Source organism: Corynebacterium breve, assembly GCF_030252165.1.
Classification (GTDB): Bacteria; Actinomycetota; Actinomycetes; order Mycobacteriales; family Mycobacteriaceae; genus Corynebacterium; species Corynebacterium breve.
Genome location: NZ_CP126969.1, coordinates 57,672 through 173,014, shown reverse-complemented (window position 1 = coordinate 173,014; position 115,343 = coordinate 57,672). Strand labels below are relative to the sequence as shown.

Sequence of the window (115,343 nt, the reverse complement as noted above, 5' to 3'; positions counted from 1 at the left end):
GGAAGATACCACTATGAGTCGATCACAGTCTTCAACTGCCTGGAAAGTCATCCTCGGGGTGCTTGCTGCCCTTTTGGTGATCATCCTTGCTGCTGAGGCAGGTGCTCGCTGGTTCCTTGCGGACCAGATGAAAAGCGGATTCGAGGAAGAAGCAATCGCCGCGGGAGCGAACATCGAAGAAGAGGCAGAAGTCTCTTTCGGCGCCTACCCGCTTGTCCTTGGTTTGATGCAACGCAAACTTCCTGAAATGGAAATGACCGTGCCGTCCACGCTGAGCATCGAAGGAACTACGGTCCGGGGCAACCCCGCATCGACCATCAAAGTCGAAGACATGTCCTTGTCCGATGAACCGGTAGCCGAGCGCATGACGGCCACCACCGAATTTCCCGATGACTTCATCCGAGCTCTTCTACAGGGACAGCTGGAGCAGACCGCTGAAAGCGAAGACGGTTTTGGCTTCCTGACCAAGCTCTTTGAGATTTCCGATGTGACAGCTAACCACAGCTCCGGCACTTTCGACATCGCCCTGAGCAACGGATATGTCCCTAACCTCTTTCTCTTGGAACTTCGCCCGGTCATGGTGGACGGCAGCCTAACTTTCGAGGCAACCTCGGGAGCACTCGTTGGGTTTGACATCCCCCAAGAGTGGGTCGATCACCTCACTCAGGTCCTTCAAGAGGGCATGGAGCAAGAAGTCACCGGCGATATGCGCATCCAAGAGTTCACCGTCATCCCCGATGGGTTCCGCATGACCATCACCGGTGAGAACGTGCCGCTAAAGGACGTAGCGAACAGCAGCGTCACCCAGCAGCAGGCCCTCTAGCTCGCCGTTGCCGCCGAGGTATCGGTAGCAAACACGTAACTGACCCCCGCCTCTAGCAGCGCCATAGTCTGCTCGATTCCTTGCAGTTCCCCGAAAGCTACCGCGTCGATTGTCGTAGGCGGAAGAGCTACGTCGCGACCAGTGATGTGCCAAGCGATGCGGTGCGCACCGGCCTTCTGAGCCAAGCCTGCAATGTGCGGAGACGTATCTGGCACCACGACGCCGAACTTCGCTTGGTCGTCGATCCCCTGGCCCACCGCGATGAGGTCAGTCAGGATCGCCGTATCGTCGGCATGCTTATCGACGACCACCCACACCTCCGCAGCCCCTTGGTCAAGCGCGAGGCGTGCCTCGGCGGCCTTGATCAGGCTGTGGTGTCGGCCGGTGGGCCACCCGATGAGGGCAGCTACGCGATTTGTGCGCGTCGCGGCGACCGAAATATGTGTTGGCTCGACTACGATGCCCGCGGCATTGTCCCCCACATCGCCAAAAGTGGCCCGCCCCACCGCAAACGTGCCAACGCGGGAGACGAGCCACTCAAAATCGTTCATTTACCAGCCGAAGTTTCCGCGCAAGATGTTGCTGATCTGGGGGCGCACGTCAAAGTAGTACAGGCCGATCGCAACGGCACCGACCCACGGCAGAATTGGAATCGGAGTCAGGCACACCAAGCCGCTGCCAGCCAGGATCGCGACCCAGATCCACTTGCTCTGGCGGTTCGCTGCGTCAAACGCATCCTCGCGGGTCATGGCAGCCAAAGCTGCGCCGACGAGGCCCGCGATAGCGATGAGGAGGAACATGAATCCTTCGAGCATGCTCGGCAGGAACATAATCCAGTCGGTGGTAGAAAACGATGAAAAAACGCCCATCTAGATGGAGTCTCCCTTAGAAGTATCAGAATCATCGTCAATATTAACAACTTCTCCGTCGATCACTTCAGCAGGCTTCTCTGCGTGCGCTTGCTCTGCGTTGGAGTTTGCCGCATCTTTGATATCGTCTGCGTCATCGCGGTTGAGGGCATCGGAAATCCGGTTGATCATGTTGTCTAGAAAGCCCCGCGCATCGTTGATGAATCCTTCGCTCTCGGTCTTTGCCTCTGCGTTATTGGAGGAAGCCGCACGATCGCGCACCTGGGACACTGCCTTGTCAAAGCCTTCGCGAACTTGGCTCACTGCGTCATTCAGCGCGGTGCGAGCTTCGTCTGCTTGAGCAGTATCCTTGGTTCCGCGCGCCGCACGGTTTACCGAACCCGCGAGATCGCGAACGATGCCCTCCGCGTCGCCCGCAAAGGCAACGCTTGCGTTCTTGTACTCATCCTTGCTCGAAGCTTCCTTGAACGAGTCACGTGCGCGGGAGACTGCAGCCTTCATCTGCTGCACGAGAGTGTCGTTCGCATCGACTTCATCTGCCATCATGTGAGCGCCAACCGGCTGCTCAGCGGTGCGTTCCTCTTTGAAGCGCTTGGTGAAATCACCGACAACGTCGCCGAGACGGCCACCTGCAACGAGAAAAGCCTCGCCTGCGTCCTTCAGGGAATCCAGCACCGAGTCATTGTTGTTGTTTTCTGCCTGGTTTTCTGCCTGGTTATTCATGTTGTCAGTCATCCGAAATCAATCCTTTGATAGTTGGGAGGTCTAAACGCCAAAGAGCAGCTGGTTACAAGTATAAATAAGTAAACCTGCAAGTGCACCGACCACGGTACCGTTCACGCGAATGTACTGGAGGTCTTTACCCACCATGAGCTCGATCTTCTCGCTGGCCTCGTCGGCATCCCAGCGCTCAATAGTCTCTGAAATAATTGCCGATACACTGCCCGCGTAGTTGTCGGCCAAGTAGCTCACGGTGCCTAGGATCATCTTGTCTAGGTAGTCGCGGACGTCGGCATCATTCTGCACCTTTTCACCCCAGTAGATCGCAAGCTCTTCAACACGCTTGCGCAAAGTGGAGTCAGGATCCAGCGAGGCATCAATGAGCGACGACGACACGCTCGCCCAAATCTCTGAGGCAGCGCCTTGGACTGCGGCCGAACCCATGACGTCTGATTTCAACGCCTCCACACGGCTAATCATCACGCCATCGAATTGAAGATCCTGCGCTAACTGATGCAGTTGCTTCCGCAGCGCTTGGCGCGCCTGGTGATTGTTATCCGCGTCGACATCGGCCATGAAATCGACAAGCTCGCGGTAGACCTTGTCTCCGACCAGCTCCTTGGCAAAGCGCGGAGCCCAGTTGGGCATGCGCTCGTCGACAAGCGAAACGATGGATGTTTCCATGCCGTCGAGTTTCTCCCGCCCCCAGCTGATCACAGCATCGATGAGTGGCTCCGTTTTCCCATCTTCGATGAGACCTTCGAGCGCGCGGCCCGCGAGCGGACCCCACGTTGGTTCAGCGAGGCGCGAGATCACTTGAGAGTTGATGATCTCTTCCGCATCCTTCGGATCCAGCGAGCGCAGGGCATACGCGGCAAACTCGCCGGCCTTGCGGGAGACAACCACGGCGTTGTCGGGTTGGGCCATCCACTCGCCCACTTTCTCCGGGATGCTTGCTTGCGCGACCTTTTCTGTAATCAGCTCAGCGTTAAGAAAGTTGTCGCCGACGAACCCCGAGAGAGCCTCGCCTAACTGGTCCTTCTTTCGCGGGACCAGTGCCGTGTGAGGGATCGGGATGCGCATCGGGTGACGGAATAGTGCGGTGACTGCGAACCAGTCCGCGATGCCACCGACCATGCCCGCCTCTGCTGCCGCACGGAGGTATCCGATCCATGCCGGGGCTGTGCCCTGCGATTGCCACCAAGAGCACGCGATGAAAACCACGGCCGCGATCACCAGCAGGCTGGTCGCCATGGCTTGGTGCCGGCGCAGCGCCTTACGACGTTCCGCTTCCTTCTCCGGACTCATCCCCGGCAGCTGCGCGCCCGCAGCCTGATCTGTATCGGCGGAGGTGTTTCTACCCATTTTCGAAGTCATTCTTTCAGTTGATCATGTATAGCAGGGCGGTCCTTAGTTCTCGTTACAGGTACGACAGCGCCGCCTCGAACAGGACCCAAGCGGTGAGCAATGTAATCAGTCCAGTCAGCACCGCCAAAATCTTGTATCCACGCATGCACGCCATCATATGCCTGCTTTACGACGAAACACTGGCGGTTACCTACCAATACACGGCAAAATCCCCTCTGGCCTGCCGTTGTGGCAGTTCAGAGGGGATGAAAGCTGGCTAACTAGTTCTTGCGACCAGTCTCTGCGCGGTACTGACGGTAGTAGCGACGACCGTAGTGGAGCAGGCCAGCTCCGCCGACGAAGAATACAACGGTGAGAATAGCGCCAATGATGGTGAGGTTCTTGGAGAGATCCGGCGAGGTGCCGTTGCCCCAAAGACCAGTGCCGATGCCGTAGATCAGGATGCCGCAGGTTGCGATGCCGGCCATGATCATTCCCATTGCTACCCACGTGGAGGTGCGCTGAAGCGACGAATGTGGTGCAGTCAAGGAGTTAGGTTCATAACCATCGATGTAGGTGTCCTGCAGCTGACCGCCGGAGTATTCCGGGTGGGACTCAGTCTTGATGTCCGCTACAGAGTTCTCAGCACTCATTGCCTTGTCTCTCTTTCGTTTGTAATCGTCTTACTGGGAAGACACTTTATTCTAAGTGTAAACCCTAATCGTCCTTGCCCCGGAATGCTGCTCGTGCGCGCTCTTTGTTGATCGCACCGACAGCCTCGAGTGGGATGCCTGCTGGGCAGACGTCAGCGCACTCACCGAACAAGGTGCAGTGACCAAAGTTGGTCTCGAGCTCATCAACCATCTGGCGTGCACGCTTGCCACGCTCTTCCTTGCCCAGTGGGGTGAGCTTGAGGTGGTTGATCTTTGCACCGGTGAACAGGTGAGCCGCACCGTTAGGGCATGCAGCAACACAAGCGCCACAGCCGATGCAGGCAGCGAAGTCGAGTGCCTTCTCAGCGTTGTCGTGGTTCATGTGCAGGGTATCTGCGTCTGGGGCAGTACCAGCCATGATGGAGACGTAGCCACCCTGCTGCATCACGCGATCCAGTGCGGAACGGTCTACGACCATGTCGCGAATCACTGGGAATGCGCCGGAGCGGAAAGGCTCGATCTTCAGCTTGTCGCCGTTGCTGTAGTTCACAAGACGCTGCTGGCAAGCAGGAGTGTTCTTGCCTGCACCGTGTGGGCGACCGTTCACGGTCAGGCCACAGGTGCCGCAGATGCCTTCGCGGCAGTCAGAAGCGAATGCGAATGGCTCCTTGCCTGCTTCGATGTACTTTGCGTTGACGTGATCGAGGAGCTCCAGGATCGACATCTGTTCAACAGCATCGTCAACCTGAACGGTCTCGAAAGCGCCTTCAGTTTCAGGTCCGGCCTGACGCCAGATCTCAAGTGTCAGTTTCATTACTTGTAGTTCCTTGTCATCAGCGGGATCGATTCGAAGTACAGAGGCTCTGCGTGGCGAATGAACTTACCTTCGCCTGCTGGCTCCCACGCGGAGACGAAGCACCAGTTGTCGTCGTCACGCTCTGCCTCGCCGTCCTCGGAGAGGTGGTCGTCGCGGAAGTGTGCGCCACAGGACTCGTCGCGGTCCAGTGCGTCAACACACATCAGCTCGCCCAGGTCAATGTAGTCAGCAACGCGCTGTGCGTTTTCGACAACCTGGTTCATGTAGTCGGTGTCGCCAGGGACGTTGACGTTGGTCCAGAAATCTTCGCGCAGTTCGCGGATCTCACGGATACCCTGCTGCAGGCCTTCGATGTTTCGGGAAACACCGCAGTACTTGTACAGGATTTCGCCCAGCTGGCGGTGGTAGTACTCAGGGCCGTGTGGTTCAGGACCGTTGATGTTCATGATGCGGTCGTAACGAGCCTGTGCGCGCTCCAGTGCCGCCTGTGCTTCTGCGGAGTCCTCCGCGAGCTTGTCCTCACCCAGGTGGCGGGCAAGGTAGTTCGGGATGGTGAACGGCAGGGTGAACCAGCCGTCAACAGATGCCGACAGGAGGGAGTTAGCGCCCAGACGGTTTGCACCGTGGTAGGTCCAAGAGCTCTCACCAGCTGCGAACAGACCATCAATCGAGGTCATTTCGTTGAAGTCGGTCCACAGGCCACCCATGGTGAAGTGGCAAGTCGGTGCAATACGCATTGGAGTCTTGTATGGGTCCTCGCCAATTGCGTCCTGGTACATCTCGAAGAGGTTGGAGTAACGCTCACGGATGGTGTCCTCGCCGAGGCGCTCGATTGCGTCGCGGAAGTCCAGGTATGCAGAGTTGGTCAGTGGGCCCACACCGTAGCCAGCGTTGATTTGCTGGGAGATCGCACGGGACGCAACGTCACGTGGAACCAGGTTGCCGAATGCTGGGTAACGGCGCTCCAAGAAGTAGTCGCGCTCTTCCTCAGGAATGGTGTTCGGATCGCGATCGTCGCCCTTTTCCTTCGGGGACCAGATGCGGCCGTCGTTACGCAGCGACTCCGACATCAGAATGGTCTTCGACTGCCAGGTCGCGTTGACCGGCAGGCCCGTTGGGTGGAACTGGATGAACGAAGGGGATGCGAAGTATGCACCCTGCTCGTACGCGCGCATGATTGCGGAAGCGTTCGAGTTCTTTGCCAGTGTGGACATGTGGTAGACGTTGCCGTAACCACCGGTTGCCAGGATGACTGCGTGGCCGGTGAAAGCGGTCAGCGTGCCGTCGATCAGGTTACGGGTCACGATGCCCTCGCAGCGCTTGTTGCCGTCCTTCTCGGTCACGATGACATCAACCAGGTCGTTGTGGGTGAAGATCTCAACGTTGCCCAGGTGGATCTGGCGCTGCAGCGACGATGCGGTCGACAGCTGCAGCTGCTGGCCCGTTTGTCCACGGGTGTAGTAGGTACGGGAGACCTGCACACCGCCGAAGGAACGGGTAGCCAGTGCGCCGCCGTATTCGCGAGCGAACGGAGCGCCGATTGCGTTCATGTGGTCGATGACGCGGACGGATTCAACCGCTAGGCGCCAGCAGTCAGACTCGCGGCAACGGTAGTCGCCACCCTTCACGGTGTCCTTTACGTGGCGGTACGCGCCATCGTTGTCAACCTTCTTGCCACGAGCGGAGTTCACGCCACCCTGTGCAGCAATGGAGTGAGCACGACGTGGTGCATCGTGGTAGGTGAACGCCTTGACGTTGTAGCCAAGCTCGCCGAGAGCAGCAGCTGCTGCGCCACCGGACAGGCCGGTACCGACAACGAGGACGGTGAACTTGCGGCGGTTCAGAGGAGAGACCAGCTCCATGTGGTCCTTCTGGTACTCCCACATGTCCTTGGTTGGGACGCCCTTTGGTTCTGCATTTTCGAGGATGGTGCCAGCAGAGACGCCATCAACGATCGACGCTGGGTGGTTGAACTCAGCGCGCGGTGCGTTTTCAGTGATAGTCATTTAAGAATCTTCTCCTACGAAACCAGACCGAAAGTAATGGACAGCGGCAAGATGATGTTGCCGATTACGACGATCGCTGGCAGCCAGTAGGCCAAGATGACCATGATGGCGTGTCCACGCTTGCCCAACCAGCCGAGGTCAGAAACCGCGAGGTAAATGCCGTGGGTCAGGTGCAGGAACAGCGCCAAGTTGGCGATGACGTAAATCAGGGTGACCCACCAGCGTTCAGGAGCGAACGTTGCGAGCATGTTGTTATGTACAGCGCCTGCCTCGAAGGAAGCGGATGCAACGCCTGCACCGATGGTGAGGTCCAGCAGGTGGAAGATGATGAACAGCAGCAAGATCACGCCGGTGACCAGCATGTAGCGAGCTGCAGAGGACTGCAAACCACCCATGAGGTTGGTGCGCTTGAACTTGCCGCGGGAGCGCTTGGAGCGACCGTGCAGCGCAAATGCGCCGTAGAAGTGAAGCACGATTGCAACCAGCAGCACGATGCGGATGATCCACAGGAATCCCTCACGTGGGAACAGTGGGTAGCCGATGGTGCGCAGGAACTCACCGTACGAGTCCAGTGCAGGCACTCCATCAGTTGCCGGCATGAAGAGCTTCAAGTTACCGACCATGTGGCCGAGGACGAAAAGCGCGAAAAGCAGGCCGGTAATGGCCATTGTCAGTTTGATTGCCCAGGTTGGGAAAGATGGCCGCTCGCGCAGCGGCTTTTCAGTGATTTTTCCGTGACGAATTGAGTCACGGTCTGCGTTTTGTACAGTCATGGCACCTCCAGTGTCGCTATTACCTTACGGCTTAGAGTTGGTCGCGTCACAGCGATCGGGGTATTCCGATTGGGCCACCCCCTTTGTAAGGGTGCAAAACGCCAGATCAGGTTAGGTGTGACCAATCTTCACAGGCCACGCTTTGCAAGCTTGTGTAGATCGCACCCCACCTACCGCGCACGCAGCGAGATCCCAGTTAACCCACAGTATCGATCCGCTTCGCTTTGCAGGCCAGAGACTTACCGGAACGGCCGTACTGTGATTTTGCGCACGAGAGCACCGTTCGACAGGGGTGCGACACCCTACCCCACCCTTCCGGGGTGCATCTTTCGTTTGGACCAAAAACCTGCATGTCTGGTTAAGTCCAGCTTCCTGGGCAGTTAAGTTTCTTCACAGTGTTTTTCACACACATCTTCGCAATCTTTGATTGAATTGTCCGCATGAGTAAGACGTACGTGGGCTCACGCCTTCGCCAACTCCGCCGCGAGCGCAACCTCAGCCAAGCCGCCCTCGCAAGCGCCCTTGACCTGTCCGCCAGCTACGTCAACCAAATCGAACACGACGTCCGACCACTGACGGTGCCTGTTCTGCTGCGCATTACCGAGGCTTTCGGCGTGGATGCCACGTTCTTCTCGCGTGACGACGACTCCCGGCTCCTCGCTGAGCTCAAAGACGTCGTCGCCGACCAAGAGATTGCCGCCAGCGACGTCGAGATCCAAGAGCTTTCCGACTTGGTCTACAACCACCCCACCGTCGCGCGTGCCATGGTCGACATGCACCGCCGTTACCGCAACGTGCGTGACAAGCTCACGATGGCCACCGATACCCGCAAGACCTCGCAGGCGATTTCAATGCCGCACGACGAGGTGCGCGACTTTTTCTACTCGCGCCAGAACTACCTCAACGAGATCGACCACACCGCCGAGCGCCTCTCCCTCGACCTCGGCGTGAGCCAGTTCGGCATCCGCGAGACCGAAGAAGCCATCCGCGACCGCCTCGTTTCCCGCCACAACATCGAAGTCACCTCGATGTCCGGTGTCGACGGCACCCTGCACTCCTTCGACCCCGAACGCGGCCTCCTCGAACTCTCAACCATCCTCTCCACCGGACAGCGCGCCTTCCGCATGGCCAGCGAGCTCGCATACCTCGAGGCATCCGAGCTTATCGACGAAGCGCTTGCCGACGAGCCATTCACCTCGGAGGCGTCGATCAACCTCGCGCGCCGCGGTGTGGCGAGCTACTTCGCGGCTGCGACGATTCTCCCCTACGGACTTGTCCACAAGGAGTCCGAACAGGTCGGCTACGACGTCGACTACTTGATCAACGCTTTCGGGGTGGGCTACGAGACCGTCGCTTCGCGACTTTCTACTCTGCAGCGCCCGAACCTACGTGGCGTGCCGTTTACCTTCGTGCGCGTCGACCGAGCCGGCAACATGTCCAAGCGGCAGTCGGCAACCGGCTTCCACTTCTCCACCTCGGGTGGCACCTGTCCCCTGTGGAGCATCTACGAATCGTTCAACCAACCCGGCGAGATAGTCCGCCAACACGCCCAAATGCCCGACGGGCGCACCTACCTTTGGATCGCGCGCACCGTGCGCCACCACCGCCGCAAGTTCCAGGACACTGAAAAGCTCTTCGCCATCGGACTTGGATGCGAGACGCGCCACGCCGATCGCACAATCTATTCCATCGGGCTGCCGCTTGATGATGCCGAACAAGCCACACCGATCGGCTCCGGTTGTCGCGTTTGCCCCCGCCAGCATTGCGCACAGCGCGCATTCCCGGCGATCCACCTCCCGCTTGAGATCGATCCGCACTCAACTGCCATCGCGCCGTACTAGTGCTGATTTAGTGCTGTCTGACAAACGAAAAAAGCGCCAGCCCGTCATGGGCTGGCGCTTTCGTCGATAAGCAGCTTAGAAGTTGATCATGTGGCCTTCAATGCCATGCGCTGCTTCCTTCATCGCCTCCGACATCGTCGGGTGGATGTGGACGTTGCGCGCGATCTCGCCTGCAGTGAGATCGAAGCGTTGCGCCAGGGTCAGCTGTGGGGTCATATCGGAAACGCCATCGCCGACCATGTGACCACCGAGCAGCTCGCCGTACTCAGCGTCTGCGATGAGCTTGACAAAGCCCTCGGTAGCGTTCGCGCCGACAGCCTTGCCGTTTGCCGAGAACGGGAAGGTGGACACCTTGATTTCCTTCTCTGGCCATTTCTCCTTTGCCTGCTCCTCGGTGTAGCCGAAGGATGCGACCTGAGGGTTGCAGAAGGTTGCGCGTGGCATCATGAGGTAGTCGCCGAGGGTCTGGGTCTCAGCCCCTGCGATCACCTCTGCCGCGACGACACCCTGTGCCTCTGCAACGTGTGCGAGCTGCAGTTTCGCAGTGACGTCGCCGATGGCGTAGATTCCGTCAACGTTGGTGCGCATGTATTCGTCGATCGCAATTGCGCCGCGCTCGGTGAGCTCGACGCCGGTGTTTTCTAGGCCGTAGCCCTCGGTGCGAGGACGGAAGCCGACGGAAACCAAAACGCGATCCACGGTGATGGTCTCGGTCTTATCCGAGCCCTTCTTCTGGTAATCGACCTCGACCGAGTCGCCATTGTCGCGCACAGCGGTAGTTGCGTGGCCCGACAAGATCTTCACGCCAAGCTTCTTGTACACCTTTGCAATGGTCTTGGAGATTTCCGGATCCTCGTTTGGCAGCACGCGATCCATGTACTCGATCAGGGTGACGTCGACACCGTACGCGTTGAGCACGTACGCGAACTCCATACCGATCGCGCCGCCGCCTACGATCACCATCTTTTGTGGAGCCTCAGGGTTGAGAATGTGCTCCTCGAAAGAGACAACGTTTTCAGAGAACTCGACGCCACGCAGAGTGTTCACCACGGAACCGGTGGCGATGATGCAGTCGTCGAAAGTAACAACCTTGCCCTGATCGTCGCCCTCGGTGATCTCGATGGTCTTCGCGTCCTTGAAAGAACCAAGGCCGTGAATCTCGGTAATCTTATTCTTCTTCATCAGGTAGTGGATACCGCCGACGATCTTGTCAGAGACTTGGCGGGAACGCTTGTGCGCGTCCGAGTAATCCATCTCAACATCGCCCTTGATGCCGAAGGCTTTCTTTTCATGCGTGAAGATGTTGGCAACTTCAGCGTTCTTGATCAGAGCCTTGGAAGGGATACAACCAACGTTGAGGCACACACCTCCCCAGTACTGCTTCTCAATGACAGCAACTTTCTTGCCAAGCTGTGCTGCACGGATGGCGGCCACATAGCCACCAGGGCCAGCGCCGAGTACTACTACGTCATAATGTTCTTGAGTCACAAAGCCAAGGATACGTGTCTGTCTGTTTCCGTGGGCCAAGTCCCCTGCCCTTCTCACCCCTGTGGGGGCAAACGAAAGCGCCTCACAGTTTTCACTGTGAGGCGCTTTCAGAAGTTAGCTGATAAAGAGCTGTCCTAGAACAGGCCCATGCCCAAAGCGGCAACGGAAGAAGCAGAGGAAGCTGCGTGGATCATTGCGCCCAAAACTTCGTTGATCTGCACCTGGATCATTTCTAGAGGAGACATGTTTTTCCTTTTCTATGAGGGTTTGGCTGGCGTTGATTATTCTCTAGGTCTGTCGCCCGCGCACGCGGAAGCGTTACACAAGCAATTCCCAGTTTTGGATTATGTCACAGTTTCCACTTGTGTAACAGCCCAATGGGGGTTAGAGTCAACTCACAGCAAACAGTTACCTGGCTAACGTTTCACTCACACGATACGATAACCCAGGTATGTGGCATTCGTAGGAATGTCGCCTAGTACTTAATCCATGCATAATTCGATGCACATAGCTCAGGAAGACACCGCCTCTATGAATATCAAGCGTTCCGTTATCGCAGCTTGCACTGCAATTGCCATCGCTGCTGGCGCCGTACCAGCCAACGCAGCAGACGTAACCCCAGAACAGGCAGCAGCTGGCGCTGCACAGGGCGTCGTTAAGCAGCTCACTTCCGTTCCTCACGCAGTAACCACCGGCAAGCCACAGACCTGGCTGTCTTACGTCGACGGCAAGACCATCCTTGCTTACGACGTCTACTCCCCATCCATGGACCGCGACATCCCAGTCGCAGTAGTTCCGGCGAAGGACGCAAACGGAAACCGCATCGACGGCGCACCAACCGTCTACATGCTCAACGGCGCAGGTGGCGCAGAGCAGGACGCAGATTGGCTTCGCCAGACCGAGCAGCTGAAGTTCTACCAGGACAAGGGTGTCAACGTCGTCATCCCACAGGCTGGCGCATTCTCCTACTACACCGACTGGGTCACCGAAGACCTGCACACCCCTTACCTCAAGGGCCCACAGAAGTGGGAAACCTTCCTGACCAAGGAACTCCCAGGCCCAATCGAGCGCGAACTCAAGGCAGACAACCGCCGCGCAATCGTCGGATTCTCCATGTCCGCAACCTCCGCCCTGCTCCTCCCAGAGCACAACCCTGGTTTCTACGACGCAGCAGCATCCTTCTCCGGCTGCGCAGCAACTTCCTCCCCACTGGAAAACCAGTACCTCAAGCTCACCCTCCAGCGTGGTGGCGCAACCCCTGAGATGATGTGGGGCCCAATGGGCAGCCCAACCAACCGCTACAACGACGCTCTTCTGAACGCCGATAAGCTCCGTGGCACCGACCTCTACATCTCCTCCGCAACCGGCCTGGCATCCCAGACCGACACCGCGGGCTACCTCATCGGCCAGGGTGCAAACCCACAGGCAGCATCCGCAGGCGCAGCAGTCCTGCAGATCGAAGGCGGCATCATCGAGGCAGCAGTAAACAAGTGCACCCACGACATGAAGGCAAAGCTCGACCACCTGGACATCCCAGCACACTTCGAGCTGCGCAACACCGGCACCCACTCCTGGGCACCATGGCGCCTAGACATGGAGAAGTCCTGGTTCCAGACCATCGCTCCAGCGTTCGGCATGTAATCGCCTAAACGCATCGAACACTCAAAGGCCCCGGCTCGTCCGGGGCCTTTATGCTTGGTAACCAATGGATACTTCAATCTCGCCAGAGCTTCTCGACGACATCACCGCCCCCGAAGCCCTCGCCTGGGCCGGATCCTGGTCTGCGAAGACCTTGGCAGGCCGTGACTTCACCGCCTTGCAAAGCAGAATCCGCGAAGTGTTGGACACCGAGGCCCGCATCCCCTACGTCACCCGGCGCGGCGAATTCCTTTACAACTTCTGGCGCGACGCCTCCCACCCGCGTGGACTGTGGCGGCGCACCACCCTAGACAGCTACCTTTCCGAGTCCCCCACCTGGCAGGTGCTCATCGACGTCGACGCACTCGCCGCCACCGAGGGTGAAGACTGGGTTTGGAAAGGCGCTCACGTCCGAACCCCCGATTACGACCGTGCGCTCATCCGGCTCTCCCGAGGTGGCGCCGACGCGACAGTTATCCGCGAATTCGACATCACGTCGTGCGAATTCCTTCGCAATGGATTCACACTACCGGAGGCGAAGTCAGACGTGAGCTGGGTTGACCTTGATACGGTGCTGGTCGGGACCGATACCGGCGAGGAATCGTTGACGTCTTCCGGCTACCCAGTCGAAGTGCGCACCTGGCGGCGCGGTGAATCCATCGAGGACAGCGAAGTCTTCGCACGAGGCAACTACGACGACGTGCTCCTGGGTGCGTGGCACGATCCCACGCCAGGTTTCGAGCGCACCGTGGTAGCTCGTGCAATCGATTTTTACAACACGATCACGTCGGTTTCTACCGAACGCGGCCTGCAAACCCTCGAACTCCCCACCGATTGCGAACCCGTGTTACACCAGCAGTGGTTGTTTATCCTTCCGCGTACCGACTTCGGAGCCGTGCCTGCCGGAGCATTGGCTGTCATCGAATTAGATAGCTTCCTCGACGGCAGCCGCGAGTTCACCTTGTTGCTCGTGCCTGATGCCCACACCTCAATTGCGTCGCTTGCGTTCACAGCGTCAACGCTGCTGGTCACTTCTCTTGTCGACGTCGCTACCCACATCAGCGCATTCGAGCTAGGCACGTGGCAGCGCTCGGAACTAGCGATTCCGGAGGCTTCAACCGCATCAGTCGTTGCGACAAGCCCGCTTGATGGCGACGAGTATTGGATCAACGCGTCGTCGTTTAGCACGCCTTCGACGCTGCTTCGCAACGGCGAGACAGCAAAGCAAGCACCTTCGCTTTTCGACGACACCGGCTTGGAAACTCGTCAACATTGGGCAGAATCCGCCGATGGGACAAAGATTCCGTACTTCATCACCGGCGACTTTTCCTTGGGCAAGCGCCCTACTCTGGTCGGTGGCTATGGAGGCTTCGAGGTGTCGCTAACCCCGGGGTACTCGGCCGTGCGGGGAATTAGCTGGTTGGAAAAGGGCTACTACTTTGTCCAGCCAAATCTGCGTGGCGGTGGCGAATTTGGCCCGCAATGGCATTCGCAAGTGGTCAAAACCAACAGGCACAAGGTGTGGGAAGACCACCACGCGGTCCTGCTCGATCTGGTTGCGCGCGGCTATTGCGAAGCCCAACACATCGGCATTCGCGGCGGATCCAACGGTGGCCTTTTGACGTCTGGTGCACTGGTGCAATACCCGGAGGCATTCGGGGCGGCTGTCATCCAAGTACCGCTGACGGATATGCTTCGCTACCACACCCTTTCCGCCGGAGCCTCCTGGATGGCGGAATACGGAAACCCTGACGATCCCGAGGAACGCGCTGCGATTGAAAAATGGTCGCCTTTGCACAACGTATCGTCGACAAGCGTGTATCCGCCGGCACTCGTGACGACTTCTACTCGCGACGACCGCGTCCACCCCGCCCACGCCCGCACCTTTGCTCTCGCGCTTGCGAAGGCTGGCCAACCCGTCGACTACTACGAAAATACTGCCGGCGGGCACGCTGGCGCGGCCGACAACGAGCAGACCTCGCGGGTGGAGGCACTTATCTATTCCTGGCTCGAGGAGAAGCTGGCGACTCGTGTCTCTAAGTAACTGGTGGCCGAGTAGGATGATCCGCACCATGATACTGAAAAGGCTGCGCTCCACCCCGGTCCCCGGCACCCGTGATTCCTACACCGGTGTCGATTTCAACCTTGGCTTCCATGTTCGCCACTACGACTTGGATCTCACCTACCGAGTAGACCCGAACCGACTCGAGGGCACAGCCACTCTGCGTATCGAGAACTGGCGGGATCTCCCTGGGCTCACTCTAGATTTGCAGCAGAACATGGTCGCCCGGCGAGTAGTCGCCCGCGGGAGCGCTGGTATTAACGTGAAAGTCGCCAAGTTCAAACAGTCCGGCGGAAAACTTCGCATCACCTTCGCAGAACCCATCCCCGTCGACACTGAGTTCACTCTCACGATTTACTACGGTGGCAACCCCCGTCCGCGGCGAACAACTTGGGGTGACATTGGGTGGGAAGAACTTGACAACGGCTCTCTGGTCGCCAGCCAGCCCAACGGCGCGCCCACTTGGTTCCCTTGCGACGACACGCCAGATGAGAAGGCCAGCTACAAAATTCGCATCAGCGCCGATGACCCGTATGTGGTCATTTCGAACGGGCAACTCGTCGATAAGCAAAGCGGCGGAAGTCGTACCACCTGGACTTATGAGACGCCCTTCCAAATGGCTTCCTATTTGGCAACAATCCAGGTCGGCGAATACATTCGCATCGACCTAGGGCGCAATACGCATGCGTGGGTAACCCCGGAGCATGCGACGGAGGCCAGGGTTGCTTTTCGAGACCAGCAGGAGATGCTGGACTTCTACGAGGGCCTTTTCGGTGATTACCCGTTCTCGGACTACACGGTTGTCGTCACAGATGACGAGCTCGAGATCCCACTCGAGGCCCAGGGACTGTCCATTTTCGGTGTGAATCACCTCGAAGGTTGGGAACGCCTGATCGCGCATGAGCTTTCGCACCAGTGGTTCGGCAATTCCCTGGGGGTGGCGCAGTGGGACGATATTTGGCTCAACGAAGGATTTGCCTGTTATTGCGAATGGCTGTGGTTCGAATACACCGGAACACCAGTGCAGATCAACGTGGACAAAGAATACGAAGCTTTGCAAAGAAAACCGCAAAACATTATTGTCGGCGCGCCGGGTCCAAAGGATATGTTCGACGATCGCGTGTACAAGCGCGGTGCCATCACCCTCCATGCCTTGCGGGTTCTCCTCGGCGATCAAGCGTTCTTCGCAGCAGTTCGTCGCTATGTAGGGTCTGGGCGGCACAGCGTGGTGGAGCCAGTCGATTTGAAGCGCGAACTCTACGAGGCAGCCCGCAGCGTCTCAGTGGAACCTTCGCTTATCGACGACACCCTGCACGCCTGGTTGTTCTTGCCTGAACTACCGGAGTGCCCACAATGAGAGCTCTCTCCTTTGCAACGGTCTTTGCAGCCCTGTCAGGATTCATTGTCCTGTGGATTGCCCAGTGGCCGTTGGATACGGAAACGGAGCTTCGCTATTTTCAGGCCTATTGGGGGCTTTTCTTCGCATCAACCGGATTAGTCGACGGAATCACGCAAGAAACTACGCGTGCCGTGGCAGGGTCACGCGAAAGCAATCAACGCAGAAATGCCAATCCCTGGAAGCTCGGCGGTGCTGTGGCCGCAATTGTTGCCGGGGTGGCCCTTGCGCTCGGCTTCTTGCTAATGGCGCAAGTGGTTCCCACCTCGCCTCAATTCGCATCCCTACTCTTGGCTTTCGGCTTGATGAGCTACGTCTTCCAGGCTGTCCTATCGGGCATTTTGTCTGGTGCTCAACTGTGGAATCAGTATGCCGGACTCGTAGCACTCGATTCAGGCATCCGCCTAGCTTTAGTAATTGTCGCTTGGTACCTCGGATGGGGTTTGGAAGCTTTCCTTCTCATTACTGTGATTGGCGCGCTCAGCTGGATCGCGATTCTCGGACTATCGCCTACTGCGCGAACTTCCATACGCACAGCCCTAGATGTAAACCAGGGTGCTTTTGCCCGTCGAGTAGTGTCTGCCATGCTTGCGTCGGGATCTACGGCGGCGCTAATCACCGGCTATCCCACCTTTCTCAACGCCGCGTTTCCCCACGAGGATCCGACGACGCTAGTGACAATAGCGGGTATTGCGAACGCCGTGACGCTCACCCGCGCCCCGATCCTGGTTCCGTTGCAAAGATTTCAATCGGCACTCGTCGTGCGTTTTGTTGAGTCGAAGGATCATATCTACATCGCGGTGGCCCGACCTGTAGCTGCAGTGCTGGGAATTGGTGCGTTGGGCTTCGTGGCCGCATGGCTACTAGGCCCGTGGATCTTGCGCATTGCATTCAAAGAAGAGTTGTTCGTCCCCGGATTAATCCTCGGCCTGCTTACTTTCGCGTCGGCGCTAGCTGGCAGCCTGATGGTGACTGGAACAGCTGTACTCGCCCTCGAGCAGCATACGTGGTACGTGGCTGGTTGGATTTTGGCTTCCGTGGTGGCGTATAGCACGCTGTTTTTGTCTTCACTGGGTTTGGTTCCTGCTGTGTGCACGTCGCTGATCGTGGGCCCGCTTGCAGGTGCCGTAGTTCATCTAGTCGCTCTCGGGCGCGCGCGTGTAGCCCCGCACACGACTTACGCGCAGGGCTAAACGATTCTCATTGCTCCCCCTTGGGCAACCGGGTGGGAGTTTTTCTTTGGTGGACCTCGAAAAGGTGGGACGTGTTGGACATGTCCGTCGATACGGTCGAGGTATCCGTACCGTGGACTCCCCCTATCATCATCGTTGCGCCCATTGTGAAACCTGCACACGGTAGCAAGGTTGTCAATGTTGGTTTCGCCACCCGCGGACCAGGCCTGATTGTGGTTTATTTGGCAGTATTCCGCGCCGACCCCGCATCCTGGCCAAGAACACACCGGATTCTCAAGTGAAGCCATTAGGCGTTGTTTTTTTTCGTCGCAAAGCGACTGGTGCGGTACACATTGATCGGGCCGCGCACTGGGTCCACCAGCATCGCATAACCATAGTCGGCGAGTGCATTGCGAATAAAGTCGGCGCCAAGCATCCGTGTGCCGTTGGTAAGAGACAGAATTACTTCGTCGCCCTCGGCAGTGATGAGCGCTCCTGCATCGTCGATGGAAATGATCACTGCTGGTACAACTGCCGGCCCAGCGGGATTTCCCCCACCAGCAAGGATTTTCATCGCTCGCTCGGCAGGGTGCTCTTCGCTGGCGTGCTCGGTCAGAGCATCCATTGCGGCTTTTACCAGGTGGCCCGGCGCGCACGCACGGAAGTGCATATAGGTGGAATCAGGAATTGCTGTCGCGCGCAGCGATGCCTTGTTTGCGGGCTGCTCGGGGCCGTTAAATTCGCTGAGAAGTTCTTTGCCTCGCTCGTTGATGCGCTTCAAATTGGCGGGTTCTTTGCACAGTGCTTTTCGCATTGCCCACGCGTGGGCTTTGTTTTTTAATCTGCCGACGAATGTTTCGATTTCTCCAAGTGTGTTGAAAGTATGTCGGTTTTCGCGCGCTGAGCGGCACGCTTGGGCCTGTTTCTTACCCGCGTGCGTTGGGCCGAAATATACCCCGGCGAGGCGGACGACTTTCCGGGCCATTCGCGAGTCCAAACCCGCTTCGACGAGATCCCCGGCAGTCGCGCCGAATGCGCCATCAAGGATGCTGATGGCGTCGGCCCAACTGGCGGCGAATGTCTCGAATGCGGTCATGAATGCCACGCTAAATGGTCGCCGCAATAGTGCAATGTCGCCCTCTCAAAACTGTGGATAGAGGTTGGTATTCCACAGAATTCGGACAATTTTGGGACCAAGGGTTGCGGGCTTCGCAATCCTGTGGTTGGCGAAGGCACCCGTATAGTTAGCCGGTATGGGAACAATGCTGGTTACTGGGGGCGCGGGTTTCATCGGTGCGAATTTCGTTCGCATGGCGTTAAAGCGCGACCCGAAATTGGACGTGATCGTCGTCGATAAGCTCACTTATGCTGGCAATCGTGTGAATCTCGCCGGCTTGAATATTGAGTTTGTGCAGGGTTCGATCACGGATGCCCCGCTTATCGACGAGCTAGTCGCCCGAGCCGACACCGTCGTCCACTTTGCGGCGGAGTCGCATAACGACAATTCGCTGACCGATCCTTCGCCGTTCGTCGACACGAACGTGGTGGGAACTTTTGTGCTGCTCGAGGCGGTGCGCAAACATAACAAGCGTTTGCATCACATTTCCACGGACGAGGTGTTCGGTGATTTGGCGCTCGACGACCCCGCACGGTTCACCGAGCACACGCCATACAACCCTTCTTCGCCGTACTCGGCGACAAAGGCCGGTTCGGATCACTTGGTTCGCGCGTGGGTCCGTTCGTTTGGAATCAAGGCGACGATCTCGAACTGCTCCAACAATTACGGCCCCTACCAGCACATCGAGAAGTTTATTCCGCGACAGATTACTAATTTGCTCACGGGACGACCTGCGAAGCTGTACGGCACGGGCGCCCAAGTGCGTGATTGGATCCACGTCGACGACCACAACGATGCGGTCCTATTGATCCTAGAAAAGGGTCGGCTTGGCGAAACCTATAACATCGGCGCCGACAACGACCACACGTCGAATAAACAGGTGATCGAAATGATCTGCGAACTCATGGGCGGAACCTACGAGCATGTAGCCGATCGCCCTGGTCACGATCAGCGCTACGCGATGGATTCGACGAAGCTTCGCGAAGAACTTAGCTGGCGTCCGCGTTACACGTCGTCGATAAGCGAAGGCTTGGAGCGCACGATCGAGTGGTACCGCGATAACGAGGAGTGGTGGGCTGCTGACAAGGTCGCGGTGGAGGCGAAATACGCGGCCGGAGGTCAGTAAGGTGGAGCGCATGCAGGTTCATTCCACCCCGATTGCCGACCTTCTCCTCCTCGACCTCGATCTCCACAGCGACGATCGCGGCTGGTTCAAAGAGAACTGGCAGCGCGCCAAGATGACCGACCTGGGCTTACCTGATTTCGGCCCAGTCCAGAACAACATCAGCTTCAACGCAGCTCAGGGCACCACGCGGGGACTCCACGCGGAACCGTGGGATAAGTTCATTTCCGTCGCTACGGGGCGCGTGTTTGGTGCGTGGATCGACCTTCGCGAAGAATCGGCGACGTTTGGAGCGAAGTTCACCCACGAATTCGGGGCGGATCAAGCTGTTTTCGTCCCTCGCGGAGTGGCCAACGGCTTCCAGGCGCTTCACGACGACACCACCTACGTCTACCTTGTCAACGCCCACTGGTCGCCGACCGCGCAGTACTCCAATGTCAACCTCACCGAGATCGATTGGCCACTGGAACCCACGCAGGTTTCTGCGAAGGACTTAGCACACCCCGCATTGGCGGATGCCACCCCCGTCCCGCCGCGCAAGATTCTCGTAACCGGCGCGAACGGACAGTTGGGAAGGGCTTTGCAACAGGTACTTCCAGGCGAGTACGTCGAGTTTTGCACGCGCGCTGAGTTCGATATCACGGCACCACCCGAGCGGGATTGGTCGCAGTACGCGGCGATCATCAACACGGCTGCGTACAACGATGTCAACGGCGCGGAATCGGACCGCGCGACGGCATGGCGAGTCAACGCGGAAGCCCCGGCGCGCCTGGCAGCAATCGCCGCCCAACACAATCTCACCCTGGTGCACGTTTCCAGCGACTACATTTTTGACGGCAGCGAAGAACTTCACAACGAGGACGAAGCCCCCTCCCCGCTCAGCGCGTATGGTGCCTCGAAGGCTGCTGGCGAGACCGCGGCACGCACAGCTCCGAAGCATTACGTGATCCGCACGGCTTGGGTCTTCGGCGACGGGAACAATTTCATGTCCACGATGGCGTCGTTGGCAATGCGCAGCATTGAGCCGAAGGTGATTCACGATCAACGCGGCCGCCCGACCTTTGCGGAGGACTTAGCAAAGGGCATCAAGCATCTCTTGGAGACTCGAGCTCCTTACGGCATTTACAACATCACGAGCAGTGGCGACACAGTTGGCCGTGACGAGATTGCGATGGCGGTGTTTATCGGCGTCGGCCACGACCCCGCCGAGGTACATCCCGTGTCCACCGCTGAATATCAGGAGATCAATGGCCCAGAGGCGCCGAGGCCGAAGGAGTCGACGCTGGACCTGTCGAAGATCGAGGCCACTGGTTTCACTCCGACGAATTGGCGAGCAGCACTCGCGCTGTATTTGGCGCTCCACCCGCCGACTGCCTGACGCGCTACACTTTAGCGCTATGAAGGGCATCATTTTGGCGGGCGGCTCCGGCACGCGTCTGTATCCAATTACAAAGGGTATTTCGAAGCAGCTCATGCCGATCTATGACAAGCCCATGATCTATTATCCACTATCGACGCTGATCAGCGCGGGGATTCGGGAGATTTTGATCATCACGACCCCTGAGGACCAGGCTGCTTTTCGACGACTCCTCGGCGATGGTTCTGACTGGGGCCTCATGCTCGATTACGCGGTACAGCCGTCGCCGGACGGTTTGGCGCAGGCGTTTATTATTGGCGAGGAGTTTATCGGCGACGACGCGGTGGCGTTGGTGCTCGGCGACAACATTTTCGAGGGCGTGGGTTTGACGCACGCGTTGGCTCGTCGTCAAGCTCCCGACGGTGGTTTGATTTTCGCCTACGAGGTTTCCGATCCGCAGCGCTACGGCGTGGTTGATTTCGACGAACACGGCAAGGCCACCTCGATCGAGGAGAAGCCGGAGCACCCGAAGTCGGATTTCGCGGTCGTCGGCCTGTACTTCTACGACAATCAGGTGGTAGAGATCGCCAAGGACATCACGCCGAGCGCCCGCGGTGAACTCGAGATCACGGCGGTCAACGAGGCCTATCTTGACCAGGGCAAACTCCAGGTGGAGCGTCTGCATCGGGGCGATGTTTGGCTGGATACCGGCACGATCGATTCGATGACGGAAGCCTCCGCGTATGTCGAGGTGATCCAGAAGCGTACCGGCACGATCATCGGTTCGCCCGAGGTCGCCGCCTATCGTGAGGGATTCATCGACGCAGCCCAACTAGAACGACTCGCGCAACCTATGATGAAGTCCGGATATGGCGCATATCTTATCGACGCAGCCCGCGATTAGGAGCACCCCATGACTACCCTCTCTGTCCTTCTCACCACCTATCACGGCACTGACGTCGACGCGCTCACCATGGCGCTCGATTCCCTGCTCCACCAGACTCGCCCGGCGGATCACATTGTCATCGTCGAGGACGGTCCCCTCTCCCCGGCGGTCGCGGAGGCGGTGCAGCAGTTCGTCGACAAGCATGCCGAGGCTCGGCGCGTGGTCTTGGCCGCCAACCAAGGTTCCGGTCCTGCCTCGCAAGCAGGCTTAACGACGATCGACTCGGACTTCATCGCCCGCCTCGATTCCGATGATGTGGCCGCCCCGGAACGCTTTGCGAAGCAGTTAGCTTACTTCGAGGCGCACCCGCAGGTGGCTGTGTTGGGCACCGCGGTCGTGGAATTCCAGGAGACACCGGGCGATGCCGACCGCGTTCGAGCGCTGCCCGAATCGCCGCATGCTTTGCGAAGCTATGTGAAGATCAATTCGCCGATTAATAACCCATCGGTGATGATGCGCACCCAAGCGATCAAGGATGTGGGTGGCTACCGGGACGTGCACCACATGGAGGATTACGACCTCTACGCGCGCCTAATTTCGGGCGGATATTTGTTGGCGAATCTGCCGGAGCCTTTGACGTTTTTCCGCGTAACGCCGGAACAATTCCAGCGAAGGACCGGAAAAGAAATGTTCGCCGCGGAGAAGCAGATGCAGGAAAATCTAGTTTCATACGGGCTCGTCACCCGTCCACGGGCTATGATGAACCTGATCATTCGTACCTTGTACCGCAGCCTGCCTACCGGTGTGTTGACGCGAGTGTACGGAGCACTATTTCACAAGTAAGAAAGTTTTCATGGACGCTCTCGCACAGGACTTTTCCGATACCTGGCTGATCGTGCCCTGCTTCAATGAGGGACAGGTCATCCGGGAAGTTCTCGAGCATGCCCGCGAAACATTCCCCAACATCGTCGCGGTCAACGACGGTTCCAAGGACAATTCGGCAGCCGAGATCCACGCAGCTGGCGCGCACTTGGTCAATCACCCTGTGAATCTGGGCCAAGGCGCCGCGATCCAAACCGGAGTTGAATACGCCCGTTCGCAACCCGGCGCAAAGTACTTTGTTACTTTCGATGCCGACGGCCAACACCAGGTAAAGGACGTCATCCGCATGGTGGGTCGCCTGCGTGAGGAGCCTTTCGACATTATCGTCGGCACGCGTTTTGGTCGCCCCCGGGCCGAAGATGATCAGGTTCCGTGGATCAAGCGCGTCGTGCTAAAGACCGTGGTGTTCTTGTCGCCGCGTACTCGTCGTCTCGGCCTGACGGACGCGCACAACGGGCTGCGCGCCTTTAACAAAAAGGTCGCCGACGAGATGAATATTCGCATGAATGGCATGTCCCATGCGTCCGAAATCGTCGGCATGATCGACAACAACAAGTGGCGTGTTGCGGAGGAGCCAGTCGATATCCTCTACACCGAATACTCCATGAGCAAGGGCCAGTCCCTGATCAACGGTGTCAACATTCTCGCCGACGGCATCGTGGCAAGGAGACTCTAATGATTCAGGCTGTACTTCTCATTGCTGCCCTCTTGCTGGTGGCGTACTTCTTCTTCAACCGCAAGAAGGCCCGCGCGAAGGCATGGGTCAAAATCGGTTTCGCCCTCTTGGCCATCGCAGCGATCTGGGCGATCCTGCGGCCCGACGATCTCACCGTCGTAGCCAACTGGCTCGGCGTCGACCGTGGCACCGATCTCATGCTCTACGCCCTCGTCGTGGCGTTTTTCTTCACGACGATGTCCACCTGGGTTCGATTCCGAGAACAGGAACTACGCTATGCCCGCCTCGCACGCGCAATGGCGATCCAAAATGCCGTGGAGCCGGGCGACCAGCTACGCTAACCAGTACCGAATTCATTTCTGTACTGGGAGAACAACCGTTGGCTGAGACCACACAAACCACCAAGATCCCTGCCCTCATGTGGGCTTTCACCATCGTGCTCGCGCTCGCCGCAGCTGTAGGTGGCTACTTCATCGGATTCAGCGAAGGCAAGGCGCAGGCCCCTGCGAACTCCTTAGCAACGCAAGAATCTCCTGCAGCAGACACCGCCGAGGCGACGGAAATCCCCGACGTAGAGCCTGGCAAGGAATTCACCGAGCCACAGCCGAACGACGACGGCACATTCAACGCGCAGCTCCACGGCCCTGGCATTGAAGGCGAGCAGGTGGCACGCCGCGACCCTAACGATCCGTTTGCCAAGGGTGCTGTGGACGCGCCGATCGTGCTGAGCGAGTTCTCTGACTTCGGCTGCCCGTTCTGTGCGCGCTTTGCCACCGACACCGAGGCTGAGCTGGTCCAGGAGTACGTTGACACTGGCCTCGTGCGCGTGGAATGGAACGATTTCACCATCAACGGCCCGAACTCCGAGGCCGCAGCTCGCGCTGCTCGCGCAGCCGCGGAACAGGGCAAGTTCTTCGAGTTTAAGGATGCGCTCTTCGGCGACTTCGACGTTAATGGTGGCCAGCCATACACGATCGACATTCTTGCGGGGTACGCCGAGGAAGCAGGCGTTAAGGACATTGAAAAGTTCAAGAAGGACGCAGAAAGCGATAAGTACGACGACGCGATCGGCGGTGCGAAGGAGTTCGCAGCATCTTTGGGGATGAACGGCACGCCGAGTTTCGTCATCGGTACTCAGACAATGAGCGGCGCTTTGCCGCTGGAGGAATTCCAGAAGGTGATCAACACTGAGCTAGCAAAGTCCCAGGACAAGGCTTAAACGCCGCGGAAGTACTCCACGGTGCGGGCCACGCCCTCTTCGATGCTGACCTGTGGTTCCCAGCCGAGCACATCCTTGGCTAGGGAGTAGTCGAGTGCGGAGCGAGGCAGATCGCCAAGGCGCGCGGGTGCGTATTCAGGGTCGTCGGGTGCGCCGGCTGCCTGGGCAACCAGTGTGTGCAGCTGGCGGTCGGTGGTTTCCACGGAGGTGCCGATGTTGAAGCGCTGTCCCCCACCGAGCTCGCCGGAGGCCAAGTAAAAGGCACGCACCACGTCGCCGACGAAGACGTAGTCGCGGGTGTTGCCGCCCTCGCCGAATACCTTGGTTGGTTTACCGTCAAGCAGGTTCTGGGCGAAGATTGCCACCACGCCTGCCTCGCCGTGTGGGTCCTGGCGTGGCCCGTAGACGTTTGCCGGGGCGATGTGTGAGCACTCCAATCCGTACAGGTTACGGAAGGTGTTGAGGTAGACCTCGCCAGCGTATTTCGACGCAGCATAGGGGGAATAGGGATCCACGGGGGTCGTTTCAGACACTGGGAATTGGTCCGGTTCACCATAGATCGAGCCGCCGGATGAGGTGTGGACGATTTTGCGCACGCCGTTTCGTCGTGAAGCATCTGCGAGGCGGATGGTGGAAAGGACGTTGGTTTCTGCGTCGCGGATTGGATCGGCTACGGAGTGACGCACGTCGATCTGTGCGGCGAGGTTGAATACGACCTCAGGGGTGTGCTCCGCAAGCAGTGCGTCGTAGTCAACCGTAAGAACGTCAGCCTCGACGAAGGTCGCGTCTGGGTTTAGGTTGTCGCGCTTGCCGTGTGAGAGGTTGTCAACGACGACAACGTGGTGGCCTTCCGAAATCAGAAGATCGACCAAATGGGATCCAATAAAACCGGCTCCACCGGTAACGAGAGTGCGCATGCCCACAAGTGTAGTGGGCATGCGCACTGGCTTAATTAGAAACGCCTACCGTTTAGGCGTTGACCACCTCAGGAGCTTGCTGCATTTCGCGGGCGAACTTGGATGCCTTGGACAGCTGGTTGCGGAAGAGGGTGAAACCGAGCCAGATGGTTGCGGTTGCGGTGATCGCTGGGATTGCGAGTGCAACGTAGTAACCGGCGGAGAACTTCTCCAACAGACCGTTTTGCACCAAGCCAACGTTGATGAAGAACATCAGCAAGACGCTGATACCAACACCCGGGCAGACCAGGGTGAACGCCGCTGGCGAAGTGATCTCTCGGCCTAGGACGTAGTCGCGGTAGAAGCCATTGGACTTCATTACGATGTGCCCCAGTCCAAAGAACGCTGCTTGCAAGACGATGATGATCGAGAGGAAGAACATCAGGCCCACCGACGAGGACGGGTGTTCTTGCGGACCGCCGGGACCAGCATTAACAAGGGTTTGCAAGCCATGGCGGTCGCGCAGAACGGTAATCGCCCAGAGTGTCATGGTTGGGATTGCCAACCACATGGTCGCGGAGTTGCCCACTGCCAGTCCGTAGCGCTTAATACTCATGACGCCGGAGACCAAGAAGACGATGAAAAGCAGGACGGCGATCATCGCGAAGAACATGGAGCCCCAGACTGCGATGAGGACTACCCAGGTGTTGGTGCCCATCGCAGCAGGTGCTGCGAATCCGACTCCGACCATGGCGAAGCCGAATACGGCGATGATCTGATTGAGGCCCGCGTTACCCTCGAAGCTGAACGTGCCGGTGGTGATGAGGCGGCGCAGGTAGTTGCCCATAATGACTAGAGCGAGCACGCCGACGGCACCATAGGCCAGCAGTGCAAATGGCATGAGTGCCTGCAGAATGGAGGTCAGGTTCGGGATAAACGCCATCGCCGCAACGAAGATGCCGTTGATGGACATGCCTAGGGTCAGTGGGATCGCCATGAGAGTGACCTCGGCGTTGGACTGCTTCAGGTCGTCATATGCGGCGGTGCGCTTGAAGGCGAAGAATTCGCGAAGGTTCCACGCCAACAGTGTGAAGTGGATGACCAGAAAGATCGTCATCCCGATATAGCCGGCGACGATGACGCTGCGCATGAAGCCGTCGCCTTCCGCATAGGCATCCATGATGGTTTCAAAGGTGGGCATCGCAGTGCCGGGGTGTGGCGTGATGTGCATAAACGCCATGAAGAAGAATACGGCAAGGCCGCCGAATCCCAGCGCTGCAAGGAAATACAGTGGTGAGTATTTCTCACCGAGGTTCTTGATCATTGGTGTACCTTTCTCAATCTCGTTATACCCCCTGGGGTATCCAACGAAGATACTAGCCAGCTGCCACTTAAGCCGCAACACGATACCCCCCTAGGCATTGCTTGGCGACGAAAAAGGCCACCGCATCCAGGCACGATGGCTTGGATGCGGCGGCTGGTCGTCGTTAAGCGTTAGTAGCCCCGCTTGATCCATTCTTCAAGGTGAGGAGCCTCGTCGCCCACTGTGGTGTGATCGCCGTGGCCGGTGCGCACCACCGTCTCGGACGGCAGGTCCAGAACGGACTTCTGCAGCGAAGCGATGATGGTGTCGAAACTGGAGTAGGAACGGCCCGTAGCACCTGGACCGCCCTGAAACAGGGTATCGCCAGAGAAGAGCTCGCCTGCCTCTGGAACATAAAGCACCACGGAACCCGGCGAGTGGCCTGGGGTGGAGAGCACCTGGATGTCGGTTCCGGCAATCTCGAAGGACTGCCCGTCTGCAAGGTCACGGTAGCGCAGATCGGGGTTGGTCTCTTCCCAGAGCATGGAATCGGCCGGGTGGAGGTAGATCGGCGCGTCGACTAGTTCGGTCAGGCGAGGTGCCGCATCGATGTGGTCGTTGTGACCATGCGTTGCGATGATGCCCTTGACCTTTCGGTCCCCTACCGCTGCAGCAATCGCATCGGCATCGTGGGCTGCGTCGATGATGAATACCTCGGAATCGTCGCCGATGATCCAGACGTTGTTGTCAACGTCCCATTCGCCGCCGTCGAGGCGGAACTTGCCGGAAGTAACTACGTTGTCGATGGAAAAAGCCATTAGTCAAACACCACCACTGATCGGAGGACGTCGCCCTTCTTCATGGATTCAAAAGAGGCTTCGACATCATTGATTGAAATGCGTTCTGAAACAAAGTCTCCCAGAGGGAAACGATTCTGCAAGTGCAGGTCCACATACATCGGGAAGTCGCGCTCAGGCAGGCAGTCGCCGTACCACGCTGGCTTGACGGAACCGCCACGGGAGTACATGTCGATCGCTGGGATATCGATCTTGTCGGTCATATTCGGCACGCCCACCATGACCATGCGCCCAGCGTGGTCGCGAGAGTAGAAAGCCTGCTGCCAGGTCGGAATGATTCCGACAGCATCGATGGTAACGTCGGCGCCAAAGCCGTCGGTAAGCTGGCGAACTTCTTCGATCACCTGGTCAACGCTCATTCCCTTCGAGGTGATGGAATGAGTCGCACCGAAGGTCTCCTCAGCGGCTTTGGTCTTGCGCTCATCCAAGTCGACGGCGATAATCTTCGTTGCGCCAGCAAGAGCAGCGCCTGCCACCGCGGCAAGGCCCACCCCGCCGAGGCCGAAGACCGCAACGGATTCGCCAGGTTGAATGTCGCCGGTGTTCACCGCAGCACCCACGCCGGCCATGATTCCGCAGCCGAGCAAACCAGCAGCGGCTGGATCTTCTTCAGGGTTAACTTTGGTGCACTGACCTTCGTGGACGAGGGTCTTTTCCGCGAAGGACCCGATGCCCAGCGCCGGCTTGAGTTCGGTTCCGTCTTCGAGCGTCATCTTCTTCGAGGCATTGTGGGTGTTAAAACAGTTCTTGGTATCACCCTTGCGGCAAGCGCGACACTCGCCACACACGGCGCGCCAATTCAGCACGACGAAATCGCCAACGGCGACGTGGGTTACGGCTTCGCCCACCTCTTCAACAACGCCGGCGGTCTCGTGACCCAGGAGGAATGGGAATGCGTCCTCGATGTCGCCGTCGCGGTAGGCCAAGTCGGTGTGGCAAACACCGGTGGCTTGGACCTTGACTACCACGTCGTGGGGGCCTGGCTCTGGAATAACGATGGTGGTTACTTCTACTTCTGCGCCCTTTTCGCGGGCGATTACACCTTGTACTTTTTGGCTCATGCCCCCACCCTATCCATTTCCAGCAAGCGCTTCTTATCGGAAACAGTGCCCAACAATTGCAGGCTGAAGCCCTCCCCGCAGCCAGGTACGAACTAACGCGGGGAGGGCTTTCGTCGATAAGCGACTTAGAAGCTCAGGCCAAAGCCTGCCTCGTAGGCAACACCTTCGCGATCTACGTAGGCGTAGTTTTCTAGGTACTTGCCCGGCACATCACGAGGGCTTTCAGCGACGGTCTCGGCAGAAGCAGGCACCGACATTGGCAGCTTGCCCTTCGGCCCACCATCCTCGCCAGCGAGCGACTTCAGCAGGTTGGCAGGGCTGATCTCGTACGTGCCGACGACAGCGGCAGCCTCAGGTTCCAGCTCGGTGAGCAACCAAGGGTTGGTGAAGTTGACTACCAAAATCGTCGGAACCGTCTTCTCGATCTCAATCACGCGATCGACGTCCACGCCGTTGTTGCGAGGCTCGATGGACAACGAGACGCCTGGACGATCGTCCTCAAACAGCGCGATGTCGGGACGCGCCCACACGACCGCAAAGTCGGCTTCTTCCGGCGATTCAACCAGCTGGTAGTTCGGGGTGGTGTCCGCGAATGCAGCCTTAAATTTGCGATCCACCTCGTCGATCTTGGTACGGCCTGTGGTGTAGACATACACCTTCTTTGCAGCTTCCAGATCAAGTGGGAGCAGGTCCGCATTGCGTAGCAGCGTGACAGACTGGCGCTGTGCGGTCTGCGCGAGCGCGTTGACGGTGTCGTTGCCGATGATCTGCTCGGCGATATCCTCGTCGACGTATGGGTTATCGAAAAGGCCCAGTTGGAACATCTCGATGAGCAGTCGCTTGACGGCGCGGTCGAGGAATTTCTCTTCTAGGATTCCCTCATCGAACGCCTTTTGCAGCTCAGTGGGATCAGACATGTCAGAAACGATGTCAGTGCCAACTTCAACCGCCTTGGCAAAACGCTCTGGCTTGGTCAGATCTTCAACGCCCCACATCATGGCGTCGATAATGCCGGAATCGGAGTTGATATAGCCGTCGAAGCCCATGTTTTGGCGCAGCATTTTCTCGATGAAGGTGTTGTTGTATGCAAACGCGACCTCCTCGAACTGCGTGGTTGGTCCTTCCCACAGTTCTTCCGGAAGCTGCTCAGCTGAGCTGTTTACCGGCTTTGCGTAGTACGGCATGATTGAGGCACAACCCTCGTCCACCGCAGCTTGGAACGGTGGCAGATGGTACTTGTACAGCGCGCCCTCGGTTGGGTACTCGTTAGTCTGGCCCCACTCGAAGTGCGGATCATGGCCGTCCAGACGCACGCCACCACCTGGGAAGTGCTTGACGGTGGTTGCCACAGAAGCCTCGCTTAGCGACGACCCCTGCATGCCGCGGGTCAGCGCCGCCATGTAACGGGTGACTAGATCAACATCCTCGCCGAAGGTGCCGTTGAAGCGGGACCAGCGTGGCTCGGAGGCAACGTCGGCCATATAACCGTAGATCTTGTGGATACCGCCTGCGCGCCACTCCTTGGCGATCTCCTTGCCGTAGGTCTCGATCAGTTGGGCATCGTCAAGTGCCGCAAGGCCCAGCTCGCCCGGCCACTCGGAGAACACGCCCGTGGACTCGGACACACCAAACTCGGCAACCAGCGCAAAGTGGTTGCGCGGGTTGGACGCGAACACGACCGGGATACCTAAGCGAGACTTCTCCGCTACTTCTTGGACCGCATTAGTCCACACTGCGAGATCGCGTGGCTCGAGATTGTCGCGCACGATGAGGTAGCGCTGGTGCCGCACGTTGATCGCGTTGTCGGTAGACGAGGTCACCAGAATTGGCTCTGGGTATTCCTGGGAGGTAATCGGGTTGTGGTCTCGCCACACGTCTTCAGGGTTCAGCAGGTTGTTAGGGTCTGCGTGTGGAATGAACTCGGAATATCCCGGATAATGGGAACCGATGACCATCATGCCGATTTTTTCTTCGGGCTTCATGCGGGTGACGAGGTCGTCGGCACGCTCGTCGGCAGGCAAACGCCAATCTTCATAGGGGGCAAGCTGTCCGTCGCCGTCGAGATCGCGGAACTTCAGGCCGTCGGCTTCCACAAAACGGTTCAGGCGGGAGCCCAGGGCGGGTTGGTTTGTCATGGGGCATTCCTTAAGAAAGGGAAATAGAGAATAACTGTGTCCCACATCAATTTGGCTGAAAATCGCGCGGCGGGTCACAAAAATTAAGGTATTGAGACAATCCTAACGAATCTTGGACGCGATTGCGAGAAAAGTCCGACCATTTAGGGAATGTCACCCCGCCACCCCCCGAAGTGCGAAAATCCCGCCGCAGGTCTGTCCTCGCGGCGGGATATTCGTCGATAAGCAGCTTAAGAGCGCGCAATAACCTCAGACACGTGCGCGTGTCCACGCTGATTCACGTGGATCGGCAGGTTGCCCGGGCCGCCATAGAAATCAACGAGGCCAGCCCACATGCGCTTGTCATCCTGAGCACACATGGAGTTCCAGCGGGTGGAAGGCTTCATGTCTAGGAATTCGACGCCGGTCGCGTTGGCCAAGTCCACCTGCATCCACTGCGCCAGGTTTTCCCAGCCAGCAACCTGTGGAGCCGGGGTGCGATCAAACATGTTCGGGCCGACATGGAACAGGCAGACATTGCCAAATCCGTCAGTGATCTGTGGGTAGCCCACGATCTGGATACGCGCGTTCGGCGCAGCCTGGCGAATTCGGTCAATCTGCGGGGTCAGCGCGGAAACGTAGGCAGCTCGCGCCTGATCCGGGGTGCGGTTGCCGGTGTTATAAGCATCGTTGAATCCGGTGGTCAGGATAACGCGACGGGTGCTTGGGGTCAGGGCGCCATCGTTCAGCGCGCGATCAACCTGAGTTCCAACCTTTGGGCCCTGGGAGATCGAAATAGTGCCGGTGCAAGAGTAGTCCCAGGCAGGGAGTCCCAGCTTGGCAGCAGCCTGCTTACCAAAGCTGGTGGGGCTGGTTGGGCACCACGTTGCCACGTTGGATGATCCACGAGGATCCAGACCCATCTTTCCCGCAGCCCACCCTGGGACGGTCGGATCCGCCAAAACGGAGTCACCGAACAAAACTGCGTTAGCCTGCTGTGCGTTGGCCTGGGGTGCAAATGGTGCAACAACCACGGTTAGTGCGGTGAGAAGAGTTGCGACGACGCCTGCAACCTTGCGACGGGAAGCTGAAAACTGCATGGAAAACACTTTCTGTCGTGCGCTTTCTGGGTGTGCGCGGGATACTCGTAACTTATCGTGAGGAAAAAGTCATGTTCCAGTGAACACTAAACGGCAACTGTGGGTTTCCGCAACATTTAGGAAACCAGTAAGAACAATTACCACAGTAACAACTTTGGCAACAACAGCAACTTGAGTAACGTTGCGACTGTCCATTCTTTAAGGCAAGGTTGTATACCTAAGAACTTTCTGGGACCAAACTGCAACAATCCTTTAACTACCTTCGATATACCTAAAGATTCGCCTCGCGTTACCCAACGCCTTACCAAGGAGCCTTATGTCCATCTCTCCCGCGCTAGGAAAGATTGCTTTCAACGCCCGTGCCCTGGCAAAGTTCGTTCCCGCCGTAATCCGCTCTGGCATCGTCGGGTCCGAAGGTGGACTCGGTGGCGCGCTCAATGTCCCCTCCATCCTCGCCCGCTATTGGTTCACAACCGCCCGCGAAGTTGAGCAGGGTGCAGCGCAAACACCTCTGCGCAATGCGCTTATCGACGACGACGGCATCCTCACCTACCGCCAGCTCCGCGACCAATCTCGAACTCTGGCGAAGTGGCTGTTGGAAGTCAAGGATCGGGAGAACCTGGAAGAGCTCCACGTGGGAGTTATGGCCCGCAACGGTCGTGGCATGCTGATCCCATTGACCGCAAAGGGCTACGCAGGTGCCACCCTGTACTTACTCAACGTCGGTTCCTCTCCTGAGCAGATCCTTGGCTGCATCGAAGAGAACAAGATCAACGTTCTTTTCATCGACGACGAATTCGCACACTGCATCCCCGAGGATTACCCTGGCCTGACCATTGCGTACGCGCACCAGGACGAAAGCCACACCGACTACACCTCGATCGAGTCGATCGTGAGCTCCCCGGACAACGGCTATGCCCTCCCGACCTGGCCCAAGCACGGTTACATCGTCCTCATGTCTTCCGGTACCACCGGTGTGCCGAAGGGCATCCTGCGCCCAGAACCAAGGCTGCCACTTGTCCTCGCAGGCCTGCTAGAAAAGATGCCATGGCGCGCCGGAATGACAGTGCAAATGACAGCATCCATGTTCCATACTTGGGGCTGGTCCGCAACCAACATTGCACTTGGCGCCCGCAACACGATCGTCACCCAGCGCCACTACAACCCAGAAAACGTGTTCAAGCAGCTTGTCGATTACAAGTGTAACGCGATGATCTCCTCCCCGATCTTCTTTAAGCAGCTCCTTGAAGTGCCCGACAACGAAAAGTACGACACCTCGAACCTCAAGTTCATCGCGTCCGCCGGCCACGCTCTTACCCCAGAGATTGTGCGCACAATGAACAACCGCTTCGGCCCAATCCTGTGCAACATCTACGGCTCCACCGAGCTCACCCTGGCCGCCGCAGCCTCCGCCGAGGAAGTCGCAGCACAGCCCACCGTCGCTGGACATGTGTCCACCGGCACCACGCTGAAGCTTTACGACGACCAAGGCAATGAGGTCCCACAAGGTGCCGTCGGACGTATTTTCTTGAACAACTCCACCTCGCTGATCGGATACTCCAACCCGAACACCAAGATGGTGAAAATTGGCGACCTCATCGAAATGGGCGATCTTGGCTACTTCGACGAGAATGATCGCCTCCACGTCCTCGGCCGCGTTGACGACATGATCATCGTTGGCGGCGAGAACGTCTACCCGTCTTCCGTCTCCGACATCCTCGAACCGATGCCAGGCATCGCAGACCTCCACGCCGGCGGTGTTGACGACGACGAGACCTTCGCCCGCATCGCCGTTTGGATCGTGCGCAGCGACGACGACGCCGGCCGAAGCCTCACCAGCGATGCAGTCCGCGACTGGGTCCGCGAGCACCTTGCCGAGCACTCCGTTCCCCGTGACGTGAACTTCATCGACGAGATGCCGCGCAACGCCACCGGCAAAGTCGTCCCGCGCTTCCTGCCAGCAAGCGTGTACAAAGCCTAGATGCTGTTTCTTCGAGATGCCCCTTTTTCTTTCGTGGAAAAAGGGGCACCTCATTGTTGTTCGTGAACTGCTCCCCATTAGTTGGACTGAGAAATCAGATACCGACTAGTGGGGAGTAGTTCAGGGGGAGAGACCGGAGGGGCGAGTCCAACCCTGTTCCCATTCCTAGGAATTAGCTGAACAACTCAAGAGTATATTTGCAATGGCACACGTTCGCGACCTATGGACAAAACCAAACCCAGACAAGACCTCCCGAAAGAAACGGGTATGCAGTGCGCGGTGGGGCGTCGGCAGGCGCTGGCAAGTCATCTGGGACGAAAACGGTAAACGCACCACCGCTACTTTCCAGACCGAGGACGCAGCGAACGACTACAAAGCGCGCGTCGAAGTCGGGCAAACTGACGGCACCTGGATCACAAAAGATAAAGCCGCGGTCACCTTCGGGGACCTCTGGGACCCGTGGATCGAATCAAAACCAGACATTGCCCAGAGCACTCGCGCAGGCTACGTCGCCGCGTGGGCACACCTCGAGCCGGTCTGGGGCGACACGTGCATCGCCAAGTTCAACGCCGCGGTATTCCCTACGTGGGTTGCTGGCCTGAAAACACGGCGCCCACACCAAAAGACCGAGCCAACCCCGCTAGGCAGCGGCGCAAAACGTAAAGTGGGCATTGTCGTGAACGCGTTTCTCGACATGGCAGTCAAGAACAAGATCATCCGCGAGAACCCACTCGGCAAAGGCGACATCGTGCGCCAGGAGCCCGCAGACAAACGTGCACTACGCATCGGGGAAGTAGACGCCTTGCTCGCGGCCGCACCGACGGAGCAGGCTCGACTACTGGCCGAGGTCATGCCGCGCACCGGAATCCGGCCGGGGAAGCCAAAGGGCTCAAGGTCAAAGACCTCGACTACTACCGTGGCCGGCTTGTGATTCGCTGCTCCGTCGACCAGCTCGGCCACCCTGGCCCGACCAAGTCCCGGCGCGACCGCGACGTCCCCGTCGGCGGCGACCTTCTCCTGGACCTCGACGGCATGGCATCAGGCCACGAAGACGAAGACGAAGACTGGCTGATTCCCGACGAGCACGGCAACGTGTGGACCGACGCCCGCTGGCGACGAGTATTCGACAAAATGTGCACCGAAGCCGGCCTCGACAGCATCACAACCTACACGCTCAAGCACACCGCCGTCACAATGTCGATCACAGCAGGCGCTGACGTGTACGCAGTGCATCGTATGTGCGGGCACGCGAGCGCTGCGATCACCCTCGACTACTACGGCCACCTCTGGGACGCCGGCCTGGACGCTGTGCCCGGCGCGATGGATGCACTCATGGAACGCGAACGAGAACGAGAGAAGGCGAGCACCCAGCGACGAGCAGAGCGCAAGACACGAGGGCGCGGCCGGCTACGCGCGATCGGCGGAGAATAGATCACTACCGTCAGTTAGTGCGTCACTGGTCCCAGTATGGGCGTTGCCGCTATCAGTGATCCTGAATGACCCCGTATAGAGTGACTGGACGAGTGAGAGACTCTGAGACAGGGGCTCGCGTGCGCAGGTTAATAGTTAGGCTGGAATCCCGTCCACCACGATGCGAGATTCCTCAGTTAATGAGCTGCTCGTCGCGCGCATCCGTGAGAGGTGGCGCAGGGCGAGCTGAATCTTTGGCCTATCGTTTTCCAGGACGTGCGCGAGACGATCTAGATCATCGAACTTAGGCAGGCGACCAAGTGCGAGTATTTCAATGCCCACAACACAATTCAAGCCGTCGAGATCGACGATGGTATCCGCGCCCAGTTCGATTGAGTGAGCTACTGGTCGAGATGATAGCTCGATGTAGGCAGCCTCGAAGTTATGGTCTTTCGTGATTTGAATACGCATCCGAGACTATCCTTTCCTTTTCCATTATTTGATGAACGCCGTTACAACAATAACGGGGTTGGATCCGTCAACAGTAACTACACAAGTCACTTTACCTAAATTCCGTTCATAAACGGTGCGATTCGGTTCGTTTCCTGGTCTACTGATGTCCGGAGCTTCAAGGACTCGATGGATATCTGTCTCGGTAATTCCACGCTGTCTCATTCTCCTTCTCGCGTGCCCAGAGATACTTAGCCTTCGATTCATTGGCTCTCAACAACTTCAAAAGCAAGACGCCTAACCTTCACCCCGTCCAGGAAGATGTTACATACGTATAGTCCCGCTGATTCGATTAGAACTGGTCCACGAAAAACGAATACCGATGCCACTTTACCGTCGTACCGGACCGCGCCCATTTCATCTTCGAGGTTGAAGTCAAAATTAATTTGCGGTGCCTCTTGATCACTAGGTGCGTAAATCTCGATCCGTAGCGTCGGCGGCTCAGTCTCTTCCGGTCGGCGAACGCGACCGGCGACGGCTATATCCACGACGCCCGGATAAGACGAAACCTGTGCCTCGGTGAAACTCGCCCCTACGACTGTGAGGGTCCCACGATCAGACTTCGCGTATTCAGCGAGGAAAGCGTAATCAAGTTCAGCTGTCATAGCTCAAGTGAACCATAAGCCATCGCCACTAACGCGTAGCTCGTAGCTTGTTTCTATCTTCCCATATTGGCCATGCTTCTTTCCTAAGCTGGTCTCGTTCGCTCTGTGTGCGTTCTGTGTGCGCTAATAGAAGGAACAACCTGGGACAACTTGGTACATCTTCCCGTTTTTGAAATGCAAGAAACCCCCAGGCTAAACAGTGTCTACCTGGGGTTTTCGTGGAGCCGCCTACGAGAATCGAACTCGTGACCTTTTCATTACGAGTGAAACGCTCTACCGACTGAGCTAAGGCGGCCAGCACAAACGTGCGCCACATAGCTTATCGCAGGTCAAGTGAAAGAATAAAACCCGCTGGTCACTTCGCTTTGCAGGCTTTTCGGATCGCGCCGATCATTCCGTTGAAGGCGATGGCCGGGGTCACAGACTGATCCAAGTGCGTGCGACACTTCGCGATCGCGTCCTGGCACGCCACCAAACCTTCCTCGGTGACGCGCTCGCCAATCTCCCGCGCCAATCCCTCGAAGTCCGGGTGTGTCAGCTCAACGTGGGCACCGGACTTAACGACGAGCGCGTCGCGGTACACCCCCGCCAAGTCGACAAGGGCTAGGTCCAACACATCGCGTTTTCGTCGAGTAGTGCGTGCTTTCTGCCGAGTTTCCAGCTCTTTGATCGTGCCGGCAGTCCCGCGCAGCGCCTTGGCCGCGCCTTTGCCCTTTGCACCCATCCCCAACGCCTGTTCCAATTTAGCCCGCTCGGCGGCATCGGCTTCGGCGTAGGACTCCACGGCCTCCTTGTCTACGGCTTTGATCAGGGAACCTACTGCCTGGAACGACTGATCCCCGTGGAAGATCAGCTCTGCCAGGTTGATCACCTGCGCGCGACGAGCCTGCACCGTCTCGTTTTTGATCAGCGCGCGGGCCCGCCCCACGTGGCGCAGCGATGTCGCAGCGGCCAAGCGGGCGATGTCTTCAGATGCTCCCTCTTCGCGGGTCAGGATGCGCACAATCTCCGAGGTAGACGGCGATGGAATGTACACGTGGCGACAGCGCGAACGCAGCGTCTGCGAGAAGTCCTCCGGATCGGTCGACGGCGCGCACATCACAATGACGGTGGATGCTGGTGGCTCCTCCACGGTCTTGAGCAATGCGTCGGCAGCTTCGGCGGTCAGCCTGTCAGCGTCCTCGATGATGATGACGCGCCACGAGGCGATCGTCGGCAAGCGTGCTGCCTGCGCGACGATGGTATCCACGGTTTTCTTGGAGATCGACAACTCTTGCGGCACGATGTGGACTACATCGGAGTGCGAGTTGGAAAACACATCGTGGCAGCCCTTGCACCGCCCGCAGCCAATTTCGCTTGGGTCTTCGCACACAAGCGCTGCGGCGAAGGCAACCGCCGTGTTGGAGCGGCCCGAGCCCGGCGGTCCGGTGAAAAGCCACGAGTGAGTCATGGCGCGGGGGTCGGCGCCGTCGACCTTGCGGGCAGCTTTGGCAGCCGACAGAATCGTTTCACGCACCTTGGGGCTATCTGCCAAGCGCTCCGTGACGCTGCGTGTGTTCACTCGATCTACCCTACTTCATGCCGAAATCACCAATTGATAGATAGAGTAATAGACCATGGATCGTCTTTGGCGCGGCTTGAAATGGCTTTGGGGCACATCGTGGCCTTTGTATGCGGCAATTGTGCTGGGTACCAACGTTATTGCGGCGATCGCAATTATGTTGTTTATCCGCTTTTTGGTCCCGATGCCGGAGGTCATGGAGTTCGCCTCCGAAGCATCAAGCTTGACGACGATCGGCGTGGCCTACGTCATCTTCGCCGTCGTCGTGGGCGTGGTCGCAACCTTTTTCATCGTGCGACCAGTGCTAGATTGGCAGCGCCACCCAGAGGAACACGACCCAAACATGGTGCGCAGCTTGGTGATGCGCTTGCCGGTGATGCAATCGATCATTGTCATTGCGGTGTGGGGTGTCGGCATCATTATTGCGATCGTGACGGCGGGCCAGATTAGTTGGCGCCTCGCATTGGTGGTCGGTGTCTCGGCGGCGCTGATGGGGCTTATCGTGTCGCTGATTACGTACTTGCAGGCCGAGCGTCTCGTGCGCCCGGTGGCCTCGACTGCCCTGGCGCGCAGGTTTGAAGATTCCACGTTGGAGCCTCCGATCAAGCAGCGCTTATACATGACATGGTTTATGACCTCCGCCGTGCCTCTGATCGGCATTATCTTGCTGCTGTGGGCGCAACACGCGGGGTTCTTCTCCGGCAACGTCGGAGAGCTCATTGGCGCGATCGTTTCCTTGGCCATCGCCGCGCTGGTGACGGGGTCTATTGGCGTCGCGTTTGCCACCATGAGTGTGGTCGATCCGATCAAGGAACTTCAAGAAGCAATCAACCGGGTGCGTCGTGGCGACACCGATGTCCAAGTGGACATTTACGATGGCTCCGAGATGGGCGTGCTCCAATCCGGGTTTAACGAGATGATGCGTGGGCTTAGGGAGCGTCAGCGCGTGCGCGATATCTTCGGACGCTACGTGGGCACCGAGGTCGCGCAGAAGGCACTAGAGGCCAAACCTGAATTGGGCGGCGAGGACCGCAAGGTCGCCGTCATCTTCGTCGACGTGATCGGTTCGACCACCTTTGCCGTTAACCACACGCCTGAGGAAGTAGTAGAGGCCCTCAACGAATTCTTCGAGCGCGTTGTCGATGTTGTGCACCGCAACAAGGGTGTGATCAACAAGTTCCAGGGTGACGCTGCGCTGGCTGTCTTTGGCGCACCTTTGGCGCTGAATGACTCCACCTCCCACGCCCTCCAGGCGGCTCGCGAGCTGCGCTCAGAGCTGCGCGGCCTCGCCTTGCAGGCGGGCATCGGCGTCGCCTCGGGACACGTCGTCGCCGGCCATATCGGTGGGCATGACCGTTTCGAGTACACCGTGATCGGTGATGCAGTGAACTCGGCTGCACGCCTTACCGACCTAGCCAAAGACACCCCAGGCGGCGTGCTGACCAACGCTTCTACCCTGCGCGGCGCCAACGAGGTCGAGCAGGCGCGTTGGACCCTGCTGAAGTCGATTGAGCTGCGCGGCCGTCACAAGATGACACAGTTGGCCCGACCTGTTCGCTCGACCATGGCAGATCGCTACTAGCGACCCCTAGTCAGAAGCTAGGCCATCAACCAGCAGCATGTGGCCGAGAGCCGCGGTTGCCACAGTCACGGCCTCAAGCAATCGCGTGCGGAAATCATTGCGGTCCTTGCACAGCGTGTGGCGCACGACGCGCATTCCTTCGGCTGCCGCCACGAGGTTCGCGCCGTGTCCGATACCGGAATCGGCCAGGCTTTGCTTGCGGAAGCGCTCGTCGTTGGCCAACGCCACCGTCGCCATTGTGGCCGCGCCACCGATCACCGTGGCAGGCAACAGATCGCGATTTTTCTTGGCAGCAAGGCCTGCGCCCGCAGCGAGTACGGCACCCGTGGTGGCTGCGCTGGTCGTCGTCAATGCTCCTCGCTTATCGACGAGGCGTGCCACATAACCGGCCTGCTGCCCCACGATGCCCGCAATTCCGGCGGCGCTTGGCTGCGCCGCGACTCGGACTTGTTCGAAGGAGCCAATCGCGCCGGAGGCAAGACCGCCGGCTAGTGCGGCCCGCTGGGTGTTGTCCAGCGGTGCACGCGCGGCTTCGCCGGCGAGCAGTAGAGGCAGGAGCGGCTCCAACACGTGAGAGAGTTTTCGCCAGCCGAACAGTCGCGACCAACCGGCGGATTCTGCGACTACGAGGTACCCGGCGCGCTCGGGGCGCTCGAGGGCCTTCTTTACCGAAGCTACGCAGGCTTCGATCCCTTGGTCCGTCCGTGCTTTGAACTCTGCGATACCGAAATCCTGCGCCATTTAACTACTTCCTTCTAGAACCCGCCTTGACTACGTTTTTCGTTGTCTGCGGCGGTGCCTTGCGTGTGGTCTTCTTAGTAGTCTTTTTAGCCGTTTTCTTAGCCGTTTTCTTAGCCGTTTTCTTTGTCGTCTTCTTGGCCGACTTTCGCGCGGTCTTCTTCGCAGGGGCGCTGCCCTGCTCGGCCTCGCGGGCGCGGCGAGCCGAAAGCAGCTCGTTAGCGCGCTGGTCGGTCATGGTTTCAGGGGTATCGCCACGCTGCAGGGACGCGTTGGTCTCACCGTCGGTGACGTATGGGCCAAAGCGACCATCCTTGATGCTCATTGGCTTGCCTGAGACATCGTTGTCGCCCAACATCTTCAGCGGTGGCTTCGCTGCCGCGCGGCCACGACGCTTCGGCTCGGCGTAGATGCGACGTGCCTCTTCCAGGGTGATGGAGAAGATCTGATCCTCGCTCGCAAGCGAACGCGAATCGTTGCCCTTCTTCAAATACGGGCCGTAACGACCGTTTTGAGCTGTGATGAGCTCGTCATCTGCTGGGTCGATGCCTACCTCACGTGGCAGGCTCAGCAACTTGAGTGCATCATCTAGCTCGATCGTTGCCGATTCCATGTTCTGGAACAGCGAGCCGGTTTTCGGCTTCAATTGTTCGTCGACAAGCTCGGCGATGCGCTTTTCCTTCTGCTTCGCTGCGGTTTTGGTCTCCCAGTTCTTCGCACGCATTCCATCAGCGGCACGCTGCGCATCTTCAGCCGCGCGCTCCTCGGCGACGACCTTTTCGGCGGCGGCCTCGGCCTTCTCACGCTCGTCATCGCGCACCACCTCGGTGACGTACGGGCCATAACGGCCGTCGCGAGCAACGATCATGCGCCCGTTAGCTGGGTTCTCCCCAAGCTCACGGCCGGTCTGAGGCGTGGCGAAGAGCTTCTCCGCCATCTCTAGGTTGACCTCGTCCGGGGTCGCGGATTCGGGCAGATTCGCGCGCTGGTACTCCGGCTCTCCCTCAGCCGTTACGCCGGTCTGGCGCTCAATGTACGGGCCGTAGCGGCCGACACGCACGTTGATAGAGCGGCCTTCGGAATCGTCGAAAAGCTTCAAAGAATTGACCTGGCGTGCGTCGATGGACTCCAGATTTCCCTCGATCATCGCCTTGAGACCACCGTGGCGCGCGATGGCTTCCGCCATGGAATCATCGGCCTCGGCGTCACCGAAGTAGAAGCCGGTGAGCCAATCGGTGCGGTCTTCTTGGCCATTCGCGATCTCATCCAGCTGGTCTTCCATTGAGGAAGTGAAATCGTAGTCCACCAGCGGGGTGAAGTTCTGCTCCAACAGGCCGACGACGGAGAACGCCACCCACGAAGGCACAAGCGCATTGCCACGCACGAATACGTAGCCGCGATCTTGGATCGTCTTGATGATCGAGGCATACGTCGACGGACGACCAATTCCTAGCTCTTCCATTTTCTTCACCAGGCTCGCTTCGGTGTAGCGAGCTGGCGGATTGGTGGAGTGACCATCGGCGGTGATCTTCGTGGAGGTCAGATCGTCGCCCTTGGCCAGAACCGGTAGATGCGAGTCCTTGTTATCCTGCGCGTCGGAGTAGGCACGCAGCCAACCCGGGAAGGTAATCGTGCGTCCGGTCGCGTGGAACTCAGCCTTTTCGCCGGTGGTCGCGGTGCCAGAGATGACAACCTTCATAGAGGTGCCCTTGGCATCTGCCATCTGGGAGGCGACGGTGCGCTGCCAGATCAGCTCATACAGCTTGAATTCCTCAGCGTCGAGCGCGCCTGCCAGTTGGCCCGGGGTGGCAAAACGCTCACCAGCAGGTCGGATCGCTTCGTGCGCCTCCTGGGAGTTTTTCACCTTACGGTCGTAGGTGCGCGGGCTACTCGACACAAAGTTCGCGCCATAAAGTTCAGTCGCGGCGTTGCGGGCAGCCTTCAGGCCTTGCTGGGACAGCGAGGTCGAGTCGGTACGCATGTACGTAATGTGACCGTTTTCGTACAGTCGCTGCGCAATACGCATCGTGCGGGCGGACGTAAAGTGAAGCTTGCGACCGGCCTCCTGCTGCAGCGTGGAGGTCATAAACGGCGCGTAGGGGCGTCGCGAGTATGGCTTTTCCTCAACCGCGTCCACGTGCATCGGCTGCTTTTCAAGCGCCTTCGCCAGGGCTTCTGCTTTCTGCTTATCGACGACGACCACCTGGTCGCTCGCCTTCTTCAGCTGGCCGCGGTCGGTGAAATCCCGCCCCTGTGCGACGCGCTTGCTGTCTAGCGTGGCCAGCTTTGCATCGAATTCCGCGGGGTTTTCCGGCTGGTCGGCCTTGCCAGTATTCAGCGTTGCCGCGAGGTCCCAGTACTCGGCCGAGATGAATGCCATGCGTTCGCGTTCGCGCTCGACGATGACGCGTGTGGCGACGGATTGCACGCGACCTGCGGAAAGGCGCGGCATGACCTTTTTCCACAACACGGGTGAGACTTCGTAGCCGTAGAGACGGTCAAGGATTCGGCGTGTTTCTTGCGCATCGACCAGGTCGGTATCGATTTCGCGGGTGTTTTCCGCTGCTTCCTTGATGGCTGCTTCGGTGATCTCGTTGAACACCATGCGCTCTACCGGCACCTTGGGCTTGAGAACCTCCAGCAGGTGCCACGCGATTGCTTCGCCTTCGCGGTCCGGGTCTGTTGCAAGAAGGAGCTTATTGCACTGCTTGAGCTTTGCCCGCAGATCGGCAACTTTCTTCTTCTTGTCGGGGCTAACTACATAGATGGGTTCGAAGCCGTCCTCGGGGTTGACGCCGAGCTTGGCCCATGATTCCTTCTTGTACTTATCCGGGATATCTGCGGCTCGTCCTGGCAGGTCGCGGATGTGTCCGACGGAGGCTTCGACAATGTACTTGTCGCCCAGGTAGTTCTGGATCTTCTTCGCCTTCGTTTGAGACTCGACAATGACTAATGTCTTGTCCGCTCCGTTTGCATCTGCCACGGCGTGTGTACCTCAATTCCTAAAGTGCCTGGTGTGCTCACCATGCCACAACTGTATGCGACGTGTCACACCTGACCCGTTCACCACATTGGTGTGAGTGGTTTCGACGAGAAAATAGACGTGAATGTTTTCCTGATGGAGAAACTAGCAGGGTCTCCCCAACTTTCGGACGATAGGTCGCCTAAATTTCCTATCGACCATAACACCACATATGTTTACGTCGACGGTCAAAACCCTTGCAGCATACAATGTAGAAATCCAATAGAGTCGGTGCAAAGGCAGATTTCCAGCGTTTGTGGGAGGTTAGTGTGGCAGATCAAATCGTCATGTGGCTGGAGCAACTCATGACAATGCCGATCTTCTATCCGCTGGTCAGCCTACTAATCGTCCTAGACGCCCTCGTTCCGTTGGTTCCATCGGAAACGGTTTTGAACTTGGCTGGCGCGTTCGCGGGTTCAACGGGTGTACCCAATGTTTGGGCTGTCATCTTTTTTGCCGCCTCGGGCGCGATCATCGGTGACAACATTTGCTATATCTTGGGCACCCGTCTGGTTAAAGTGGTCAATCGATTCGATTCCGAGACCAAGGCGGGACAAGCCGTGGTGTGGGTTCGACGCAACATGCGACGCCGAGCCGGGGTCACCATCATCGTCGCTAGGTTCATTCCTTGGGCCAGGTGGGTCGCCACGATCATTTTGGGCTCGGTGCGCTACCCCTGGTTCGCGTTTTTCATTTACGACACCATCGGCGTGATCGTGTGGGCGTTCCAGACAGTACTTATTGGCTACGCCGGCGGTGCGCTCTTCCGCGACAATCCACTCTTAGGCATGGTCGTCGGCGTGCTTTTGGGTACATTCGTGGGATTCTTGATCCAACGCGCGCAAACCCGTCTCTTCGAGTGGTCCGATGAGCGTCGCGGTTACTCGAGCATTTAGGCACGGTTCAAGGTATGAAAAAGCCCTCTCCCGTGTGGAAGAGGGCTTCGTCGTTAAGCGCTTTTTAGAGAGCGGTAACGCCCTGAGCCTGTGGGCCCTTTGCGCCTTCGCCGACCTCGAACTCAACCTTCTGGTTCTCTTCGAGGGTACGGAAGCCGTTGCCCTGGATCTCAGAGTAGTGAACGAAGACGTCAGCAGAGCCGTCGTCAGGAGCGATGAAGCCGAAGCCCTTTTCAGCGTTAAACCATTTAACAGTTCCGGTAGCCATTTTGTGACCTTTCATTGAATGCCGGTATTGTGCGGCACCAACGGGTGTTGGCACCGGGTCTTTCCGATTCACCAGGTCTTACAAAACCTGGTGCCCGCGGACAAAATCCCTCACGAGCACCTGGAGAGGCGCGCACAGAATCTGCGACCATAAATAGTGTGTCATGGATTGACCCGATGCGATAGCGCACAATCGGTTTTTTACTGAAAACGATCGAATTATTACACCAAAAAGGGTGAGTGTGGGATGACGAATACTTTTGGCGAAGAGCTAATTGGCCAGCTCAAGCATGATTTTCCGCGGTCCACGATCACCCATGTGGACACCGTTGCTGCACGGGAGGCCCGTTATTCCGATTGGCCCGATTGGGTACACCCGGAATTACAACAGGTGCTATTCGATAAAGGAATCGACAGGCTTTACACCCACCAGGCCGAGTGTGCGCAGGCGGCTTTTTCGGGCCACGATGTGGTGATCGCCACCGGAACGTCCTCGGGAAAGTCGCTTGGGTATCTCCTCCCTACGCTCACTTCGCTTGCCGACGACCCCACCGCCTGCGCCATGTACATCACGCCGACGAAGGCGCTCGGCTCGGACCAGCTTCAGTCGGTGCTGGGGCTGGTGCGGGATGTGGACGACCTTGCCGGGGTGCACCCCGCTCCTTACGACGGGGACACCCCGACCGAGGCTCGGCGTGGGATTCGCGATGCCACTCGCTTTGTTTTCACTAACCCCGACATGCTCCACGCCGGAATTTTGGCCGCGCACTCTCGCTGGGCTCGCCTGCTGCGCCACTTGAAATACGTCATTGTCGACGAGTGCCACACCTATCGCGGGGTCTTCGGTGCCAACGTGGCGCTGGTTTTGCGCCGATTGCTGCGTCTTGCCGCGGCCTACGGCTCGACGCCTACGGTGGTGTTTGCTTCTGCGACATCTGCAGATCCGTCTGGGCAGGCGACGCGCTTGATCGGTCGGCCGGTGCGAGCGATCACGGAGGATACGGCACCGACCGGTGAGCGCACTATCGCGCTATGGGAGCCGGGCTTTATCGAGGGTGCGGAGGGCGAACAAGGAGCCCCGGTGCGTCGTGCCGCCACGACCGAGGCAGCCGAGATCATGTCGGCTTTGGTTCGCGAAGGCGCACGTACCTTGACCTTTGTCCGGTCGCGTCGTGCTGCCGAGATCGTGGCCATGCGCTGCGCAGAGGAATTGGTGGTCGCAGGCCGCGCTGACTTCGCTTCGCGCATCGCTTCTTACCGGGCCGGCTACCTCGCGGAAGACCGGCGCCGACTAGAGCAAGACTTGGATAGCGGCAAGCTCTTAGGCGTGGCGACGACCAACGCCCTGGAGCTAGGCATCGACGTCGGTGGACTCGATGCCGTGGTCATGGCGGGTTTTCCTGGCACGGTTGCCTCGTTTACCCAGCAGGCTGGCCGCGCCGGGCGCCGCGGACAAGGTTCCGTGGTGGTGATGGTGGCACGCGACGAACCGATGGACACGTATCTGGTAAACCATCCCGAGGCGTTGCTGGGTAAGCCGGTGGAAAACAGCGTATTCAATCCCGCGAACCCCTATGTGTTGCGGGGCCATGTCTACTGTGCGGCGGTGGAAAAGCCGCTGACCCCGGAAGACGTGGAGGCCTTTGCTGCCCATGATGTGGTCGACGATCTAACCGCACGTGGATTCTTGCGCCGCAGACCCCAGGGTTGGTTCGCAGTGCCCCAGCTGGAGGGCGAGATCACCCCGGACTCGGCCCACGGTGCAGTGTCTTTACGTGGTGGCTCCGGCGAGGAGGTCATGATCGTGGATATGTCAGACGGTCGCCTCCTAGGCACTGTCGATTCGGCCCGCGCGGCTTCACAAGTGCACGACGGCGCGGTGTACATCCACCAGGGCGAATACTTCGTCATCGAGGAGTTGGATCTAGACAACTACGTGGCGCTTGCGAAACCGGAGACTCCGGATTACACCACGCAGGCCAGGTCCACTACAGACATCCGCATTCTTGGCGAGCCAAGTGAACTAATCAACTACTCCCCTGGCCTGTGGGTGGCCAATGTCGATGTCGAGGTCACCGATCACGTGACCGGCTACGTCGTGAGGCTTTCCGATGGCACGGTGAGCGAGCACATCCCTTTAGACGTGCCCGAACAGACTCTGTACACCCGCGCTGTCGCGTACACGATCGATCCACTGGTGCTGCAGGAAATGGGCATTACTGCTGGTGAAGTTCCCGGCGCGCTGCATGCGGCCGAACACGCAGCCATCGGTCTCCTTCCGCTCCTGGCCACCTGTGACCGATGGGACATCGGCGGTGTTTCAACCGCATTGCATGGGGATACGGGACTGCCCACGGTGTTTGTGTATGACGGTCACCCCGGTGGCGCGGGCTTTGCCGACGAAGGATTCGCCCGGTTCCACGAGTGGATCACCGCCACGTTTGAGACGGTGCGCTCGTGTGCCTGCGAGTCCGGCTGCCCCAGCTGTGTGCAATCACCAAAATGTGGCAACGGCAACCAGCCGCTGGACAAGCACGCGGCGTTGAAGCTGCTCGGCGCGCTGGTGACGATGACCGCCACTACACCCCAGACCAGCTAAAGAGGCCCGGCCCGGGAGGTCTGGTGTGCCGATCCCGCTGCCACCTGGACGACAACGTCGCTGTCCACAACCGCGCACTCTAATAGTTGCGAGTTATTCAGCCCGGCTGTGTCTGCAGCCACCGCGCACGCATCAAAGCCCTCGTACAGCGCCGTCGCAGCTGCAACTGCAGAAAGATCGGCTGCAAGTTGCGCCCGATGAATACCGATCTGGTGCTGCACTACACCGGCGACCGCAGCCAGCAAGGTCACCACTGCAGCGATGATCCCGGCGGAGGTCACCGTTGCGTAGCCGCGGTCGTCGTAAAGCAAGTGCGTGCCATTCATCGAAACTCCACCGGGTAGGTCGCCGTGGCTTCGGCGGTACCGATCGCTGCGGGGAGTTTCACCTGCACGGTGACCAGGCCTGCTTGTTCCGAGACCGTGATGTCTGCCCGTGCAGATTCGTAGTCAACCCCAATAGCGTGCGCGCGTGCGGCAGCCCCTGCGATGTCGATGGCGGCGATGTACGCGGCCATCGTCGCAATACCAGCCACGATTCCCGCAGCCACGATGATGAGCGTGGCTAGAGACAAGGCGGCTTCGATTGTGACGGAGCCGCGATCATCAGCCCACATAATGCTAGTTCGGTGTGTTGGAAAGCGCGTCAGTGATGATGCCTTCGATCGCACTGACCACACCCTCGCCGTTGATCACCATGTACAACACGGCGGCGAGGGCGGCTGCGGCCAACGAACCCATCGCGTATTCGATTGTTGACATCCCGCGGTCATTGCTGGTCAGGTCATTGATTCTAGTCTGAAGACGGAAGAGAAAAGCGGTCATTGTAGTGTTCCTTTCGAGGTTGTCATTGAGGTAGTAGTTCCATGCCCAGGCTGATCACAACCGGGGCGAGTCCAAGGATGAAAAATGCTGGTAGAAAGCACAGCGCGAGCGGGATACTGATCAGCACGCCAGCTCGTTCCGCTTGTGCAGTGGCTTTGTCGGCGGATTCTTCTCGCAGCGCCTCAGCAATGCGTTCGCATCCTGCGGCCAGTGACGATCCGGTGCGGCTGGAGAGCGCAACAAGGTCAGCGACTTCCGAAAGTCCTGGTAGGTCCACCATCTCCTCCCAGGCGCGCTCGGGTTCGACCCCCACGGCGTTCAAGGCCACCACCGAGCTCCAGCGCTGCCCGATGTGCGAATCGGTATCCCCCTGTCCACCGCCGTCATATGTCGAGGCGACGGCAGCAGCGGCACTGTCGTGAGATACACCGGCGCGAAGACACGCGGCAAATAAGTCGATGTCAGCCGCAATCCGCAGGGAGTCAAGCGGCCCGTCCCTCGGATTCTTTGTTCTTGACCTCGGTTTTTCAGCCCTGCCGATGCGATGATGCGGTCGAGCTGGGCCAAGCGCCACCGCCGCTGCCAAGCAGGCAAGAGAAACCGTGCTGATCATGTCGCCGCCTTCTGGATGATCGCGTGGGAAACCAGAATCCCGCCGCTGGTCAATGCTGTGCCGGCAAGAAACAATGCGTTGCCCAGCCCGGTCGTTGTGAGAAACGTCAATGGAGAGGCTCCCATCATGGCCCCCATTCCGATCCCTGCAAAGGGAAGCGCTGCAAGAACAGTCGCCGTCGTCTTCGGTCCGGTCAGAGCGGCTTTGACTTGAGAAGCGCGCCGAGTGGTCGCATCGATGCGATCGCGTGATTTTTCCAACAGATCGGCCATGGGGATGCCGCGTGTGTCAGACAGGGCCCAGACGGCGCCTAGTTCTCGCAGGTGCGTGCTCGCTGCTTCCTGGAGCGCTTCAGCAGCCCCGCCTCCACGTGCGAGTTGACTGTGTGCGTTGTTAAGCACCTGCCGCAGTTCGTTCGGCGCATCGGTGGGGATGTGTTCGATCGCGTGGGCCACCGCGTGGGCCGGTGTGGCACCCGCGCGCAGATCAGTGAGCATGTGTCCCAGGAAGTGAGCGATTACCTCTCGTTCTCGCTCCTCTTCGCGCTGAGCTATCGAGCTATCCACGATATACAGGGCGGTACCCCCAACGATAACGCAGGCGAGAACAATAGTGGCCTGGTCGGACACGATCAAGAAGACTAGGAGTACAGGTAGAAACACCACCAGTCGTTCTTTGCTTGTCGACGAGCCCACCCGGGGCAGAATCCTCTTTCCCGGAGGAACCGGTGGCACTGCAATGCCCAACGCTGCAGCGATGAAGGTCGTCATCCGCTCATCACCTCGCTCAGTCGCCGGTAATGTTCGGTGGGACCGGTAGTGGAGTCCCAGCCGACTATCGCTTCCACGGGGTTCCCATCGAGCAGACCGATCTGGTGAACGATCCGCCTCCCTTCGGGGTCTCGCCTCATCACAATCACAACGTCTACAGCGGCGGCCAGCTGAGTATGGAGCGCCCGACTATCAAGCCCCCCAAGAGCAGCCAGGGCTTCCAATCGGGCGGGGACCTCGGCGATAGAATTTGCGTGCACTGTTCCCGCGCCACCTTCGTGACCGGTGTTGAGCGCCGCAAGAAGATCAACCACCTCGGCTCCGCGGATTTCTCCCACGACGATCCGATCCGGTCGCATTCTTAGAGCCTGCTTCAACAAATCGCTCATGCTAATTGCACCGATGCCTTCAGTATTTGCCGTCCTGGTCATCAGGTTGAGTACGTGGGGATGAGGGGGCGATAGTTCGTGAGTGTCCTCCAATGCGATAATTCGCTCCGTCTCCTTGACCTCACCCAGCAGTGCACCGAGCATGGTGGTTTTTCCGGAACCGGTTCCGCCGACGACGAGGAAGGATCGTCGGCAAGCAATCATTTGGCGTAGAAGGTTGGCTTGCTCCTCGGGTAGAGCGCCGCCGGCAACTAGCTGATCCAACGATGTGACTCGGCTGCGCAGGACACGCAGGGACAAGCAGACCGAGCCCGTCGCTGGCGGGGAAAGCACGGCATGGATGCGGATCGTGGTGCCGTCGGGGCGTGTGATGTGTCCGTCAAAGAACGGCTGTGCATCGTCGAGTCTGCGCCCGCACTGCGATGCCAGCCGGGATGCCAGTTTGCGGATGTCTTCCACTGAACGAAACCGCACATCGGTGTGCTCGAGCCCCTTGCCTTGGTCGACGAATACTTCCTCTGGCCCGTTGACACAGATATCGGTGACGGCTTCACGTCCGAAAAGCACATCGAGAGGGCCAGCGCCGGTCGAGTTGTGTCGCAGGGTGCGCATCACTTCCAGCACATCGAGGTCACTGATCACAACGGCTTCCTCGCGGATCACGCTGGCGAGGCGCGCCGGGTTTTCTAGTTCGGGGTTTTCCGCAACACGGCGCTGAATTTTCTCAAGCACGGCGGGTTCAACGGGCATGATTAGCTCGCTTCCTGAAGGATCGCGTGAGCGGCCCGGTCTAAAGTCCCCGGCAGTCGCTGTGGCAATCCGGACACTTCGATCGTGCGGGCAAGTCGTGGCACTTGGATTACTTCCGCGATAACCGGAGCGCCTGCGACCCGCTCCAGCTCGTTGTTGTTCAACCCCGACCACCCGCGATGGCGTGCGACTAGCACTACCGGTGTGTTTGTTGCGTTGCATTCACTCACGATCAAACTTGCTGCCGCCGCAGCTCTCACCTCTGCTGGAGTGACCACAACCGCAAGGTCACATCGGGCCGGAATACTACCGGGAGACGCATCGACAATCGTGAGGTCCTCGGTCGCGAGGATTCTGATCACCCGGTCCAGATCGTGTGCATCGAGGCGGAATGGATCATTGATTCCGGTGCGTGCCGACGACAAGACCGCCACTCCGTCGTCGGTAGTGGGGAAAGCAAGACGCAAGTCAGAACGCTGTACATCACCGTCTCCCAATGAAATGTCTCCCCACCTCGCCCCGATGACTTCCTCGATGCCAAACAACAGATCAAGTCCACCGGAGTACCGATGGGTGTCGATAAGAGTGGGGCTCCCCGTTTTGCTCGCTACACGTGCCAAGGCCGCCGCCACCGTGGATGTCCCCGCGCCTCCCGCCGCACCCACGACGGCGATGACCCGACCCGAGTCACGGGAAGCATTCTCAAACTGAGTTTGCTTCCCTAACGCGGACAAAAGTTCCTTTGCCTGAGCGGGTAGGAGGAACACCTCTTGGGCGTGGGAATTCATCGCCGCTTCAAAATCAACGCCGGCGGGATCGTCGCTAAGAAAGTACACGGGCAAGGACCCTGGTGGCCGGTGGAGTTCGCGGGCATAAGTGTCGTCGATAAGCAGGGCGTGAGCCCGGGAGGAGTGACGGGTAACAGTGAGAACGTCGCGAGCGTCAATGACGGGTCGGCCAGTGGCGGCCGCGATGTGGACGGCTTCGGGATGGAGTGCGGGGTTGTCGATTGCTACCAGGATTGGGGCTTGTTCGGTGGTCATGCCCTCACTGTCGTGGATTTAGCCCGCCCCCGCTGAAAGCTTTCGCCGAGTTGTGGATAACCCCCGAGATTGCGCATATTTCAACAAATTTCTGTGGATAAGCACCACCACGACTTGACAAAATAAAGGACGACCCGCGCCTCGGGGGGTGTGCGCGGGTCGTCGTAACCCGGCCTCGGGGGGAGGACCGGGGCAGGCCGCACTGTATATCGGGGCCTTGCACTGCCGATTATTGCACATCGGTTCCCCGAAGAACAAGGTCGCGGGCGAATACTCCACATGTTCTTAGAAAATTCTTTCTATAGACCCAGACTCAACCTCTCCAGTCACATGTGTCACTTCACTTTCATCGGGCTTTGCGACTAGACTATGCACATGGTTTCAAACAACGCATCAACACGCGATACCGCGGGGCAGCCAACGAAGGCTCTCGCACGTCGCCGAGTTGCCGCGTTCTTTGATCTCGACAAGACGATCATCGCCACCTCCTCGGCCTTTGCGTTTGGCAAAGAGTTCATGAACAGCGGCATGATCACCAAGCAAGAAGCATTCGAGCTCTACCTTGCGAAGACTTCCTACATGTTCACCGGCATGTCTGGCGAACAAATGGACACCACCCGAGATCAACTCGCGTCAATGATCGCTGGCTGGTCGGTGGACGATGTACGCAAGGTCACCGCCGAGACCATGCACAACGTGGTCACGCCGGCGATCTACGCGGAAGCCCGCGAGCTGATTGCCTTTCACAAGGCCGCCGGGCACGACATCATCATCGTGTCTGCCTCAGCCTCGCACCTTGTCGAACCCATTGCAGCAGAGCTCGGCGTCACGAAGGTTGTCGCCACGGAAGCCGAGGTTGTCGATGGCAAATTTACCGGCCGGATTACCAAGTATGTCAAGGGTCCTGCCAAAGCCGAGGCGATCACTGAGTTGGCGGAAAGCCACGCCTTTGACCTAGCCAACAGTTTCGCCTACTCGGATTCCGCTACGGACATCCCCATGATGGAAAAGGTTGGCCATCCAGTGGCCGTCAACCCCGATCGCGCCATGAAGAAGCATGCACTTGAACAGGGTTGGGAGATACGCGCGTTCAAACACCCAGAACCGCTTTTCCACGCTCCAAGCGCGCGCGAAGTTGGCATTGGCGCCGGAGTCATCGCCGGCATCACCGCCCTAGCCGCCGGCGGGGTGTGGGTAGCGACAAAGCTCCTGCGCGACCCGCGCACTGCTTAACCGCTCGCTCAAGCCCAAGTTCACCAAGTTCACGCTGCCCGCGCGATCCCGTCAGCCTCTTCAGCCCCGGCGATCCACGCCCGCAGGCCAAACTCCAACGCCTGAGTCACCGCGTGCCTATCCCCCGAAACCCAGCCTGTGAGGGCCACAGCATAGTCCTCACGATGCCGGTTGTAATAGGTTTCCGGCACACAGATTCCCAAAGGGTCCACACCTGTAGCAAGCGCAGCACACCGCGACGACACACGGCCTACGACCCCGCTGCGTGAGCCGAAAAGTTCCCTGCCCGCGACTTCAAAGTGCACCACTTGCGCCAAAAGCAACCCAGACACACCCGGCGCGGTAATCAATCGGGCCAACGCCTCCATTCGCTGCGGATCTGACGGCTTGCCCTCACCTCCAGCTGCCACGTCAAGGCGGGCGAACACTTGGGAAGGCGCACGAAGGAATGTCTGCGCGGTCATGGCCGCTGTTTCTGGAGACAGCACAGCATATGGGCTCACCATGTCTTCCACTGCTGCGCCGTCAAGCATTCCCGACAACTTCGCTCCCCGGAGAACGCTCTCACCGACGATAATGTCGGCTCGTCGTAAAGCAGCTGGGCGGCGGTGGGCAACTGCAATGGCGGCGGTGGTGTCGTCGATAAGCGCTGCTACGTCCCCTAGTTGCTGGAAGGGGGATAGCGGGTCCGACGAATTCATATCAACTAGAATAGCCACGAGCTAGAAAGATAAACGAGCATTATTAAAAAGTCGGTACTAGTCTGGGGACAAGTTAGATCTCACCCACAGACAAAAAGGTAACCGAGGAAGGTTAGAAACGTGAGCAACAAAGGTCTTTACACTGACGGTTCCGACGCAGTGAGCGCAAAGGTAAACGCGATCCCACTTCGCGATGTTGATTCGACCCGCCCTGGTGAAAACTCCATCGGTCAGCTTGTTTCCAACGCTACCGAGCAAATGTCTGCGCTGGTTCGTTCTGAGGTCGAGCTGGCAAAGACCGAAATCGCCGGCGAGGTAAAGAAGGGTGCCGTCGGTGGCGGCGCGTTTGGCGTGGCCGGCGCAATCGCACTGTACTCGTCGTTCTTCTTTTTCTTCTTCCTAGCGGAGCTGCTCGCAGTGTGGCTTGATGATCGCTGGGCGGCGTTCCTCATCGTCTTCCTGATTATGCTTGTAGTCGCGGCAATCGCTGGTTTCTTCGGCTACCAGAAAGTCAAGAATATTAAGAAGCCGGAACGCACCATCGACTCTGTTAACGAGCTCAAGAGCTTGGTTCCAGGTAAGGCGCAGAAGAACTTGGCAAAGGACTCTTCGAGCCTCTACACCTAGAAAGCACGACGAATAACGTCCCGTTAGCCCCTTCGCGCAAGAGGCCAGCGGGCGTTTTTCGTTCTTACTTATCGACGACCCCTGCGAAAGGCACCAGCTCAAGATGGCGAAACGCTACGCCACCTCACCCAATGTCGTAGAACTCGATGGGGATTTCACCCACCACATGCTGCACACCCGTGGCATCCGCCTGCACGCGGCAACAGCTGGCGACCCCGCCAACCCTCTCATTCTGCTGCTTCACGGCACCTTCGGGGCCTGGCTCGACTTCAAGGACGTCATCGCCCCACTTGCCGACGAGGGCTTTCACGTGGCTGCGCTCGACATGAGGGGCTATGGCATGTCAGACAAACCCCCTGCCGTCCCGGGCGACGAAATGCGCATCGCAGCAGGAGATGTCGCAGGCTCCATCGCCGCGCTGGGACACAAGGCCGCAGTACTCGTCGGCCACGACACAGGTGGCAGCGTTGCGTGGGCCTGTGCTGCGCAGTACCCCGAACGCGTGACTGCGTTGGTATCCGCATCAGCGGCGCACCCATCTGATCTGCGCCGCGCGATTACTGCGCGCCCATGGAATTTTATCCCGATGCTCACCCGCATAGCGGTGGGTAAACTTCCCTCCGGACTGCTTACTCGCCTGACTCGCTTACGTGCTCCGGTGTGGCGCTACGAGATGCTGCTGAACACCACCCCATCGTTTCAGTCGACGCAGCGTTTCGGCGAGTTTCTGCAGCTGCGCATCACCGCCGCGGGAATTGGTAACGCGATGCCACACATCGTGCATAATTCGCGGCTACTCACACCGAAGTTGCGCATCCCACTGTCGGCCTCGGCCAGGGTCAGCGCGCCCACGCTGCTGGTTCACCCGCCTCAAGGGTTGTGGGACCACGTCGCTGCACGGTCGCGGGCACGGGTCGATGCTCCGGTAGAAGAAGTCAGCATCCCCGGGTCTAAGAACTTGCCCCACATCGAGCAACCAACCCGCTTTGTCAGGTTTGTGGCGAACTACGCGCATTCACTGGCAAGCAAATAGCTAGCGCGCGGCACACTTTTGCGTGTCAACCGGTTTGGTCAACGTGGTGAAGTCCCCGATGTTGTCTAGCACTTCGCGCGAGGTCAGCGCGTAGCCCGTGTCAGTAGCATCCACCGAAGCGCCGAAGACTACACCGATCACGCGACCATCCACATCGGTCATAGGCCCACCGGAGTTGCCCTGGCGAATGGTGCCGCGAACGGTATACGCCTCGCGCTCGACGCGACCAGTGGCGTAGATGTCCGGGCCGGCAATCGTGATGCGTTCGCGAATCCGGGCTGGCGCTGCCTCAAAGGCCCCGAGGCTGGGAAGCCCATAACGATGGCATCGGAGCCTGTTTCTGCTAGTTCCTCCGACCAGCCCAACGGTTTGAGGCCGAGCTCGGGCGCGTGCAGGACGGCGATGTCCACGTCGGGGTTGTAATAAACCACCGTGGCATCCATGTTTCCTAGCACAGTGTCAAGTGCCACCGACTCGGTTCCGGCCACCACGTGAGCATTGGTGATCACATAATCCTCGGCGGCCACGAATCCGGATCCCATCAGGCGACGCTCGCACTCGTCGGCATCTCCGCGCACGTGGATGATGGACTCACGAGCTTCCTCAATGACGGCCATATCAATTGCATTCGCATCGGGGGCGTCTACTTCCTGGTTGCCCGCCGGTTCAAACGGTGAGACCAATGGCGGCAGGCCCGATTCGTCGAGAAGCGCCGACAGCTGCGTGGGCACCTGCGTGCTCCAGTCAGGCGCGACCTTGTTGATCCCGCCGAGGATCTTGGAGGTTCGCAGTCCTTTACCGATATCGCCGGGAATATTCGCTGCGAGGGGGATCGAGATCAGCCACACCACGACGATCGCTGCCAGCGCCTGCATCACAGCGCCGATCACGGAATCCACCTTTTGCGAGGACAGGGTACGCATCCGATCGCGCACGCTCCCGCCGATAGTGGCGCCGACGAGATTGCCCAAGCCGACAAAGAGCACGGTCACCGCGACGAGCAGGATGAGCCGCATCAGGGCGGTGTCGCCAAGCTTGATGACGAATGGGGCTATCGCGAGGCCGATCACCAGACCTGAGAGAACGCCGACAGCCGACAGGATCGATGAGAATGCGCCTTGCCGCCAACCGCTAAAAAGCGCCAGCAGAATTATTGCGACGATTACAGCATCGACAATGAGTGTGGCGGTCACGAGGTGGAAACGTCCTTACGTGTCGGTCTGATAGGTCCAGTATCGGTTAGCAGCCGTAGCGAAGGATGAGGCTGAGATACTACTCAGCAACAGTGTACAAGCCCTTCTATTTTCCTCAGGAACGCTACCCGTGTCTTTCGCCATTCCTCGATCGCGCCAGCACGTCAGTCAGCTCGTGCACTCGCTCACGGTCCCATTCCTTTTCCCAGCCTGAGGTGGCAAAAACGGAGCTGAGCAAAGACGCGGTGAACCCCCACACAAGGTAGCCATTAATTTTGAATGCAGGTCCCGTCCAATCGTGCCATCCCACCGTGATACGACGATCGGGCTCCAACAGTTCCTCGATGGCGGCGACGAAAACGTCGTCAGTCTCGTCCTTGCTAGCGGGCCATGTCTGTGGGTGCGAATCCGAATAGCCAATCACCGGGTGCACCGGGTAGCCATTGGATCGCACGCTAACCAGCCCCATGGTCGCTACCGGATGTACTGTCGCCGGGTCCAGGCCAGTTTCTTCGTTGGCCTCACGCAGCGCGGCCTCGACGGGACCGCGGTCTTCAGGGTCAATTCGCCCGCCAGGAAAAGCCATCTGTCCAGAATGCGTACGCATCGTTGGGGTGCGGTGGGTCAGGAGGACGCCTGCGTCGTCGGGCAGTGTTTCGGCTGTCGCGTCACCTGAAAAGAGCATCAGTACGGCTGCCCGCTTAGTCATCGTGCGAGGATCTGGCTCCCCTACGCCCTCGATCGCGCGCTTGTGGCGTGGCTTAATGATCGGATGCAGCCAATTCGGCGCGGCGTGAGGTCGCACCTGGATGTCATCTGGGAACACTAGACCACCTCTGCAACCGCTTCCTCGAGCTCCTCCACCGACTTAAATGGCGTGGGGAAGAATCCAACTTGATCGTTACCGCGAAAGACTACCGTAACTGGGATGACGTTGGGTAGACCCAAGGTTCCCGCAAAGCTGTTATCAAAATCCTGGTAGCTTGCCATTTCAATTCCCAGCTCATTGAGCATCGCCGCTCCGTTTCCTGCGTTGGTGTCAGCATGGACACCCACCACCGTGTATTCCGGATGGCTTTGCGCAAATTCGTCGAAGAACGGCAGCTCTTCCCGACACGGCGCGCACCACCACGCCCAGACGTTGACCACCGAAATATGCTCGGGATCCTGCTGTGCTGCGCCACGTGCGCCGCCGAGACACTCCAGCGCGACTCCGCCAGCGCCTTCTGCTGGGCAATCTGGGCGCTCCGCGATTTTGCTTGTCGACGACCCCTGCGCCGGCAATTCCTGCCCCGCGGCAGGACCCTCGGCATTGCCAGAGGAGTCGTCGGAAAGCATGCTGATTGCCGCGGCCACGAGAAGTGCCGTTGCCACGACGATGACGACAACACTGATGAGGACCGACTTCTTCATTCTTATTCTCCACTGTCCGGTGCCGTGGGGCCGTGCACCATATTCAGAATATGCTCCCTCTCTTCGCCACGGACAAGCCGGGCTGCCTCTGCGGGTTCGATCGGACCGACGAGACCGAAAGAAGGACAATCGTAGGCGATCGGACATGCGCCACAGGCGGCGGTGCGGGAGTGGCACACTCGGCGACCGTGAAAGATGAGGCGGTGCGAGAACATTGTCCATTCGGTTTTCTCAATCAGCTCGCCGATTTCGCGCTCGATCGCTACCGGATCGTTTGCATCGGTGAGCTTGAGTCGGTGTACAAGGCGCTGAAAGTGGGTATCCACGGTTAGTCCCGGCATGCCGAAAGCCTTACCACGCACGACATGGGCGGTTTTGCGCCCGACACCAGGCAAGGAGACCAAATCATCCAACGCGCGAGGTACCTGTCCGCCGAAATCAGCCACCAACTTCTGCCCGAGCCCAATGAGGTGGCCGGCTTTGGCTCGGTAGAAACCTGTGGGCCGGATGATTTCTTCAAGCTCTGTGCGATCTGCGGCCGCATAAGCCTCCGCTGTGGGGTACTTGGCAAAGAGTGCTGGGGTGACCTGATTGACGCGCACGTCGGTGGTCTGGGCGGACAGCACGGTGGCCACGAGAAGCTCTAGCGGATTGCTAAAGTCCAGTTCAGCGTGAGCGTCAGGGAATGTTGCAGCTAGCGTGCGATTGATGCGTCGCGCCCGACGTGTCCGCCCCAGTTCCGTTTCGGTGCCTTGAGACGCCGGATGCTTCCCCGGAATTCGTTGACGCTGTGGGGTAAGTTGTCCATTTAGGGTAGGGCGATCGCGCATAGTTCACACCTTAGCGATTCACAGGATAAGATTGCGGGCATGACAGCAATTCTTGTTCTCGGGGTCCCGCTCCTTCTTGCCCTCTTCCCTATCGGGATGGAGAAAATGGAGTCAACCGCGCTTGGCGAGTAGCCCGCATCACCCCCTTAGCCACGAAAGTGACTTTGACCGCATCTAAAGGTGCTACCCTTGATACTGTGACCAATTGCGCGGTTTTCCTACACTGTGACGAATTCGGCGGTAGTGTGGTTACGAACACATACGTCTTCACCCGCCGCTGACGAGGTCGGGTACCGACCCTGGCTTCGCCACCCATGCGACGCGCAGGAATTAGAACTAGTTGGGAAGGAGCACAAATGGAAGGCGTTCAAGAAACCCTCTCCCGTGCTGGCATTTTTCAAGGTGTCGACCCTGTTGCAGTGCAGAATCTGACCAAGGACATGGAGTCCGTCCGATTCCCACGTGGGGCCACCATCTTCGATGAGGGTGAACCAGGCGATCGCCTGTACATCATCATCTCCGGCAAGGTAAAGCTTGCCCGCCACGCCTCTGACGGTCGCGAAAACCTCTTGTCCGTCATGGGCCCTTCTGATATGTTCGGCGAACTGTCCATCTTCGACCCAGGCCCACGCACATCCTCCGCAGTCTGTGTGACCGAGGTCCAGGCGGCCACGATGAACTCCGACCTGCTGAAGAAGTGGATCGACGAGCATCCGTCGATCTCCCAGCAGCTCCTCCGCGTCCTCGCCCGTCGCCTGCGCCGCACCAACGCCTCATTGGCCGACCTCATCTTCACCGACGTCCCTGGCCGCGTTGCCAAGACGCTTCTGCAGCTTGCGAACCGCTTCGGACAGCAGGAAGGCGGAGCGCTGCGCGTCAACCACGACCTCACCCAGGAAGAGATCGCCCAGCTGGTCGGTGCTTCCCGCGAGACCGTGAACAAAGCACTTGCCACCTTCGCGCACCGAGGCTGGATCCGCCTAGAAGGCAAGTCCGTCCTCATCGTTGATACCGAGCACTTGGCTAAACGCGCACGCTAGAACACCAAAAGTTAAGCCGACTGCATTGTGCAGTCGGCTTTGTGCTTTTCGACGACCCCTCGCCGAACCTTCCTACTGTTGAGCTTGGAGGTAGCGCAGCGCCACTCGGGTGGATTGCTCAGCTGCGCCTCGAAGTACGGGGTCGACGTCGTCGTACATTTCGTCGACAAGCGTCTTCAGGTCAATGTCGGTGCCCTTCTCGGCCCAAACCTTCCGGATCTGCTCGAGGCGGAAGTTGCGACGGTCGATGTACTTGCGTGCCAACACTGAGAGGTCAGGGTTTTCTGGGCCATGACCGGGCAGCAGCATGACGTCTTTGCCCTGTTCTTCGAGGAGTTCGAGAGTCTCGATGTACTGACCCAAATCGCCATCAGTCTCAGAGATCATGGTGGTGTGGCGGCCAACGATGGTGTCGCCGGTGATGATTCCCTCAAGGTTGTTTTTTGCAACATCGTCGGTGTATACGCCAAAACACACCGAATCGGCGGTATGTCCTGGGGTATGCACGACCTTGAGCTGCGGGGTCACGCCGTCGAGGTCGATGATTTCACCGTCGGTCAGAGGCTCGCCACCAAAGCAGTAGCGCGCATCGAATGCTCGAACGGGCGCGCCCGTGAGCTGGCGGAACCGCTCCGCACCATCCGCATGGTCATGGTGGCGGTGAGTCAGCAGAATGAGACCGACTTTTTCGGCCTTGGCCTGCAATACGTTCAGGTGGCCCTCATCCGCCGGGCCGGGGTCTACAACAATGCTGAATTCATCCTCCGGGTCACGAATGACCCACGAGTTTGTCCCTTCCAAAGCTGCATAGCTTGGGTTAGGGGCCAAGACGACTGCGGCGGACTCTGTAACCGGCCGCAACTGACTGTAAGCAGGGTGCTCCATGCACTCCACCCTACAGGCACGTGGCCGATTCACTAATCGTTTCCCAAGAAATGGGGTGTTTTATTACTGGCCCGAAGCAACTTCAACGATGAGTTCAACCTCGACTGGCGCGTTGAGTGGCAAAACGGCCACGCCCACCGCGGAACGTGCGTGCTTACCTGATTTTCCGAAGATCTCCTCAACCAATTCACTAGCGCCGTTGATCACCGCTGGCTGCCCCGTGAAATCAGGTGCCGAAGAGACGAAACCGACGATTTTGACCACGCGAGTGATGTTATCTACGCCGACGAGTGCGTCAACTGCCGCGATTGCGTTCAACACCGCGGTACGCGCGAGTTGGTACGCGGAGTCGGCATCAACGTCGGCTCCAACCTTGCCCTCAGCAGGCAAGGCGCCATCGACAAAAGGCAACTGACCGGAGGTCCATACCTGGTTACCCACTTGGACTGCAGGCACATATGCAGCGACAGGTGCGGCAACCTGAGGGAGGGTGATGTTGAGATCGGCTAGGCGCTCGGTCCACTTTTGTGCGGTCATTACTCGACCACCTCACGCTTGAGGTAAGCGACAACGTTTTCCGGATTTGGGCCAGGCATGACGGTAACTAGTTCCCAGCCGTCTTCGCCCCAAGAATCCAGGATCTGCTTGGTCGCGTGGGTGAGCAGTGGCACAGTGGAGTATTCCCATTTCTTCATGGGCTCTACTGTACCGAGTTAGATCCCCTCGAGGGGGCCTCCCTTGGCAAGGTACGCTGCCCAGTCAGTGATGTGCGGGTTCTTCCGCAAGAGCGCTCGACGCTGGCGCTCGGTCAAGCCGCCCCAAACACCGAATTCGACTTTGTTGTCTAGTGCATCCGCACGGCACTCCAGTTGGACCGGGCAGTGACGGCACACGACTGCTGCCTTGCGCTGCTCCGCACCACGAACGAATAGTGCGTCAGGGTCGCCGGTGCGACACTTCGCCTGAGTGACCCACTCTCCCCGATCAAAAACCAGCTGACCGTCTGAATCACTCTTCATCGGAGTTGGTACTGCAGTAGCCGTGCGATCGCTGGTCTCTGCGTAGCCTCGAGGCAATGTGGCGGTCATCAGGATCTCCTTTCGGGAGGTCTTTGCGTTGCGCGAAGCGCTCTGCCGGGGGTAATCAAACAATTTCTTTTAGCAATTTTCGAGAAATCAGCTCGTGCCCATGGCAGACTAATTAGCTGTGCTTGTAAGTGTATTCACAGGCAGTGCACCTTGTCGAACAGGTCACACTTCTAGGGGGATGCATCTATTCCCATGCGGGCCGCGAACACCGTAGGGTATAACCCGTGAGTTCCTTAAAATCCCTGCGAAACCTAGCCGGAGCAGTTGTTGCCTCCGGAGTTTTAATTGCGCTCAGTCTAACCCCGATTGCGGGTATCGGGGGTGCTGCCGTCGCGCGCACGAACGAAACGATGCAGTCGAATTTGTCCGATTTGACCGACGGGACAGCCCCGGGCGTGACGACGATTACCGATGTCAACGGTGAGCCAATGGCGTGGTTGTACAACCAGAACCGTTTCGAGGTCGCTCCCGAGGAGATCTCGCAGCATGCAAAGGACGCCCTCGTCGCCATCGAGGACCGCCGATTCTATGAGCACGATGGCGTGGACCTCCAAGGAACCTTCCGCGCCCTGCTGGCCAACGTCGCCGCTGGCGGCGTTGAACAGGGCGCTTCGACGATCAATCAGCAGTACGTGAAGAACTACCTGCTGCACGTCGATGCCAAGTCCACCGACGAGCAGATTGCGGCCACCGAGCAATCAGTCCCCCGCAAGCTGCGCGAGATGCGCATGGCGAGTGACTTAGACAAAAACCTCAGCAAGGACGAGATCCTTGGCCGCTACCTCAACGTAGTGCCGTTTGGTAACCACGCTTATGGAATCGAAGCCGCAGCCCGCACCTACTATGGCGTATCTGCAGCCGAACTCACCGTTCCCCAAAGCGCTCTCCTTGTCGGCATTGTGCAGTCTTCTGAAGCCTTGAATCCGTACTACAACGAAGAAGGGGCCACGGAGCGCCGCAACACCGTCCTGCAGGCGATGGTGAGCTCCGGCTACCTTGACCAGGCTTCTGCCGATGCATTCAAGGCCGAGCCGCTCGGCGTTCTAGAATCCCCGGATGTACTACCTAACGGCTGCATTTCCGCAGGCAACAAGGGCTTCATGTGCGACTACGCCGTGAACTACCTTGAAGCGAAGGGCATTTCAAAAGAACAACTGCAAAACGATTCCTACACTGTTCGCACCACCTTGGACCCGGTGATGCAAGATGCCGCCTACACCGCAGTGACAACCGCCGTTGATCCCAACGCGGCCGGTGTGGCTGGCGTATTGAACGTCGTAGAGCCGGGCGAAGACTCCCGCAATATCCGGGCGATGGTGTCGTCACGCAACTACGGCCTGAATCTCGATGCGGGCGAGACATACCTGCCACAACCCTCGTCGCTAGTAGGCAATGGCGCAGGTTCGATTTTCAAGCTCTTCACTGCTGCTGCCGCCGTTGAACAGGGCATGGGCCTGGACACTTTGGTCAACGTTCCAGCTCGCGTCGAGGTTTCCGGTATGGGCGCCGGGGGCGCAAAGAACTGCCCTCCTGGCAAGTACTGCGTGGAAAACGTGGGCACATTTGAGCCACAGCTCACCCTTCGTGATGCGCTGGCCAAATCGCCAAACACTCCGTTCATCGAGCTCATTGAGCGCGTCGGTGTTGAGGCCGTGGTTGATATGTCCGTACGCCTGGGCCTGCGTTCCTACACCACCCCGGGCAGCTACAACGGCGACGCTTCCATCGCTGACTACTTCAAGCAAGGCAACATGGGTTCCTACACCCTTGGGCCAACTGCTGTAAATGCGCTCGAGCTTTCCAATGTTGGCGCCACCCTGGCCTCTAGCGGGCGCTGGTGTGAGCCGAACCCGATCGAATCCATCACCGACCGCGATGGCCAAGAAGTGTTCCTTGAGCGCCCCGAATGCGAGCAAGCACTCGACCCCGGTGTGGCCAACGCCGTGGCCTCGGGCCTCAGCGCCGACACCACGATTGGTACCGCTTCACGCGCAGCAGGCATGTTCGGCTGGGGCGCACCGGTAGCTGCTAAGACCGGCACCACCGAGTCACACCAGTCCTCGGCATTCCTTGGCTACAACACTGCATTTGCAGCGGCACCGTACATCTTCAATGACGGTACCGTGACATCGTCGCTGTGCACCTCGCCGGTACGCCAGTGTGGCGACGGCAGCCTGTACGGTGGCCGCGAGCCAGCCGAAATTTGGTTCCGCACGGCAGTCAACGTTCCTGGAGTTGCGGGCGCACCACTACCAAGCCATGATGCGCGCTACGACGGTGGTACCAATCAGGAACTCGTCGCCGGCATCGTGGGATTAAGCGAAGACAATGCGCGCAAGCAACTGGAAGAAAAGGGATTCACAGTCTCTACTGTAAAAGTTGCAGGAAACGGCATCCCAGCAGGGCACGTTGTCTCTGTGAGCCCACAGGATCCGACCATGGCAGAGGGTTCCGAGATCGTCCTCAACGTATCCGATGGCACGACTTCGCGCCCGGCCCCCGCAGCCCCGGCACCGGCGATCCCTGACGCACCTGGCGCTCCAGCGGCACCAGCCGGTGAGCCTGCACCGCCTGCGATCCCCGAGATAGATACTGAAGAGCTCGAACGGCTCATCAACGACAGTCTGAACGAGCTCCTCAACCAGTAGGCTTAGGCGCCGAGACGCGCCTTCACCGCAGCAGAAAGTCGCTTGCCATCAACCTGGCCAGCGGCTTTTTCTGTTGCCACCTTCATAACTTGGCCCATGTCCTTCATAGACTCGGCACCTGTCTCCGCGACGGCTTCGTCGACAAGCGCGGCAACCTGGTCGTCGTCAAGCTGCTTCGGCTGGTAATCCTCGAAAACCGCAACCTCGGCGAGTTCCGCATCAGCTAGTTCCTGGCGACCGTTCGCTGCATAAATCTCCGCCGACTCGCGTCGCTTCTTGATCTCGCGCGCGACGACTTTCAACACATCTTCGTCGGTAACTTCATGCTTGACGCCAGCGGTCTCCTCGGTCTGGATCGCCGCAAGGAGCATACGGATCGCACCGAGGCGCTCCTTGTCCTTGTTTTTCATGGCGGTCTTCATGTCTTCACGGATCTTTGCTTTCAATTCGCTCATGTTTCCCAAGAGTACGCCACCTGTAAAGTAAGCATGGTGAAGTTCTCCTCTATTCTCGGTGCCGCTGCAGCCATGGGCATTGCCGGCGCGGCGACCATTGCCTACGGTGTCAGCGAGCTGAACAAGTTCCAGCTAAAAACCTACGAACTGCCGTTGCTTCAAACCGGCACACTGCGCGGCAAGGACGCATTCACTATTCTGCATGTTTCCGACCTGCACATGATCCCCGGCCAAGACACCAAAATCGCTTGGGTCTCTGCGTTGGACGCGCTCGACCCCGACCTGGTGATCAACACCGGAGACAACCTTTCCGACGAGCGCGCCGTGCCCGACGTCCTCCGCGCATTGGGCCCCCTACTGAACCGCCCCGGAGCTTTCGTGTTTGGCACCAACGACTACTGGGCCCCGCAAATGGTCAATCCATTCAAGTACCTGACCGGCTCCAAGCGCGAACCAAGCTACGTCGACCTGCCCTGGAAGGGAATGCGAGCCGCCTTCATCGAGCACGGCTGGCAAGATGCCACCCACAAGCGCATCGAATTCCAAACCTCCGGGGTTCGTCTGGCTCTTGCCGGCGTAGACGACCCTCACCACGACTTCGACGACTACTCATTAGTTGCCGGGGCCCCCAACGAAGACGCCGACCTTTCTATCGCGCTATTGCACGCGCCTTATCGACGAACACTCGACCAGTTTGAAACCGACGGCTACCAACTGGCCCTCGCCGGCCACACCCATGGCGGACAAATCTGCCTCCCCGGCGAGAGAGCCATCGTGACCAACGCCGACATCGACCGCGAACGCGCCTCTGGCCTGCACCGCTACGGCTCCATGTGGCTGGAAGTGACGAATGGTTTGGGCACCTCCAAGTTTGCTCCCGTGCGCATTTTCTGCCGCCCTTCCGCCACCCTGATCCGGGTTACGGAGTCAAAATAGTCCCAGGTAGTTGCCATTTTTTGTCGTTTTGCGACCAAAGAGTACAGTGCTTTTTGTACCTTCCTTGGTACGACGGGATATGGCGCAGCTTGGTAGCGCACCTCGTTCGGGACGAGGGGGTCGCAAGTTCAAATCTTGTTATCCCGACGGTGTCCACCCTGTGGTCTGGAATTCTCCAGCATGCAGGGTCTTCTTCGTTTCTGGGGCCTATGGGCTGACATTAGTAGGTTGCGGAACGTCTCCGTGCGGCGGATCGTCGTGCGCCCCCTGCGGAACGGCTCCCTGCGCAAACTGACCTTTATGGATTGACCTTTACCGAGTGGCGCCTTGTGCGTTCAGTGGTAAAGGTCATTTTGCAAAGGTCAGTTTGGCCGGAAACCGACGAAATCTAGTCAGCCGTAGGGATTACCGCGGTCTCGTCGGCAGACCCCTCAAGCTCCTCAGTCTCCTCAATCCCATCGGCTACTTCATCACCGAGAGCACCGCGCCACACCGCGACCATGCCGACCACCGCCAGGGCAGCCGAGAGCAAGAGGCCGATCCACAATGACTGCTCGGAGCCACCGTTGCCCGCGGCTGACAACGAAGTGGTCGCCCAGTTCAGCGGCATGAAACCCGCGGCCATTTGCCACGCGGTGGAGATCTCGCCGAACGAGGCAGCTTTCCAGACCCACCCGACGACACCGACCTGGAGCACAGAGAGCAGCGCTGCAACGGCCGCACCGATGCGAGGGCCGAACGCCGCGAGGAAGATCCACGTCAGGCCTGCGGAACCCAAGGCCGCCAGTGCCAGAGTCACCGTAATCAACGCCATTGCAGCAGGTGAGAGGCCAACCCCAAGCACCATGACCAAGATCAATCCGATGATGGTCAGGAATGCTGAGCCTGCACCGATGATCGTCCAACGAGAACCGCGCGCGACAAAGCCAGCCACTGCAAGCGCAACTCCACCGAGCACCATCAGGGCTGCGATCAGCATCGCTACCGTGGGAGAGAGCTGAATCGGGAACTTCTTCAGCTCCTTCGGCCACCGTCATTGGCGATGCCGCCGGGATGGCCCGCTGAACCGCGTCGACCTTGTCCTTCGTGTTTCCCGCGATGGTGTCGACCTTTTCAGCGCCGTCGTAGAGCTCTTGAGCTCCGTCGCGGGCGGTGTTTGCCCCGTCGCGGAGCTCAACCATGCCCGTGGATAGGGTGTTTGCCCCGCCGGTGGCAGCGACCATGCCGTCGTAGAAGCCGTAACCTTCGAGCGTGAGCTGGTTGGCCACTTCGCGTGAGCCGTCTTTGAGTTCATTGAGTTGGGTGACCGTGTCCTCGGGGAGTTGGGCCACTTCGACGTCGCCGCGCAGTCCCGTCAGCGCGTCACGGGCGTCGATAACTTGTTGGTCTGTTGCCCCGTTTGTACCGTCCAGCGTGCGGTCGATGGCGGCGATAATCTGTCCCTTGATTGCCTCGAATCCGACGACGGTATCTACTGCCGTACCTACTCCGTCAGCCACCGAATTCGCGCCGCTGCCGAGCTCCCCCATGCCTCCCTGTAGGGAATTCATCCCCACCGCGAGGTCGGAGGCGCCTTGACGGGCATCCTCGGCCCCATCGGCAAGGTCGATCATTCCGTCGCGCAGGTCCTCGGCACCGTCTGCAAGATCTTCAGTGCCAGTGGTTAAGAATCCTGTTTGGGTATTGGCTTCTCCGGCGGCGCGACGGGCGTCGACAAGCTCGTCCGGGCCGAGTTGTGTTGGGGGAGCACCTGCGATTTGCTCGCCCGACGTCCACGTACTTGCGGGATTCATCGGCACAAATATGCCGATTATGAGGACAAGGAGGGCAAGGAAAAGGCGGGACTTCATATACAGCAACCTAATACTTTCCGTTTGCCGGAACGCGTAGGCACACCGTGTCCAGACCGGTTGGTACCCTGAATAAGTTACAAAAAACAATCTGTAAGCGAGCTCCATGTTGGGTGTGATTTTCGCGTGACTTTGCTAATTGTCCTCGCGTTGGTGGGAGCAGCGGTTGTCACCGCTCCCCTGCTAGTGCGGTTTTTCGACCGGCAAGCGGGGTGGCCCCTGGCCGCACTTCTGCTTGTCGCTGCTGGATTCCTGTTTAAGGAGTTGCCAGGCATAATTGCTGACACGCCGCTGACCACAGAAGTCATTTGGGCACGAGACATTCTCGGCCCTGGCAACGACGTAACTTTCTCTTTGCGTGCCGATGGGCTGGGGGTCTTCTTCGCTTTCATCGCCCTGCTGATCGGTGCAGTGGTGTTTATTTACTCCGCCGCCTACCTGCCCAAAAAGACCGGCAACACCAGCTTCTATACGATTATGACCGCGTTCACGTTGTCAGTGCTGCTTCTAGTGCTTGCCGACGATGCCGTGGTCCTTTTCATTTCCTGGGAACTTGTCTCGATCGCATCCTTCCTGCTCATTGCCCGCTCGGGGTCAAGTGGCGAGGATGGCTCTTTCCGCACCTTGGCGCTCACTTTTATCGGTGGCCTCACGCTCTTGGCTGGCCTAGCCACCGCTTCGGTCGTGGCCGGTTCCACAAAGCTCGATGTGATCCTGCATTCCGATGCCTGGGCGGCCAACCCAACGCTGACCACTACCGTTGCGGTTCTGATTGCGGTGTCCGCGTTTACCAAGGCCGCACAGTTCCCGTTCCACTTCTGGCTGCCCGAAGCAATGGCTGCAGCCACCCCGGTGTCGGCATTCCTTCACGCTGCTGCGGTGGTCAAGGCCGGCGTTTACTTGCTCCTTCGCTTCTCGACGATCTTCCACGACGTAGCCGTTTGGAATTGGCTACTCATTATCGTTGGACTTGGTACCGCGCTTATGTCGGCAATCTTCGCAATAGTAAAGACTGATCTGAAGAAGCTGACCGCCTACTCCACAGTGTCCCACTTGGGCTGGATTGTCGCCACGATTGGTGTTGGCACCGAGGTAGCACTCGCGGCTGCCATGGTTCATACGATGGCCCACGCGTTGTTTAAGTCCTCGCTGTTTATGCTGGTGGGAGTTGTCGACCACCAGACGGGTACGCGCGATATCCGCCGTCTGGGCAAGCTCTACGACAAGATGCCGTTCACATTTGCATCCGCTGTTGTCGCGGCTGCTTCGATGGCTGCTGTCCCTCCACTGTTCGGTTTCTTGTCCAAGGAGGGCATGCTCACGGCATTCCAGGAAGCTCCTGGTGGCACGGTGCTTCTCATCGTGGGCGGAATCTCGGCGTTTTTCACTTTCGTGTACTCCGCGAAGTATGTCTTCGGCACATTCGTCGACGGCCCTCGCGATATGTCCGAGGTCAAGGAAGCCCCTGTTTCCCTCTGGTTGCCGGCGGCACTGCCTGGTTGGATGTCACTGTTTATGATCTTCGCCCTGCCAGCGCTCAACCAGCCGATCGCAGCAGGCGTCCATTCCATCATGGGCAACAACGAATACGAATCACACCTGAGCCTGTGGCACGGCATCAACGCTCCGTTGATCGTCTCTGTCCTCGTCTTGGTGGCGGGAATCGCGTTCCTGTTTGTTCGTCGCCAAGTATGGGCCGTTACTGAGGACCGTGAACTTCTCCCAACCAGCGGCAACCAACTGCTGCACCAGTTGGTGCAGGGCATGACTGCCGCAGGACGTGGCATGGGAGCCATGGCGAACTCGTTTAACCCGTCGCGACACCTCGTGTGGCTGGTGCTGTGCGTGATAGCGCTTGGCATGTCTACGCTGCTGTTCACCACGGGCATCGATGGTATGCCGATGGCACCGCGCGCAGAAGGACTGGATAACTGGTGGGATCTTGTTCCATTCGCAATCATCACCATCTCGGTGATCGGCCTGATGATCACCCGACACCGGCTTGCTGCTGCCGTTTTGATCGGCACGGCTGGTGTGGGCCTGAGCTTACAGATGCTGATGCTGGGCGCACCTGATGTTGCTTTGACTCAGTTCCTGGTGGAATCGCTCACCGTCATCGTGATCATGGTCGTCGTGCGCTACCAGCCACGGCTTTTCCCACCAGTCCCGGCGCGTCAGAAGATCTTCGCCGGCATCGTTGCTGTTCTTGCCGGTATCACTGCATTCCTTGGTGTATTCACGCTGCTGGGAAGGCGCGATCGCTCCGAGCTTGCGATGTGGTACCTCCAGGAAGGAAGCAAGATGACCTCGGCGGACAACGTCGTCGCAGTCATTATCGTTGAGTTCCGTGGTTTCGATACCTTGGGCGAGCTTTCTGTACTGGGTATGGCTGCCGTGGTAATTGCTGCGGTGACCTCGTCGATGCCGCGCCACAAGTTTGGAAAGCGCGAACGACCTCGCCCATTCGGTCAATCGCAGCTCAACTCGATTCCGATGCGCAAAGCAGTCGTTCTTGTCACGCCGATTCTTATCGTGCTCAGCGCTTTGATCTTCTACCGCGGACACCAGCTCCCAGGCGGAGGCTTCGTCGCCGCCCTTGTCATGGCCACCGCGTTCGGCATGTCCTACCTGTCGAAGGGACGCGACGAGCCGGTCGTCGGCAAGCAAACGCCGATCATCTTGACCGGTGTGGGCATCATTGTCGCGATTGGCGCGGGCTTCCTCGGCCTGATCGAAGGAGGATTCCTCTACGCAATCCACGGTGAGCTCCTAGGAGAGCACTTGACCACATCGCTGATCTTTGACGCAGGAATTTACCTGGCCGTGCTGGGCATGCTCACGATGGCATTCAACGGACTTGGCGGCTACCTTCGCCCAGGTGCAGATCCGGAAGAACTCGCTTACCGCCGCGGTGACGAGAACCCACTGCCGGATGTTCCTCAACCCGAGGACACCGAGGATGCAGTGGACGCCTACCCAGAACCACTCAACCCAGCGGACAACCCAGTACGGATTTCCGCGAACGCTATCACTGCTAAGGAGGCACGCCCATGATCATGGCGCTGACCATCGCGGTACTAGTCACCGGATCCGTCTATCTCATTTTGCAACGCGGCATGGTTCGTATCGTTTTCGGAATGAGCCTGTTCGGCCACGCATCCAACCTGTCGCTTCTCGCGGCCGGCGTGGGCGCTTGGCGCGGCCAAGCTTTTCCATCGCAGACAAGCCTGGAAGATATGTCCGATCCCCTCCCCCAGGCATTCGTCCTAACAGCCATCGTGATCGCGATGGCAACCACCACGATCCTGCTCATGTTGGCGGCGCTCGGCCACCACGATGACACTTTCGACGACGAGTCCGGGCGCCCACGAAGCTACACCGACAACAACATCGTCGACCAAGCACCGGACGCTGACATGGCCGTCGAGGGGCCAAGTCCGTTGACCACCGCGGGCCGCACGGCATCTAAGTCACTGGGCAACAACGGGAAGAAGGGGGCATAAACATGGGACCTGACGTTCTTCTCCCCATCTTCGTCGCGTTCCCGCTGATCATGTCGGCGGTTGCGGCACTGGCTAAAAACAAGATCGTTCACGACGTTCTTGCACTCCTGATCCCAGCGATCAATCTGGCCGGAGGCATCTGGCTGTACAACTACACCGCTGAGACTGGACCACTCACCCATGTGATCGGCCTTTACCAAGGCGGCACGGGTATTTCGTTTATGGCCGATCAGTTCGCCGCAATCATGCTGATCACGACGATGTTGGTGGCGCTGGTGTCAAATTGGTTCGCGATCGTCTCCGGCGAAACAAGGGCGCGGTTCTACACTTCCTTGTCCCTGGTATTGATCACCGGTGTATCCGGCGCATTGCTTACCGCCGACTTGTTTAACTTCTTCGTCATGATCGAGGTCATGCTACTGCCTTCCTATGGTCTGATCGCCATGACAGGCACCCGCCACCGCCTCGCTTCAGCCCGCACCTTTGTGTTGGTGAACCTCGCTGCATCTACCCTCTTGGTGCTCGGCGTGGGTTATGTCTACGGCGTCACCGGGGCCGTCAACATCGCGTCCCTGGCAGGCGCAGCAGCGGGCAACGGACCGGTCACCGTGGCGATGGGCATCGTGATGATCGCCATCGCGGCCAAGGCTGGTGTGTTCCCGCTGCACACGTGGCTACCACGCACATACCCATCCACCTCGGCCGCAGTCATGGGCCTTTTCTCCGGACTGCACACCAAAGTCGCGGTGTACATGCTGTTCCGCATTTACGTGGTGATCTTCGATCTCGACGCACGCTGGAACTGGTTCATCATCGTCATCATGATCATTTCCATGATGGTCGGTGCCTTCGCAGGCCTAGCGGAAAACTCGATCCGCCGTGTACTGGCCTACCAGATGGTCAACGGCATGCCGTTCATCCTGATCATGCTCGCCTTTACTAACGACGAGCCTCGCTACGCACTCGCAGCAGGCCTCATGTACACCCTGCACCATATGATCACCGTCGGCTCCCTAGTGCTGACTTCCGGCGCGATCGAAGAAACCTACGGCACGGGCACGCTGTCCAAGCTCTCGGGCCTCATGCGCCGCGAACCTTGGACAGCTGCGATTTTTGCGGCCGGCGCGTTCTCCGTCGTTGGCCTTCCGCCATTCTCCGGACTCTGGGGCAAGCTCACCATCGTCTTTGCCGCGGCCCGCGCAGGCGACGAACGCTCGTGGATCGTCATCGCAGCCATCATCGTCGCGTCCTTCGGCGCGCTGCTTGCCATGATGCGCGTGTGGCGCGAAGTCTTCTGGGGCCGACCAATGCAGCGCTTCCCCGAAGGCCTGCACATCCGCGGCACCCTCATCGCTCCGGCGACTGCCCTCATGGCCGTATCGTTGGCCATGTTTATCGGCGGCGGCTGGGTGTGGGAAGCCAGTTTGAACAGTGTGGACAGCCTGCTCGACGTTGACTCCTATGTCAGCTCCGTGCTTGGCGACGACCCCATCGGCATCCCCGATGTAGCTACCCTCCAAGGAGGCAACTAATGCACGTCTTCGGATACATCCTTTGGCTGATCAAAGAGATCATCGTAGCCGGCTTCTCTGCTGCTTTTGCAGCGTTCAAGCCCAAGACCGGCATCAACCCGGTCATCATCTACTATCCGCTGCGCGTGGAATCTGACTGGGAAATCTTTTGGCTTTCTACGTCGATTACAGTCACCCCGACCACGCTATCTTTGGGTTTGCGCGAGCCAGTTCGCAAAGGTGACCCGCGCATTCTGATTATCCAGTCCGCATTTGGCTCGGATCCGGTCTCTGACATCGCAGCCTTTGCGGAGATGGAAGAACGCATGTGCCCACGGGTAAAGGACACCCCGTTGGACCCCACCGAGGTGTACTACGAGTACCGAGCCTCGGACATCACCGCTTCGGGCAAGGAGGTTTAACCAATGTTTCAAACAATCATCATCGTGTGCATCGCGATCATGGCGGTGTCTATGTTGGCCGGCCTGATCAAAATTGTCGCCACCGGTGACAATTTCACCCGCGCCGTGCTTTCCGACCTCATCTTCTACTCCATGATCGTCATCTTCCTAGCGTGGACGCTGATCAACGACAGCCTCATCGCCTACGAAGTTGCCATCCTTGCAGCCCTAGTCGCCGGTGTGTTGCCGACGCTATCCATGGCTCGCATCATCTCGAAGGGGCGCCGCTAATGACTCCCGTAGAAATCGCCGTTTCCATTTTGGTCATCATCGGCACCTTCCTCACCGTCGCCACCGCGGTATTGATGTTTCGCGGGCCCGATGCACTTACCCGAGTCAACCTACTCGGCCCGCTGACCTGCGTGGCGATGCCGCTGTTCATCATCGCCAAGCTGGTCCTCGACTGGTCCGTTGACGGATTCGTTTTGCACTTGTTCCTCCGCGCGATCATCGCGATCATCGCTGTGTGGATAATCTCCGCTGTCGGATCATTCGTGATGGGTCGCTCCATCTACGGCGTGACCGTCGTCGACCGCAAGCACGGCATCGAAGACTAAGCCCAAGCCTTCCAATAAGATCAATCCCCCGTCTCACCGAGTACAACTCGGTTGAGCGGGGGATTCGTCGTTAAGCGTATGCCTACTTCTTCTTGGCAAACTCCTCGCGGACGCGCTGGCCAAGGCCTTCGTCCACGTTGGTCCAGTACTGGTACACCTGCTCCTCGACCTGCGGGGAGACACCAGCCATCGCGTCGGTGATGTTGTCCACAAGGCGGGACTTGGCTGCGTCATCGTACACCTCGCGGTAGAGGATGCCAGCCTGGATGAAGTCATCGTCCTCTGGGTGCTGGACGTACGCCGCGCGGGTCAGATCGGTTCCATGTGGATCCGGGTTGACGTACAGGTCGTTCGCTGGGCCGTAGGTCTTGCGGGAGGAGGAATCCTCGCCATTGTCCAAGTAGCCCGCACCCTTGGTGTAGCGGTTTGGCGAGTAGTTTGGCTCACCCTCAGCGTTGATCTGGTACGCCATCGCGCCGCGTTCCTGGTAGGTGTTCACCGGGTTGACAGGCTGGTTCACCGGAAGCATCTGATAGTTCGGTCCGATGCGGTAACGGTGCTGGTCAGCGTATGCGAAGATACGTGCCTGCAGCATGCGGTCCGGGGAGAAGCCCACGCCAGGAACCAGGTTAGAAGGATCCAGCGCGATCTGCTCAATCTGCGCGTGAAAGTTCACTGGGTTGCGGTTGAGCTCGAAGAATCCAACCTTGATACGTGGGTAATCCTTCTTCGACCAGGACTTGGTCAGGTCGAATGGGTTCCAGCGGTAGTTTTCAGCCTCAGCGATTGGCATAATCTGCACGTAAACGTCCCACTTAGGGAAGTCGCCACGCTCGATCGCGTCGAAGAGATCCTGGCGGTGGTGGTCAGCGTTCTTGCCAGCCATCTCTGCCGCTTCGGCGCCGGTGAAGTTCTCCACACCCTGCTGGGAGAGGAAGTGGTACTTAACCCAGAATGCCTCGCCAGCCTCGTTGATCCACTGGAAGGTGTGGGAGCCGTAGCCGTTTTGGTGACGGGTGGTCTTCGGGGTACCGCGATCGCCCATCAGGTAGGTCACCTGGTGTGCGGTTTCCGGGGTACGAGTCCAGAAATCCCACTGCATATCAGCGGAGCGCAGGCCGGAGCGCGGGTCGCGCTTCTGGGAGTGGATAAAGTCTGGGAACTTCACGCCGTCGCGCAGGAAGAACACAGGGGTGTTGTTACCAACGATGTCGTAATTGCCCTCTTCGGTGTAGAAACGAAGAGCGAAACCGTGCACGTCACGCCAGGTATCAGGGGAACCTGCCTCGCCAGCAACGGTAGAGAAACGGCCAGCCATCGGGGTAACGGTGCCAGGCTGGAAGAGCTTAGCCTTGGTGTACTGGGAAACGTCCTCGGTAATGTGCAGCTCACCGAACGCGCCATGGCCTTTTGCGTGTGGAATACGCTCTGGGACGTTCTCACGGTTGAAGTGGGCGAGCTTCTCGATCAGGTGAATATCGTTAAGTACGTTTGGGCCCTGTGGACCTGCGGTGACGGAGATGTTCTCCGAAGGCACCGGCTGGCCGCCTGCGCGAGTGGTCTTGCCGTCGCCTGCTGGTCGGACGCCACGCTGGACGATGTCCTCTTTGTTAGTCATGCTGCTCTCCTTAAGCTCTTGCTATCAATTGGCTCTGATTAATAGTCTATACGAACCGATAGGTTCTTGCAAGGGTTTTTGAGCTTTTGCCCTTGGCGCACCACACTAGCCAAGAACGGAGGCTGGTAACGTTTAAATTCGTGAACAGGCAAAACGACGACTACGTCACCGGACTGGCCCTTAAGGCCGGTCGCGGGGACAAGCGCGCTTTGTCTGAATTCATTAAGGCCACTCACGACGACGTCTGGCGCCTCCTCGCCCACCTCGCAGGGCGCGAACACGCCGACGACCTCACCCAAGAGACATATCTGCGAGTCCTCGGAGCCCTTCCCGGCTTCGCCGCGCGATCGTCGGCCCGCACGTGGCTCCTAGCTTTGGCCCGCCACACTTGGGTCGACTCCGTGCGTCACGACATGGCACGGCCCCGGAAATCCATCACCGAGTACGACGAGGCAGCCGCCGACACCCCCAGCGGCGACAACCCGGCAGACTGGAGCGAGATGATGGACCTGCGCGCGCTTATCGACGACCTTCCCGCCGACCGCAGAGAGGCCCTCATCCTGACCCAAGTGCTGGGTTATACCTACGAAGAGGCCGCAAACATTGCTGGTGTACGCATCGGCACGATCCGCTCGCGGGTGGCGCGAGCCCGGCGAGACTTGATCGCAGCCACCGAGGAAACCGAGGAATCGGCGGAGTAGCTTTGGTGGCATCCACTTATTGGCCAGTTCCTACCCTTTCGCCTTGCGACTTCCTTAGAATTGTTAGGAATCGTCCGCTGGAAAGGGTTCACTATGTTGAAGCAGGTTGTCAGCATCGGTCTTGCGTTTGTTGGGATCATCATCGGTGCTGGTTTCGCCTCGGGGCAAGAAACGATGCAGTACTTCGTCGCGTTCGGCACCTGGGGGATCGTCGGCGCGTTGGTTTCCTCGGCGCTTATGATCATCTCGGGCATATCGCTCATGCAGCTGGGCAGCTACTACCAGGCGCGCGAGCATCTCAGCGTTCTCGGCAGCATCTCCAACCGTGTAGTCACGATCATTCTGGACGTATCGACGACTATCACCTTGTTTGCTGTTGGCTTCATCATGTTTGCAGGCGCAGGGTCAAACCTTCGCCAGCAGTTCGATTTGCCTTTGTGGGCGGGCGGCGGACTAATGCTGATCCTTGTGCTGCTCACCGGCCTTCTTAACGTCGACAGAGTAACCGCAGTGATCGGTTCCATCACACCGTTTATCTTCCTGTTCATCGTGTTGGCTACCGTGTGGGCCATCGTGAACGCACAGCCCGACATTGCCGCACTGAATTTCGCATCTCAGGAAGTAGACACCACCCTGCCCAACTGGTGGATCGCAGCTCTGAACTACACCGGCTTCAATGTGATCACCGCCGCGTCGATGGCGATCGTCATCGGTGGCAACTTCCTGGATACCAAAGTGGCCGGCTGGGGCGGTCTCCTCGGTGGCGTGATTTATCTAATCCTGCTGCTCCTGCTAGCTTTCGGCCTCTTCGTCGAAGTTGAGCTGGTCAACGGCGACGACATGCCCGCGCTCACCTTGATCAACCAAATCCACCCGGCGCTCGGTGTAGCCATGGCAGTAGTGATTTACGGCATGATCTTCAACACCGCTATCTCGATGTTTTACGCGCTGGGCAAGCGACTATCGAAGAGGAAACCTCAGCGCTTCTACCCCATCTTCGTAGTGTCCTGCCTGATCGGGTTCGTACTCAGCTTCGTTGGATTCAAGGAGCTCATTGGCTTTGTCTACCCAATGCTCGGCTACCTGGGCCTCTTCTTGATCGTGGTCGTCTCCGCGGCATGGGTTCGTGGCCGCGCAAACCTATCCGTCGAGCAACGCGTGCGCATCCAAGCACTAGATTTAATGCGGCGCAAGATGGATCCACGGCTTCGCTTCTCCACCGCACAAAGGCGCGAACTCGATCGTTTGATCGCAGTCTCCCACGTACCATCTGAGGTCTTCGAACAGACGTTAACAAAAGAAGTTTCCGACGAGCTCGACGCCGACAAAGACTCCGGGTTTTCGTCGGAAAGCACCGGCGGGCCCCAATAGCAAGGACCCAATAGCAGAAAAAGCGGCCCTATCGGCCGCTTGCTTTCTTAGCTCTTAAAGAATGAGTTGATCTGGGAGACTAGGGATTCCAACCAATTGCCATCCGACGACTTGGTTGCGGTCGGGGTCGCAGCCGTGGTCGGCGCGGAAACGGAAATCTTCACCTCGTCCACCGGCGTCGTGGCATCGACCAAGACCAAGGTGGCTACCTGGTCGCTTGTCGCATTCATTGGCGCGGAGACTTGGAACTTGCCGTTGGTGCTGCGCACGCTCCACCCGGCAGGGATGGTGGACCTCTCGGCGATCTCAACGCGCGAGGATCCAGTCGAATCCGTCGGCGTAAGGGTGATTGTTTCCCCTGGCTTGATCGTGGTGTCTTCCCAGTCAGCGGCGTTGACAGCAGGCGCTGCAGCGACAGATGCAAAACAGAGAGCGCTCACCGCAAGGGAAGCACGCTTCTTGTTAGCCGCCACAGTTCCACCTCTACTTCTGGAAATCGCATTCTAATAGGACTTAGGAATCTAAGAAGATCCACTCACTATTGTGTACCTCCCGAGCCCCAGAAGCAACCAACGTTACACAGTTGAGACTCAATGGTGACTTTATTAAATTGACGCGTTTAGCGTCAGGCACTCCTCCAAAAGCACAAAACCGCCAGCCAACCACTTCAACATGGTCAACTGGCGGCAAGCGCTCGCGGAAGCGAAAACTACTTCACAAGCAGTTCAGCAATCTGCACGGTGTTGAGCGCCGCACCCTTTCGCAGGTTGTCGCCGGACACGACGAACACAAGTCCGCGGTTGTCATCGATGGACTGGTCCTGGCGAATGCGTCCAACCAGTGAGTCGTCGGCGCCTGCAGCTTGCAGCGGGGTTGGAACCTCGACGACGGTGACACCAGGTGCTGCTTCGAGGACTTCTTTGGCCTCTTCCGGAGTGATGGAGTTGGCAAACTCTGCATGCACAACCATGGTGTGACCGGTGAACACAGGAATACGGACACAAGTGCCAGCAACCTTGAGGTCTGGGATGCCCAGGATTCGGCGGGACTCGTTGCGCAGCTTCTGCTCTTCGTCGGTTTCGAAGGTGCCGTCGTCGACAAGCGATCCTGCCATGGGTAGCGCATTGAACGCGATCGGTGCGACATAAGGGCCGAAATCTTCAGGCTGCATCGCGGAACCGTCGTAGACGAGCTCGACGTTCTTGTCGCCGATGGAGGCAACCTGCTTCGCCAGCGCCTCAACACCCGCGAGGCCGGAGCCAGAAACCGCCTGGTAGGAGGAAACGCGCAGAACGCGAAGATCTGCCTTGTCGTGTAGCGCCTTGAGAACCGGCATCGCGGCCATGGTGGTGCAGTTTGGGTTAGCGATGATGCTTTTCTTTAGGTCCTGAACGGTGTCAGGGTTAACTTCGGAAACAACGAGGGGGACGTCCTCGTCCTTGCGCCACGCGGAAGAGTTGTCAACGACCTTGACGCCAGCCTCAGCGAACACCGGAGCCCATTCCTTGGAGGTGCCGCCACCCGCAGAGAACAGGGCGATGTCGATATCCTCGACGGATTCCTTGGTTACCTGGGTGAGGTCTTCGACGACGATCTCCTCGCCGCGGAACTCCAGCTTCTTTCCAGCGGAGCGTGGGGATGCGAAGAAGCGCACCTTGTCTGCTGGGAAGTTGCGGTCTGCGAGGATCTCGCGCATAACCTGGCCAACCTGGCCGGTCGCGCCAACAACTGCGATCGTGGTCATAACAAATCTCCTAACGTGTGGTTCTAAAGCTGTATTAAATTAGCGGCCGGTGCCTGCGTACACCTGAGCAGCCTCGTCGCCGCCCAGCTCGAAGCGGTCGTGAATAGCGCGGGTAGCGTTGTCCAGGTCCGCTTCACGCACAACTGCGGTGATGCGGATCTCCGAGGTGGTGAACATCTCGATGTTAATACCTGCGTCGCGAAGTGCTTCAGCGAAGTCGGCAGTCACACCTGGGTGAGACTTCATACCAGCACCGACGAGGGACACCTTGCCGATCTGGTCGTCGTAAATGACGTTTTCCCAGTTATTGGTCTCCTGCAGCTTGGATAGCAGCTCCATTGCGCGCTGGCCGTCGGCGGTTGGACAGGTGAAGGTGATATCGGTGGTGTTGTCTTCCACGGAAGAAATGTTCTGGATCACCATGTCGATGTTGATCTCAGCCTCGGCGAGCGCGCGGAATGCCTTCGCCGCCTCACCAGGAACATCTGGGATGCCAAGGATCGAAACCTTTGCTTCCGACTTGTCGGTAGCTACGCCGGTCAGTACTGCTGCTTCCACGGGAATATCCTCCATTGATCCGGTAATAAGGGTGCCTTCGTCGTTGCTGTACGACGAACGAACTCGCATAGGTACATTGAATGCGCGAGCGTACTCAACACTGCGCAGGACTAGAATCTTCGAGCCAGCCGCTGCCAGCTCTAGCATCTCTTCAAAGCAAAGCTTCTCAATCTTCTGGGCGTCTGGCACGATGCGTGGGTCCGCCGAGTAAACACCGTCAACGTCGGAGTAGATCTCACACACGTCAGCCTTCAGCGCTGCTGCGAGCGCTACCGCGGTGGTGTCCGAACCACCACGGCCCAAAGTGGTCACATCGCGACTATCGCGGTTCACACCCTGGAAGCCGGCGACGATGGCGATCTTGCCTTCGTCGAGAGCATCCTGCACGCGGCCTGGCGTGACATCGACGATGCGCGCATTGCCGTGACGTTCGGTGGTCAAAACGCCCGCCTGGGAGCCGGTGAAGGAAGCTACCTCCGCACCGAACGAGGCGATAGCCATTGCTACCAACGAGTTGGAGATACGCTCGCCGGCAGAGAGGAGCATGTCCATCTCGCGCGCCGGTGGAGCTGGATTCACCTGAGCCGCCAAGTCAAGCAACTCGTCTGTTGTATCGCCCATCGCGGAGCACACGACGACGACGTCGTTGCCCTGTTTTTTTGTAGCTACAACTCGTTCAGCCACTGCGCGAATGCGCTCTGCGGACTCCAGGGAGGAGCCTCCGTACTTCTGTACGACCAGTGCCACTTGTGGGGCCACCTTTCCGTTTCGTGTTCAAAACGTTACTCAGGGTGCAATCGTACCCCCACAGGTGAACCTGCGCATAGATTAACGCTGATCTAAGCTAGTCCTAGTGCAGAGCAATTTCGTTGCGGTGTTAATCGCTTTGGCCTCAGCCTTCACTATTGCGTGGGGAACAGTGACCCGTCACCGTATCGTCGCACAGCCCAACGCCGACGGGGACTCCCCCCTCCTTACCGGACTGCGCAACGTGATGTGGTGGATCAGCATTGGCTCAGCTTTCGTTGCCTACATCCTGCAAGTTGTTGCTCTTGCTTTCGGAACACTGCTGGTAGTACAGCCAATCCTGGTCCTTTCCCTGATGTTCACGCTGATGCTCGCGGCCCACGTGGAAAAGCGCCGGATGACCAATTCCGAAGTTATGTGGGCGACAATCCTCACCATTGCCGTCGGAATTCTGGTCATGTTCGGGCGCCCGTTGCCCGGCGAGGGTGCCCCCGACTCCACTCGGTGGTGGATCGCCGTCGCGGTCGGCGCAACCCTGGGAATTGTCTTAACATTTTTCGCTTCTCGACGATCCTCCGGCCCGAAAGCTCTAACTCTCGGTGCGGTATGCGGAGGCGTTTTCGGATATGTGGCAGTGCTCTCCAAAGCAGTCGCAGACATCTTCGTCGCTGGAGGCGTTCGTGGGATCGCCCAGAGTCACGAACTCTATATCCTGATCATCGTCGCAATCCTGGGCACGACAGTGCAGCAATACGCATTTGCTGCGGGGAGGCTCGAAACTTCCCTACCTGCCATGAAAGTATTCGAGCTTGTTGTTGCGTTTGCACTTGGATACCTCGTTTTGGGTGAACAGTTCCAAGTGCAAACGATCCTCGGCTGGTCGGTGATGGGCCTTTCACTCGTCGCTATGTTCGCCGCAACGTTTGCACTCGCACGCAAACAAACCAGCTAAGAATCCGAAGCACCCAAAGCCTTGTTGCGGAAAAGTAGCAATTCAGACTAGAGTGTGATCTATGTCCTATATTACGCATTTGTTGCAGCCAAGTGCGCGCCTTCTCCTTCTAGGCCGCGGCGGGAATCAGGTCTTTTAACACGACCGGCGCCCCGTCGCGGAGTCTGTGTTGCCGGTCGTGGACTTACAATCAGTAACGACCCACCCCTAGAAAAGGACTTTTAGCGACATGACTCCTTCTGACTCTTTCATTTCCGCTCCGAATGAGATTCGTACCCCTGCCGGCCTTCGCAATGAGGGCCAGCCAGAGTGGAATAAGCAACGTGGCTCACACATGCCAGTCGATCGTTACTTGGCATTTGCGCAGGAAGTAGAAGATGTCCAGCTGCCAGACCGCACTTGGCCGGACAAAAAGATCACAGTAGCGCCGCAATGGTGCGCGGTTGACCTGCGGGACGGTAACCAAGCGTTGATCGACCCGATGAGTCCGGAGCGCAAGCGCCGCATGTTCAATCTGCTGGTTCAGATGGGCTACAAGGAAATCGAAGTCGGCTTCCCATCGGCTTCCCAAACTGACTTCGACTTCGTCCGCGAGATCATCGAGACCGATATGATCCCGGAGGATGTCACCATCCAGGTGCTGGTACAGGCTCGTGAGCACCTGATTCGCCGTACGTTCGAGGCCTGTGAGGGCGCCCCGAACGTCATCGTTCACTTCTACAACTCCACCTCCAAGCTGCAGCGTGAGGTCGTGTTCCAGAAGGATCGCCCAGCAATTAAGAAGCTTGCTACTGATGCCGCTGAGCTGATCAAGACCATTGCAACTGACTACCCGAACACTAACTGGCGCTGGGAGTACTCCCCCGAGTCATTTACCGGAACTGAGCTGGACTTCGCTCTTGAGGTTTGCGATGCGGTAGTAGATGTCATGGAAGCCACACCCGAGCACCCCATGATTATCAATCTGCCTTCTACGGTGGAGATGATTACGCCGAATATTTATGCCGACCAGATCGAATGGATGCACCGCAACTTTAAAAAGCGCGATTCCATCATCCTTTCCTTGCACCCACACAACGACCGCGGCGAAGGTGTTGCGGCGGCAGAGCTGGGCTACCTAGCTGGCGCCGACCGCATCGAAGGGTGCCTGTTCGGCAACGGCGAACGCACCGGCAACGTGGACTTGGTCACACTCGGTCTGAACATGCTCACCCAAGGAGTGGACCCGCAGATCGATTTCTCGGACATCAACAAGATCCGCGAAACCGTCGAGTACTGCAACCAGCTGCGCGTTCCTGAGCGCCACCCATACGGCGGTGACCTGGTCTTCACCGCGTTCTCCGGTTCCCACCAGGATGCGGTAAACAAGGGCTTGGACGCTCTGGCTTCCAAGGTGCGCCCAGGCGCGAACTCCACCGAAGTGACGTGGGAAGAGCTGCGCGAGACGGTCTGGGAGGTTCCTTACCTGCCGATCGATCCGAAGGATGTGGGTCGCGATTACGAGGCAGTAATCCGCGTGAACTCCCAGTCTGGCAAGGGTGGCGTGGCATACATCATGAAAACCGACCACGGCATCAACATGCCAAAGGCCATGCAGACCGAGTTCTCCGGGGTTGTCCAGGCCATCACCGACGCCGAAGGTGGCGAGGTTAACTCCAAGAATATGTGGGACGTTTTCGCCGGCGAATACCTCGATTTGGACGAGCCACTGGAACTGCTTTCGCTGCGAGTGAAGAACGCGGAGACTGACGACGAAGATGCGCAGGTTTCGGCAGACATCCGCTACAACGGCGAACAGCGCACCATCGAAGGAAAAGGCAATGGCCCGATCGCGGCTTTCGCCAATGCGTTGGAGCAGGTAGGCATAGACGTTGAAGTGCAGAACTACTCTCAGCAGTCCCGCACCGCTGGCGACGATGCAGACGCAGCCTGCTACATCTACGCGGATGTGAATGGCGCACAGGCGTGGGGTGTAGGTATTGCAGGTTCCACCACACGCGCGTCTATGAAAGCGCTGACATCCGCAATCAATCGCGGCGTGAAGGTGCAGGTCTCCCGTGGCCTCTAAGCTTCCTGTTTAGGAAGCGGCATCCTGTTGTCGGCCTTGTGCCTCGAGCACGGCCAGGGCCGACAACAGCTGATCACGGCGCATGGAGCCGATTAGGATGCGGAAGTGGGCGTTTTCAGTTGCAATATCGCCCATTTCATCGCTGACACGCTGCAGCCCGAATGCTTCATCCGTGTCAACAACACGCCCCACAGCTTCGAAATAGGCATCGAGCTGCTCTTCGGTGGGCTCTCCGCCGTCGATGATCGCTAGATCGCTCAATGCCTCGACCGCAGCGGCAAAGGCCGGTGAACTGAGGTCAATGTTCTTTCCAGATCGGCGTACTAGAGCGTTGAGTGCCGCTTCTGCGCGATCGCGCTGTACAGGGATTTTGCTTTCGGGAGTAGTGATTCCGCGTAGCTGTGTCAGCGCTGCGACTGGTGTTTCTTGCCTGTCCAACACAGCAAGAATCTGCCCAATCTCAGCTAGGGTGAGTCGCCCGACCTCGGAAAGCGCGCGGATTAGCTGCAGTCGAACCAGGTGCCGATCGCCATATAATGCCTGGTTAGTCTGGGTTCGCTCGCCTGCGGGTAGGAGTTTTTCTCGGAGGTAGAATTTGATGGTGGATACACCAATGCCTGAACGTTTACTTAATTCTGCAATACGCACGTCGAACAGTCTACTGATACTTTTCTGTTATTCCACTGAGAACTCCATACTTTCATGACTATACAAGTATCTACCTTCTAACTATTCCCCCTTTTGGGGGAGGTGCAAGTGCGTCCGGCGGGCCTGCCCCACGCCACAAAAATGAGCTGCTAATCTAAGGAACCCTTTCTCGGGCGACTAGAGCAAAAAGTAAAAGGGGAAACCTATCGCCTATAACAATTCCCCTATAGCGCAACGATAAAACACGGCCAGACAAACGGCCGCAGCAAACTGAACGGAATTCAAGGCAACCTTACGAATGGGCAACAATGTTCAACGCATTGAAATCCTAAGAAAGTTTCCTTAGGCGAACCAATACTTTCCGCGGCACACGCCCCGCACGCTGCATCTTTAGACATTTATCAGACTTCCCGAACACCGGCGATTCACGCTACACTATGAACGGACAGGAGAGTAAGCTCAGAATTTTGAGTACCTGCGCTTTCCATTTTCATCTCAACCCCTGAGAGAATGCACGAGTTCCTAGAGCGAAAAGTGGTGACCAATGACTAACTACGTGATTCCCGATCACGGTCTTGGCGCTATTCGCAATTACCAAGCCGCCGAGATTCGCTGCACAAACGTGACCTCCCTTGTTCAGGAGGCCGACGAAGTCACCGTCGACCTAGCCGTAATCCTGAAACGGAATTCCGAGTTCAATCACTTCGATATCCACTTCCGCGGTCAAAAGCTCGGCGAACTCAGCAAACAAGACGCTGACCTCTACCCCGAACTCCACCGGATTGCCGATGCAGGCCTCCAACCACAGGTCACCGCTCGCGCTACCGCGTCATTCAGTCTGGACGAACAAGCGGAACCAATCTTTAACGACGACGCGAACCTCATCGTTCGCCTACCCCGCCCAGGCATCTGTTTGCCACAGAATAATCCACCAACCGCACCTTGGGCGCTTGTCGACGATCACCAGGCGCGCACCAAGGCCTACTTTGTTCAGTATGACACCGATGCCCCCGAGGCATCCATGCAGGAAAATATGCACCTGCTAGCAACTCTGCACAAGGACGTGTCAGGCGAACTGGTTGCGTGTATCGATGGGCGTCGCGTGGGAACCGTCGCTCGGGAGGATTCCGAGGCACTAGCCCAGACCATCGCACAGCTTGAGCAGCGCGGGCTGGTTCCGGTCGTCCGAGGGTTCCACACGCTTGTCCTCGGTGCCCCTCAATTAACTCTGTGGGCCTCGGATTCTTTCGATTTTAATCACCTAGCTATCTCGCCTTTCCCTGCTCTTAAGGAGCAGATGGCATCAGTCGCCCACACCGACGTGGAGCAGCTCCCCGCCACCACACAGATGCCGGCGGCGGCAGAAGTAGCTCCTGCCGTATTCGCCGAAGAACAGCGTGACGACGAAGAAGCTGGCGAATCCGTTGACACCGTGCCATTTTCTACCAACCACGCCGCCGAGCAAGCCGCGTTGGCCGCGGACAGCGAAGAGGGCGAAGAATCCGATTACACACCAGCCCCACACCGCAAGTACCTGGGCGCAGCTGCTGCCGTCGGCGCTTTGGCGCTGGTCGGCACTGGCATCTTGGGATTCAACGGGAATTTGCCGGTAAGCAGCGACAACGTCGCAGCAAATGTGAACAAACCACAACGCGACACCCCGACAACGCATTACCCATACTCCACCAATACCGCTGTGCGTGGATCGTCAAGTTCTGCAAACGTCGAAAGCCCAACAACGAGTTCTTCTACAACCGACAAGGCAACTGAGCAAGTCACCACCGAGCTAACTACCGTCGAGCCTGCTCCTCCGGTCACGGAAGTGTCCACTGCTCCCGCTCAGCCCGTAGAAGAATACGCGTACACGCCAGACCCAGTCCCTGCACCGGAGCCGCCACCAGTCCCGGCCCCTGAGCCTGCTCCCAGTGACGACTATGACGTCGATGGCCCACTGATCGATTTCGAGATCGAATACGACTACGGATTTGAAGAACACCGTGGCACTCCCGACTCGCCGCTAAGGTTCACACTGTTCTAAACCGGCGCTGAACTGCCACCTTGATCGCTCAGCTCTTTCCCGCGTTGGATAGACTCTGAACAATGACAACCACGCAGGAACAATCGCACCCATACGTCGCGGTGCACGTGCAAGCTACAGGGATTCATCCCAGCACAGCTCGCCTGCTGACGATCTACGCCATCACCTTCAACGAGGAAGGTGACATCGGCGAGGAATTCCACACGATTGTAAATCCTGCGTCCAATCCCGGCCCGCGCCACATGCACGGCCTTGAGCCCGCTGATTTCGAGCAGGCGCAGCGTTTCTCCCGTCATCTTCGAACGCTGGACAAGCTTATCGACGACCGCACCCTCATCGTCCATGATGCCCCCATGGTGTGGGGATTCCTGGTGTCTGAATCCCGCCGAGCGATGAACGCCGCTGCTCGGGCGAACCGCTCGCGCAACCGGAGCAGGGGTCGTCGTCGCCAGCGTGTAGGACACGTGCCTCGCCCTGCAGCGATCGTGGATACCGTGGCAAGCGCTCGTCGACAAGCGAACTACCTGCCTGACACGAGGTTGAACTCTGTGGCTCTCGCACTCGGCTTGGAAGCGCCTTCTCCGGTGGCCTCGGTCGAGCGTGCACGCGCAGATGAGAGGGATTTGTCGCGAGCTTCGGCGATGCTTTTGTTCGAGCTCTACAAGACTTTGGAAGCCAAGGGCGAGGTTGTCAGCCTCGCGCCGGAGACGCTGAAGCCAGACCGCTTCGGGTTGCAGCGCTCGGCTTTTCGCGTCAGCGCGCAGAAGGCGGAGCCACAGGGCGCAAATCCTGGGGTGTACGTGGCGGATCAAGGCTTAAAGCCCGGCATGGAATTTGTGGTCACTGAGGATGTAGAAAGCGACCCGGATGAGTTGATTCGGCAAGGTATTGATGCTGGTCTGACGTTTTCCGAGAAGGTCACGCGCACTGCCTCGCTCGTGGTGACAAACGCTACTCATGACCTTCGCGGCAAGGCGATGCACGCGGACCGAAAGGACATCCCGCTGGTCAGCGATAAGGATTTCCTGGCAGCACTAGCCAGCATGAACTAACCCGGTCTCTTTCGCTATCGTTAGAGCCATGAGCTCTGAACCCAAGGGACGGCTAGCGAATCTGCGCACACGCGCCGCGATTACCGCTGCCAAACTAGCGACCACTGCCTCGCGCGCCACAGGCCGAGGCGCCGGAGGAATGATCGGTGGCCTCATCGCAGGTGCCATCGATCCTCACATTATGGGAAAGTTGGCTCGCGAACGCCCCGCAGTCCTTGTCACAGGAACTAACGGTAAGTCGACCACTACGCGCATGCTTGCTGCGGCGATGGGCACCACATTTGATATCGCTACAAATGACGGTGGCGATAACATGGATGCTGGCATCATCTCGGCCCTTATGGCTGGGAAAGACGCTACGCATATTGTGCTTGAGGTCGATGAACTGCATGTGCCAGCTGTCGCCGAACGACTCCGCCCGCAAGCGCTTGTCTTGCTCAACTTGTCTCGTGATCAGCTGGATCGCGTGGGCGAGATCAACAAGATCGAACGCGCGCTGCGCCAGGCGGTGACCGACAACCCAGACATGACGGTGATCGCTAACTGCGACGATGTCTTGATGACGTCCGTGGCTTATGACGCCCCCAACGTGATCTGGGTGTCCGCTGGCGCAGGCTGGCTTGGCGATTCGGTGACCAACCCCCGCGGCGGCGGACACGTCATCCGCACCCCCGACGATTGGTACGCGGTGAGCCCGCTGCCGGATGGCCGCGAGTTCCGTCGCCCCCAGCCGGATTGGGCGGTCACCCCCGAGGGGCTGCGCACTTCCTCCGGCGAGCTGGTCGATCTCAATCTCACGCTGCCAGGCAACGCCAACCGTGGCAACGCGGCACAGGCAATCGCCGCTGCGGTGGAGGCTTTCAACGTCCCGCTTGACAAAGCGATCGCTTCTGCCGAAGCAGTTGATTCCGTCGCAGGCCGCTACTCCACCCTGAAACTGGGCGAGCGCGAGATCCACTTCCTTCTGGCGAAGAACCCGGCTGGCTGGCAAGAAGCACTCTCCATGGTGGATCGTGATGCTGACGGCCTTGTCATCGCCGTGAACGGTCAAGTGGCCGACGGCGAGGACCTCTCCTGGCTATGGGATGTTCAGTTTGAGAACTTCGAGGACGTTTCCGTGAAGGCTTCCGGCGAGCGAGCAACCGACTTGGCTGTGCGCCTGCTCTACGCGGACATCGATCACGAACTGGTCCATGACCCCATCAAGGCCATTCGCTCCTGCCCTCCCGGCCGCATCGAAGTACTGGCCAACTACACAGCTTTCCGTGACCTGAAGAAGGCCCTGACTAAGGAAGAGGACTACAGTGCCTGACGTATTGCAGATCGGCTTGGTACTCCCCGATGTACTGGGAACCTACGGCGACGATGGAAACGCCCTTGTCCTGCGCCAACGCGCGCGCATGCGTGACATCAAAGCCGAAATCGTCCGCATCAATTTGGGTGATCCGATCCCGACCAGCCTCGATGTATACTGCGTCGGCGGCGGTGAGGACTCCGCCCAAATCCTCGCCGCAGAGCGCCTCAACGCCGACAAGGGTCTGGTTCGCGCAGCTGTGGCGGGTCACCCGATTTTCGCCGTCTGTGCCGGCATGCAAGTGCTGGGCGAATCCTTCCACGCTTCCGGCAAGCTCGTTGACGGCGTCGGGCTTATCGACGCCACCACGTCGCCCATGCAAACCCGTGCCATCGGCGAGGTCACTTCCCACCCAACACACGCAGGCATTACTGCCGAGCTCACCGAGCCACTGACCGGTTTTGAGAACCACATGGGTGGCACCGTTCTTGGTCCGGGCGCAGAGCCACTGGGCAAGCTCACTCGTGGCGTGGGCAATGCAGATGTCGCTGCCACGATGGATTTGTCGGATGGCTCGCGTCAGCGCATGGCCGAAGGCGCGGTGCAGGGAAACGTGATCGCTACCTACATGCACGGCCCAGCGCTCGCGCGTAACCCGCAGCTTGCAGATCTGCTCCTCGCACGCGCGATGGGCACTGCCCTGCAGGATCTTGAGCCACTTGAGCTGGCAGAGGTAGATCGTCTTCGCCTAGAGCGTTTGCGCTAGCTAGTCTGCGCTAGCTACAGGGTCAGGCGGCCGGAGAGAGCTCGCGACAGCGTAAGCTCGTCGACGAATTCAAGGTCGCCTCCCAGGGGCATGCCGGATGCCAGTCGTGACACAACCAGCTCTGGAAAGTCCTTGAGCAGGCGCGCGAGGTAGGACGAGGTTGCTTCACCCTCGGTGTCTGGGTCGGTTGCCAAAATCACTTCGGCAACCTCTGGGGCTTTCTCCCCGTCGAGGTCCGGCAGCACTCCGCCGATGCGCTGCAGTAGCGACGAGATCGCCAAATCCTTCGGACCGACGTTGGCCAGCGGATCCAGCGCGCCACCCAACACGTGATAGCGGCCCGAGTACTCACCGGTGCGCTCGATAACCTGGATGTCTTTCGCATCTTCCACCACGCAGATGGTGGTTTTGTCACGACCCGAGTCCGCACATACACGGCACACTTCCTCGCGTGAGACGTTGTTGCATATTCTGCAGAAAGACACCCCGTCGCGCACCGCGCCGAGTGCTGAGCACAGGCGGTCGATGTCTTCCGGGTCGGCTTTCAGGAGGTAGAAGGCGATGCGTTGCGCACTTTTCGGGCCGATTCCGGGGAGGCGCGAAAATTCGTCGATCAGATCTTGGAGCGGCCCTTCAAACATTCTCTCAGCATACAGAAAGCAACGACTGGTTCTTGTAGGGTGGCACGATTCGCGCCCACTATTGAAACTGTTTATCATTTACGAACATGATTCCCGTTACCGTCCTCTCCGGGTTCCTCGGATCCGGCAGAACCACACTCCTCAACAACCTCTTAGCCAATCGAGCTGGCCGCAAACTCGCCGTCATTGTCAACGACTTCTCCGAGGTCAACATCGACGCAGCCCTCGTCGCCGGCGAAGGCCACCTCGAACGCGGCGAAGACCGCTTCGTGGAACTATCCAACGGCTGCATCTGCTGCACACTGCGCGAAGACTTGGTCGACAGCGTGTCCAAACTCGCCGCCTCCGGCAAGTACGACCAGATCGTCATCGAATCCACCGGCATCTCTGAGCCGATGCCCGTGGCCGCCACCTTCGAATGGCGCTTCGAGGACGGCACAAGCCTCAACGACATCGCGCGCATCGACACCATGGTCAGCTTGGTCGACGCCTCCACCTTCCTGACCTACCTCGGCCAAAACACCCGGCTCACCGACCGCTCCATGGAAGCCACCCCCGATGACCAGCGCGCCGTCGCCGACCTTTTGGTCGATCAAGTCGAATTCGCCGACCTCATCCTCATCACCAAATCTGACATCGCTGGCTCGGCCGTCACCGAGCGCGTCATCGCCGCCGTGCGCGCCATGAATCCACGCGCCCGCGTCGTCCGCGTCATCAACGGCGAGATCGACCCCAAGCTCGTCCTCGATGCATCGCTTTACGACGAAGAAACAGCCGCAACCTACAACGGATACGCCGAAGAGCTGGCCAACCCGCACACCCCAGAAACTGAGGAGTACGGAATCTCGTCGGTGGTGTTTCGTTCCGATCGCCCCTTCCATCGCGAACGCCTTCTCACTGCCCTGCGCGCCAGTCGTGGACTCGTCCGCTCGAAGGGCTATTGCTGGATCGACACCGATGTGCGTGTCATCCACGCCTGGCAGCAGGCTGGCCCGAACCTCCAGATCACTCCAGCCGCCTTGTGGGCACAAAACCCGCAGCTCACGCCTGGGTCTGAGGTCGTGCTCATCGGCGTAGATTTCGACGCCGATGCCACTCTCGCCGCCTTCCACGACGCCGTACTTACCGACGAGGAAGCAGCCGCCTTGGTCGAATAACGCAAAACCGGCGCAACCCACTGTGTGGTGCGCCGGTTCGTCGTGAAGCTTTTAGCCCATCAGGCCGCCGAATGGGCTGTCGCCGCCCATGCCGCCGGTCATCGGTCCGATCTTGTCCTGAGCAAGCTGGCTCGCCTGGGTGTGAGCGTCGCGGTATGCAGCGAGGATCAGGTCCTGGAGGGTCTCAACATCTTCAGGGTCGACGGCTTCCCTCTTGATCTCAACGTCGGTCATTTCTGCGCCACCGGTCATGGTGACGGTAACCAAACCGCCTCCAGCGGTGCCGGTAACGGTCGCCGCCAGCAATTCTTCCTGTGCCTGCTGAAGCTGAGCCTGGACTTCTGCTGCCTGGCGAATCAGTTCGTTCATATCTGGCTGAGTCATGGTGAAAGCCTTTCTGTGATGAATTAATTGCCTGCCAGTCTAGCGCGCATGAACTCAGCCTGACGGGTGAGAAAGCTCGCCCGTAGCGAACAACCTTAAAGCGGTTTCGCGCCCAATTCCTTTTGCAGCATCTCCATGGCCACTGCAGTCGCGTCGCGGTGATCCAAGGATCCTTCCTCTTGAGCCTGCTCGACCATGGCGCGCTCTTCGTCGTCACGTGACGGCGGCTGAACAGGGGCCGGCTGCGTTGGCATTTGCGTCGGCACTTCTGGCGGAGGTGCGGGCTGTGTCGGCGCTGGTGCTTGTGGAGCTGGTGCTGGTGCTGGTGCATCATCGACGTCCGGTGGTGGCGGATCATCGTCCATCGGCTCGGGCGGAAGCGGAATCTCGTCGCGAGCTTCCTTGGACTTTTTCGCCGCCAACTGCGTAGCGCGCTGGGCCGCAGCAAGCCAATCATTCGACTGAGCAGTTTCCGGTTTCTTTACCGCTTGCTGTGGGGCCGCAGGGGTGGCCGGTTGTGCAGGCTGGCCCGGAATACTCGCGGGCGCTCCCCAGCCATTGGCGGCCGGTTCAGGTTCCGGGACGGGCTCAGGTTCAGGCTCGGGCTCCGCGGCTGGCTTCTCCGCTGCGGGGTTCCACACCTCGGGTTTTTTCTCCTGCGTGCTGAAACCGGCCGCCGCAGGATCAGTGCCGATGACACACTTCACCGCTACTTGCGTGCCGAGCTTCTCCGACATCGCAGCGACAATATCTGCATTGTTGCGGTCAGCGTTGATGCGCTGCGCCAACGCGCCGGTATTGTGGCCGAGAACAATCGTGTTGTCTTCCATTCCCAACACTCGAGCCTCGGTGAGCATGATCTCGGCAACTTTGTTGCGCCCGCCGACGTACTGGCGCAGCTCGGTCCATTGCTCACGCACGGTTTCTAGCAGATCGTCGTGCTTATCGACGACCACCTCTGCCTTTCCAGCAGGCTGTTCTTCCTGCTGAGGCTCTGGTGCAGGCTCTGGTGCAGGCGCCGGCGCTGGCTTCGGGGGCGCGGGCTGTGGCGCACGCTGAGGAGCCGGAGTGGACTTGGTCTTTACCGTCTTCGACGATGCTGCTGCGGCCGCGGCTGCCGCCGCAGCAGCAGCGGCTCCCCCAGCGCCACGCGCAGGTTGTGGCTGAGCCGGATTGCGCGCCTCGGCGGGCTGCCCAGGCGAGATGGTCGGCGCTGCCGTCGGCGCAACCAAAAGGTGCGCGATCATGATTTCCAAGAGCAAGCGCGGGCTGGTCGCACCGCGCAGGGAGGAAATCCTGTCATTGACCTCGCTGGCAAGGTGCGCTAGATGACCAGTGGTGAACTTGGCTGCCTGGGCGGAGAGAATTTCGGCGCGGTCGGTAGGGGCGTCGACAAGACCTTGGCCGAATGCATCCGGTACTGACTGGATGATCATGAGGTCGCGGAGACGGTCAAGCAGGTCGATCGCAAATCGGCGGGGCTCGTGGCCTGCTTCGATGACGTTATCCACGGCTTTGAACGCACCCGCGGAATCGTAGGCAGCAAGGGCCTCGACGGTGTCGTCGATAAGCGAAAGGTCGGTCACACCGAGGAGTGGGAGTGCTTCGTCATAGGTCAGGCCAGCGGGGCCGCTGCCCGCCAGAAGTTGATCAAGGAGGGAGAGGGTATCGCGCGGAGAACCTCCACCCGCGCGGATGACCAGCGGGTAGACGTTTTCGTCTACGGCAACGCCTTCTGACTCGACGGTGCGGACGAGGAGTTCCCGCATCGCCTGCGGGGTGAGCAGGCGGAACGGGTAATGGTGGGTACGCGAACGGATCGTGCCGATGATCTTTTCTGGCTCGGTGGTCGCGAAGATGAATATGAGGTGCTCAGGTGGCTCCTCCACGATCTTGAGCAGCGCGTTGGCGCCCTCGTTGGTGATCATGTGGGCCTCGTCGATAATGAAGACGCGGTAGCGCGACTCGGCGGGCGCATAGTAGGCCCGATCACGCAGCTCACGCATGTCATCGACACCACGGTGGGAGGCGGCATCCAGCTCGGTGACGTCAAGATTTCCCGACCCACCTGGGGCGAGTGAAACACACGAGGGGCACACGCCACACGGGGTGGAGGTTGGTCCTTCGACGCAGTTCAGCGAGCGAGCCAGGATGCGCGCGGACGAGGTCTTGCCACAGCCGCGCGGACCGGAGAACAAGTAGGCGTGGTTAATTCGACCAGTGTCCAGCGCCATGCTTAACGGCCTGGTTACTTGATCCTGTCCTACAAGTTCCGCAAAGGATGCGGGACGATACTTCCGGTACAAAGCCACGGAACTAACCCTACCTTCCCCTAGTCCGCGTCTCGGCGGAAGTCCCCGAGGTTGGTGGCCCGTCGGCGCAGGCGCGTAGACACGCGATCCATGCCTTGAGTTTGTACGATGCCGAACTCTTCATCAGTCAACAGCACTGCTTCAAGCAGCAACGTAATACGTCCCTCTTCGGACAATGAGGGAGTGCCTTGATCGAAGATTTGTGGCTCGCGCAGCACGGCATGCTTCACGGTCACTTCTGGAACCGCGGCCAGCGGAGACTGAACCACGGCGTTGGGTACGGAAGTTCCTGGTTGTGCGGGGATAGTTCCAGGCGCGCGCGCCAGAACACCCCACAGGCCGATGAGGGCGGCAGCTAACTCTTCGTCACTGGCGGAATCCGACTGGATCACGATCTCGCACCGCACATCCGTTGACTTGTCGTCTTGCAATGCCAGACCGGTGTCCACCTGGGAAAACCCACAGGTGGTTGCGGTGCGGGTGTCGTCGCCAAGCGTCACGAAAGCAATTCTTACGCCTTCGATGTCTTTGAGTTCGATGGCTCCGCCATAGATGTTGGAGAGCCAGACTGCGATTTCCTCTCCGGTCAATTATTTACCCTCTAGCTTCTCGATCGCGGCGAGGAGCACGCAGGTTGCCACGCCATCCATCGCCTCGGTGACCTCTTCGAGCGGAGGAAGGGACGGCGCCAAGCGAATGTTGCGGTCGTTCGGGTCCTGGTGCAGCGGGAAGGATGAGCCAGCCTCAGTGAGCTTGATGCCTGCGTCGCGAGCGAGTTCCCACACACGGTTGGCGGTGCCGTCGATCACATCGAGGGAGATGAAGTAGCCACCGGTTGGCTTGGTCCAGCGCGCAACCTCGTATTGGCCAAGGCGCTCTTCGAGGGTGTTCAACACGGCGTCGAATTTGGGAGCCAAGGAGCCTGCGTGCTTGCGCATGACTGCCTTGACGCCTTCCGCATCGTGGAAATATTTCGCGTGAGCAAGCTGGTTGACCTTGTTCGGGCCGATGCCGCGAACGCCCGCGATCTTCGAGTACCAGGCCAAGTTGTCTGCGGAGGACGCGAAGAAGGAGACGCCGCCACCCGCGTGAGTGATCTTGGAGGTGGAGGTAAGCACCCAGAAACGGTTCGGGTTGCCTGCTGCAGCTGCCTTGCCGACAACATCGTGGATCACTGGGAACTCGTCGGTCAGTGTGTGCACGGCGTAGGCGTTGTCCCAGATGATTCGGAAATCGGCTGCTGCAGTTTCCATGGCTGCCAGACGGTCGCAGACTTCCTCGCTAAACGAAATTCCGGTTGGGTTACCGAAGACCGGGACCGTCCACATGCCCTTGACCTGTGGGTCCTTAACTAGTTCCTCGATGGCATTGATGTCTGGGCCGTCTTCGAGCATCGGAACAGTCACCATGTCGAAGCCGAGAGTCTCAGTGATGGTGAAGTGACGATCGTAACCAGGAACCGGGCAAATCCACTTGACCTTCTCTTCGTCCTTCCACGGGCGCTCAGAGTCGTTGTTGCCGAAGAGGTAAGACCAGGACACCAAATCGAACATGATGTTCAGGCTGGAAGAATCACCGGCGAAGATGTTGTCTACTGAAACGCCGAGCAGTTCGGCCCAGATGGCGCGAATGTCTTCGATGCCTTTGAGGTTGCCGTAGTTGCGTACGTCCTCACCAGAAGCAGTGCGGTAATTTCCCTGGCCGGGCAGAGCCAAGAGTTCGTCAGCAAAATCAAGCTGCTCAGCAGATGGCTTACCACGAGTAAGGTCGAGCTTGAGGTTCTTTGCCTTGAGCTCTTCATATTCAGCGCGGACTTTCTGGCTTAGCTCCGCAAGCTCGGTCGATTCAAGATTTAGCAGCGACATATTCTTAAGCTTTCCTGGTTGGAAATAAGTTCGCCCATCATCCTAGTCTTGAACCCCGACATCCGATGGAGAAGCTACTGCAACCAGCCCTGAGCACGGGCAACGCGTACTGCCTCCTGCAAGTTTCCAACGTGAAGCTTTCGGTAAATCTTCTTCGACGTCGCTTTCACAGTCTCCGTGCTAATTCCAAGTTCGTCGGCAGCTTCGCGTTGCAGTTTGCCTGTGGCCAGCAACTCGAGGATCTGGAGCTGACGCTCCGAAAGTTCCTCGACCGATTGGCCAGTGTGCGGTTGCAGCCCAGGAAATTCGGACACATCAAAACCGTAGTGCTCGACAATTCTTTGGCGTGCGTTTTCGGGCAGAATCGACGACAGCCCGATGTGTTCTGCCCAGTTCTCGCCGCGTACAGCGACAGCGATCTCGCCTTCACCGGTTCCCATGAGAATGAGGCATTCGATCTTGTAACCCAGCGCAATCATGCGCCAGCGAGTCGGCAGGTTAAACTCACCGAGAATTTTCTCCAATTCCTCAAGAGACTGTTCCGGCTGTACCTGCAGGTCAATGATGATCTCAGCTAGGCGCTGCAGAGGTTGCGGAAGCCACCCAGCATCGAGCCAAGCTCTGGCCTCTTTGGGCTGTCCATTCACCCCATACAGCGACACCAGCGCTGCCCGCACCGGCCACATGCGCCACGTGGCCGCTGCAGACCACTCCACACGATCGTGAATGGAGCGCCAGTAACTAATCGCCGCATCTTGACCGTACCCACTAGCCACTCGCACACCCTGACAGAAAGCCTCGGTAGCAGCATGAATCGATTCGATTTCCACATGCAATGGAATCGTCTTCCGAATGCACTCTTCATCAAGTCGCAACAGCTCAGCTAGATCCACCATCGAATCCAACTCGGGAATGGTCGGCCCGCTCAAGTCACGGTAGCGTTCAATAAAACCAGCCGCCGCCTGGTTGTTACCCACCATGCCTGACACAAACGCCCGCACCGCCAAAACGTTGGCGTATAGCGGCGCGTAGGCGTCGCTTGCACCTCCGAGGCGCCCCAACAGCAGCTGTGCCTGGAACGAGCAGTCATCGGCAATTGAAATCAGGCCGAGATCGATCGCTAAGTCTGCTTGGGTGTTTAGCAAGACAATCAACATCGCGGTGTCATCGAGAATCTCTGGCTCGCGCGCTTCCGTAACCTTGCGGATGTGTTCTGTGATCAACGTCCGGCACAGATCTAGGAACTCGACTGCGGAGTCCGGATCATGCAACGGTGTCTCCACCCGTGGCCCCGTCACCGTAAAGCGCATGATGAACTCGTTTAGTTCTCGTGCGACGTCGCTAACCGGTTCAAAACCCGGCGAGGCAAAAGCTTGGCGACGAACACGTTCCGTGCCCGGCACTAGGTCAATTAGCTCCGCCCACATCGGATTCTTGCCCGATACGTGCTCTTGGGTGAGTTCACCCGCAAAGAACCTCTTCGCAGTGTCCAGACCTGTCAATGAAGTCGGAATCGCCGCTGGGAACAGCGCCACCAATCGCCTGCGGACAGACACAGGCACTAATATCAACCAGCACGGCCGCGTCCGGATCAGAGCATCGAGTTCCTCCCACCACTGCTCCGCAGCTAATGCACAGATCCGGTCCGGGAATGGCACCAGATCGCTATTAGCCAGCGAAACATAGTCGTGGAGTGGGCAGAAGGCATCGTCGTAAAGCGAAAGCTCCTGCAGCGCCGCCTTCAGCTGCCACGGGTATGCCGGCGGAAAAGTCCCAGCAGCCACGACTGCCGGAGAAGCGAGCGCGGAGACCAACTGCATCTCGCCCAGCCCATCGGGCGCCACCTGATTGACGATCGTGCGCAGCGAATACTCCGCAATTGGAGGCAGCCATACCATCGCGTCTAAAGCTAAATTGTTGGTGACCAATGGCACGATTTCGCGAGCCCACGACCGCGCCATCGCCGGAAAAGCCCGAGCTTTGCCGCGCGCGTGATCGGTCAACGCAGCGACGACGAACCCTGGGACGCCACCGGTTTCGTCGAGAAGCTTTTCGACGACTACCCCTTCACCCGAGAGTTCTTCCAAATCCGTCAGGCTCAACAGCAAATCCGAATCGGTGAACACGTTATCCGCGCGCACGACATATGACTCGGCGATAGAAAGATCGTTGGTTTGCAGCGCCAAGACAGTCTTGGACTTCCGGGAACGCAGCCGGTTGGCGTTTTCCTCGCGACTGTCGCTGGAGCACCGATTGAGAGGACCGGTGACATCGATAACGAGTGGCCCTGCAAATTCGATTCGCAGCGACTCGGCGTCCCGTCGGGTATCGAAATTAAAGCAGCGAGGCTCGTTTTGCGGATCAAGGGTGGACATGGCGCGGACCAGTATCTGGGCAGCTAGGTATTCCTTGGGCAAGCGCGTGAAAAAGAGCTGGCCTGTCGCGAGCTTTGCATGCAGCTTCTGCGCTACACGATCAATCACGGCGTTGAGCACCTCGGGATCGAGGTCAAACTCCTTTGCCAACGAGGGTTCGCTGATCCAGCCCATGCCCGGCCCCTCCCAGTTACGCACGACTTGTTGCTAGCGACACTATCCTATAAAGACAAAAGGGGACCTCACGCACCTGCGAGAGCTCGCTGACCCTTGCTGCATTCCTGCCCTGGGGGAGTTCACAAGATACACACCGCGTGAGATCCTGAATCACACCTTAGCCCGCTGAAAGTCCAGAAGCCAAATGCCATTCTGCCAATCACCGGATCCATTGAATCACCTGCCGTTTTGTTGATTAGCCCGCGATGAACTACAGTAAGACCTCGACGTAAGTCATGGAGGATTCGACTAGCGGCCTATGTCACACGCCTGGAACGCGTGCGGGTAGCAATACCCTCGTGGGTTCAAATCCCACATCCTCCGCAGGAGAAAATACGAAATGCCGTGAAGCAATTTTTGCTTCACGGCATTTTGTTTTCAGCTCCCCCTTCACTCCGCACTGCGGGTCATGAGCAACGAAAGAACCCCTGCCGGCGCGCTCCGGCAGGGGTTCGTCGTCAAGCAGAAGTTTCTACTTGCGTTCTCCGCACACGTCTGTTGTGATCTGGGTACCACCGATGCCGATGGCAACCAGTTCTGCACCGACCGAGGCCGGACCAGCAGCAGGATCGACACCCGAAAGTCGCTTGTTTACCTTGAGCAGGGATTCGCGCAGTTTCTGCGCCGACTCAGGTTGGTCCGCTAGGGAGCCCTCGCGACCCCAGTGCGGGAAGTTTTGGGCGATGACATCGTCGAAACGCTCGCTGACAGTGTCAAACTGTTCGGCCACGGCTGCAGCTGGGACGCCACCGGAGGCAATGAAGGTGCCCAGCGGAATCATCCAAGCGACGGGGTTGGCCACGGTGGAGTTCATATCGCACCGATCCGTTGCAGCGGACTCGGCTTGTTCGTCGAACTCCGGCGGACCAGCGACCTGGTCAGCCTCAGGAACGAAATCGGCAAGGCGGTTCCCCGTGACTTTGTCTACGCGCGTCGCGGTCAGCAGGTTTTGGTATTCACCGTCCTTGATGGCGTACATCTCCAATGCGAGGTTGTCCGGAACCTGCGCACGCGGGGAATCTGCGCCGTAGCCCTCGACCAGGATGGAATAGGTCTTGCGCATCTGCGGGGAGTAGTTATGCGGGTACTCGTACAGGATGTCGCTATCGGTGTAGTGCCAGAGGGCGCGCTGGGTGACCTCATAAAACTGCGCATCGGTTAGGCCGTAGTTACTTTGCAGGCCGAGGACATCGATGGGGTACCCCGTCTCCATCACTTCCAAGATGTTGCGCTCGAGGGATTTGTCGGTCCAGGCTGGTTTGCGCACAGACAGTGGAGCGTCGGCAAAGCCTTGGATGCGCTCCCCGGTGGCAACAACCTTGGTTGCGTCGATCACGCCACCCTTGCCTACTCCGCGGAACGGGTGTTCACGGGAGGAGTTGAAGCCGTAGACCACGTTTGCTGGGGACTGTTCGACAGAACCCTTATCCCCCGCCCACATCATTTTGGTGTTTCCTGGGTGGCGGATTTCAAATTCAATGCCATATTGCTCCGATTGCGCTTGCGCTGGGGCAGCGTGTGCGAGACCGAAGAGCATCGCCAGTGCGGCCACGAACGCCGCCGCGATGGAGTGTGTGTAAAGCGCGTTACTTTGTGTCACGATGAGCCTTTCCTCAACCTCCCGAGGCGTTGGCAGTTTCTGCCACATTCGCGGTCGGGAGCCAGTGGAAAGTGTATCTAGCCAACCAAGGTTCGTCTAGTTTATTTTAAGGTTTTACGCTAATTACTTAGAAATCCAGCAAAGTTACAGAATTGAAACAACTGAATCGTCACCGCAGCTCTACGCGCTGGACTACAAATCCTATCGCGCTGAGAAATTTACACACCTGAGACACAGGGCTGGTTCCTGAGAAATTGCACACCCTGTTAGCCACGCCAGACATATGGCTCGCGGGAGAAATCTCCACACTCAAATCGCTCAAGAATCTCCTCAGCTGACGTCGCTCCAGCGACACCAACCGACTCCCCGAGTAGCGTAATCACTCCGCCAAGTCCCACCGACTCGGCCATCTCACGCAGCGTCACCGCTCCGTCACGTTTGGCCAACCGTTCCCCTGCCGCGTTGAGCACCAGTGGGACGTGCACATACTCCACCGGCGGGAACCCCAACACCGATCCCAAATACGCCTGCGCGGGGGCCTGCATGAGCAGGTCGTCGCCACGCACTACCTGGTCGATGCCTTGAAATGCATCGTCAACCACCACCGCGAGGTTATAGGCCCAATCCTGGCCCTGCCCCTTGTTGCCACCGCGACGCACAATCACATCGTCGATCGGCGCCGTGACCTCGCCTGCGAAAAAGTCACGGGTAGTAAAATCGGCCACCTCCGAACGAAGTCGCAAGGCGGGAACGCGTCCCTGGGTTTCCAGCTCGGCTCGGCGCGAGGCGCGCTGCTCGTTGGAAAGCTCCCGGCAGGTGCCTGGATACATGCCCTGCACACCATGAGGGGCGGAAGCTGCTTCGCGGATGTCCTTGCGGGAGCAGTAACACTCGTAGAGATGCCCGCTTCGACGCAGCGTTTCCAGCGCATCTTCGTAGGCGCCACAGCGTTGCGATTGAAAAAGCACCTCCCCGTCAAATGTCAGGCCGAGCGCCTCCAGGTCTTCGATCTGGCGGTGCGCGAATTCCATTTTTGAGCGCGCTGTATCAATATCTTCTATTCGCAAAAGGAAGTCCCGGCCCGTTCGCCGGGCAAAGATCCACGCCAAAAGCGCCGTGCGCAAGTTGCCAAAATGCAGATCCCCACTCGGCGAAGGCGCATAGCGGCCGGCTGTTGTCGGCTCGGTGGCATTGTTCATGCTGACCAGGGTACGCCAGGGTTACTCCCCCGCTCTTTACCCCCAGTTTCTCAGGCTCCGAAGGCGCCTCCTACCTCTCGCCCCACGGGTCACACTGATCAAACTCAAAACCGCAGGCCTCCCACCTCGCAGGAAGCATCAATTTTCCCCCAAAACTAGTTTCACAAATGCCTGGTTTAGTCCTGCTTCTCAGCAACAATCGGACATTTGCCCAAGCAACCAATAAGGGGCATCGTTGTAATGTCAACGAAAATCCTTGGGAAGAGAGACCGGCATGCGCACAACGGTACGACTCGCATCCGCCATATCTGCGCTAGTCTCGACGCTTCTCATCGGCTCCGCCGCCTTGCCCAGCGCGGTCGGACACTCACCAGCGCACGACATTGACCTGAGCAAATTCAACGCACAGGGAGTGCTTCACGACGACACCGCCCGCCACGTACTCACACACCCAGACAAGGTGCTGCCCGGCGCGCAGATTGTTTCCGAAAAGGGTGTCTACTGCTCGGCTGGGTGGATCGTCGATAAACATGGCGAGCGCTTCGTCTCTACTGCCGCGCACTGCGGCGAGGAGGGAACCCGCTTCGGCATCGTGGATCGCGACGGTTACTGGCACGAGTTTGGCCAGGTTGACCAGCGCTTCTACGGGAGTGGCTTTGATCGCTCGCTGATTCGCGTGACCGATCGGGAGCGTGTGCAATCACGGATTCCCATCACAAATCTTGCTTTCGGAGACGCTGCGAGCAGCGATTATGTCGCACGCGCTCAGCCCACCCTATGCGTGCTCGGGCAAAAATCGGGGCTCAGCTGCGGCCCTTACACCTCGACGGACGAGTTCGGCCGCGTGAATTTCTCGGCCGTCGCGGGTCACGGTGACTCCGGCGGCCCGGTATTCGCCCTGGATAACGGCACGTTACACCCTGTCGGACTGCTGCAGGGCGGATATGCTGACCAGCCAGTTTTAGCTAGCCAGCCGCTGAACGGGCCGCTTTTCGACGACGCCGTGATCGTCCACTAGCCCGATATGCCAGAATGAGCGCTATGAACTATGTCACGCGCTCGCCTTACCCGGTCATTGTGGCCGTGTTCGTCGCGGTCTTCTTGATCTCTAACATCACCGCATCGAAAGGCGTTGCCATCGGGCCGCTGATCACCGACGGTGCCTTCTTCCTCTTCCCACTGTCCTACGTATTAGGCGACGTTCTCGCAGAAGTTTACGGCTTCAAGCCCGCCCGGCGCGCAATTTTCACTGGCTTCGGCGTGACAATCCTTGCGGTCATCTCGTTCTACCTGGCAATTTGGCTTCCTGCCGCGGACTTTTACCCGAACCAGAGCGAGTTCGCCCTGATCCTGGGGCTGGTTCCGCAGATCGTCGCCGCGTCCCTCGCGGGCTATGTTGTAGGCCAGCTACTCAACGCATGGGTGCTGACTCGCATGAAGGCCAAGCTAGGCCCGGACAATCTGTGGGCGCGACTCATCGGCTCCACCATCGTGGGCGAGTTCGGTGACACTCTAATCTTCTGCACCATCGCAGCACCGGTGATCGGCATTGCCACCGGCGGGGACTTTATCAACTACGTCATCGTTGGTTTCCTGTGGAAGACCCTGCTCGAGGTTGTCCTTCTACCCATCACCTACGCCACGATTAGTTTTGTGCGACGCTACGAAAGCCGGGCGCAGGAAGAACTAGCTGTAGTAGCGGCCTAGGAACTCATCGCGGTATTCCTCGAAGCGGCCCTCGCGCACCGCGTCGCGGATGTTATCCACCAAGCGGATCATGAATTCGAGGTTGTGCATCGTGCACAGGGTGCCGGCGAGGAATTCCTTTGCTTTGAGCAGGTGGTGGATATAAGCGCGGGAGTAGTTCTCCGAGACGTACCCGCCGAATTCTTCGTCAACACCTGCAAAATCACGCTTGAACCGGGCGTTCATGAGGTTCAGGCGCCCATCGAGGGTGTACACGCCACCGCGTCGGCCGAGGCGGGTCGGAGCGACGCAGTCGAAAGTATCGGCACCGGCTTCAACGGCAGCGAACAAATCATCCGGCTCGGAGATACCCAGCAGATGACGCGGCTTTTCCGCCGGCAGTTCGTCGGTGACCCAACCAACGATAGTGCCCAAGTTCTCCTTCTCGATAGCGCCTCCGATGCCAAAACCACCGAACCCGCGCTTGCCCTCGTCTCGTTTCTGGCGATCGAGCTCAAGTAGCCCCTGAGTGGCGTGGCGGCGCAGGTCTTCGTACTGCGCACCCTGCACCACTCCCCACAGAGACTGCTTCGGGCGGTGGCTGCGCTCGTTGGTCAGACGGGTGTGTTCGTCGATGCAGCGGGCCGCCCAGCGCTTGGTGCGCTCGACGGATTCCTCCTGATACTGCCGAGTATCCACCAGCGTGGTCAACTCATCGAAAGCGAACATGATGTCGGCACCGAGTCCGTGCTGGATCTGCATGCTCACCTCGGGCGTGAAGCGGTGCATGGAACCGTCGATGAAGGACTTGAAGTTCACTCCGTCCTCATCCACTTTGGCCATGCGCTCTTTGTCCTTGGCACGGATGTCCTCGCGTTTGAGGTTTTGGGTGTCCATGGCCAGAACCTTCTTAAAGCCGACGCCCAAGCTCATGACTTGGAAGCCGCCGGAGTCGGTGTAGGTGGGACCGTTCCAGTTAGAGAACTCAGACAGGCCCCCGGCTTCGTCGACAATGTCATGTCCGGGCTGCAGGTACAGGTGATAGGCGTTGGACAGGATGGCTTGGGCGCCGGTGGTGCGGATCTGCTCCGGGGTCAGCGTTTTCACCGTGGCTTTAGTGCCTACGGGGATAAACGCCGGGGTGTGGATGTCGCCGTGTGGCGTGTGGATCACGCCGGTGCGGCCATGGCGGCCGGGGGCCTCGTCGAGCTGGGTCCCTACCTCGAAGGAGATATCGTCGTGCTGCACGTCAGTCATAGTCGTCCAGTCTACGATGAGACCTTCTGCATCGACTCAGTGTGGGCTGCCTGTGCCTCCAGTTTTGCGTCGTACTCCTTTTCCAACGCGGAGCCTTCAACGTCTAGGTCAGGCAGGATCTTGTCCAGCCACTTTGGCATCCACCAGGTGGCACGCCCCATGATGAACATGGTCGCAGGCACCAGCGCCATGCGGATGAAGAACGCGTCGAAGAACACGCTGATACCCAGCGCGAAGCCGAAGATCTGGATGAATGGCAGAGGCTGGTCGATAAACGCCACGAAGACCACGATCATGATCACCGCGGCGGCGGTGACCACGCGGGCACCTTGGACAAAGCCCTCGACCGTGGAGCGCTCCACCGCCTTGTGCACACCGCCGGAGTATTCTTCCCCGCCCAACGCGGTGTACTGCTCCTTCATACGCGTGACAAGGAAGACTTGATAGTCCATCGCCAGGCCGAAGGTCACGCCGATCAAGAAGATCGGCAGGAAGGATAGCAACGGCCCCGGGGTGTTGACCAAGCCGAAGAGTCCTTCTTGCCAGACCAACACAGTTACGCCGAAGGATGCACCCACGGACAGCAAGAAACCAAGACCGGCCACAACCGGAACCATGATGGAACGGAACACCAACAGCAACAGCACGATCGCCAGTCCGACGACTACTGCGAGGTAGAGCGGCATAGCACCTTCAAGAGCCTCGGTGATATCCATCTGCACAGCAGTCAGGCCGGTCAGCCCGATCTCTGAACCCGTGGAATCTTGGATCTGCTCACCCTGAGCGCGCAACGCTTCAGCGACCGCGACGGTGTACTGGTCATCGGGTCCCGTGGTCGGGGTAATCAAAATCTGTGCGGCGGTGTTGTCGTCGTTCGCGCTGACCAGTTGCGCGTGCTTAACACCGCTGACCTGGTTGAGCTCGTTAACTGCATACAGGAAAGAGCTTTGCGACGCCGCAGTCACCGGATCTGTACCCTCCTGCGCCGCCATGTACGGCTGCAGGACAGTGGCCTCTGGGTTGACGCTGTGCGCATCGACCACGACGAGGAATGGCGAGTTCACGCCCTCTCCGAATCCCTCCGCGATGAGGTCGGCGGATTTACGCTGCGTAGTGTCCTTGTTGCTGGTGGAGTCTGAAGGCAGTGCCAGCTCCATGCCGAGCACCGGGGCGGACAAGATGCCCAAGAACAAGACAACGACAGCCATCACGAGGGCCGGGACGCGACGAACGAAGTTAACCCACCTGCGCCCCATGGAGTTCTTGGTCAAATCCTTACCCAGGCGTTTGCCACGGGCGGGATTGCCTGCCACTCCCGGGACCTTGCCCGCAAAAGCACGGTCGCCGACAACGCCCAGCATCGCCGGGATCAGAGTCAACGCGACCAGTACGGCGATCAAGACTGTGACCGCAGCCGCAAGTCCCATCCAGGTAAGGAACTCGATGCGCGCGATCGTCAACGCTGCCAGTGCCGTAAACACCGTAAATCCGGCGAAGACAACCGAGGAGCCCGCAGTACCCACCGCCATGCCGGCGGCTTCCGGCCCGGACATTCGCTGCCTCTCCTGCCTATAGCGAGAGAGAATGAACAAGGCGTAGTCGATGCCCACCGCAAGTCCGATCATCACCGCAAGAACCGGGGTGACATCGGTAAGTTCCACCCAGTGGGTGGCCAACACGATCAGCAGCGCGCCAATACCCACGCCGATCACTGCAGAGATCACCGGCATACCGGCGGCCACCAGCGAGCCAAATGTGAAGATCAACACGAAGAATGCAACCACGAGACCGATGATCTCACTGGTTGTTTTTACCTGGATCGGATCACCGAAACCAGCGCCACCGGCCTCCACCTGCAGGCCCGCCTCGCGTCCGATCTCCATCGCTTCTGTCACGATGTCACGGTCAGACTGCTTCACCTCAAACGACGAAGGCGAATCAAAGTTGAAGGTGGTGTAACCGATGCGCTTGTCGTCGGTAAGCAAGGCGACGTTCGCGGCGTCAGCTTCTGCGGTTTCCTGTGGCAGACCCATCTCTGTTTCCATCTGAATGATGGTTTCGGTCTGCTTCGGGGAAACATCAACGGGGTTGCCAAAGCGCTCGGTGCCCGTCATCGCGAGGTTGTCCTCTAGATGCTTGATGACGTCGTTGACCGCCTCGTAGTTATCGGGGTCTTCCAGGGTCTCGCCGTCGGGCGCCTTAAACACCAAATTCACGCCGGCGGCTTTGACCGGGTTGGGCTGATCGGGGAAGTTTTCCACCAACATCGCCGTGGCGTTAATAGCGGGAGTTCCGGAGATGGCGAACTGCGAGGTGAACGGCTTCTGCAGCGACAACGCTGCCGCTGCGACACCCACCAGCAGAATGAGCCAGGTGATGATGACTCGCCACTTGAAGTTGTAGGACCAGCGCCCTAACCGGAACAGGAGTTTGGCCACGGTATCTTGGCTTTCTTGATTGAGGGAAGTAAGTGAACGCTCGTGTGGCTTTCGCCAGCAAGCACGCATTCACCTATTCTAAAGGATTGCAGCAAATAAGCCCCCGACCTGTGTGGCGGGGGCTTATCAGTGCTTTGGCGGTAGTGGCGGGATTTGAACCCGCGGAGGTTTTACCCTCACTCGCTTTCGAGGCGAGCACCTTCGGCCGCTCGGACACACTACCGCCAAGTAGATTAACGGTTAGACGGCCTTGGAACCAAATTAGCGGTCAGCGTCTTCGCGAGCCTGGAAGTCACCCAGGGTCTCGTTCGCCTTGTCCTCGACTGCGTCGCGAACGTCCTTTGCCTTGTCCTTGATGCCTGCCTTGGTCTGGTCAGCGCGGCCCTCGTTCTCCAGAGACTCGTTGCCAGTTACCTTGCCGGCGCCTTCCTTGATCTTGCCGCCGAGCTTCTCAAACTTTTCGTTAGCCATGGTGTTGCTCCTTTAAGTAAGTTGTTCGGTTTCGGTGTACACCACCCACCGTAACTACATAAAGGTCAACGCATGATAACGATTACTTGTTGGTTCCCTGTACGCGATCGACGATCTCTTCAGCCTTGTCCTGAATCTGGTCCGCCGCGTCGATGATCTTCTTCGCCTGCTCGTTGTTGCCCGCCTTCTCACGCGCGGTGTCAATGATCTCCTGCGCCTTATCGACGATCACATCAGCCTGATCCGCGAAATCCTTCGCCTTATCCATCGGGTTGCCTGCCATGTTCTTGCTCCTTATCGGCTAAATGAATGTATCTCACTCGAGATTAGCGCAGCTGTTCAAAGAACCCGGTGAGTAATTGCGCACACTCGCTTTCCAATACCCCCGCCCGCACCTCAACGGTGTGTAACTGGTCCACGTCGCGCAGGGCGTCGAAAAGCGAGCCCACAGCGCCCGTCCGTGGCTCGAACGCCCCGTACACAAGGCTTCCCACCCGTGCGCCTAGGATCGCGCCTGCGCACATCGTGCACGGCTCGAGGGTGACCACCAGCTCGCACCCCTCCAGGCGCCACGTCCCCAGCTGCGCCGTTGCCGCGCGGATCGCTTCAACCTCGGCGTGGGCTGTGGGGTCGCTCAACGCTTCACGACGATTCACCCCACACGCAATCTCTTTCCCTTCCGAGTCGAAGATCACGGCCCCGACGGGCACGTCACCCACCGGTGTGGTGCGTGCGACCTCGATCGCGCGTCGCATCCTCTCCTGAGCTTGACGCTCGGGTGCCGAAAGAGTCACCGCAGAACGCGCTCCAGCTCGTCGGAGAAATCCAGCTCGTCGGCGATCCGCTGGATGATATCGGACGGGTAGGCGTCTTGGTCGTCGACAAGCACGCTTAACAGCTCTTCGGAGAGGCCCACGTTGTCGAGGATGCCAAAGTCACCGTCAGCCCAGCCGTCGATCTCGTCCAGCTCATCAGGGTCAAGGTCTGGGATCTCGATGCCGAGCTCGTCGAGGACCTCGGCGGCGTAGTCGTCGTCAACTGCCATCGTCGCGTCGGAGATCAACGCGTGCACCCGGTTCGGGCCGGGACGCACGATGACCAGGTACTCGTCCTCCACGCACAGCAATGCGAAAGCAGCCCCTTCGCTGCGGAGATTCCGCACTGCGTCGACGGCCGTGGAGAAGTGAGTGAAATCGTCCCTAAACTTCGCGACGTTCCATGCGCCATCGATCCACGAAACCGTGACCGCATACCCATCGGGGTAGCCCTGATTGGTGTCCATGCCTAGTCAGAGTAGTCGGAGTGTGTAAGACTTGTCACCGTGAGTTCAAGAGACGTGTCCCGCCCCATCTGCATTATTGGCCTAGGCCTGATCGGAGGCTCGCTCATGCGCGACCTCGTTCGGCACAAGCAGACCGTTTACGGTTACAACCGTTCCACTTCCGGCACGCGCGCCGCAGTCAAAGAAGGCTTCGACGTTTCCGACAACCTAGTGGCAACCCTGCAGCGCGCCGAATCCGACGGCGCCGTGCTGGTCATCGCGGTGCCGATGCAGGCCGTCGCGAGCGTCCTCGATGCCATCGCCGAACACGCCCCGAACTGTGGCATGACCGACGTGGTCAGCGTGAAGAAGCCCGTCTACGACCTCGTGCGCGAGCGAGGCATGGAATCGCGCTACGTCGGCGGCCACCCGATGGCGGGCACTGAATTCTCCGGCTGGTCCGCCTCCAAGGAACAGCTGTTCGTCCGCGCCGCTTGGGTGATCACCTACGACTATGCCCGCGACCTAGAAGTTGACGGCTTGGCAATTCCTGCCGAATGGGTCTCACTCTTCATCGACGTCTGTCGCATGGTTGCCGTCACCCGCGCCGAGGCCATCCCCGTCTCCGTGCGCGCTCACGACGAGGCAGTGGGTCGCGTCTCCCACCTCCCCCACGTGATCGCCGAGGCACTTTCAATCGTCGGCGACAACGGTGGCACTTTGGCGCAATCTTTGGCTGCTGGTTCCTTCAAGGACGCAACCCGCGTCGCAGGCACCGCACCTGAATTGGTCCGCGCGATGTGCGAAACTAACGCCGCCGCGCTGGTTTACTCCCTGGACGAGATGATCAAGCTGCTCACCCAGGCGCGCAACAACCTAGACACGGATAACCCGAACATTGAGGCGCTTGTCGACGCCGGTCACCGCGCCCACACCCGCCTGGAGGCGCGTTCGGGGGCTCGTCGTGAATCCGTGTCGCCGGTCAAGATCTCTTCGCGTCCTGTGATGCGCCTGCACCCTGGCGGCAAGGGATGGGTGCGCCAGCTGGTCCAGGCTGAGTCTTTGGGCGGGCGCATCGAGGTGTTCTGAGGCGCCTTTTTGCCAAACTGACCTTTGCAGAGTGGCCTTTACCAAGTAGCCGGTTTTCGGTTCGCTGGTAAAGGTCAGTTTGCAAAGGTCAGTTTGCGCTAGAGGGAGGCGGATTTCGCTTTCGATGCCGGGCTTGCATCGACACCACCCACAAAGCAAAGATCCCGACCACCTAAGTGATCGGGATCTTTCGCACCGTGCGCCCGGAGGGATTCGAACCCCCAACCTTCTGATCCGTAGTCAGATGCTCTATCCGTTGAGCTACGGGCGCGCATTGCTTGTTGGCAACGAGAACTTACCTTACACCGCCCACAAGCAAAGCTACAAAACGTATGGTCAAAGGCGTTAACCCGACGTTCAACTAGATGTTAAGTCCGAACACTGGAACGGCGATGAAGTAAGTTGCCAGAGTAATCAGGACCACAGCAATCAGGTTGAGCCAGATACCGCCCTTGATCATGTCGCCAATGCGGACATAACCGGAGCCGAACGCGATCGCGTTTGGTGGAGTTGCCACCGGCAGCATGAACGCACAGGTTGCGGACAACGCAACTGGGATGGTCAGCAGCAGAACATTCATGTCGCCAGCTTCTCCACCGGTCAGGCCAATACCCACGGCGACACCACCCATGATTGGCAGGAAGGTCGCAGCAGTTGCGGTGTTCGAAGTGAATTCAGTAAGAACCAGGACCAGGATCGCGATCGCGCCGATGAGGAGGAATGTCGGAAGAACTTCCAACGCCTTTGCCTTCTCACCGATCCATAGGGACAAGCCAGTCTTTGTAAACATGCTCGATAGCGCAAGACCGCCACCAAAGAGGAGGAGGACATCCCACGGCAGCTCGTTAGCAGTCTTCCAGTCCAGGATACGCACACCAGTCTTGCCGTTAGCCGGAATGGTAAACATCAAAAGGCCAGCGATTATGCCGACGATAGCGTCATCATAAGTGAAGTCCCAGCCAAAGTGATCCCTGGAGAGTGGCAGGAACACCCAGGTCAATGCGGCCACTACGAAAATGATCGTTGCAATGATCTGTGGGGTGGTCCACTTGCCCATTTTCTTGATTTCGTCGCGAATAAGCTGCTTACCACCTGGAATGGAGTCCATCTCTGGCTTAAACACGGTGATCAGAACCAGCCACGCAATAATGGTGAAGCTGATCGCAACCGGCAAGCCGACCATCATCCACTCGCCGAAGCCAATGGTGATGCCATGTGCTTCTTCCATGTACCCCTTGAGCAAGGCGTTTGGCGGGGTACCGATCAGGGTAGCCAGGGAGCCGATGGATGCGGAGTAAGCGATCGCCAGCATGAGAGCTGTTGCGAACTTCTTCTGATGGCGCCAGCCACCGACGGTGTCAGCGGTCAGCGAGAGTACCGAAATACCGATCGGCAACATCACGACTGCGGTTGCGGTGTTCGATACCCACATAGACATGAAACCGGTTGCAATCATGAAGCCGAGGATCAATCGCTTTGGTGAGATACCCACGATCATGACCACGCCCAAGGCGATGCGACGGTGCACGTTCCAGCGCTGCAGGCCAAGTGCAAGCAGGAATCCGCCCAGGAAGAGGAAAATAGTCGAGGAAGCGTACGGCGCTCCGACGTCCTTAAATTCCGCCACCTGCGCGATTGGGAAGACAGCGATGGGGATGAGCGCGGTGGCGGCCAGTGGGATCGCCTCCGTCATCCACCAGACAGCCATCCAGACGGTGACGGCTGCGACGATGCGCATGTTGGTGGCGTCGTAGGTTACTTCTGGGTCGGCGCCGGAGGACTGCAGCACGGTTTCTGCGGCGTTGCTCGGGAACACAAAGTAGACAAGTAGGCCTAGTGCGAGGCCAAGGATGATGCCGAATGCCTGGCGGTGCCATTCGCGTTCTTCGCGGATTTCACTCAACTCGCCATCCGGTACGGCCGTGTTATCTTCCACGACTGGGGTAGACACTGGTGTCCCTCCTGATTTTTAACGTTTGATCCCACTTTTCACAGGGGTCTCCAATGAAACAGTGATGATTTTTCCTGCAACAAACGTTATATGTCTACCCCCACGAAGACCTAGTTTTTCCGGAATTGACTCCAGCAATTCAACTTAAGTTTGCAAAAGGCGATATGCCACCGGTTTTCTACCCTAATTAAGGGTTAGTTTCGCCGTCCCCGGAAAGGATTTGGAAGGTGGCTCCCTGCGGGTCAACCGCTGTATACAATCGTCCAAAAGGCGAATCCTGCGGACCATCCGTGATCGCCCCGCCCAACGCCTGGATCCGCCTGGCCGCGGCATCGGAGTCGTCGACAAGCACGTAGCTACGCCAATATGGCTTATCGACGAACGCCTCTGCGTCACACAGCCCCGCCGACACGCGATCGAGCGGGAAGTTTGTGGCGTAGCGGAAGCCGGCATCGTTGGTATCGGTGGGCTGCCAGCCGAAGACCGCCTCATAGAAAGGCTTCGCAGCATCGAAATCGGTGGTCATGCACTCGAACCAGCACGGGAAACCGGGGGTATCTGTTGTGTGCGTGCCGACGAACTCCTCCGACTGCCACAGTCCGACGAGGGCGCCTGCGGGGTCGAGCGCGAGCGCCATCCAGCCGCGTCCGCTGACGTCAAGGGGGTCGAAGATGAGTTGGCCACCATTGTCGGTGACTGCGGCTGCCGCCGTGTGGATGTCGTCGGTGCCGAGGAAAACTCCCCAAGCGGTGGGAGCCTGTGGCTCAGCGGTGGGGCCTTCGGGACCCATGAGGGAGCTCATGGCCCCGCCGATGAGTTTGCCGTCTTTGGTAATCAAGTTGTAGTGGCCAAAGCTTTCGCCTTGGTCTTCAAATTCCCAGCCGAATACGTCGGCGTAGAACTGGGCAGAGCCTTGCAAGTCATGCGTGGAGAGGTCCATCCAGACCGGTGCTCCGTGCTTGTCAGATGTCATAAGGAAAATGCTAAATGCCCAGTACTGATTTGGCGATGAGGAAGTAGATAATCAGCCCCGCTGCATCGCAAAACGTGGTGATAAACGGATTGGAGAAAACCGCCGGATCAGCCCCGACCGCCTTGGCGATGATCGGCATTGCACCGCCCACCGTCGCCGAGAGCGCGCAGACGAAAAACAGCGTCGAGCCGATGATCGCACCGATGGGCAGCCCGTAGACCAGCCACGCAAGGAAGAAGCCAACCGTTCCCAGGACCGCGCCGAGCAGCACGCCCACGCGAAGTTCACGCCACATGACTTGGACGATGTCGCGCTTGCGAACGTCGCCAAGTGCCAGCGCGCGCGTCACCGTGGTGGCCGCTTGATTGCCCGTGTTGCCGCCGGTACCGGTGAGCAGCGGGATAAACAGCGAGAGGACCACGGCCTTTTCCAGCGTGGACTCGAAGATGTCTAACACCTGCACCGTGAGCAGCGCCGACAACGCCAGCACCGCCAACCACACGATGCGCGAGCGCACGAGCTTTCCCACGGGCGTGGCCAAGTAGGGCTGCTGCAGTGGTTCGGAGCCACCTGAGCGCGCGGAGTCCTCGGTGTCGGCATGCTCAACGATGTCGTGGGCGTCGTCGACAGTCAAGATGCCCACGAGCTTATGTGCATCATCCACCACCGGAATCGCCAACAAGTCCAGGGGTAGGAACCACCGCGCGGTCTCCTCGGCGCCGTCTGTCGCCTTCGCCGACGGCCACTCCTCCAGTAGCTCCCCTACCGGCGTAGCGCCATCCGCGGTGAACACACGCTTCAACGTGGTCACCCCAACTAGTGTCCGGTCCTCCTCGATCACGGGGAGGGTGTAGATCGTCTCAACATCGTCGGCGCCCTCGCGCAGCTTGGCGACGACCTCATCCACCGTCATCCCCGGGAAAATGTCAGGAACCTCGGGCGACATGCGCCTTCCCAGCGTCCCTTTGTCGTAGCCGAGCACGGTCCACGTGGAGTCGCGTGCCGATGGCTGCAGTTCCTGGAGCATCGTTTCGGCGACTTCGGCGGGGAGTTCGTCGAGAAGCATGGCACGGTCTTCGGGACCTAAAGCGTCGAAGAACGACGTGACGTTGTCACTGCCCAGCGCGTGTGTGATCGACGCCTGATGCATAGTGTCTAGCGCGTCGAACACTTTCGTCGCGCGAGGCTGGGGCAACAGGCGGATGATCAGTGCGCCGCGATCGGCGTTGGTGCGCTCGATGAGTTGGATGATGTCTGTGCGACGCATATCGCTGAGCATCGTCTGCAGTTCTTCGGCATCCTCCGGGGGGATGTCCTTGGCGGAGCGCATGATTTGCTTCATCCGGCGGGCAGCGTCAGCCTGCTGTGTACGCATGAGACTCCTTCTGCTTTGCTCGCTACACTCGGAATTATGAACCGTGTAACTACCTGGTTTTTCGACATCATCATCACCGCACTCGCCCTCTGGGTAGCCAGCGCCCTGATTCCCGGGATCGAGGTTACTCCGCCGGCCGAGCCAATGGTTGGCGACGGCCAGAACGACCGAATGCTCACCTTCCTCGGCGTGGCCGTGGTGTTCCTGCTGGTCAACGCGGTGGTGAAGCCCGTGCTCGACCTGCTGGGCATGCCCATCACTTGTATCACGCTTGGCCTTTTCGCGCTGGTAATCAACGCCGCGGTTTTCGCCATTACGGCGTGGGCGTCCAACCAGTTCGGTCTTGGCCTGACGATCTCCGGTTTCTGGCCGGCGCTTTTCGGCGCCGCGATCATCGCGATCGTGCGCGGTCTGCTGGTTATGCCGCAGCGTAACCGTTCAGACCGGTAGCCCCTGTCTACTCGCCGCATCTCGAGGGCGGTCGTTGAGCTCCCGTGGGCCATCCGGGGCGTTCGGGTTCTGCCGTTCGGGATGTGCGCGCAACCCCGATGCTTGCCACGGAATCCCGGCAGGTAGAGAGGTTATGCACCGAATCGCATAAGCCAAATCCCGAACGCCCTAGATGCATTAAGCAAAAAGGCGCTGACCACCCGAAAGCAGTCAGCGCCTACACGTGCGCCCGGAGGGATTCGAACCCCCAACCTTCTGATCCGTAGTCAGATGCTCTATCCGTTGAGCTACGGGCGCGTGGCGGAGATGACAGGATTCGAACCTGCGGCCCGCGTGAACGGGCAACTCCTTAGCAGGGAGCCCCAATCGGCCTCTCTGGCACATCTCCAAGCCTTTTCGTATGGTACCCAACACGTGCGGTTCTAACCAAACTACACTGTCAACCATGATCCGCCCTGACCTTTCCTCCATTCCTGGTTACGTCCCCGGCAAGCGCCAGCCCGACGCCGTGAAGCTCTCCTCCAACGAGGTTGCCACCGCCCCGCTCGCGAGCGCCGTCGAGGCAATGTCGCAGGCCGCCGCCACAGCGAACCGCTACCCGGACATGGGGGCAGCCGAGCTCAAAGAAGCGCTCGCCGAGCATTTGGAGGTCGCCCCACTGCAGGTGACTGTAGGAAATGGCTCCAGCGCACTGTGTCAGCAACTGGTGCAGATCACCACAACGTCCGACAACAACGTCATCTTCCCGTGGCGCAGCTTTGAGGCGTATCCGATCTTTGTCCAGGTGGTCGGCGCGCAGCCTCGCCCGGTGTCACTTCTTCAAAACGGCAACCACGATCTGGACACCATGGCCGCGCTTATCGACGACTCCACCTCCCTCATCTTCCTGTGCAACCCAAATAATCCCTCTGGCCAGACGATCACCCAGGCCGAGTTCGACGACTTCATGGCCAAGGTCCCAGACAACGTCGTGGTGGGACTAGACGAGGCGTACTTTGAGTACAACCGGGCCGAGGACACAGTGGTGGCCACCGAGGCGATCCAGCAGTATCCAAACGTGGTGGGCCTGCGCACCTTTTCCAAGGCGTACGGACTCGCGGGCGTGCGCGTGGGTTACGCGTTTGGCTCCGAGGAAATCATCGCGGCGATGGACAAAGTCGCGATCCCGTTCAGCGTCTCCGCGGTGGCACAGGCCGGGGCGCTGGCATCGCTCAATGCCGCCGACGAGCTGCTGGAACGCACCGAGGAAACCGTGGCAATTCGCGACGAAGTAGCAGACTGCATCGGGGCATTTCGTTCCCAGGCCAACTTCGTGTGGTTACCGGGCGTGGATGCTGACCAGCTCGCGGCCAAGTTCGCGGAGCAG

The 115,343-nt window shown here is 58.8% G+C and carries 108 protein-coding genes, 7 tRNA genes, 1 other RNA gene and 1 pseudogene (1 of these 117 only partly in view); 47 read left to right on the top strand and 70 right to left on the bottom strand.

The window, feature by feature from the left end:
- The first annotated feature begins 13 nt into the window (after positions 1-13).
- Positions 14-823: an LmeA family phospholipid-binding protein gene (locus QP027_RS00895; RefSeq protein WP_284825313.1), complete on the top strand. Its 810-nt coding sequence runs from the start codon at positions 14-16 to the stop codon at positions 821-823.
- Here QP027_RS00895 and QP027_RS00890 read toward each other — a convergent pair.
- The 8 genes from QP027_RS00890 to QP027_RS00855 form a co-directional block, all read right to left on the bottom strand.
- Complete coding sequence (locus QP027_RS00890; protein ID WP_284825312.1) at positions 820-1,374, bottom strand: hypothetical protein; 555 nt, start codon at positions 1,372-1,374, stop codon at positions 820-822. The genes QP027_RS00895 and QP027_RS00890 overlap by 4 nt on opposite strands.
- A complete protein-coding gene (locus tag QP027_RS00885; protein ID WP_284826876.1) occupies positions 1,375-1,653 on the bottom strand; it encodes a DUF2516 family protein in 279 nt (92 codons plus the stop codon).
- A gap of 39 nt (positions 1,654-1,692) precedes the next feature.
- Positions 1,693-2,427: a CGLAU_01105 family protein gene (locus QP027_RS00880; RefSeq protein WP_284825311.1), complete on the bottom strand. Its 735-nt coding sequence runs from the start codon at positions 2,425-2,427 to the stop codon at positions 1,693-1,695.
- 30 nt (positions 2,428-2,457) lie between these two features.
- Positions 2,458-3,777: a DUF445 domain-containing protein gene (locus tag QP027_RS00875; RefSeq protein WP_284825310.1), complete on the bottom strand. Its 1,320-nt coding sequence runs from the start codon at positions 3,775-3,777 to the stop codon at positions 2,458-2,460.
- Between the two features lie 263 nt (positions 3,778-4,040).
- On the bottom strand, positions 4,041-4,412 hold the full coding sequence (locus tag QP027_RS00870; protein ID WP_284825309.1) for a hypothetical protein: 372 nt from the start codon (positions 4,410-4,412) through the stop codon (positions 4,041-4,043).
- 64 nt (positions 4,413-4,476) lie between these two features.
- Entirely contained in the window at positions 4,477-5,226 is a 750-nt protein-coding gene (locus QP027_RS00865) for a succinate dehydrogenase/fumarate reductase iron-sulfur subunit (RefSeq protein WP_284825308.1), read from the bottom strand.
- Complete coding sequence (locus QP027_RS00860) at positions 5,226-7,235, bottom strand: fumarate reductase/succinate dehydrogenase flavoprotein subunit (protein ID WP_284825307.1); 2,010 nt, start codon at positions 7,233-7,235, stop codon at positions 5,226-5,228. The genes QP027_RS00865 and QP027_RS00860 overlap by 1 nt, the downstream gene beginning before the upstream one ends.
- Before the next feature lie 14 nt (positions 7,236-7,249).
- Complete coding sequence (locus QP027_RS00855; RefSeq protein WP_284825306.1) at positions 7,250-8,008, bottom strand: succinate dehydrogenase cytochrome b subunit; 759 nt, start codon at positions 8,006-8,008, stop codon at positions 7,250-7,252.
- A 440-nt stretch (positions 8,009-8,448) separates the two neighbouring features.
- Between QP027_RS00855 and ramB the strand changes: the two genes are divergently transcribed.
- The gene (gene ramB / locus QP027_RS00850; RefSeq protein WP_284825305.1) at positions 8,449-9,849 is read left to right on the top strand and encodes an acetate metabolism transcriptional regulator RamB; all 1,401 of its coding nucleotides are present in this window, start codon (positions 8,449-8,451) and stop codon (positions 9,847-9,849) included.
- A 75-nt stretch (positions 9,850-9,924) separates the two neighbouring features.
- On the opposite strand, the gene lpdA is transcribed toward ramB, so the two are convergent.
- Positions 9,925-11,337 (bottom strand): dihydrolipoyl dehydrogenase, encoded by a 1,413-nt coding sequence (lpdA, locus tag QP027_RS00845; protein WP_284825304.1) that lies wholly within the window; start codon positions 11,335-11,337, stop codon positions 9,925-9,927.
- Positions 11,338-11,868: 531 nt separating this feature from the next.
- Between lpdA and QP027_RS00840 the strand changes: the two genes are divergently transcribed.
- From QP027_RS00840 to QP027_RS00825, 4 genes are all read left to right on the top strand, one after another.
- Complete coding sequence (locus QP027_RS00840; RefSeq protein ID WP_284826875.1) at positions 11,869-12,978, top strand: alpha/beta hydrolase; 1,110 nt, start codon at positions 11,869-11,871, stop codon at positions 12,976-12,978.
- A 64-nt stretch (positions 12,979-13,042) separates the two neighbouring features.
- A complete protein-coding gene (locus QP027_RS00835; protein ID WP_284825303.1) occupies positions 13,043-15,019 on the top strand; it encodes a prolyl oligopeptidase family serine peptidase in 1,977 nt (658 codons plus the stop codon).
- A gap of 28 nt (positions 15,020-15,047) precedes the next feature.
- Entirely contained in the window at positions 15,048-16,394 is a 1,347-nt protein-coding gene (locus QP027_RS00830) for a M1 family metallopeptidase (protein ID WP_284825302.1), read from the top strand.
- On the top strand, positions 16,391-17,626 hold the full coding sequence (locus tag QP027_RS00825; protein ID WP_284825301.1) for a hypothetical protein: 1,236 nt from the start codon (positions 16,391-16,393) through the stop codon (positions 17,624-17,626). The genes QP027_RS00830 and QP027_RS00825 overlap by 4 nt, the downstream gene beginning before the upstream one ends.
- Here the strand turns inward: QP027_RS00825 and QP027_RS00820 are convergent.
- Both QP027_RS00820 and QP027_RS00815 read right to left on the bottom strand, forming a co-directional pair.
- Positions 17,623-17,913, bottom strand: coding sequence for an HNH endonuclease signature motif containing protein (locus QP027_RS00820; protein WP_284825300.1), 291 nt, complete (start codon positions 17,911-17,913; stop codon positions 17,623-17,625). The genes QP027_RS00825 and QP027_RS00820 overlap by 4 nt on opposite strands.
- Positions 17,913-18,701 (bottom strand): HNH endonuclease, encoded by a 789-nt coding sequence (locus tag QP027_RS00815; RefSeq protein WP_284825299.1) that lies wholly within the window; start codon positions 18,699-18,701, stop codon positions 17,913-17,915. The genes QP027_RS00820 and QP027_RS00815 overlap by 1 nt, the downstream gene beginning before the upstream one ends.
- Before the next feature lie 157 nt (positions 18,702-18,858).
- Here QP027_RS00815 and rfbB point away from each other — a divergent pair, with 157 nt between their 5' ends.
- The 7 genes from rfbB to QP027_RS00780 are packed head-to-tail and all read left to right on the top strand — an operon-like array spanning position 18,859 to position 24,865.
- On the top strand, positions 18,859-19,848 hold the full coding sequence (gene rfbB / locus QP027_RS00810) for a dTDP-glucose 4,6-dehydratase (protein ID WP_284825298.1): 990 nt from the start codon (positions 18,859-18,861) through the stop codon (positions 19,846-19,848).
- 10 nt (positions 19,849-19,858) lie between these two features.
- Entirely contained in the window at positions 19,859-21,223 is a 1,365-nt protein-coding gene (rfbD, locus tag QP027_RS00805) for a dTDP-4-dehydrorhamnose reductase (RefSeq protein ID WP_284825297.1), read from the top strand.
- A 19-nt stretch (positions 21,224-21,242) separates the two neighbouring features.
- Entirely contained in the window at positions 21,243-22,106 is an 864-nt protein-coding gene (gene rfbA, locus QP027_RS00800) for a glucose-1-phosphate thymidylyltransferase RfbA (protein WP_284825296.1), read from the top strand.
- Positions 22,107-22,115: 9 nt separating this feature from the next.
- Complete coding sequence (locus tag QP027_RS00795) at positions 22,116-22,931, top strand: glycosyltransferase (protein ID WP_284825295.1); 816 nt, start codon at positions 22,116-22,118, stop codon at positions 22,929-22,931.
- 10 nt (positions 22,932-22,941) lie between these two features.
- A complete protein-coding gene (ppgS, locus tag QP027_RS00790; protein WP_284825294.1) occupies positions 22,942-23,646 on the top strand; it encodes a polyprenyl-phospho-N-acetylgalactosaminyl synthase PpgS in 705 nt (234 codons plus the stop codon).
- A complete protein-coding gene (locus QP027_RS00785; protein WP_284825293.1) occupies positions 23,646-23,987 on the top strand; it encodes a DUF2304 domain-containing protein in 342 nt (113 codons plus the stop codon). The genes ppgS and QP027_RS00785 overlap by 1 nt, the downstream gene beginning before the upstream one ends.
- A 38-nt stretch (positions 23,988-24,025) precedes the next feature.
- Positions 24,026-24,865 carry a DsbA family protein gene (locus tag QP027_RS00780; RefSeq protein WP_284825292.1) on the top strand — a complete coding sequence of 280 codons (840 nt, stop codon included), beginning with the start codon at positions 24,026-24,028 and terminating at the stop codon, positions 24,863-24,865.
- Here the strand turns inward: QP027_RS00780 and QP027_RS00775 are convergent.
- The 6 genes from QP027_RS00775 to QP027_RS00750 form a co-directional block, all read right to left on the bottom strand.
- Positions 24,862-25,782, bottom strand: a complete 921-nt coding sequence (locus QP027_RS00775; RefSeq protein ID WP_284825291.1) for an NAD-dependent epimerase/dehydratase family protein — start codon at positions 25,780-25,782, stop codon at positions 24,862-24,864. The two genes, QP027_RS00780 and QP027_RS00775, sit on opposite strands and share 4 nt — an antisense overlap.
- Before the next feature lie 52 nt (positions 25,783-25,834).
- Complete coding sequence (locus QP027_RS00770) at positions 25,835-27,085, bottom strand: TsoY family (seleno)protein (protein WP_284825290.1); 1,251 nt, start codon at positions 27,083-27,085, stop codon at positions 25,835-25,837.
- 170 nt (positions 27,086-27,255) lie between these two features.
- Entirely contained in the window at positions 27,256-27,882 is a 627-nt protein-coding gene (locus tag QP027_RS00765; RefSeq protein ID WP_284825289.1) for an MBL fold metallo-hydrolase, read from the bottom strand.
- Positions 27,882-28,982, bottom strand: coding sequence for an S-(hydroxymethyl)mycothiol dehydrogenase (locus QP027_RS00760; protein ID WP_284825288.1), 1,101 nt, complete (start codon positions 28,980-28,982; stop codon positions 27,882-27,884). Before QP027_RS00760 ends, QP027_RS00765 begins: the two co-directional genes overlap by 1 nt.
- Positions 28,983-29,107: 125 nt before the next feature.
- The gene (locus QP027_RS00755; RefSeq protein WP_284825287.1) at positions 29,108-31,117 is read right to left on the bottom strand and encodes a glycoside hydrolase family 3 protein; all 2,010 of its coding nucleotides are present in this window, start codon (positions 31,115-31,117) and stop codon (positions 29,108-29,110) included.
- Positions 31,118-31,347: 230 nt separating this feature from the next.
- Complete coding sequence (locus QP027_RS00750) at positions 31,348-32,196, bottom strand: GDSL-type esterase/lipase family protein (protein ID WP_284825286.1); 849 nt, start codon at positions 32,194-32,196, stop codon at positions 31,348-31,350.
- 316 nt (positions 32,197-32,512) lie between these two features.
- Here QP027_RS00750 and QP027_RS00745 point away from each other — a divergent pair, with 316 nt between their 5' ends.
- The 3 genes from QP027_RS00745 (at position 32,513) to QP027_RS00735 (ending at position 35,608) form a co-directional block, all read left to right on the top strand.
- Positions 32,513-34,177, top strand: a complete 1,665-nt coding sequence (locus QP027_RS00745) for an AMP-binding protein (protein ID WP_284825285.1) — start codon at positions 32,513-32,515, stop codon at positions 34,175-34,177.
- Positions 34,178-34,379: 202 nt separating this feature from the next.
- On the top strand, positions 34,380-35,108 hold the full coding sequence (locus QP027_RS00740) for a hypothetical protein (RefSeq protein WP_284825284.1): 729 nt from the start codon (positions 34,380-34,382) through the stop codon (positions 35,106-35,108).
- On the top strand, positions 35,105-35,608 hold the full coding sequence (locus tag QP027_RS00735; RefSeq protein WP_284825283.1) for a tyrosine-type recombinase/integrase: 504 nt from the start codon (positions 35,105-35,107) through the stop codon (positions 35,606-35,608). Before QP027_RS00740 ends, QP027_RS00735 begins: the two co-directional genes overlap by 4 nt.
- A gap of 135 nt (positions 35,609-35,743) precedes the next feature.
- Here QP027_RS00735 and QP027_RS00730 read toward each other — a convergent pair whose 3' ends face one another.
- From QP027_RS00730 to QP027_RS00710, 5 genes are all read right to left on the bottom strand, one after another.
- Entirely contained in the window at positions 35,744-36,058 is a 315-nt protein-coding gene (locus QP027_RS00730) for a DUF2283 domain-containing protein (protein ID WP_284825282.1), read from the bottom strand.
- A 24-nt stretch (positions 36,059-36,082) separates the two neighbouring features.
- Complete coding sequence (locus QP027_RS00725; protein WP_284825281.1) at positions 36,083-36,304, bottom strand: DUF4258 domain-containing protein; 222 nt, start codon at positions 36,302-36,304, stop codon at positions 36,083-36,085.
- Positions 36,301-36,702, bottom strand: a complete 402-nt coding sequence (locus tag QP027_RS00720) for a DUF6941 family protein (RefSeq protein WP_284825280.1) — start codon at positions 36,700-36,702, stop codon at positions 36,301-36,303. Before QP027_RS00720 ends, QP027_RS00725 begins: the two co-directional genes overlap by 4 nt.
- Before the next feature lie 219 nt (positions 36,703-36,921).
- Positions 36,922-36,997: transfer RNA gene (locus tag QP027_RS00715), tRNA-Thr, on the bottom strand.
- A 60-nt stretch (positions 36,998-37,057) separates the two neighbouring features.
- Positions 37,058-38,263, bottom strand: coding sequence for a DNA polymerase III subunit delta' (locus QP027_RS00710; RefSeq protein WP_284825279.1), 1,206 nt, complete (start codon positions 38,261-38,263; stop codon positions 37,058-37,060).
- 55 nt (positions 38,264-38,318) lie between these two features.
- Here QP027_RS00710 and QP027_RS00705 point away from each other — a divergent pair, with 55 nt between their 5' ends.
- Positions 38,319-39,845 carry an adenylate/guanylate cyclase domain-containing protein gene (locus QP027_RS00705; protein ID WP_284825278.1) on the top strand — a complete coding sequence of 509 codons (1,527 nt, stop codon included), beginning with the start codon at positions 38,319-38,321 and terminating at the stop codon, positions 39,843-39,845.
- Between the two features lie 6 nt (positions 39,846-39,851).
- Here QP027_RS00705 and QP027_RS00700 read toward each other — a convergent pair whose 3' ends face one another.
- Positions 39,852-40,586, bottom strand: a complete 735-nt coding sequence (locus QP027_RS00700; protein WP_284825277.1) for a lysoplasmalogenase family protein — start codon at positions 40,584-40,586, stop codon at positions 39,852-39,854.
- Positions 40,587-40,590: 4 nt separating this feature from the next.
- Positions 40,591-43,566: a type I DNA topoisomerase gene (gene topA / locus QP027_RS00695; protein WP_284825276.1), complete on the bottom strand. Its 2,976-nt coding sequence runs from the start codon at positions 43,564-43,566 to the stop codon at positions 40,591-40,593.
- Positions 43,567-43,874: 308 nt separating this feature from the next.
- Between topA and QP027_RS00690 the strand changes: the two genes are divergently transcribed.
- Positions 43,875-44,501 (top strand): DedA family protein, encoded by a 627-nt coding sequence (locus QP027_RS00690; RefSeq protein WP_284825275.1) that lies wholly within the window; start codon positions 43,875-43,877, stop codon positions 44,499-44,501.
- A 64-nt stretch (positions 44,502-44,565) separates the two neighbouring features.
- Here QP027_RS00690 and QP027_RS00685 read toward each other — a convergent pair whose 3' ends face one another.
- Entirely contained in the window at positions 44,566-44,769 is a 204-nt protein-coding gene (locus QP027_RS00685) for a cold-shock protein (protein ID WP_284825274.1), read from the bottom strand.
- 246 nt (positions 44,770-45,015) lie between these two features.
- Here QP027_RS00685 and QP027_RS00680 point away from each other — a divergent pair, with 246 nt between their 5' ends.
- Positions 45,016-47,367, top strand: coding sequence for a DEAD/DEAH box helicase (locus QP027_RS00680; RefSeq protein ID WP_284825273.1), 2,352 nt, complete (start codon positions 45,016-45,018; stop codon positions 47,365-47,367).
- On the opposite strand, the gene QP027_RS00675 is transcribed toward QP027_RS00680, so the two are convergent.
- Genes QP027_RS00675 through ssd form a run of 7 tightly spaced genes read right to left on the bottom strand, consistent with a single transcriptional unit; the run spans position 47,364 to position 51,756 of the window.
- Positions 47,364-47,693 carry an Rv3654c family TadE-like protein gene (locus QP027_RS00675; protein WP_284825272.1) on the bottom strand — a complete coding sequence of 110 codons (330 nt, stop codon included), beginning with the start codon at positions 47,691-47,693 and terminating at the stop codon, positions 47,364-47,366. The two genes, QP027_RS00680 and QP027_RS00675, sit on opposite strands and share 4 nt — an antisense overlap.
- Positions 47,690-47,983: a hypothetical protein gene (locus tag QP027_RS00670; protein ID WP_284825271.1), complete on the bottom strand. Its 294-nt coding sequence runs from the start codon at positions 47,981-47,983 to the stop codon at positions 47,690-47,692. Before QP027_RS00670 ends, QP027_RS00675 begins: the two co-directional genes overlap by 4 nt.
- Before the next feature lie 4 nt (positions 47,984-47,987).
- Positions 47,988-48,191 (bottom strand): DUF4244 domain-containing protein, encoded by a 204-nt coding sequence (locus QP027_RS00665; protein WP_284825270.1) that lies wholly within the window; start codon positions 48,189-48,191, stop codon positions 47,988-47,990.
- 22 nt (positions 48,192-48,213) lie between these two features.
- Positions 48,214-48,804 carry a type II secretion system F family protein gene (locus tag QP027_RS00660; protein ID WP_284825269.1) on the bottom strand — a complete coding sequence of 197 codons (591 nt, stop codon included), beginning with the start codon at positions 48,802-48,804 and terminating at the stop codon, positions 48,214-48,216.
- On the bottom strand, positions 48,801-49,574 hold the full coding sequence (locus QP027_RS00655; protein ID WP_284825268.1) for a type II secretion system F family protein: 774 nt from the start codon (positions 49,572-49,574) through the stop codon (positions 48,801-48,803). Before QP027_RS00655 ends, QP027_RS00660 begins: the two co-directional genes overlap by 4 nt.
- Complete coding sequence (locus tag QP027_RS00650; RefSeq protein WP_284825267.1) at positions 49,571-50,713, bottom strand: TadA family conjugal transfer-associated ATPase; 1,143 nt, start codon at positions 50,711-50,713, stop codon at positions 49,571-49,573. Before QP027_RS00650 ends, QP027_RS00655 begins: the two co-directional genes overlap by 4 nt.
- A gap of 2 nt (positions 50,714-50,715) precedes the next feature.
- Complete coding sequence (gene ssd / locus QP027_RS00645) at positions 50,716-51,756, bottom strand: septum site-determining protein Ssd (RefSeq protein WP_284825266.1); 1,041 nt, start codon at positions 51,754-51,756, stop codon at positions 50,716-50,718.
- A 375-nt stretch (positions 51,757-52,131) separates the two neighbouring features.
- Between ssd and QP027_RS00640 the strand changes: the two genes are divergently transcribed.
- On the top strand, positions 52,132-52,989 hold the full coding sequence (locus QP027_RS00640) for an HAD family hydrolase (protein ID WP_284825265.1): 858 nt from the start codon (positions 52,132-52,134) through the stop codon (positions 52,987-52,989).
- Between the two features lie 29 nt (positions 52,990-53,018).
- Here QP027_RS00640 and QP027_RS00635 read toward each other — a convergent pair whose 3' ends face one another.
- Entirely contained in the window at positions 53,019-53,708 is a 690-nt protein-coding gene (locus QP027_RS00635; RefSeq protein ID WP_284825264.1) for a hypothetical protein, read from the bottom strand.
- A 102-nt stretch (positions 53,709-53,810) separates the two neighbouring features.
- On the opposite strand from QP027_RS00635, the gene QP027_RS00630 reads away from it, so the two are divergent.
- Both QP027_RS00630 and QP027_RS00625 read left to right on the top strand, forming a co-directional pair.
- Positions 53,811-54,317 (top strand): phage holin family protein, encoded by a 507-nt coding sequence (locus tag QP027_RS00630; RefSeq protein WP_284825263.1) that lies wholly within the window; start codon positions 53,811-53,813, stop codon positions 54,315-54,317.
- Positions 54,318-54,420: 103 nt separating this feature from the next.
- Complete coding sequence (locus QP027_RS00625) at positions 54,421-55,350, top strand: alpha/beta fold hydrolase (RefSeq protein ID WP_284825262.1); 930 nt, start codon at positions 54,421-54,423, stop codon at positions 55,348-55,350.
- Here QP027_RS00625 and QP027_RS00620 read toward each other — a convergent pair.
- From QP027_RS00620 to nth, 4 genes and pseudogenes are all read right to left on the bottom strand, one after another.
- Positions 55,351-56,543, bottom strand: a pseudogene (locus tag QP027_RS00620) (MarP family serine protease).
- 124 nt (positions 56,544-56,667) lie between these two features.
- Entirely contained in the window at positions 56,668-57,369 is a 702-nt protein-coding gene (locus QP027_RS00615; protein WP_284825261.1) for an NUDIX hydrolase, read from the bottom strand.
- Entirely contained in the window at positions 57,369-57,956 is a 588-nt protein-coding gene (locus tag QP027_RS00610) for a TlpA family protein disulfide reductase (protein WP_284825260.1), read from the bottom strand. Before QP027_RS00610 ends, QP027_RS00615 begins: the two co-directional genes overlap by 1 nt.
- 2 nt (positions 57,957-57,958) lie before the next feature.
- Positions 57,959-58,786, bottom strand: a complete 828-nt coding sequence (nth, locus tag QP027_RS00605; RefSeq protein WP_284825259.1) for an endonuclease III — start codon at positions 58,784-58,786, stop codon at positions 57,959-57,961.
- A gap of 356 nt (positions 58,787-59,142) precedes the next feature.
- Here nth and glxR point away from each other — a divergent pair, with 356 nt between their 5' ends.
- A complete protein-coding gene (gene glxR / locus QP027_RS00600) occupies positions 59,143-59,826 on the top strand; it encodes a CRP-like cAMP-activated global transcriptional regulator GlxR (RefSeq protein ID WP_284825258.1) in 684 nt (227 codons plus the stop codon).
- 72 nt (positions 59,827-59,898) lie between these two features.
- On the opposite strand, the gene QP027_RS00595 is transcribed toward glxR, so the two are convergent.
- From QP027_RS00595 to QP027_RS00580, 4 genes are all read right to left on the bottom strand, one after another.
- Complete coding sequence (locus QP027_RS00595; protein WP_284825257.1) at positions 59,899-60,711, bottom strand: MBL fold metallo-hydrolase; 813 nt, start codon at positions 60,709-60,711, stop codon at positions 59,899-59,901.
- A 63-nt stretch (positions 60,712-60,774) separates the two neighbouring features.
- Complete coding sequence (locus QP027_RS00590) at positions 60,775-61,248, bottom strand: RidA family protein (protein WP_284825256.1); 474 nt, start codon at positions 61,246-61,248, stop codon at positions 60,775-60,777.
- Positions 61,248-61,406 carry a Sp36 family protein gene (sp36, locus tag QP027_RS00585; protein ID WP_284825255.1) on the bottom strand — a complete coding sequence of 53 codons (159 nt, stop codon included), beginning with the start codon at positions 61,404-61,406 and terminating at the stop codon, positions 61,248-61,250. The genes QP027_RS00590 and sp36 overlap by 1 nt, the downstream gene beginning before the upstream one ends.
- 18 nt (positions 61,407-61,424) lie before the next feature.
- Positions 61,425-61,730: a WhiB family transcriptional regulator gene (locus QP027_RS00580; protein ID WP_284826874.1), complete on the bottom strand. Its 306-nt coding sequence runs from the start codon at positions 61,728-61,730 to the stop codon at positions 61,425-61,427.
- 293 nt (positions 61,731-62,023) lie between these two features.
- Here QP027_RS00580 and QP027_RS00575 point away from each other — a divergent pair, with 293 nt between their 5' ends.
- Positions 62,024-64,447 (top strand): transglycosylase domain-containing protein, encoded by a 2,424-nt coding sequence (locus QP027_RS00575; protein WP_284825254.1) that lies wholly within the window; start codon positions 62,024-62,026, stop codon positions 64,445-64,447.
- Positions 64,448-64,449: 2 nt separating this feature from the next.
- Here QP027_RS00575 and QP027_RS00570 read toward each other — a convergent pair whose 3' ends face one another.
- Positions 64,450-64,902: a GatB/YqeY domain-containing protein gene (locus tag QP027_RS00570; protein WP_284825253.1), complete on the bottom strand. Its 453-nt coding sequence runs from the start codon at positions 64,900-64,902 to the stop codon at positions 64,450-64,452.
- 33 nt (positions 64,903-64,935) lie between these two features.
- Between QP027_RS00570 and QP027_RS00565 the strand changes: the two genes are divergently transcribed.
- Together QP027_RS00565 and QP027_RS00560 are read left to right on the top strand one after the other, a co-directional pair.
- The gene (locus QP027_RS00565) at positions 64,936-65,838 is read left to right on the top strand and encodes a metallophosphoesterase (RefSeq protein ID WP_284825252.1); all 903 of its coding nucleotides are present in this window, start codon (positions 64,936-64,938) and stop codon (positions 65,836-65,838) included.
- A gap of 73 nt (positions 65,839-65,911) precedes the next feature.
- Positions 65,912-65,985, top strand: a tRNA-Pro gene (locus QP027_RS00560).
- 323 nt (positions 65,986-66,308) lie between these two features.
- Here QP027_RS00560 and QP027_RS00555 read toward each other — a convergent pair.
- Complete coding sequence (locus QP027_RS00555) at positions 66,309-67,631, bottom strand: hypothetical protein (RefSeq protein WP_284825251.1); 1,323 nt, start codon at positions 67,629-67,631, stop codon at positions 66,309-66,311.
- 183 nt (positions 67,632-67,814) lie between these two features.
- Here QP027_RS00555 and QP027_RS00550 point away from each other — a divergent pair, with 183 nt between their 5' ends.
- The 6 genes from QP027_RS00550 to QP027_RS00525 are packed head-to-tail and all read left to right on the top strand — an operon-like array spanning position 67,815 to position 73,720.
- Complete coding sequence (locus tag QP027_RS00550) at positions 67,815-70,742, top strand: DUF4040 family protein (RefSeq protein WP_284825250.1); 2,928 nt, start codon at positions 67,815-67,817, stop codon at positions 70,740-70,742.
- Entirely contained in the window at positions 70,739-71,191 is a 453-nt protein-coding gene (locus QP027_RS00545) for a sodium:proton antiporter (protein WP_284825249.1), read from the top strand. Before QP027_RS00550 ends, QP027_RS00545 begins: the two co-directional genes overlap by 4 nt.
- Positions 71,192-71,193: 2 nt before the next feature.
- Entirely contained in the window at positions 71,194-72,723 is a 1,530-nt protein-coding gene (locus QP027_RS00540) for a monovalent cation/H+ antiporter subunit D family protein (protein ID WP_284825248.1), read from the top strand.
- Positions 72,723-73,124 (top strand): monovalent cation/H+ antiporter subunit E, encoded by a 402-nt coding sequence (locus tag QP027_RS00535; protein WP_284825247.1) that lies wholly within the window; start codon positions 72,723-72,725, stop codon positions 73,122-73,124. Before QP027_RS00540 ends, QP027_RS00535 begins: the two co-directional genes overlap by 1 nt.
- A 3-nt stretch (positions 73,125-73,127) precedes the next feature.
- Positions 73,128-73,394 (top strand): cation:proton antiporter, encoded by a 267-nt coding sequence (locus QP027_RS00530; protein WP_284825246.1) that lies wholly within the window; start codon positions 73,128-73,130, stop codon positions 73,392-73,394.
- On the top strand, positions 73,394-73,720 hold the full coding sequence (locus QP027_RS00525) for a Na+/H+ antiporter subunit G (RefSeq protein WP_284825245.1): 327 nt from the start codon (positions 73,394-73,396) through the stop codon (positions 73,718-73,720). The genes QP027_RS00530 and QP027_RS00525 overlap by 1 nt, the downstream gene beginning before the upstream one ends.
- 82 nt (positions 73,721-73,802) lie before the next feature.
- Here QP027_RS00525 and QP027_RS00520 read toward each other — a convergent pair whose 3' ends face one another.
- The gene (locus tag QP027_RS00520; RefSeq protein ID WP_284825244.1) at positions 73,803-75,338 is read right to left on the bottom strand and encodes a catalase; all 1,536 of its coding nucleotides are present in this window, start codon (positions 75,336-75,338) and stop codon (positions 73,803-73,805) included.
- 140 nt (positions 75,339-75,478) lie between these two features.
- Here QP027_RS00520 and QP027_RS00515 point away from each other — a divergent pair, with 140 nt between their 5' ends.
- Both QP027_RS00515 and QP027_RS00510 read left to right on the top strand, forming a co-directional pair.
- On the top strand, positions 75,479-76,039 hold the full coding sequence (locus QP027_RS00515) for an RNA polymerase sigma factor (RefSeq protein ID WP_284825243.1): 561 nt from the start codon (positions 75,479-75,481) through the stop codon (positions 76,037-76,039).
- A gap of 93 nt (positions 76,040-76,132) precedes the next feature.
- Positions 76,133-77,410 (top strand): YkvI family membrane protein, encoded by a 1,278-nt coding sequence (locus QP027_RS00510; protein WP_284825242.1) that lies wholly within the window; start codon positions 76,133-76,135, stop codon positions 77,408-77,410.
- Positions 77,411-77,457: 47 nt separating this feature from the next.
- Here the strand turns inward: QP027_RS00510 and QP027_RS00505 are convergent, their stop codons facing one another.
- From QP027_RS00505 to QP027_RS00495, 3 genes are all read right to left on the bottom strand, one after another.
- Entirely contained in the window at positions 77,458-77,883 is a 426-nt protein-coding gene (locus tag QP027_RS00505) for a hypothetical protein (protein WP_284825241.1), read from the bottom strand.
- A 236-nt stretch (positions 77,884-78,119) separates the two neighbouring features.
- Positions 78,120-79,154, bottom strand: a complete 1,035-nt coding sequence (locus QP027_RS00500; RefSeq protein ID WP_284825240.1) for an aspartate-semialdehyde dehydrogenase — start codon at positions 79,152-79,154, stop codon at positions 78,120-78,122.
- A 39-nt stretch (positions 79,155-79,193) separates the two neighbouring features.
- Positions 79,194-80,459, bottom strand: a complete 1,266-nt coding sequence (locus tag QP027_RS00495) for an aspartate kinase (RefSeq protein ID WP_284825239.1) — start codon at positions 80,457-80,459, stop codon at positions 79,194-79,196.
- Positions 80,460-80,565: 106 nt separating this feature from the next.
- Between QP027_RS00495 and QP027_RS00490 the strand changes: the two genes are divergently transcribed.
- Together QP027_RS00490 and leuA are read left to right on the top strand one after the other, a co-directional pair.
- On the top strand, positions 80,566-81,411 hold the full coding sequence (locus QP027_RS00490) for a DMT family transporter (protein ID WP_284825238.1): 846 nt from the start codon (positions 80,566-80,568) through the stop codon (positions 81,409-81,411).
- Between the two features lie 229 nt (positions 81,412-81,640).
- Positions 81,641-83,479, top strand: coding sequence for a 2-isopropylmalate synthase (leuA, locus tag QP027_RS00485; protein ID WP_284825237.1), 1,839 nt, complete (start codon positions 81,641-81,643; stop codon positions 83,477-83,479).
- Between the two features lie 9 nt (positions 83,480-83,488).
- Here the strand turns inward: leuA and QP027_RS00480 are convergent, their stop codons facing one another.
- Positions 83,489-84,127, bottom strand: a complete 639-nt coding sequence (locus tag QP027_RS00480; protein ID WP_284825236.1) for a MerR family transcriptional regulator — start codon at positions 84,125-84,127, stop codon at positions 83,489-83,491.
- 544 nt (positions 84,128-84,671) lie between these two features.
- Between QP027_RS00480 and QP027_RS00475 the strand changes: the two genes are divergently transcribed.
- The 4 genes from QP027_RS00475 to QP027_RS00460 all read left to right on the top strand — a co-directional run bounded on the left by QP027_RS00475 (position 84,672) and on the right by QP027_RS00460 (position 89,277).
- On the top strand, positions 84,672-86,165 hold the full coding sequence (locus QP027_RS00475; protein ID WP_284825235.1) for a hypothetical protein: 1,494 nt from the start codon (positions 84,672-84,674) through the stop codon (positions 86,163-86,165).
- A gap of 62 nt (positions 86,166-86,227) precedes the next feature.
- Positions 86,228-87,217: an exonuclease domain-containing protein gene (locus QP027_RS00470; RefSeq protein ID WP_284825234.1), complete on the top strand. Its 990-nt coding sequence runs from the start codon at positions 86,228-86,230 to the stop codon at positions 87,215-87,217.
- Between the two features lie 28 nt (positions 87,218-87,245).
- Entirely contained in the window at positions 87,246-88,529 is a 1,284-nt protein-coding gene (locus QP027_RS00465; RefSeq protein WP_284825233.1) for a Mur ligase family protein, read from the top strand.
- Positions 88,522-89,277: a type 1 glutamine amidotransferase gene (locus QP027_RS00460; RefSeq protein ID WP_284825232.1), complete on the top strand. Its 756-nt coding sequence runs from the start codon at positions 88,522-88,524 to the stop codon at positions 89,275-89,277. Before QP027_RS00465 ends, QP027_RS00460 begins: the two co-directional genes overlap by 8 nt.
- A gap of 14 nt (positions 89,278-89,291) precedes the next feature.
- Here the strand turns inward: QP027_RS00460 and recR are convergent, their stop codons facing one another.
- Positions 89,292-89,918: a recombination mediator RecR gene (recR, locus tag QP027_RS00455; RefSeq protein ID WP_284825231.1), complete on the bottom strand. Its 627-nt coding sequence runs from the start codon at positions 89,916-89,918 to the stop codon at positions 89,292-89,294.
- An 86-nt stretch (positions 89,919-90,004) separates the two neighbouring features.
- Between recR and QP027_RS00450 the strand changes: the two genes are divergently transcribed.
- Positions 90,005-91,075: a GTP-binding protein gene (locus QP027_RS00450; RefSeq protein ID WP_284825230.1), complete on the top strand. Its 1,071-nt coding sequence runs from the start codon at positions 90,005-90,007 to the stop codon at positions 91,073-91,075.
- A gap of 51 nt (positions 91,076-91,126) precedes the next feature.
- Here QP027_RS00450 and QP027_RS00445 read toward each other — a convergent pair whose 3' ends face one another.
- From QP027_RS00445 to ffs, 6 genes are all read right to left on the bottom strand, one after another.
- Entirely contained in the window at positions 91,127-91,459 is a 333-nt protein-coding gene (locus tag QP027_RS00445; protein WP_284825229.1) for a YbaB/EbfC family nucleoid-associated protein, read from the bottom strand.
- A gap of 95 nt (positions 91,460-91,554) precedes the next feature.
- Positions 91,555-93,771, bottom strand: coding sequence for a DNA polymerase III subunit gamma and tau (locus QP027_RS00440; RefSeq protein WP_284825228.1), 2,217 nt, complete (start codon positions 93,769-93,771; stop codon positions 91,555-91,557).
- Between the two features lie 20 nt (positions 93,772-93,791).
- Positions 93,792-94,361 carry a suppressor of fused domain protein gene (locus tag QP027_RS00435; RefSeq protein ID WP_284825227.1) on the bottom strand — a complete coding sequence of 190 codons (570 nt, stop codon included), beginning with the start codon at positions 94,359-94,361 and terminating at the stop codon, positions 93,792-93,794.
- The gene (locus QP027_RS00430) at positions 94,362-95,636 is read right to left on the bottom strand and encodes an aspartate aminotransferase type Ic (RefSeq protein ID WP_284825226.1); all 1,275 of its coding nucleotides are present in this window, start codon (positions 95,634-95,636) and stop codon (positions 94,362-94,364) included.
- A gap of 74 nt (positions 95,637-95,710) precedes the next feature.
- Positions 95,711-98,209 (bottom strand): helix-turn-helix transcriptional regulator, encoded by a 2,499-nt coding sequence (locus QP027_RS00425; RefSeq protein WP_284825225.1) that lies wholly within the window; start codon positions 98,207-98,209, stop codon positions 95,711-95,713.
- Positions 98,210-98,239: 30 nt separating this feature from the next.
- An RNA gene (ffs, locus tag QP027_RS00420) (signal recognition particle sRNA small type) lies at positions 98,240-98,338 on the bottom strand.
- Between the two features lie 127 nt (positions 98,339-98,465).
- Between ffs and QP027_RS00415 the strand changes: the two genes are divergently transcribed.
- Positions 98,466-98,551: transfer RNA gene (locus QP027_RS00415), tRNA-Ser, on the top strand.
- A 148-nt stretch (positions 98,552-98,699) separates the two neighbouring features.
- Here the strand turns inward: QP027_RS00415 and QP027_RS00410 are convergent.
- Together QP027_RS00410 and gluQRS are read right to left on the bottom strand one after the other, a co-directional pair.
- A complete protein-coding gene (locus tag QP027_RS00410) occupies positions 98,700-99,827 on the bottom strand; it encodes a thioester-forming surface-anchored protein (protein WP_284825224.1) in 1,128 nt (375 codons plus the stop codon).
- A gap of 266 nt (positions 99,828-100,093) precedes the next feature.
- Positions 100,094-101,026 carry a tRNA glutamyl-Q(34) synthetase GluQRS gene (gluQRS, locus tag QP027_RS00405; RefSeq protein WP_284825223.1) on the bottom strand — a complete coding sequence of 311 codons (933 nt, stop codon included), beginning with the start codon at positions 101,024-101,026 and terminating at the stop codon, positions 100,094-100,096.
- 274 nt (positions 101,027-101,300) lie between these two features.
- On the opposite strand from gluQRS, the gene QP027_RS00400 reads away from it, so the two are divergent.
- Together QP027_RS00400 and QP027_RS00395 are read left to right on the top strand one after the other, a co-directional pair.
- Positions 101,301-102,044: a chymotrypsin family serine protease gene (locus QP027_RS00400; protein WP_284825222.1), complete on the top strand. Its 744-nt coding sequence runs from the start codon at positions 101,301-101,303 to the stop codon at positions 102,042-102,044.
- A gap of 14 nt (positions 102,045-102,058) precedes the next feature.
- Positions 102,059-102,733 carry a queuosine precursor transporter gene (locus QP027_RS00395; protein ID WP_284825221.1) on the top strand — a complete coding sequence of 225 codons (675 nt, stop codon included), beginning with the start codon at positions 102,059-102,061 and terminating at the stop codon, positions 102,731-102,733.
- Here the strand turns inward: QP027_RS00395 and tgt are convergent.
- From tgt to QP027_RS00360, 7 genes are all read right to left on the bottom strand, one after another.
- Complete coding sequence (gene tgt / locus QP027_RS00390; RefSeq protein WP_284825220.1) at positions 102,713-103,969, bottom strand: tRNA guanosine(34) transglycosylase Tgt; 1,257 nt, start codon at positions 103,967-103,969, stop codon at positions 102,713-102,715. The genes QP027_RS00395 and tgt overlap by 21 nt on opposite strands.
- Before the next feature lie 11 nt (positions 103,970-103,980).
- Positions 103,981-106,407 (bottom strand): MMPL family transporter, encoded by a 2,427-nt coding sequence (locus QP027_RS00385; protein WP_284825219.1) that lies wholly within the window; start codon positions 106,405-106,407, stop codon positions 103,981-103,983.
- Positions 106,408-106,542: 135 nt separating this feature from the next.
- Positions 106,543-106,630: transfer RNA gene (locus QP027_RS00380), tRNA-Ser, on the bottom strand.
- A gap of 38 nt (positions 106,631-106,668) precedes the next feature.
- Positions 106,669-106,878 (bottom strand): CsbD family protein, encoded by a 210-nt coding sequence (locus QP027_RS00375; RefSeq protein WP_284825218.1) that lies wholly within the window; start codon positions 106,876-106,878, stop codon positions 106,669-106,671.
- Positions 106,879-106,960: 82 nt separating this feature from the next.
- Positions 106,961-107,161, bottom strand: coding sequence for a hypothetical protein (locus QP027_RS00370; RefSeq protein ID WP_284825217.1), 201 nt, complete (start codon positions 107,159-107,161; stop codon positions 106,961-106,963).
- Positions 107,162-107,204: 43 nt separating this feature from the next.
- Positions 107,205-107,633 carry a nucleoside deaminase gene (locus QP027_RS00365; RefSeq protein WP_432418599.1) on the bottom strand — a complete coding sequence of 143 codons (429 nt, stop codon included), beginning with the start codon at positions 107,631-107,633 and terminating at the stop codon, positions 107,205-107,207.
- A gap of 35 nt (positions 107,634-107,668) precedes the next feature.
- A complete protein-coding gene (locus QP027_RS00360; RefSeq protein ID WP_284825215.1) occupies positions 107,669-108,160 on the bottom strand; it encodes a tRNA adenosine deaminase-associated protein in 492 nt (163 codons plus the stop codon).
- Between the two features lie 39 nt (positions 108,161-108,199).
- Here QP027_RS00360 and QP027_RS00355 point away from each other — a divergent pair, with 39 nt between their 5' ends.
- Positions 108,200-109,228 carry a prephenate dehydrogenase gene (locus QP027_RS00355; RefSeq protein ID WP_284825214.1) on the top strand — a complete coding sequence of 343 codons (1,029 nt, stop codon included), beginning with the start codon at positions 108,200-108,202 and terminating at the stop codon, positions 109,226-109,228.
- Between the two features lie 198 nt (positions 109,229-109,426).
- Here QP027_RS00355 and QP027_RS00350 read toward each other — a convergent pair.
- The 4 genes from QP027_RS00350 to mgtE all read right to left on the bottom strand — a co-directional run bounded on the left by QP027_RS00350 (position 109,427) and on the right by mgtE (position 113,527).
- Positions 109,427-109,499: transfer RNA gene (locus tag QP027_RS00350), tRNA-Arg, on the bottom strand.
- A gap of 90 nt (positions 109,500-109,589) precedes the next feature.
- The gene (locus tag QP027_RS00345; protein WP_284825213.1) at positions 109,590-111,179 is read right to left on the bottom strand and encodes an SLC13 family permease; all 1,590 of its coding nucleotides are present in this window, start codon (positions 111,177-111,179) and stop codon (positions 109,590-109,592) included.
- A 187-nt stretch (positions 111,180-111,366) separates the two neighbouring features.
- Positions 111,367-112,152, bottom strand: a complete 786-nt coding sequence (locus tag QP027_RS00340; RefSeq protein WP_284825212.1) for a VOC family protein — start codon at positions 112,150-112,152, stop codon at positions 111,367-111,369.
- A 10-nt stretch (positions 112,153-112,162) separates the two neighbouring features.
- Positions 112,163-113,527: a magnesium transporter gene (gene mgtE, locus QP027_RS00335; protein ID WP_432418598.1), complete on the bottom strand. Its 1,365-nt coding sequence runs from the start codon at positions 113,525-113,527 to the stop codon at positions 112,163-112,165.
- 36 nt (positions 113,528-113,563) lie between these two features.
- Here mgtE and QP027_RS00330 point away from each other — a divergent pair, with 36 nt between their 5' ends.
- The gene (locus QP027_RS00330) at positions 113,564-113,977 is read left to right on the top strand and encodes a phage holin family protein (protein WP_284825211.1); all 414 of its coding nucleotides are present in this window, start codon (positions 113,564-113,566) and stop codon (positions 113,975-113,977) included.
- 224 nt (positions 113,978-114,201) lie between these two features.
- On the opposite strand, the gene QP027_RS00325 is transcribed toward QP027_RS00330, so the two are convergent.
- Positions 114,202-114,274: transfer RNA gene (locus tag QP027_RS00325), tRNA-Arg, on the bottom strand.
- A gap of 1 nt (position 114,275) precedes the next feature.
- Positions 114,276-114,365: transfer RNA gene (locus QP027_RS00320), tRNA-Ser, on the bottom strand.
- Positions 114,366-114,422: 57 nt separating this feature from the next.
- Here QP027_RS00320 and QP027_RS00315 point away from each other — a divergent pair.
- Positions 114,423-115,343, top strand: the 5' portion of a protein-coding gene (locus QP027_RS00315; protein WP_284825210.1) for a histidinol-phosphate transaminase. 99 nt of this gene lie beyond the right edge of the window; only the first 921 of its 1,020 coding nucleotides appear in the window; it begins with the start codon at positions 114,423-114,425; its stop codon lies beyond the right edge, outside the window.

Bases quoted from the DNA above. Each gene is read 5' to 3' on its own strand.
- QP027_RS00895 (WP_284825313.1), top strand. From the start codon at position 14: ATGAGTCGATCACAGTCTTCAACTGCCTGGAAAGTCATCCTCGGGGTG.
- QP027_RS00890 (WP_284825312.1), bottom strand. From the start codon at position 1,374: ATGAACGATTTTGAGTGGCTCGTCTCCCGCGTTGGCACGTTTGCGGTG.
- QP027_RS00885 (WP_284826876.1), bottom strand. From the start codon at position 1,653: ATGTTCCTGCCGAGCATGCTCGAAGGATTCATGTTCCTCCTCATCGCT.
- QP027_RS00880 (WP_284825311.1), bottom strand. From the start codon at position 2,427: ATGACTGACAACATGAATAACCAGGCAGAAAACCAGGCAGAAAACAAC.
- QP027_RS00875 (WP_284825310.1), bottom strand. From the start codon at position 3,777: ATGGGTAGAAACACCTCCGCCGATACAGATCAGGCTGCGGGCGCGCAG.
- QP027_RS00870 (WP_284825309.1), bottom strand. From the start codon at position 4,412: ATGAGTGCTGAGAACTCTGTAGCGGACATCAAGACTGAGTCCCACCCG.
- QP027_RS00865 (WP_284825308.1), bottom strand. From the start codon at position 5,226: ATGAAACTGACACTTGAGATCTGGCGTCAGGCCGGACCTGAAACTGAA.
- QP027_RS00860 (WP_284825307.1), bottom strand. From the start codon at position 7,235: ATGACTATCACTGAAAACGCACCGCGCGCTGAGTTCAACCACCCAGCG.
- QP027_RS00855 (WP_284825306.1), bottom strand. From the start codon at position 8,008: ATGACTGTACAAAACGCAGACCGTGACTCAATTCGTCACGGAAAAATC.
- ramB (WP_284825305.1), top strand. From the start codon at position 8,449: ATGAGTAAGACGTACGTGGGCTCACGCCTTCGCCAACTCCGCCGCGAG.
- QP027_RS00840 (WP_284826875.1), top strand. From the start codon at position 11,869: ATGAATATCAAGCGTTCCGTTATCGCAGCTTGCACTGCAATTGCCATC.
- QP027_RS00835 (WP_284825303.1), top strand. From the start codon at position 13,043: ATGGATACTTCAATCTCGCCAGAGCTTCTCGACGACATCACCGCCCCC.
- QP027_RS00830 (WP_284825302.1), top strand. From the start codon at position 15,048: ATGATACTGAAAAGGCTGCGCTCCACCCCGGTCCCCGGCACCCGTGAT.
- QP027_RS00825 (WP_284825301.1), top strand. From the start codon at position 16,391: ATGAGAGCTCTCTCCTTTGCAACGGTCTTTGCAGCCCTGTCAGGATTC.
- QP027_RS00820 (WP_284825300.1), bottom strand. From the start codon at position 17,913: ATGGCTTCACTTGAGAATCCGGTGTGTTCTTGGCCAGGATGCGGGGTC.
- QP027_RS00815 (WP_284825299.1), bottom strand. From the start codon at position 18,701: ATGACCGCATTCGAGACATTCGCCGCCAGTTGGGCCGACGCCATCAGC.
- rfbB (WP_284825298.1), top strand. From the start codon at position 18,859: ATGGGAACAATGCTGGTTACTGGGGGCGCGGGTTTCATCGGTGCGAAT.
- rfbD (WP_284825297.1), top strand. From the start codon at position 19,859: ATGCAGGTTCATTCCACCCCGATTGCCGACCTTCTCCTCCTCGACCTC.
- rfbA (WP_284825296.1), top strand. From the start codon at position 21,243: ATGAAGGGCATCATTTTGGCGGGCGGCTCCGGCACGCGTCTGTATCCA.
- QP027_RS00795 (WP_284825295.1), top strand. From the start codon at position 22,116: ATGACTACCCTCTCTGTCCTTCTCACCACCTATCACGGCACTGACGTC.
- ppgS (WP_284825294.1), top strand. From the start codon at position 22,942: ATGGACGCTCTCGCACAGGACTTTTCCGATACCTGGCTGATCGTGCCC.
- QP027_RS00785 (WP_284825293.1), top strand. From the start codon at position 23,646: ATGATTCAGGCTGTACTTCTCATTGCTGCCCTCTTGCTGGTGGCGTAC.
- QP027_RS00775 (WP_284825291.1), bottom strand. From the start codon at position 25,782: ATGCGCACTCTCGTTACCGGTGGAGCCGGTTTTATTGGATCCCATTTG.
- QP027_RS00770 (WP_284825290.1), bottom strand. From the start codon at position 27,085: ATGATCAAGAACCTCGGTGAGAAATACTCACCACTGTATTTCCTTGCA.
- QP027_RS00765 (WP_284825289.1), bottom strand. From the start codon at position 27,882: ATGGCTTTTTCCATCGACAACGTAGTTACTTCCGGCAAGTTCCGCCTC.
- QP027_RS00760 (WP_284825288.1), bottom strand. From the start codon at position 28,982: ATGAGCCAAAAAGTACAAGGTGTAATCGCCCGCGAAAAGGGCGCAGAA.
- QP027_RS00755 (WP_284825287.1), bottom strand. From the start codon at position 31,117: ATGACAAACCAACCCGCCCTGGGCTCCCGCCTGAACCGTTTTGTGGAA.
- QP027_RS00750 (WP_284825286.1), bottom strand. From the start codon at position 32,196: ATGCAGTTTTCAGCTTCCCGTCGCAAGGTTGCAGGCGTCGTCGCAACT.
- QP027_RS00745 (WP_284825285.1), top strand. From the start codon at position 32,513: ATGTCCATCTCTCCCGCGCTAGGAAAGATTGCTTTCAACGCCCGTGCC.
- QP027_RS00740 (WP_284825284.1), top strand. From the start codon at position 34,380: ATGGCACACGTTCGCGACCTATGGACAAAACCAAACCCAGACAAGACC.
- QP027_RS00730 (WP_284825282.1), bottom strand. From the start codon at position 36,058: ATGCGTATTCAAATCACGAAAGACCATAACTTCGAGGCTGCCTACATC.
- QP027_RS00725 (WP_284825281.1), bottom strand. From the start codon at position 36,304: ATGAATCGAAGGCTAAGTATCTCTGGGCACGCGAGAAGGAGAATGAGA.
- QP027_RS00720 (WP_284825280.1), bottom strand. From the start codon at position 36,702: ATGACAGCTGAACTTGATTACGCTTTCCTCGCTGAATACGCGAAGTCT.
- QP027_RS00705 (WP_284825278.1), top strand. From the start codon at position 38,319: ATGGATCGTCTTTGGCGCGGCTTGAAATGGCTTTGGGGCACATCGTGG.
- QP027_RS00700 (WP_284825277.1), bottom strand. From the start codon at position 40,586: ATGGCGCAGGATTTCGGTATCGCAGAGTTCAAAGCACGGACGGACCAA.
- QP027_RS00685 (WP_284825274.1), bottom strand. From the start codon at position 44,769: ATGGCTACCGGAACTGTTAAATGGTTTAACGCTGAAAAGGGCTTCGGC.
- QP027_RS00680 (WP_284825273.1), top strand. From the start codon at position 45,016: ATGACGAATACTTTTGGCGAAGAGCTAATTGGCCAGCTCAAGCATGAT.
- QP027_RS00675 (WP_284825272.1), bottom strand. From the start codon at position 47,693: ATGAATGGCACGCACTTGCTTTACGACGACCGCGGCTACGCAACGGTG.
- QP027_RS00670 (WP_284825271.1), bottom strand. From the start codon at position 47,983: ATGTGGGCTGATGATCGCGGCTCCGTCACAATCGAAGCCGCCTTGTCT.
- QP027_RS00665 (WP_284825270.1), bottom strand. From the start codon at position 48,191: ATGACCGCTTTTCTCTTCCGTCTTCAGACTAGAATCAATGACCTGACC.
- QP027_RS00660 (WP_284825269.1), bottom strand. From the start codon at position 48,804: ATGATCAGCACGGTTTCTCTTGCCTGCTTGGCAGCGGCGGTGGCGCTT.
- QP027_RS00655 (WP_284825268.1), bottom strand. From the start codon at position 49,574: ATGACGACCTTCATCGCTGCAGCGTTGGGCATTGCAGTGCCACCGGTT.
- QP027_RS00650 (WP_284825267.1), bottom strand. From the start codon at position 50,713: ATGCCCGTTGAACCCGCCGTGCTTGAGAAAATTCAGCGCCGTGTTGCG.
- ssd (WP_284825266.1), bottom strand. From the start codon at position 51,756: ATGACCACCGAACAAGCCCCAATCCTGGTAGCAATCGACAACCCCGCA.
- QP027_RS00640 (WP_284825265.1), top strand. From the start codon at position 52,132: ATGGTTTCAAACAACGCATCAACACGCGATACCGCGGGGCAGCCAACG.
- QP027_RS00625 (WP_284825262.1), top strand. From the start codon at position 54,421: ATGGCGAAACGCTACGCCACCTCACCCAATGTCGTAGAACTCGATGGG.
- QP027_RS00610 (WP_284825260.1), bottom strand. From the start codon at position 57,956: ATGAAGAAGTCGGTCCTCATCAGTGTTGTCGTCATCGTCGTGGCAACG.
- nth (WP_284825259.1), bottom strand. From the start codon at position 58,786: ATGCGCGATCGCCCTACCCTAAATGGACAACTTACCCCACAGCGTCAA.
- glxR (WP_284825258.1), top strand. From the start codon at position 59,143: ATGGAAGGCGTTCAAGAAACCCTCTCCCGTGCTGGCATTTTTCAAGGT.
- QP027_RS00595 (WP_284825257.1), bottom strand. From the start codon at position 60,711: ATGGAGCACCCTGCTTACAGTCAGTTGCGGCCGGTTACAGAGTCCGCC.
- QP027_RS00590 (WP_284825256.1), bottom strand. From the start codon at position 61,248: ATGACCGCACAAAAGTGGACCGAGCGCCTAGCCGATCTCAACATCACC.
- sp36 (WP_284825255.1), bottom strand. From the start codon at position 61,406: ATGAAGAAATGGGAATACTCCACTGTGCCACTGCTCACCCACGCGACC.
- QP027_RS00580 (WP_284826874.1), bottom strand. From the start codon at position 61,730: ATGAAGAGTGATTCAGACGGTCAGCTGGTTTTTGATCGGGGAGAGTGG.
- QP027_RS00570 (WP_284825253.1), bottom strand. From the start codon at position 64,902: ATGAGCGAATTGAAAGCAAAGATCCGTGAAGACATGAAGACCGCCATG.
- QP027_RS00565 (WP_284825252.1), top strand. From the start codon at position 64,936: ATGGTGAAGTTCTCCTCTATTCTCGGTGCCGCTGCAGCCATGGGCATT.
- QP027_RS00555 (WP_284825251.1), bottom strand. From the start codon at position 67,631: ATGAATCCCGCAAGTACGTGGACGTCGGGCGAGCAAATCGCAGGTGCT.
- QP027_RS00545 (WP_284825249.1), top strand. From the start codon at position 70,739: ATGATCATGGCGCTGACCATCGCGGTACTAGTCACCGGATCCGTCTAT.
- QP027_RS00540 (WP_284825248.1), top strand. From the start codon at position 71,194: ATGGGACCTGACGTTCTTCTCCCCATCTTCGTCGCGTTCCCGCTGATC.
- QP027_RS00535 (WP_284825247.1), top strand. From the start codon at position 72,723: ATGCACGTCTTCGGATACATCCTTTGGCTGATCAAAGAGATCATCGTA.
- QP027_RS00530 (WP_284825246.1), top strand. From the start codon at position 73,128: ATGTTTCAAACAATCATCATCGTGTGCATCGCGATCATGGCGGTGTCT.
- QP027_RS00525 (WP_284825245.1), top strand. From the start codon at position 73,394: ATGACTCCCGTAGAAATCGCCGTTTCCATTTTGGTCATCATCGGCACC.
- QP027_RS00520 (WP_284825244.1), bottom strand. From the start codon at position 75,338: ATGACTAACAAAGAGGACATCGTCCAGCGTGGCGTCCGACCAGCAGGC.
- QP027_RS00510 (WP_284825242.1), top strand. From the start codon at position 76,133: ATGTTGAAGCAGGTTGTCAGCATCGGTCTTGCGTTTGTTGGGATCATC.
- QP027_RS00500 (WP_284825240.1), bottom strand. From the start codon at position 79,154: ATGACCACGATCGCAGTTGTTGGCGCGACCGGCCAGGTTGGCCAGGTT.
- leuA (WP_284825237.1), top strand. From the start codon at position 81,641: ATGACTCCTTCTGACTCTTTCATTTCCGCTCCGAATGAGATTCGTACC.
- QP027_RS00475 (WP_284825235.1), top strand. From the start codon at position 84,672: ATGACTAACTACGTGATTCCCGATCACGGTCTTGGCGCTATTCGCAAT.
- QP027_RS00470 (WP_284825234.1), top strand. From the start codon at position 86,228: ATGACAACCACGCAGGAACAATCGCACCCATACGTCGCGGTGCACGTG.
- QP027_RS00465 (WP_284825233.1), top strand. From the start codon at position 87,246: ATGAGCTCTGAACCCAAGGGACGGCTAGCGAATCTGCGCACACGCGCC.
- recR (WP_284825231.1), bottom strand. From the start codon at position 89,918: ATGTTTGAAGGGCCGCTCCAAGATCTGATCGACGAATTTTCGCGCCTC.
- QP027_RS00450 (WP_284825230.1), top strand. From the start codon at position 90,005: ATGATTCCCGTTACCGTCCTCTCCGGGTTCCTCGGATCCGGCAGAACC.
- QP027_RS00445 (WP_284825229.1), bottom strand. From the start codon at position 91,459: ATGACTCAGCCAGATATGAACGAACTGATTCGCCAGGCAGCAGAAGTC.
- QP027_RS00430 (WP_284825226.1), bottom strand. From the start codon at position 95,636: ATGTCGCTGCTAAATCTTGAATCGACCGAGCTTGCGGAGCTAAGCCAG.
- gluQRS (WP_284825223.1), bottom strand. From the start codon at position 101,026: ATGAACAATGCCACCGAGCCGACAACAGCCGGCCGCTATGCGCCTTCG.
- QP027_RS00400 (WP_284825222.1), top strand. From the start codon at position 101,301: ATGCGCACAACGGTACGACTCGCATCCGCCATATCTGCGCTAGTCTCG.
- QP027_RS00395 (WP_284825221.1), top strand. From the start codon at position 102,059: ATGAGCGCTATGAACTATGTCACGCGCTCGCCTTACCCGGTCATTGTG.
- tgt (WP_284825220.1), bottom strand. From the start codon at position 103,969: ATGACTGACGTGCAGCACGACGATATCTCCTTCGAGGTAGGGACCCAG.
- QP027_RS00375 (WP_284825218.1), bottom strand. From the start codon at position 106,878: ATGGCTAACGAAAAGTTTGAGAAGCTCGGCGGCAAGATCAAGGAAGGC.
- QP027_RS00370 (WP_284825217.1), bottom strand. From the start codon at position 107,161: ATGGCAGGCAACCCGATGGATAAGGCGAAGGATTTCGCGGATCAGGCT.
- QP027_RS00365 (WP_432418599.1), bottom strand. From the start codon at position 107,633: ATGCGACGCGCGATCGAGGTCGCACGCACCACACCGGTGGGTGACGTG.
- QP027_RS00360 (WP_284825215.1), bottom strand. From the start codon at position 108,160: ATGGACACCAATCAGGGCTACCCCGATGGGTATGCGGTCACGGTTTCG.
- QP027_RS00340 (WP_284825212.1), bottom strand. From the start codon at position 112,152: ATGACATCTGACAAGCACGGAGCACCGGTCTGGATGGACCTCTCCACG.
- mgtE (WP_432418598.1), bottom strand. From the start codon at position 113,527: ATGCGTACACAGCAGGCTGACGCTGCCCGCCGGATGAAGCAAATCATG.
- QP027_RS00330 (WP_284825211.1), top strand. From the start codon at position 113,564: ATGAACCGTGTAACTACCTGGTTTTTCGACATCATCATCACCGCACTC.